Below are 115,343 nucleotides of genomic sequence, written 5' to 3' on the forward strand. Positions count from 1 at the left end.
ACGCCCCGCTCAGCGTGGCGACCACGCCCGTCGAGAGCGCGGAGATCTCCTCCACCGTCGCCGAGTCTCCGTACCTGAGTCTCAGCCTCGAGGGCCTCGCCGAGGTCCAGGCGCTCAACGCCATGCTGAACGTCGGGCTGGCGGTCTCCTCGATCGGTGACGGCAGCTACGTCGTCGGCCCGACCGACCGCGAGGCGGCCGCCGCCATCGCGTCCGAGTACGGCGTCGACCTCACGGTCGGCGACGGCCGCGTGCCCGAGTCCGCCACGGGTGTCTCGGCGCTCCGCGTCGGCTACACGGGCAGCAACGGCAGCGGCGACACGTTCCTGGCGCTGTCGCAGATGGGCTTCGTCGACCCGGTGTTCGTGAGCAACACGTTCGTGGACTACGACGGCATCGACGTCCTGTACCTCGGGTCGAACCTCGCGTTCAACGCCACCGAGCCCCAGGTCGCCGCGCGCGCCGCGCTGGAGGGCTACCTCGCCCGCGGCGGAGGCATCGTGGGCGCGTCCGGACCGGTCACCACGGTGGGTTCCACCTTCGGTGTCCTCAACGCCACGCGCGTCACCGGCCGCAGCGACGCCAACGGCATCGTCGAGGTCGACACCACGCCGGGCGGGCTGCTGTCCGGCACGTCCGAGCCCGCGGCGTTCTTCTCCGCGCCGAGCTACTTCACCGGTCTGGGCGAGAATGTCACGGTGGAGCAGACGTGGGGCACCTACCTCGCCGGCCACTGGCGCGCGGTCACGAACGCCGCCACCCCGGTGCCCGTGCCCGGACCCGTCGAGTTCGCAGGCCAGCCCTCGGTGATCTCCGCCGTCGGCCCCACCGGTTCCCGCGCCGTCGCGTTCGCGACCAGCCCGCTGTACCGGACTCACCCGACGGGCGCCTACCCGGACGTGGCCACGGCGCTGCTGTGGGCCGGACCGGCGAGCGACGGGGTCGCCCCGCCCGCGGCGGTGACGTTCGCGGACGTCACGCCGAGCACGCAGTTCTTCACGGAGATCTCGTGGCTGGCGCAGAACGGGATCTCCACGGGCTGGGTGCTGCCGGACGGTACGCGTGAGTTCCGCCCGGTGACCCCGGTCGCTCGCGATGCGATGGCGGCGTTCCTGTACCGCCTGGCGGGTTCGCCCGCGTTCGAAGAGCCCGAGACCTCGCCGTTCACCGACGTCTCCACGGACAACCAGTTCTTCAAGGAGATCGCGTGGCTGGCGCAGACCGAGATCTCCACGGGCTGGGTGCAGGCCGACGGCACGGCGCAGTTCCGCCCGTTGGAGCCGATCGCGCGTGATGCGATGGCGGCGTTCCTGTACCGGTTCGCCGACCGCGAGGGCAAGGTGGACGACACCCCGGCGCCGGCCACCTCACCGTTCGCCGACGTCGCGACCTCCAACCAGTTCTACGCGGAGATCGCGTGGCTGGCGGAGAACGGGATTGCGACCGGGTGGGAGGGTTCCGGCAACGACGGAAGCACGATCTTCCGACCGCTCTCGCCGGTCAACCGCGACGCCATGGCGGCCTTCATGTACCGCCTGCACCACCTGGACCAGAACGTCCGATAGGCACGTGATCGACGTCTGACCTCTCGACGACGGCGGTGGTCCCGGATGGGGCCACCGCCGTCGTCGTCGTCGGATGTGACTACATCTGGTGGACGCGGAACAGCACGCCGTTGTCCACCCCGAGCGGCTCGCCCTGCGCCGCCGTCATCTCCGTGACGAACGGCCGCGCCGCGGGGTGCTCGGGGAGCGCCTCGAGGTAGACGCGGTGGGCTGCGAGCGACGCGATGCCGCGCTCGAGCGGCTCACCCGTGACGTCGACCCCGTGCGTCGGCCGCGAGTGACCACCGACCAGGAGCGTGCGGGCGGCCCAGGCCTCCAGGCCCGCCTCGCGCAGCTCGGGGAACATCCAGGGGTTGTCGGCGTCGCGCACCGCGTCGACGACGGAGGTCCCGCACACGCGGTGGTCGGCGTGGTTGAGACCCCACGGCGCCTCCGTCTCCCACGAGCCCGTGACGACGACGTCGGGGCGCACGTCGCGAATGACGCGCGCAATCTCGCGGCGGACCTCCAGCGTGGGTTCGAGCGCGCCGTCGGGGAAGTCGAGGAAGCGCACGTCGGTGACCCCGACCGACGCCGACCCCTCGATCTGCTCGCGCTCGCGCAGCACGGCGGTCTCGGCCGGCTCCACGGTGCGGATGCCCGCCTCACCGCGCGTGAGCAGGAGGTAGACCACCTCGACCCCGGCCGCCGTCCACGCGGCGACGGCACACGACGTCCCGTACTCGGCGTCGTCGGGATGGGCGACGACCACCAGCACGCGGTGGTACTCGGAGGAGTCCAGCAGGGGCAGCGAGGGTGCGTCCATGGCGACAGGCTACCCAGCGGCGCCACCGTGCCGACGTCGTCGGGCGACGGCTCAGAGGAGCGCGAGCGCCTCGTCGCGCGGGCCACCGGGCGGGCCGACGACGAGCAGGACCACGTACAGCGCGACGACGGCGACCGCCAGCGTCCCGCCGAGCTGCACCGGGTGCCGCAGCGCCCAGCGCAGCGCCCGGTCGTGCCACTGCCTGTCGCGCGGGTGGTCGCTCTCCGTGAGTCGCCAGGCGCCGACCAGCTTCCCGCGCCGGTCGAGGAACCGTTCCGTGGGCAGCGTGGCGAACGGGATGACGGCGCTGCCGACCGCGAGCACGCTCGTGCCGAGGTTCCAGCGCTGGTTCAGCGCGACGACGAGCGCCGTCGTGGCGTAGCAGAGGAACACGAGGCCGTGGATCGCGCCGCCGATCGACACGGCGACGGCCAGATCGGCCGTGGCCCGGAGGACCATCCCACCGATCAGCAGGGCCCACGAGATCATCTCGGCGAGGGCGAACGTGCGGAACAGGCGACGGGGCGTGCGGAACACCGAGGTCCTCTCATGGGTGAGGTTCCACTGTACGTGGCGGTGTGATCGGTCCCGAGCGGCCCTCGGTCACCCGAGGTCGGGGCGTTCATCCCCATCCTGTCGTGACCCCACCTCGCGAAGGACGAGGCCGGCTCCGATCAGCCCGGCCGCGACCGGGACCGGGACGGCGGCGTACTGGAACAGGGTCGTGACGACGATGACGTGCACCACGGTCGACGGCCGAAGGACGATCTGGGACAGCAGCGCCAGCGCTGCCGAGGTCGCCACGAGGGCGAGACCGGCTCGGAGGTAGCGGCGCCCCCTGGCTGCTCGGTCGGGGTGATCGGGCGCGGTTCCGGCGGACGGCAGGTGGTCGTGGTTCGACATGGGTCTCTCTCGGTCGTCGATCGTGAGGCCCTCACCACACGATCACGGGGGTGGTCACACCGCAAGACGGATCGGATGGGAGGGGACGTCGGCGCGTCGCCGTCCGGCGTGTCCGCCGACGGGCCGCGGGAGGCCGCGGCTGTCGCCTCGGCGCAGTGATCCCGCACGTTGACATCCCGATGTCGTACCCCTGTACTAGACATCTTCTATCGAACACGTGTTCGTTTCGGGAGGTGAACGGGATGAGGTCGGCGGTGCTGGAGAACGATCGCGCACAGCGTCTGGAGCGGGTGCGCGCTGCCCTGGAGCGGGCGGAGACGGCTTCCGGGCTGCGCCCGGTCGAGTGGGATCGCCGTGGTGACGGCGAGGCTCGACGGTCGGGGCGCGCGTCGTCGGTGGCGGCGTCGTCCGTCGCGGTCCTGCCGGAGCAGGAGGACGCCCCGCAGGAGGTGGGGGAGCGGTCGCTGCGGCTGTCACCCGCCGACGCCAGCTGGCTGCCGGTCCCCGCGGGCCTCGCGGCGCTCCTCCCGCACGGTGCCGTCAGGCGCGGCACGTCGCTCGTGGTGGAGCGGTCGACCAGCCTCCTGCTGCACCTGACGGCCGCGCTGATGGCCGACGGCGCATGGTGCGCCCTCGTCTCCCACCCCGACCTCGGGCTGGCCGCGGCCCTGGACGCCGGGGTCGACCCGTCCCGCTGCGTCATGGTGCCCGACCCCGGACCGGACGCCGGTGCGGTGCTAGGGGCGGTCGCCGACGGTTTCGACGTGGTGGTCGTGGGGGCGTGCACGGCGCTCAGCGACCGCGACCGTCGGGCTCTGTCCCAGCGCGTCCGGCACCGCGGCGCCGTCCTGCTCAGCACCCTGCCCTGGTCGGGCAGCGAAGTCACTCTCACGGTCACCGGACGCACCGGTGAGGGTCTGGGCACCCACGGGCGGCTCGTGTCCGAGGACCTCACGGTCACCAGCAGCGGGCGCGGGCTGGGCGCAGGCCGGACCCGCCGGGTACGACTCGGGCGGGGCGACGGCGACGCGCGCCTCTCGCTGCTCCCGGCACCCGAGCTCACGCCTGCACGCGTCGTGTCCGCCATGACTGCCGTGACCGCCGTACCCACGCTGCTGCCCGCCCCGGTCGAGCGGAGGGCCGGCTGATGGCCTCCCTCCCGATCGCAGCCACGCCCCCGTCCCGCCCCGTGGAGCGGACCCCCCGCCTCGGGGTGCTCTGGGTGCCGGACTGGCCCGTGGTCGCCGCGGCGGCCGAGGAGCAGCTCCCCGCCGACCTCCCCGTGGCGGTGCACGACGCGCGCGGGGTGGTGGCGGCCTCCGCACCGGCTCGCGCGCTCGGGGTGCGGCGCGGGATGCGCCGTCGCTCCGCCCAGGAGGTCTGCCCCGAGCTCCTCCTGGTCCCGGCCGACACCGGTCGGGACGTGCGCGCCTTCGAACCGCTCGTCCAGGCGTGCGAGCACCTCGTCGCGGATCTGGAGGTGGTCCGCCCCGGGATGGTGCTGTTCGCGGCCGGGGGTCCCGCGCGCTACAGCGGGGGTGAGGAGGCGCTCGCCGAGGCGCTGGTCGGCGTGGTGGCCGACGAGACGGGGGCGGAGTGCCAGATCGGGGTTGCCGAGGGGTACCTGACCGCGGTCCTGGCCGCCCGCGAGGGTGTCGTGGTGGACAGGGGTGGTGCGCGGGAGTTCCTCGCGGGCCGTGACGTGCGCACGCTGCTCCACGCCGCCACCACCCGGGAGGCGAGCGCGGCGTGGACCGACCTGGTCGAGCTGCTGCGCCGGCTCGGGCTGCACACGCTCGGGGACGTGGCCGCGCTGCGCGCCAGCGACATGGCCGCACGGTTCGGTGAGCTGGGATCGCAGGCGCACCGGCTCGCCTCGGGGTTCGACGCCCGGCGTCCCGTCATCCACCGTCCCGACCCCGACATCACCACCAGCGCGACCCTCGACCCGCCGGCCGAGCGGATCGACACGGCGGCCTTCACCGCGCGTCGGCTCGCGGAGGAGATGCAGAACCGCCTCATGCGCCGAGGTGCGGTCTGCGCCAGGCTTCAGGTCTCGGCCAGGGCCACCACCGGCCGCGAGCTGGTCCGCACCTGGCGGATCGACGGCGCGCTGACGGCGAGCGAGCTCACCGACCGCGTGCGCTGGCAGCTCGAGGGCTGGCTCGGCGGTCGCAGCGGCCAGACCCCCAGCGCCCCGCTGGCCCGGATCGAGCTCGTGGCCAGGGAGGTCAGCCCGGCCGGCGCCGCGCAGGACGGGCTGTGGGGGCGGCGGGCGCGCGGCGAGGTGCAGGCCGGCCGCGCGGCGCTGCGCGTCCAGGGACTCATCGGGCCCGAGCGGGTGCTCGTCCCGGTGCCCGAGGGTGGCAGGTCGCCGCGGGACCGGGTCCGCACCGTCGTGTGGGGCGACGAGAGCACGGGGCTGCGCAGCACCGACGCACCGTGGCCGGGGCAGATCCCGCCGCCCTATCCGAGCCTCGTCCCGCTCGAGCCCCGTCCGGCCGCGGTGCTCGACCGCGCGGGGGAGCCGGTCGTCGTCGACGGTCGCGGACACCTGTCGGGCGAGCCCGCCGTGCTCCACGTTCCGTCGGGGCCGCCCTCCGGACCGTCCGGCACGGCCGCCTCGTCACCCGGGCGCTCCGGTGGCAGGAAACCGGCCACCCTCGGGTGGTTGCGCACCGGGGCCTACCCGATCACCGCGTTCGCCGGCCCCTGGCCCGTCACCGAACGCTGGTGGGGTCAGCGGCGCCGGGGTGCCTGGGCGCAGGTGGGGACGGACCCCGGGGGTGTGGTGCTGCTGTGCTTCCGCGAGGGGACGTGGTGGGTGGAGGGCGTGCATGACTAGCGCGACCGCGCCCCTGCGGACCACGACCACCGCGCGCCGGGGGCACGTGCCGTACGCCGAGCTCCACACCCACTCCGCGTTCAGCTTCCTCGACGGCGCCAACCAGCCGGAGGAGCTCGTCGCCGAGGCGGTCCGGCTCGGGCTCGAGGGCCTGGCGATCACGGACCACGACGGGCTGCACGGCGTCGTCCGGTTCTCCCAGGCCGCCCGCGCGGTCGGGCTGCCGACCGTCATCGGTGCGGAGCTCGGCCTGAACGCGACGACGGCGACCACCGGCGTCCCCGACCCGCAGTCCACCCACCTGCTCGTGCTCGCCCGCGATCCCGAGGGCTACGCCCGGCTCTCCCGCGCCATCGCCACCGCGCACCTCGTGACGGGCAGGAAGGGGCAGCGCGACTACGGCCGCGCCGTCGGACTCGACCCGCTGGAGGTTCTCGCCGAGCAGTCCGGCGGACCCGGTGCGAGCCACTGGCTCGTGCTGACCGGCTGCCGCAAGGGACCGCTGCGGCGCGTGCTGGATCCCGACGGATCCGGGCGGCGGTGGGACGTCCCCGCTGCCCGCCGCGAGCTCGACCGTCTCGTGGCGCTCTTCGGGCGGGACAACGTCGCCGTCGAGCTCACCGACCACGCCCGCCCGACCGACGGCGAGCGCAACGCCGTGCTCGTGGACCTCGCCCACGGCGCGGGCGTCACCGCCGTGGTGACGGGCGGCGTCCACGCCGCCCGTCCGCGGGACGCGCCGCTGGCCGACGTTCTCGCCGCCGTTCGCGCACGCTCCAGCCTGGAGGACATCGACGGCTGGCTCCCGCCCCACCCCGCCCATCTGCGCAGCGGGGCGGAGATGCTCGCGCGCCACGCCGCCCACCCGCAGGCCGTCGCCGCCGCGGCCCGGCTGTCGGCCGAGTGCGCGTTCGACCTCACGCTCGTCGCACCCAACCTCCCGCCGTACCCCGTCCCGGAGGGGCACACGGAGGCCACCTGGTTGCGCGAGCTGACCCTGCGCGGGGCCCGCGAGAAGTACGGCACGAGGGAGGCGCCGCGCCATCCGGACGCCTGGGCGACCATCGACAAGGAGCTCGACCTCATCACGCGGCTCGACTTCCCGGGCTACTTCCTCATCGTCGGGGAGATCGTCGACTTCTGCCGACGCGAGGGGATCCTGTGCCAGGGCCGGGGGAGCGCGGCCAACTCCGCGGTCTGCTACTCGCTCGGGATCACCGCCGTCGACGCCGTCCAGCACAAGCTGCTGTTCGAGCGGTTCCTCTCCGACGGTCGAACAGGGCCGCCGGACATCGATCTCGACATCGAGTCGGGCCGTCGGGAGGAGGCCATCCAGTTCGTCTACGACCGCTACGGCCGCGAGTTCGCGGCGCAGGTCGCCAACGTCATCTCCTACCGGGCGCGCTCGGCCGTGCGCGACTCCGCCCGCGCGTTCGGCTACGACGTCGGGCAGCAGGACGCCTGGTCCAAGGGGATCGAGCGCTGGGGGAACCTGCGCGGCCGGGGGCCCGCGCAGCCGTGGTGGCACGGTGACCCCGCGGTGACCGGGCGGCCGGTGCCCGAGGCGGCTGCCGTGCCTGCCCCGCGGGAGAAGGGCGTCGACTCCCACGACCCCCTGCCCCCGATCAACGGTCCCGCCACGGCGCAGGACCTCGCCGAGATCCCCGACCACGTCCTGGACATGGCCGATCAGATGCTGCGGCTGCCCCGTCACCTCGGGATCCACTCCGGAGGCATGGTGATGTGCGACCGTCCGGTGATCGAGGTCTGCCCGGTGGAGTGGGCCACGATGCCGGGGCGGACGGTGCTGCAGTGGGACAAGGACGACTGCGCCGACGCCGGCCTGGTGAAGTTCGACCTGCTCGGCCTCGGCATGCTCACCGCGCTGCGGCTCGCGTTCGAGCACGTCGCCGAGGTCGAGGGCACCCAGCTGGCGCTGCACTCGCTGCCGCAGGAGGACCCCGCCGTCTTCGAGCTGCTCCAGAAGGCCGACACCGTGGGGGTGTTCCAGGTCGAGTCCCGGGCACAGATCGCCACCCTGCCGCGGCTCAAACCCGTCACCTTCTACGACATCGTCATCGAGGTCGCACTCATCCGTCCCGGACCCATCCAGGGCAACTCGGTCCACCCGTTCATCCGGCGCAAGAACGGTCGCGAACCCGTCGTCTACCTGCACGAGAAGCTGCGTCCCGCGCTCGAGAAGACCCTCGGGGTGCCGCTGTTCCAGGAGCAGCTGATGCAGATCGCGATCGACGTCGCCGCCTTCACCGCGGCCGAGGCCGACCAGCTGCGTCGCGCGATGGGGTCCAAGCGGTCGCAGGCCAGGATGGAGGCGCTGCGGGGGCGGCTGCTCGAGGGGATGGAGAGGAACGGCATCGGCCCGGACGTGGCCCTGCAGATCTACGACAAGCTGCGCGCGTTCGCCGACTTCGGCTTCCCCGAGTCGCACGCGTTCTCCTTCGCCTACCTCGTCTACGCCTCCACCTGGCTCAAGGCCCACCACCCCGAGGCGTTCTACGCGGGCCTGCTCGGCGCCCAGCCGATGGGGTTCTACTCACCCAGCTCGCTCGTGGCGGACGCGCGTCGCCACGGGATGCTCGTGCGCCGCGCCTGCGTGGCCACCTCCCGCGTGCACGCCCACGTCGAGCGCACGGACGGCGTCGTCCCCACCACACCGTCCCCGGATTCGGAACCGGCCGACGGTTCGAGCCCCGTCGACGGCCCGCCGTCGGGCGTGCGCGGCCTGCGGCCCCGCCCGACCTTCGCCCGCGAGACCTGGCTGGAGGACCGCACCCGCCTGGAGGGCACCGATCCCGGCACGGCCACCTGGGACACGGAGGACGACGACGCCACCGCGTCCGCGGAGGCTCCGGCACGTCGCGCGTACGCGATGCGCCTCGGGCTCGCCCCCGTCCGCGGGATCGGGGAGCGCACGGCGGAGCGGATCGTCGCCGCCCGGACCGAGCGGGCCTTCACCGACGCCGCCGACCTCGCGCGCCGCGCGCGTCTGACACCGGCCCAGGTCGAGGCACTGGCCACGGCAGGCGCGCTGCAGGTCTTCGGCGGCAGCCGCCGCCAGGCGCTGTGGGCGGCCGGGGCGCTGGCGGGGGAGGCCGGCAAGGCCCACACCACGTCGGGCGGGACCTGGGTGCAGGAGGTGCTCGTCGGCACGACCGTCGGCACGCAGGCACCGGCCCTGCCGGAGATGGGCGCCGTCGAGATCGCGGTGGCCGACGTCTGGGCCAGCGGCGTCTCGCCCGAGCACCACCCCACCCACTTCGTCCGGCCCCGGCTGCGGTCGCAGGGGGTGCGCCCGGTGAGCTCGCTCGTGGCCGTCGAGGACGGCGTCCGGGTGGAGGTGGGCGGCGTCGTCACGCACCGGCAGCGCCCGGGCACCGCTCAGGGCGTGACGTTCCTGGCGCTCGAGGACGAGACGGGCATGCTCAACGTCGTCTGCTCGGCGGGGCTGTGGGCGCGACACCGACGCACCGCCGTCCGCAGCCGCGCCCTCGTGGTGCGCGGCACGGTCGAGCGGACCGACGGCGTCGTGAACCTGCTCGCGGACGGGATGCGACCGCTCAGCCTGGCCGTCGCTACGAGCTCGCGCGACTTCCAGTAGCCCGGCCCGCGGACGACGTGTCCGCGGCCCGCTCGTCGTCCGCGTGCTCGTCGTCGGAGGCCCCGTCCTCGTCCGACCGCTCCTTCAGCACCAGGTCCTTCGTCACGATCTCCTTGACCGAGGCGAGCTCGCCGGTCAGCGGATCGTCCTTGCGTCGCAGCCGGTTGTAGACCGTCCACGTCACGGCGATCAGCGGGATGGCGATGATCGCTCCGAGCAGGCCCCCGAGGAACGTGCCCGCCGTCACGCCGAGGGCCACGACCACCGGGTGGAGCGAGACCTGCCTGCCCATGATGAGCGGCTGCAACAGGTGCCCCTCGACCTGGCCGATGAGCGCGATGCCGAGGGTCACGATGATCGCCTGCACCGGCCCGTTGGCCGCCAGCGCCACCACGGCCGCCACGATCATCGCGGCCGGAGCACCGATGAGCGGGATGAACGCACCGATGAGCACGAGGACCGCGAGCGGCGCCGCGAGCGGCACCCCCACGATCGTCAGCAGCACGTAGGCCAGCACCCCGTCGATGACGGCGATGATGACCGTGCCGCGCGCGTAGCCGGCGAAGGTGTACCAGCCGGCCCCGGCGGCCTCGTGCATCTTCAGGCGCGAGCGAGCGGGCAGCTGGTTGAGGAACCAGACCCACATCGGCCGCCCGACGGCGAGGAAGAACACGGTCGTGAACACGCCGAGCGCGAGGATCGTGAAGACCTCGAACACGCTGCCCGCGTTGTCGAAGACCGTCCCGGCGATGTCGCCGCTGTGCTGCAGCAGCCACTGCTGACCGTCCGCGATCCAGCCGTTGATGTCGTCGTTCGTGATCGTGAACGGCAGCGGCCCGTTCTCGAGGAAGTCGAGGATCTGGCTGATGCCGCTGTTGAAGTCCCGCGCCAGGGTCGGCGCCTGGAGCGTCACCGAGTAGACGACGTAGGTGAGCATGCCGACGAAGGTGGCCGCGGACAGGAGCATCGCGACCGCCGTCGCCAGCCCCCGTGGCATGACCTTCGCCAGGACCGACACGAAGGGCTCGAGCACCGAGGTGACCACGAGCGCGAGGAAGACCGCGATGAAGACGACCTGGACCTGGAGCAGCGCGAACACGACGATCGCGATCGCCGCGACGATCACCAGCATCCGCCACGAGTAGCCGCCGGCGCGGCGCAGCCACGACGGCGTGCCGTCACCCGTGCTGCGCACGGTCGAGGAGGAGTCGAGCGTCAGCGATCCGGCCCCCGAGCTGCCGGTCGAGGCAGCGGAGCCGCGCGGCCCGGCGTCGCGGCCCCGCGGTGCGGTCGAGCGGTGGGGCACCCGTGTGGTGGGACGGTGCGGCTGCTTGCTCATGACGAGCGCCCTTTCCTTGCCGTGCTGCTGAAATTCGGACCTCGGCGATGCTTCGCGGTGATCACACGCCGCCGTCGTACCCCTGCTGCCGCCACAGGTCGTACAGCGCCACGGTCGCGGCGTTGGCGAGGTTGAGCGAGCGCAGCCCGGGGCGCATGGGGATCCGGACGCGCGAGGTGATGCGCGGATCCTCCAGCACGTGCGGCGGCAGCCCGGTCGGCTCCGGGCCGAAGAGCAGCACGTCGCCGACCTCGAAGGTGACCTCGGGGAGCGTGACGTCGGTCGCGGCGGTGAAGGCGAACACCCGCGTCGTCCCGGCGGCGGTCAGCGCGGCGTCGAGGTCGGGCTGCACGGTGACGTGGGCCAGGTCGTGGTAGTCCAGACCCGCACGCCGCAGCTTCGCCTCGGACATGTCGAACCCGAGCGGCTCGACCAGGTGCAGGTGCGCCCCCGTCAGCGCCGCCAGGCGGATCGCGGCCCCGGAGTTGCCGGGGATGCACGGCTCGAAGAACACCAGGTGGGCGAGCGGCGAGTCGCGCGGGGTCGGCGCGGCGTGGGGCGTGGACATCCTGGCGATCGTACGCGTCGGGCGGTCGGTGACCCAGGGTCGCAGCGCCGTGACCGCCGACCTAGCGCTGCGGCCACCGCCACGGGGGCCGCTCGAGCGTCCCGAGCCCGGCCACGACCGTCTCGCCGTCCTCCTTCTCCAGGTGCACGTGCTCCGCCCCCGCGTCGGTCAGCGCCGAGGCGAGCGCGTCGGAGTGCGTCACCAGCACGATCTGGCTGTCCCGGGAGGCGTCCACCACGAGTCGCGCGAGCGGCGGGAGGAGCCGCGGGTGCAGGCTCGTCTCCGGCTCGTTCAGGACGAGCAGCCCCGGCGGACGCGGCGAGAGCAGCGCCGCGGCCATCAGCAGGAACCGCAGCGTGCCGTCGGACATCTCGTTCGCGCGGACCGGCCGCAGCAGTCCGGGCTGGTGCAGCACCACCTCCAGGCCGTCGGTGCCCTGCGAACCCCCGGGTCCGCTCAGCTGCACGTCGTGCACGCCGAGGCGCGAGCCCTCGAGCGCGTCCTCGACGGCGTCGGCGAGCAGGGCGCGGTGACCGATCTCGTCGATCGTCGCGAGCGTGGCGGCGAGGCTCGCGCCGTCGGGGGACAGCACGGGGGAGCGCGTGGCCAGGTGCGTCGCGCGCGCCGGGGCCCCGGCGTCCGTGCGCAGCTGGTCGTAGAAGCGCCAACCGTCGAGCATGGCGCGCACCGCCATCACCTCGGGCGAGAGCCGAGGATCGGCAAGCTCGGTCAGGACGGAGCGCATCGGTCCGACCCCGCCGGGCAGCCGGTCCCAACCGGCGTCGGTGCGCTGCCGCACGAACGCGCCGGTGCGCTCCACGAGCACGCTGGCGGGCCGGGCGACCGGTCCGGCAAAGACGATCTCGGCCTTGATCGAGGGGTCGTGCGGGAACCGTCCCGCCTCGGACGGTGTCGGCAGCCCCAGGTCGACGGCGTACCCGAACTCCTCGGAGGCGACGCCGAGCAGGAGCCGCACCGGTCCGCGCCGCACCGTGCCCTGGACGCGCCCGGCACCGCGGCTCACCGCACCCCCGGGACTCTCCGGTCCCGCCCACCGCAGCGCGTCGATGCCGCCCGAGCGCGCGACGTCGGCGATCAGCTCACCCCGCGACGCCGACGCCAGGAGGCGCAGCGCGCGGTAGAGGCTCGACTTGCCGGCACCGTTCGGCCCGGTCACCACCGTCGTGCGCCCGAGCGGGACCGTGAGGTCGCGCAGCGACCGGTAGCCGCCGACGGCGAGGGTGGTGATCACGTCAGCGTCCTTCTGGCGGGTGGCGGGTGGCGGGCGTCGAGTGGTGGGCAGCGGGGTCAGGAGAAGAGATAGACGCCGTACTTCAGGATGATGCCCGCGACCATGGCCGCGAGGATCACGGCGGGGATGAAGAGATCGACGTCGAGGCGGATCAGCTTCAGCGCCACCGCCTGCGCGCGCTCGGGCAGGTAGAGGTTGTCCTCGATGACGTTGATGTGGAGCATCGTGAAGAACGTGACGGTCGTGAAGACCGTGATGGTCAGGCACCAGGGGCACAGCGCGCCGATCACGAACATCGACTGGAAGAACAGCCAGTAGGCGAAGACGAGGCCGAGCAGGTAGCCGACGTTGGCGGCGAACATGAACCAGCGCGGGAACCGCACACCGGCGAGTCCGGCCACTGCGATCGTCAGGACCACGGGTTCGGTCGCCAGACCGATGAAGGCGTTCGGGAACCCGAGGATGTTGGCCTGCGGCGAGATGCCGACGGCGCCGCACGAGATCGCGGCGTTGATGTCGCACCCGAGGTTCGCGTCGGCGTCGGCCGCGAGCAGGATCGCGTCGATCGAGAGCACGGCCGAGGCGATCAGGCAGATGATCGCCGAGATCCCCATGGTGGCGAACAGGAACCTGCGCGAGTGGCGTCGACCGGGCGGATGCGTGGTCGTGGCGGGCTCGGCGGTCGTGGTCACGCCCCAAGGATGCCGCATCCGGGCCGTCCGGGTACCGGAAACCGTGGCCCCGTCCCGCTCGAGGTTCGCGGGAGGTGGCGGCGGGTCAGACGGGACGGCGCGCGACGGACAGCACGTGCGTGTCGGGCCAGTCGACGGCGTCCCCCGAGACGGGGTCGCGCAGCGCCGCACCGGCGGCGAACCGGTGCTCCACAAGCCAGTCGTTGCGCCACGGTCCGCTCGCGGGGTCGAGCTCGAAGCCCGCACCGGTCAGCGTCGTCTCCCAGTCGCTCCACGCCATCGTGGTGAAGCGCTCGTGGCACTCCGAGAGCCAGTTGCGTCGGTAGTCGCGCGTGGTCAGGAACTCCATCGCGTCGCGCAGCGGCATCCGGGCGACGCCGGGCGCCACCCACGCCACCTGGCACCGCCCGCCGGACAGCGCCGGGAAGTCCTGTGCGAACTGCGTCAGCGTGCGGGCGGGGGTGAGCCCGGAGAGGTGGGCCTCGACCCGGTCAGAGCCCCACCCCGTCATGTCGACGGCCTCGCCCGGGTCGTCGCCGTCGAGCACCAGGTCGACCAGGCGCTCGCCGTCGGCCGGACCCAGCACGTCCGAGTTGATCCACACGCCGCCGGGCGCCGTCTGGCGGTAGATGCGCTCGGTGAGCAGCTCGAGATCGGCGCGGCCGTCGCCGTAGCTGGCGATCTCGTGGGTGAGCGCGATCGTGATCGTCGTGTGGACTGAGGAGTCCTCGAAGACGGGTGCGTGCAGGAGGTTGCGCTGCGCGAAGAAGACGTTCGGGTTGGCGAAGGCGCCCTGGTCCCGGCGGTGCTCGGCCTCGGCCACGAGCGCGCGGGAGACGTCCACGCCGAACAGGTCGGACTCGCCCAGCCGCGGATCGCGCGAGGCGCGCTCCAGCAGACCGCCGGCGGCGCAACCGAGGTCCACGACCCTGCCCGGCACGACGTGCCCGCGCACCTGCTCCCACTTGCGGTCGGACCCCTCGTCGAACGCCTTCGAGTACACGGCGTAGTCGCGCGTCTCGGTGAGGTCGCCGTCGGCCGAGACCGTCGGATCCTCGTGCGCGGTCCGGATCGTGGTGACGAGGTCGTAGCGGTCGAGGTAGCGCAGGGCGGCGGGATCGACGAGGTCGCGCCAGCCGGGCTCGTCGCGCACGGCCGCCTCGAGCACGTCCCAGGGCCGGACGGGCTGCGGGTCGCGCGCGTCCTCGACCGGGACGATCCGGTAACCCTGCGCGCGGTAGAGCTCGCTGACCTCGGGCGTCGAGCACGCGACGACGGTCGTGGCGGGGTCGAGCTCGAGACCCAGCGTCAGGGACGCGCTGCGCACGACCGTGGTGGCGAAGCGCGGACTGCGGGCGACGTCCGGCACCGGCGCCACCAGCGAGGACAGCCCGGCGTCGTCGGACACCGCCTCGATCATCGCCTCCCGGCGGTTCGCGGGCAGCGGGTTGCGGCGCGTGCCGTGGTGGGTGGCCGAGGTGAGAGCCCACACCACGCGGGCGTCGTCGGCGACCAGCACGGGCTCACCGGTCTCGTCCGCGGCCCCGCCGAACAGGATCTCGCGCAGCCGGCGGACCTGGTAGCGCGTCACGAGGTGGTGGCGGCCGGGGAGCAGGACGGTGTCGATCGTGGTCACCGCACAAGGATGGCGCACCCTCGTGACCGACGCGCTCGCGGCGTGCTCGTCGGCAGTCGTCATCTCGTCCCCACGGGGCGGTACCGGCACGTCTAGGGTGCTCGACGTGAGATCTCGGGGTGGGGAGCGGTGCCGGTGACGCCCGAGCAGGCGGCCGAGCACGCTCGGCAGTGGGAGGCGAGAGCCGCGACGGCGTGGGACGCGCACGATCGCGCCAGGGCTCAGGCGTACGCCCGTGGATGGTGGCAGGAGCACGCACGCCTGAGCGCGAGCGTCGACCGCCCCCCGCGAGTGGTGCAGCAGCGAACGGCTCCGCCCGCCGGCGGTTATGCCGGACGCCCTTTCCCAGATCCCCCTGGACCGGTGCGTCCGTTCGTTGCGCCGTCGGCCGGCCGGCCGGCCCCCGGGTACCCCGTCGGCCCCGGCCATGCGGTCGCGAGCCGGCGGAGGGGCTCGGGGTGCGCCGTGGCGGCGGCGATCGTGGCCGTCCTCGCCGTGGTGGCGATCCTGGTTGCAGGTCTTGCCGTCCGACTGGCCACCGACCCGCTGGCCGACCCGACCGCCGCCTCCGCGTCACCGACCGCGCCAGCCGTTCCGATGGCTCCGGCGCCGGCGCCGGAGCTGACGACGCCGACGCCGACCCCGACGCCCGACCCACCCACGCCGCAGGAGTCCTTCCACAACGGGGAGCGCGAACAACCGCTGCCCGACCCGGTGCCGCTCAGCACTGCGCTGCCCCCGTTCACCGACCAGTACCCGGATCCCACGGACTGGCTCGCCTCGACCGGGGTCACGGGCATCACCGTCATCCCGACCGACGACCCCACGCTCAACTGCGGCCTGACGGACGGGAACATCACCTACGCCGGTTGCTACCAGGACCAGCACCGGATGGTGGTCTTCGTGTGGTGGAACGCCGACAGCAGCGAGGCGGAGCGAACGTTCCTCGTCGCGCACGAGTTCAGCCACTGGGTGCAGTGGGACCGCTACTTCGACGTCATCTACGCCGCGGCCCAGCAGGGCTTCAACGGGACGCCGGACTGGCGCGGCCTGCTCGAGTCCGACGCGAGCTGTCGAGTTCTCAGCTGGGGCGGGTACGACGAGTCGGTGGTCGCGAGCTCCTCGACCCCGTGCACGACCGAGGGCTGGTACGAGGGCTGGTTCCTCGACCGGGCCAGGGCGATCGGGGTGCAGTTCTAGCGACCCCGCCCGTTGCGGGGACCCGCGCCGCCGGAGTAGCCCCGTCCGAGGCTGCCGTGTCCCGTTGGACGCGGCCGCCGCTCGTGAGAGCGATCCGTCCGTCGTGGGAGCGACGTGCGCGGGGTCGCTCCCACGGCGTATCGATCGCTCTCGCGGTGGGAATACCTCGGGGTCGGGGATGGCTTGTGGCGGAGAAGGGAACACAGAAAAGCCGGACCCACATCTGGGGTCCGGCCGTCTCCTGCGTCGTTCTGTGTCCAGAGGGGGACTTGAACCCCCACGCCCTTTCGGGCACTAGCACCTCAAGCTAGCGCGTCTGCCATTTCCGCCACCTGGACCGGTGGTCTGCTCCGACGTGACCGGTTGTTCTCCGACCGCGTCAGGCAGCGGAGAAGACACTACCATTCACTTTCCGTGGCGCACAATCGGCGTCCTGGTGCGGAAAGGTCCGCCTCGGCGCCGGTCCTCCGATCGCGTGTCGGCGCCCCGCACTACAGTGTCGACGACCCCCGCGACCAGCCTTCACACCCGTTCGAGAAGCCCCGAGGACACCGTGACACCGACCGATCCTGACGCCGTCGACCTGGTGGCCCTGGCCCGACGGCTGCGCGCTGCGGCGTCGGCCTACTACGACGGCACCGAGCAGACGATGACCGACGCCGAGTACGACGCCGCCGTCGACCTGCTGCGGGACGCGGCGGCCGGCGACCCGGTGCTCGAGGCCTCGGTGGCCGACCTGCTCACCGCGGTCGCCGCGGGGCAGTCCAAGGGCGGTGACGTCGTCCACCCGAGCCTCATGGGCTCGATGGAGAAGGCCAAGACGCTCGAGGAGGTCGCCGCGCTCGTGGCGGCCGTCGCCGGCCCGGTCCTGGTCGAGCCCAAGCTCGACGGTCTGGCGGTCCGCGCCGTCTACCTCGACGGCGCGCTGCGCCTGGTGGCCACGCGGGGCAACGGCACCACGGGCGAGAACATCACGGGCAAGGTGCGTTCGCTCGAGGTCGTCGGTCTCCCTCAGCGCCTGCGGGACGGTGCGACGTCGGTGGAGGTGCGCGGCGAGGTCTTCATGGCCGACGCCGACTTCCCGCGCGCGCAGGAGGTGCGCGCCGAGCTCGGCGGTACCCCGTTCATCAACCAGCGCAACGGCGCCGCCGGCATCCTGCGCAAGGGTGACACCGGGTACGCGGGGCTGCTGCGGTTCGCGGCCTACGACGTCGTCCCGCTGGAGGGTGAGGCGAGGACGATCGGTGCGCCGTCCTACGCGCAGCGCCTGATCGACGCCGGCGCGCTCGGCGTGACGACGGCCAACGGCCTCGTGGCCGACCTGGACGCGCTGCCCACGCAGGACGGCGACGACGTCGTCGCGCGCGTCGCGCTGCTGGACGCCGGGCGGGATCGGCTCGGGTTCCCGATCGACGGTGCCGTGGTCAAGGCCGACACCGACGACGACCGCCTCCGGCTGGGGATGGGGTCGCGCGCACCGAAGTGGGCCGTGGCCTACAAGTACGAGGCCCAGCAGGCCACCACGACCGTGCGGGCCATCACCACGACGGTCGGCCGGACCGGGCGGCTCTCGATCCGCGTCGAGGTCGAGCCGGTCTTCGTCGGCGGGACGACCATCACCTACGCCACGGGGCACAACGCGCCGTGGATGCTGGAGCGCGACGTCCGTGTCGGTGACACCGTGGTCATCAAGCGGGCGGGTGACGTCATCCCCTACATCGAGACGGTCGTCGTCGCCGCCCGGTCCGAGGGCTCCGAGCCGTGGGTGCCGCCGGAGACCGATCCGAACGGCAACCCGTGGGACAGGACCACCCTGCTGTGGCGCTCCACGGACCCGACGCTGTCGGTCGGTGGGCTCATCGAGTACGCGGTGGGGCGCGACGCGTTGGACATCGAGGGCATCGGCTCGGAGATCGTGGCCGCCCTGGTGGAGAACGGCCACGTCAGCACCGTGGCGGACGTCTTCGCGCTGGACCTGGAAACCCTGACCACCCTGCAGCTGTCCGAGGGCCGGACCCTGGGTGCGAAGAACGCCGCCAAGATCCACGCCGAGATCGAGCGGGCGCGCTCGGCCCCGTGGAACCGCGTGATCACGGCGCTGGGCATGCGGATGACCGGCCGCACGTCCTCGCGCAGGCTCGCCGCGGCGTTCCCGACCATGGCCCGGCTCCGCGCCGCCTCCGTGGAGGAGCTGGCCGACGTCGACGGCATCGGGCCGATCAAGGCGCAGGTGATCTTCGACGGCCTGCACGCGCTGGAGGAGGCGGGCGTGCTCGACGCGCTCGAGCGCCACGGGGTCCACCTGGGCAGCGACCGCGACGGTGACGAGACCGAGCTGCCGCTCACGGGCCTGACGATCGTGGTGTCCGGTTCGGTGCCGGGCTACACCCGCACCACGGTCGCCGAGATGATCGAGGCGAAGGGCGGCCGATCCTCCAGCTCGATCTCCGCGGCCACCAGCGTGCTGGTCTCGGAGCCCTCGACGTCGGCCAAGTACGTCAAGGCGGCCAAGCTCGGCGTCCGCATCCTCACGCCGCAGGAGTTCCTGGAGCTGGCCGGCGTCTGAGCCGCCGGCCGCGATCCGCACGGGCGTGCGGATCGCGGCCCGGTCATCCCTGCGCGGCCACCATCAACCCTGTGCAGCCACCATCAGCCACGCGAGCAGGTAGGACCGCGAGAACGCGCCGTCGATCGCGTCGTCCGGCAGCTCCCGCGCCTGCGCGAGCGCGGCCGTGGCCGCCTCCGGACCGGCCAGCGCGCGGTAGGCGAGCAGGTAGTCGGAGAACTGGGGAACGTCGCTCGGCACGGCGTCGGCACCGTCCCACGCCTCGCGCACCACGGCCTCGACGTGCTCGGGCGAGCTGTCGCCCAGGTACGCCTGCGACGGGGACATGGGCAGCAGCTGGATACCGGCCATCGCGGAGGCCTCCGGCGAGAACCAGGTCGCCCAGTCGCGCTTGCCGCCCCAGTTCATCGCCACGATCTCGTGCTCGAAGGAGCCCATCCCGACGCCGTCGAGGTTGGGGTCCATCCAGTAGTCGAGCGCGCTGGTGGCCTCGTTCGCGAGCAGCCACGCCCCGGTCGTCGCGAGGTCGGACCGCTCGCTGACCCGGCCCCACAGCTCCAGCCCCGCCCACGCGGTCACGGCCTCGGAGCTGGACTCCTGGTTGTTCCCGTCGGCGAACGGGGAGGGGCCGGACGCCCACGAGTGCCCGCGGTAGGGATCGAACACGCGGCGGACCGGCACCTGGTCGGTGGTCGCGGGGGAGGCGACGTCGGCCGCCAGGGCCTCCATCGTCGGCGCCATCTCCTCGACCCGGTCGGGGTCGAGGGTGCCGAGCACGGCCGCGGCGTAGAGCAGGTAGCCGTAGTGGAAGTGGTGGTCGTTGAACTCCTCGGAGCCGAACGACGGCGCCATCCCGACCACGCCGCGCCACTGCTCGTCGTAGACGAGGCAGCGCTCACCACCGGCGTCGCCACCGGGCTCGCCGCAGCCGGTCAGCCACGGCTCGATCCCCGCCGTCAGGCGAGCCACGGCGTCGGCCCGCAGGTCGGCGTCGCCCAGCCCGTCCGCGAGGGAGGCGAGCATCGCGAGCCGGTACAGGGCCTTGGTGCCGAAGTAGGAGTCACCCGGGAGCACCTCGGGGGTGGCGGCGAGGTCCTCGCGCAGCGCGGCGACGACCTCCTCGCGCTCGTCCTGCGGCAGGTCGGCCACGCCGTCGAGCGACGTGCGCGCCTCGCGCAGCGGCACCGTCCAGGTGGAGGTCGACCCCCCGCAGACCGTCAGCTCGCCGAGCACGCTGGCGTAGCTGCCGAGGTCGCAGACCTCGGCCGCGCCCTGGTGGGGCAGCCGCGCGACGGCGCTCGCCCCGCCGTCGACGGTGGCGTAGGTCAGCGTGGTGGTCGCGAGGCCCGCGGTCGGGTCCACGTCGCCCGCCACGCTCGTGGACTCCACGGGGTGGGAGGCGGCGGCCACGAGGCCCGAGGGCGACTGCCCGTCCGGTACGGCCCACAGCACGGCGACCTCGTCGGCGGCCAGTGCAAGCGTTCCGCCCGACAGCGCGTCGGTCGGCACCAGCGCGGCGTAGGTGTGGGTGGCGACGTCGGTCGTCGCCAGCACGAGGCCCGTCGGGACGTCGCCGGCCGCGGCGGCGTCCACGGGGGTGAGGTCCGGTCCGAGTCCGAGCTGGACGTCCTGCCGCGCGGTCACCGTCACGAACGGCGACCCCTCGGCCAGCAGCGTCGAGGTCAGCGGCTCGCCGCCCTCGTCCAGGTGGTCGACGCGCACGCTGAGCTCGTCCCACGCCGCCACCACGAACGAGGCCGCCGGCACGTCCAGGACGACGCGGTCGACGTGCGCACCGGTGATGACGGCGGCGGTCGAGGCGACGTCGGGCAGACCGATGGCCACCTGGGAGGAGGAGATCCGGGCGCTGAGGGGCAGCGGGAACACGGGGAGCGACTCCTCGGACAGCGCGAGCGAGGAGAACCACCGGTTGGTGGGCGGCAGCACGCCGTCGGCCAGCCGCAGCGTGGTCGGCGGGGTCAGGGTCTCTCTCGGCAGGGCGGCCAGCGCCTCGCCCTGCGACGCCGGAGCCTCGGTCGGGAGCGCGGCAGCCGTCGCCGAGGCGGGAGGCCCCGCGGACGACGAGGACGCGCCCGGCCCGCCGGCCGACCCGGCGGGGCCACCGGAACCGTCAGCACCGCCCGAGCCGGGGGTGCAGGCCGCCAGACCGACCGCGCCGGTCAGCACGACGGCGAGCAGAGCGACCGCCGGACGCGAGACGCCACCGATCACAGGCCGATCTTCCGGCCGAAGTCACCGAGGCTGCGGGAGACCTCGGCGAGCGGGCCCTCCTCGCGGAGCGACATGCTCGCCTCGACCGGGGTGCCCGGCTGGTAGAGGCCGTCGGGGTTGGACCCGGCCAGCGCGTCGCTGGCCACGACGACCACGGCGCGGGCACGGCCCTCGTCGGTGGTGACGGAGACGGACCGGACCGTGCCGTCCAGGTGGGCGGCGTTCGGCAGCGACAGCTGCACGGGCGCACCGATCTCCACGCGGGCGTACTCACGCGGCGTGAGGTCGAACTGCGCCTGGACGTAGAGCGTCTCGGGCTGCGCGATCGCCGTGAGGATCGAACCGGCGGGGACGAAGGACCCGGCGCGCGCACCGAGACCGGTGACGATGCCGTCGGCCGGGGCGAGGAACGTCATGGTGCCGGCGTCGTCCACGGTGTAGCCGCCGGAGTCGGTGGCCACGGTGCCCTCGCGCAGGTCGCGCTGGAGGGCGAGGGAGGCGACGGTGAAGAGCTCCTGTCCGGCGGTGACGGCGTCGCCGTCGGCCACGAAGGTCTCCTCCACGGTGCCGGGGTAGTCGGTGCCGATCTCGAGCGAGCCGATCTGGATGGAGGCCGTGTCGCTCGTGCTCTGCGACAGCCGGTTGCCGAGCAGCACGGTCGAGCCGGCCGTGACGACGAGGACGACGAGGACGCCGGTGAGGAGCTTGAGGACGGAACGCAGGGACATCAGCGGGCTCCAGAGGGAGAGGGGGCGGAGGCGGGGGAGGACGCGCGCCTGGCGGCGACGGCGACCTCACGCACCGCCCGGCGGTTCCGGCGCGACTCGGTGGAGGCGTCGTCGGAGGGGGTCGGGGTGCCGGGGCCCCGGGGGCCGGCCGGCGGCGGGGGGGACGGACGATCGGCGTCCGAGGCGGCGGCTCGGGCGGCGCGGGCCTCCCGCGCGAACCGACGGTCCTCGTGCGCACCCTGCAGCAGGAAGCTCCCGACGATCAGGGTGTTGGTGACGTTCCACGCCAGGGCGAGGGTGAACAGTCCGGTCGACTCCTGCTTCAGCACGCCCACCACGGAGGTGATGACGAGGAAGACGAACACGACGGCCTGCGGCACCATCCACACGAACGCGGACGAGCGTCGGCCCTTCGCACCGGTGGCGTGCCACGTGGTCTCGCGGCCGAGCAGTGCACCGACGAAGGCGCGGACGTAGATCGGGAACGACACCGCGGCGAGGAGCAGCACCTGCCAGCGGAAGGAGCCGAGCGTGAAGAACGCGATCGCGATCTGCATCCCGTAGAAGCCGACGTAGTACAGCACCCAGGTGCCGGGGGAGATCGTCAGGTTCATCGGAGCGAGGTCGAAGTAGATCTGCATCGGCGGGACCAGCAGCAGCAGGAGCGGCGCGATGCCGGTGAGGTAGTGGGTCGCGGTGACGAAGTACTGCACGCGCTGGTCGAACGTCAGGTTCCGCTTGCGCGAGAACGGGTTGTGGCGCAGCAGGATCTCGAACCCGCCCGTGGCCCAGCGCTGCTGCTGGCGCGTGTAGGCCTCGATCGTCTCGGGGGTGTCGCCGACGGCGAGGGCGAGCGGGATGTAGATGCTCGTCCAGCCGCGCTCGTGCAGGAGCAGCGACGTCCACACGTCCTCCGACTTGGAGTCGGTGTACATGCCACCGATGTCCTCGATCGCCGTGCGGCGGAAGATGACGTTGGTGCCGACGCAGAACGCGGCGTTGAACCGGTTCCGGCCCGGCTGGATGAAGCGGTAGAAGACCGCCTGCATGTACCCCGCGCCCCGCGAGACGATCGAGGAGAGGTTGCGGTAGGTCTGCGGCGTCTGCACGAACGCGACCCGCTCGTCGGTGAAGAACGGCACCGTCTCGAGGAGGAACTCCGGCTCGGGCACGAAGTCGGCGTCGAAGATCGCGAAGTACGGCGCTCGCGAGATGGTCAGGGCGTGGTTGACGTTGCCCGCCTTGGCGCCGTGGCTCGAGAGCCGGCGGACGTAGCGCGCACCGAGGTCGGCGCACAGGTCGCGCACCTCGTCGCTGCGACCGTCGTCCAGCACCCAGGTGGTGTGGCCGCCGTGCATCGCCAGCGCTGCGCGCACGGTGCGCTCGATCGTCGGCAGGCTCTCGCCGTACACCGTGATGAAGACGTCGACGTCGACGACGTCGCCCTCCATGGTCATCGGCCACCGGTGCGGGGAGTCCTGAAGTCCGGCGTCGGCCACCTGCGTCGGGTCCACCAGCTCGAGCTGCGCCCGGTAGAAGGCGAACGTCCGCGGGTTGTAGCCCGAGGAGAGGATGGTCCACATCGCCAGCAGCGCGTGCGCGACGATCAGGCACTCCGCGACGATCACCAGCACGTACGGCAGCAGGTCGCCGCGGTTGGCCGGGTTCAGCAGGAACACCGAGTAGGCGATCGTCCCCAGCGTGGCCAGGAGCACGAGCATCATCAGCGACGGCGACTCGACCGGCGAGGCCGATCGGCGTCGTGTGAGGCGCCTGTCGGCCTCCTGCGCGGCGTCGCGGTCGAGCTCACGCTCGAGGAGGCGGTCGAACGGGGTGCGGGTCGAAGGGTCGGTCGGAAGCGGCGTCGAGGTCATGACGATCCTGCCCGGGTCGGGTACGGGGGTGGGCGAGGGCGGATCACCGTCGACGAAGCCGCCGATGATGCGCGCTGGCGGCGGTGCCGAGGTGCGTCCCGGGGGGGACGCGTCACGTGGTGCGGTGACCACCGTGACAGGGCCACCGCAGCGTCACCCTTGGGTTGCACGTGTGCCGGACTGTGGCGACCTCAGGTCTTGCACAGGACTGTCAGGCACCGGCTCCGCGACCATCCCCGGACGGCAGGCAAGATGGAGTCATGGTTCCTCACGCACCCGCGCCCCTCGATCCGAGCAACCCGTTCGCCGCGCCCTCGACGCTCGACCACGGGCTGCCGCCGCTGACCGAGATCCGGCTGGAGCACTTCCGCCCGGCGATCGAGGCGGGCTTCGCGCAGCAGCGCGCCGAGTGGGAGACGATCGCCACCGATCCCGCGCCCGCGACCTTCGTCAACACGGTCGAGGCCCTCGAGCACTCCGGCGAGCTGCTGACCCGCGCGCTCCACGTCTTCTACGTCTACACCTCCTCGCTCGGCGGCGAGGAGCTCGACGCGATCGCGGCCGACGTCGCCCCGGCGCTCGCGGCCCACGGTGACGCGTTCCGGCTCGACCCTCGCCTGTTCGCCCGCTACCTCGCGGTCGAGGCCGCCGAGCCCGACCTCGAGGGCGAGTTCGCCTACCTCCTGCAGCAGCTGATCAAGGACGCCCGTCGCGCCGGCGTCGACCTGGGCGAGACCGAGCAGGACCGGCTCCGCGCCCTCAACGGTGAGCTCACGAGCCTGGAGACGCTGTTCGGCCAGCAGGTCGTGGCCGGGATGAAGCACGCGGCCGTGCCGGTCACCGACCCCGCGCTGCTCGCGGGGCTGTCCGACGGCGACCGCGCCGCCCTCGCGCAGACCGCGACCGACCGCGGCAGCGACGCCGACCACCTCGTCACCCTGATCCTGCCGACGTCGCAGCCGATCCTCGTGGACGCCACCAGCCGCGAGCTTCGCGCCCGGGTGCAGGAGTCCTCCACGAGCCGGGGCACCGGCGTCGACCCCGACTCCGACACCCGCCCCACGATCCTCGCGCTGGCCCGCAAGCGCGCCGAGCGCGCCCAGCTCCTGGGATTCCCGCACCACGCGGCCTACGTGGCGGCCGACGGCACCGCCGGGACGAGCGAGGCGGTGATGGGCATGCTGAACCAGCTCGCCCCCGCCGCCGCGCGCAACGCGCGCGCCGAGGCGGCCGAGCTCGACGCGGAGCTCGCCTCCGACGTCGGCGCGCAGGGTGGCGACGACGGCGACGTCACGCTCACGGCCGCCGACTGGCGCCACTACGCGGAGAAGGTCCGCCGCACGCGCTACGACGTCGACATGGCCGGTCTCCGGCCCTACTTCGAGCTCGAGCGGGTCCTGGTGGACGGCGTCTTCTGGACGGCCACGCAGCTGTACGGCATCACCTTCGTCGAGCGCCCCGACCTGCCGACCTACGCGGACGGCATGCGGGTGTGGGAGGTGCTCGACTCCGACGGGTCCTCGCGCGGCCTGTTCCTGGGCGACTACTGGGCCCGCGAGGGCAAGCGCGGCGGGGCGTGGATGACGAGCTTCGTCAACCAGTCCCGGCTCAAGGGGACGCACGCCGTCGTCACCAACACGCTCAACGTGCCGCGACCGCCCGCGGGGGAGCCGACGCTCCTGACGTGGGACGAGGTCATCACCACGTTCCACGAGTTCGGTCACGCGCTGCACGGCCTGCTCTCCGACGTCCACCTCCCCTCGCTCTCGGGCACGGCCGTGCCCCGCGACTTCGTCGAGTACCCCTCGCAGGTGAACGAGATGTGGGCCACCCACCCCGACGTCATGGCGCGGTACGCGCGCCACCACCTCACGGGTGAGCAGCTCGACGGTGACGTCATCGCCCGCCTGCGCGAGGCGGCGAGCTACGGCGAGGGCTTCGCGACCGCGGAGTACCTCGGCGCCGCGCTGCTGGACCAGGCGTGGCACCACCTGGCGCCCGACGACGTCCCGACCGACCCCGCCGACGTCGTCGCGTTCGAGGAGCGTGCGCTCGAGGCCGCGGGCCTCCGCCTCGACCTCGTCCCGCCGCGCTACCGCTCGACGTACTTCAACCACACCTTCGGTGGCGGCTACGACGCCGGCTACTACTCCTACATCTGGAGCGAGGTGCTCGACGCCGACACGCAGGCCTGGTTCGAGGAGGGCGAGAACGGTGGGCTCGAGGCCGCTCGCGGCCGCCGGTTCCGGGACGTCCTGCTCTCGCGGGGGCACAGCGCCGATCCGCTCTCGTTCTACCGCGAGCTGCGCGGTCGCGACGCCGACATCACGCCCCTGCTCGTCCGTCGGGGCCTCCAGTGAGCGCCGCGACCGGCGTCGGCACGGGATCCGGCGCGGACGAGCGCACGCCGTCGCTCATGGAGACCGAGGCCGTCCGCATCTGCCGCGAGCTGATCCGGATCGACTCCTCCAACTACGGCGACGGCAGCGGACCCGGCGAGCGGGCCGCGGCCGAGCACGTGATGACCGAGCTGACCGACGTCGGCTACGACCCCGTGCTGGTGGAGTCCGAGCCCGGCCGCGCCACGGTCCTGCTGCGCATCGACGGTGAGGACTCCTCGCGCCCCGCGCTGGTGCTGCACGGGCACACCGACGTCGTGCCCGCCGAGGCGAGCGACTGGAAGATGGACCCGTTCGGCGGCGAGGAGATGGACGGCCTCATCTGGGGTCGCGGCGCCGTCGACATGAAGGACATGGACGCGATGATGCTCGCCGTCCTGCGCGAGATGAAGCGCGCCGGCCGCAAGCCTCCCCGCGACCTCGCGGTGGCGTTCTTCGCGGACGAGGAGGCCGGCGGCCGGCTCGGGTCGCACTGGGCGGTCGACAACCACCCGGAGTTCTTCGCGGGCGCCTCGCAGGCGATCAGCGAGGTCGGCGGGTTCTCGGTCGAGATCGACGGTCGCCGCGCCTACCTGCTGCAGACCGCCGAGAAGGGGCTCGCCTGGCTGCGGCTCGTGGCCGACGGGACGGCGCAGCACGGCTCCCAGGTCAGCGTCGACAACGCCCTGGTCCGGCTCGCCGGCGCCGTCGCGCGCATCGGCGCCCACTCCTGGCCGCAGGACCTCACGCCGACGGTCCGCGAGCTGCTCGACGGCGTCGCCGACCTCTCGGGGACGACGTGGCACGAGGAGGACCCCGCGTCCATCCACGCGCTCGTGGCCTCGCTCGGTTCGGCGAGCAAGTTCGTCGGCGCCACGCTCGCGACGACGACCAACCCCACGCAGCTCGACGCCGGCTACAAGGCCAACGTCGTGCCGTCGCAGGCGAGCGCCGTGGTCGACCTGCGCTTCCTCCCCGGCCGCGAGGACGAGGCGATGGCCACGCTGCGCGAGCTGGCGGGCGAGGGCGTGCGCATCGAGCCGATCACGACCGACATCGGTCTCGAGGCGCCGTTCAGCGGCGACCTCGTGGACGCGATGGTCGCCTCGATCGACGCCGAGGACCCCGGTGCGCGGGTGCTGCCGTACATGCTGTCGGGCGGCACGGACAACAAGGCGCTGTCGCTGCTGGGCATCGAGGGCTACGGGTTCGCGCCCCTGCGGCTTCCCGCGGACCTCGACTTCGCCGGGATGTTCCACGGCGTGGACGAGCGGGTGCCGGTCGACGCCGTGCAGTTCGGCACGCGGGTCCTGGACCGGCTGCTGCGGGACTGCTGACGGACGGCCGGGGAGGGGGACGTCAGAGGGTGGAGGCGACGCGAAGGACCTTGCGTCGCAGCCACACCTTGCGGGTCCCGCCGATGTAGAGGCGGCTGCGGGCGAGCTCCCAGCGGCCGTACTCGGCCTCGTCGGTCAGGAGCTTGCGGACGTCACCGCCCGAGGTGGTGCGCGGCAGGGTGAGCACGCGGAACTCGTAGGTCGTGCGGCCGGCTGCTGGTGCTCTCACCTCGGTGCTCACGCTCCTTCGGGATCGATGGTCGTCCGTGCCATTGTGCCCCAGGCCGCGATACGGTTGCCGCATGTCAACCGATCCGCGCGCCGCGCTCGACCGCCTCGTCGCGGCCTTCGAATCCCACCTCGAGGCGGCTCGTTCCAGCCGTGACCCCGACGCCGCGACCGTGGTCGACTCGGCCGGAACCCTGGCCGACGCCTTCGACACCTACGACGACGCGCTCTTCACCGCCTACGGCGTCGACACGCCGTTCGACGTCTACGACGAGGACGACGACGACGACTTCGACGAGGACGACGACGAGGACGCGGACGACACCGACGACTGAGCGGTCCGACCGGCCGCGAGGCCGCACCCGATGCACGACCCCGGAGCGAACCGCTCCGGGGTCGTTCCTCGTCTCAGCGCCGCTCGGGGTAGCCGATCTCGGGCGCCGTGACCTCGTCCAGCACCGAGCGGATCTCCGGGGGCAGCGCGCCCTCCTCGCCCGAGACGAGCGAGACGACCGCCTCGAGCTGCGCGGCCGTCCGCGGTCCGACGACGGCGGAGGTCACGCCGGGCGCGTCCCTCGCCCACGCCAGGGCCACCTCGGCGGCGGTGCGGCCGAGCCCGTCGGCCGCCGTCGCCACGGCCTCGACGACGCGGGCGGCGCCGTCGGTCAGGTACGGCTCGACGAACCCGCGCAGGTGCGCGGACGCGGCGCGCGAGTCGGCGGGACGCGCGCGACGGTACTTCCCGGTCAGCACACCTCGACCGAGCGCCGACCAGCCGATGACGCCGAGGCCGAGCCCCGCGGAGGCGGGAAGCACCTCGCGCTCGGCGCCGCGCGCGAGCAGCGAGTACTCCACCTGCGTGGCGGCGAGCGGCAGCCCGGCGGCGGCGGCGAGGGTCGCGAGGTGCGCCGTCGACCAGCCGGGGTAGTTGGAGACGCCCACGTAGCGCGCGCGTCCGGACCGGACGGCGATCTCGAGGGCGGACAGCGTCTCGGCGGCGGGGGTGACGTCGTCGGGCACCTGCACCAGCCACAGGTCGAGGCGGTCGGTGCCCAGGCGTCGGAGGCTGGCGTCCAGGTCGTCCAGGAGCGCCCCGCGGCCGGCGCTGATCCGGACGCCGTGCTCGCCGCGTCGCACGCCGGACTTCCCGCACAGCACGATCTCGTCGCGCACCCCGAGGTCGGCGACCACGCTGCCGAGCGTCTCCTCGGCCACCCCGTCGCCGTAGGAGCCGGCCGTGTCCAGGAGCGTCCCCCCGGCGTCGAGGAACGTCTCGAGCAGGACGCGGGCCTCGTGCTCGTCGGTGTCGCGCCCCCACGTCATGGTGCCGAGGCCGACGGGGGAGGTGACGAGGCCGCTCGATCCGGCACGGCGAGGCTGCATCGCCTCAGGGTACGTGCCCGCTTACGCTGGGCCGGTGACGTGGTGGGAAGCAATCGTGCTCGGAATCGTTCAAGGCCTCACGGAGTTCCTGCCGGTCTCCTCGAGCGCGCACCTGCGCGTGGTGGGGGCGCTGATGCTCGACGGTCAGGACGTCGGGGCGACGTTCACGGCGATCACCCAGATCGGCACCGAGCTCGCCGTCCTCATCTACTTCCGCCACACGATCGTCCAGGTCGTGCGCCGGTGGTGGGCGACGCTGCCCGAGATCCGGGCGGGCGGGCGGTGGCGCAACCCGCTGCGCCTGGCCGATCCCGACGCCCGCATGGGCTGGCTGATCATCATCGGCTCGCTGCCGATCGTCGTGCTGGGCGTGCTGTTCCAGGACGCCATCGAGGGCGCGCTGCGCGATCTCCGCTTCACCGTCTTCACGCTCGCGTTCTTCGCCGTGCTGCTGTGGGCGGCGGATCGCTGGGGACGTCAGGTCAAGTCGCTGAAGGTGCTCGACGGCCGCGACGGCATCGCGTTCGGTCTCGCGCAGGCGATGGCGCTGATCCCCGGCGTGTCCCGCTCGGGCGGCACCATCACGGCGGGCCTCGCGATGGGGTACACCCGCGAGGCGGCGGCCCGCTACTCCTTCCTGCTCGCGGTCCCGGCCGTGCTCGGATCGGGCTTCTACCAGCTCGCCAAGGCGATCGGCGGGCACAGCGACGGCGGACTCGTGGTGAGCGGGGGAGCGACGCTCCTGGCGACGGCGGCAGCGTTCGTCGTCGGCTTCGTCGTCATCATCGGCTTCCTCAAGATCGTCTCGAGCCGCGGCTACCTGCCGTTCGTGATCTACCGCCTGGTGCTCGCCGGCGTGCTCGCGATCCTGCTGCTGACCGGGACGCTCAGCCCGACCGTCTGACCGCGGGATGGCTACAGCCAGCCCGACCGCTTGAACAGGCGCTGCAGACCGACCACGAGCACGAGGATCACGCCCAGCACCGTGGGGTAGCCCCAGTGCCACGTGAGCTCGGGCATCCAGTCGAAGTTCATGCCGTAGATCCCGGTGATCGACGTCGGCACGGCCGCCAGCGCCGCGTAGGCGGAGATCTTGCGCATGTCGGTGTTCTGGCGCACCTGGACCATGGTCAGCTGCGCCGTCAGCATGTCGCCGAGGAGCCGGTCGTCCGTCTCCAGCGCCTCGGCGACGCGGCGAAACCCCTGCTCCAGCCGCTCCAGGTGCGCCAGCGCGGCGGCGTCGAGACGGGACGAGCTCCCACCGTCGTCGCCGTCGGACCCGCCGTCGTCGTCCTCGTCACCCCGGTCGTCGGCGTCGGTGACCAGCGTCAGCCGGTTGATGACCGGCAGCACGTGTCGCCGGGCGTCGGCGATCGCGCGCTTGAGCCGGTAGATCCGGGTCACGTTGGTGTCGCTGGAGGAGTCGGAGAACACGTCCTCCTCGAGGGCCGCCGTCCGGGCGGTGACGGCGTCGCTCAGCGCCGTGACGTGCTCGAGCGCGAGCGTCAGCAGGGAGCGGGCGACCACGTAGGTGCCCCGGCGCTTCGCGGGCGGGAGTGCTCGGACCCGCGCGAGGAGCCGTTCGATCACCCGGGGGTCGCGCGCCGCCGTCAGCACGCGGTCGTGCCGTGCCACCAGGTGCACGATCTCGGACGTGACGGGGTCCTCGCCCTCGTCCAGGGAGAGCAGGGCCACCCGCAGCGCCACGGTGTCGTCGCTGAGCGAACCGTTCGGGTGCGCGGCGAGCACCGTGTCGGTCGCGCGACGCAGGGCGTCCTCGCCCTCCGACGCGAGTCCGGTCTCGGCGAGCGCCTCGATCATCGCGTCGTGCCACCGCTCGCGGTCGGGCGGCAGCACCTCGACCACCCAGCGTTCGCGCGCCCCCTCCCAGGCGGCGTCGGGGGCGGGGTGGTCCCCACCCCGCTCGAGCAGCTCGCCGTCGGCCGTCAGTCGGTACTCGGTGCGCACGCCCCCATCGTGCTCGGTAAACTCGACGCGTGCATGCCTGGCGATCACCCGCAGTCCCCGTCCTCCCCGCGGCCCCCGGTGCGGAGGCCGGCGCGAGGGCATCGGCCCGCCGCACCCTGGTCCACGACTCGGCCACCCGGGAGGTCCGCGCCGTCGGCGGTCCGCGTCGCGCGAGCCTGTACGTCTGCGGCATCACGCCGTACGACGCCACGCACCTGGGTCACGCCGCGACCTACCTGACGTTCGACCTGCTGGTGCGCAGCTGGCGCGACGCCGGCCTGGCGGTCACCTACGCGCAGAACGTGACCGACGTCGACGATCCGCTGCTGGAGCGCGCGCGGGAGACCGGCGTCGACTGGCGCGACCTCGCCGCGTCGCAGACGGACCTGTTCCGCGGCGACATGGAGGCGCTGCGGATCATCGCCCCCGACCACTACCTCGGCGCCGTCGAGACCGTGCCCGACGTGGTGCGCGCCGTCGAGCGCATGCTGGCCGACGGCGCCGCCTACCGGGTCGGTCCCGGCGCGGACGGGCACGGGGACGGCGACGTCTACGCCGACCTCGCGAAGGACGTCCGGTTCGGGCTCGAGCCCATGGGCGACGGCGTGGATGAGGTCTCCCGGCTGGCCGAGTTCTCCGCGATGGGCGGCGATCCCGACCGTCCCGGCAAGCGGTCGCCGCTGGACCCGCTGCTGTGGCGGACCGAGCGCCCGGACGACCCCTCGTGGGACGGGCGCGGTCTCGGGCGGGGCCGTCCCGGCTGGCACGTGGAGTGCGCGACGATCGCGGCCATGACGCTCGGCGCCCCCGTCGACGTCCAGGGCGGCGGGCGCGACCTGCGCTTCCCGCACCACGAGATGTCCACGAGCCACCTGCGGATGATCTCGGGTGACGCGAGGCCGGTCGGGGCCCAGGTGCACGCCGGTCTGCTCGCCTACGAGGGCGAGAAGATGAGCAAGTCGCGCGGCAACCTCGTCCTCGTGTCGCGGCTGCTCGCCGAGGGTGTCGAGGCGATGGCGATCCGCCTCGTGCTGCTCGCGCACCGCTACTCCACGTCGTGGGAGTTCCACCACGCCGAGCTGATCGACGCCGCTCGGCGGCTCGCGACCTGGCGCGACGCGGTCGCTCGCACGAGCGAGCTCGACGATCCGGCGTCGGCCGACGTGGTCGAGGAGGTCCGGGCGGCCCTGGCGGACGACCTCGACGCACCGCGCGCGCTTGCCGCGGTCGACGCGTGGGTGGGCCGTGTCCTGGCCTCCGACACCTCCGACAGCTCCGACGAGCGCGGGACCGCACCGGGCGGCGGGGCCGTCGTGCGCGACGCCGTCGACGCCCTGCTCGGCGTGGCCCTCTAGCGGTTCGGGCCGGGGCCGCCGTCGCGGCCCGTCCCGCCGTCGCGACCCGTGCCGGGGTCGCGCCGGCGCAGGTACTGCTCGAACTCGCGCGCGATCGCCTCGCCGCTCGCCTCGGGCAGCTCCGCGGTGTCCTTGACCTCCTCGAGCTGCTGCACGTACTCGGAGATCTCGGGGTCCTCCTCGGCGAGCTCGTCGACCCCGCGCTGCCACGCCCGGGCGTCCTCGAGCAGGTCGCCCATCGGCAGCGGTTCGCCCACGACCTCCTCGAGCGCGGCCAGCAGCGCCAGTGTCGCCTTGGGGGAGGGCGGCTGAGCGACGTAGTGCGGCACGGCGGCCCACACCGACAGCGTGCGCATGCCCTCCTCGCGCGCGGCGTGCCCGAGCACCGAGATGATGCCGGCGGGGCCGGTGTACTCGGAGGCGTCGAGGCCGAACTTGGCCTGCAGCGTCGGGTCGTCGCTCGTGCTCTGGACCGGGATGGGGCGGGTGTGCGGCACGTCGGCGAGCAGGGCGCCGACGCCGACGAAGGTGGCGGGCCCCCAGCTCTTCACGACGGCGATGATCTCGGCGCAGTACTGGCGCCACCGCATCGAGGGCTCGATGCCCTGCACCAGGAGCACGGTGCGACCGGTCACGGGAGAGCGTGTGAGCGACACGCGGGTCGCGGGCCAGGTCAGCTCGCGGCCACCGGCGGCGGCCCCCGGGGTGCCGGGCGCGCCGTCGAGGTCGACCGTGGTCGGCGGGCCGACGACGGGGCGGTTGACCTGGAAGTCGTAGAAGTCCTCGGGATCGAGCGCGGCGACGGGGCGGGCGCCCCACGCCGTCGCGATCTGGGAGAGGGCCTCGCTCGCGGCGCTGCCGGCGTCGTTCCACCCCTCGAAGGCGGCGAGCACGAGCGTGGGTTGCTGGTCGGTCACGATCCCAGCCTACGCAGCCGTGCCGCAGCAGCCGCGCGTCGGCCCCGCAGCCGCGCGCCGACTGCCGTGCCTGCGAGAATGGCGGGAGACCGCGCCGGAACCGGCCGGGGACGAGGAGAACCGTGACGCACGCGCTGCCCGAGGCCATCCTGTGGGACCTGGACGGGACCCTGGTGGACACCGAGCCGCTCTGGATCGAGGCCGAGCGGGAGCTGGTCACCTCCCACGGTGGGACGTGGACGCACGAGGACGCGCTCACGCTGGTGGGCAAGGCGCTCGAGGACAGCGCGAGCATCCTCATCGCCCGCGGTGTCGCCATGACGCCCGCCGGGGTCGTGGACCACCTGGTCGCGCGGGTCAACGACCGCGTCGCGAACGAGGGACCGGAGTGGCGTCCCGGGGCACGCGAGCTCGTCGCCGAGGCGGCGCGCGCGGGGGTGCCGCAGGCGATCGTGACCATGTCCTACCGCGTGCAGGCCGACCTCATCGCCTCCCTGCTGCCCGACGGCGCGATCGCGACCGTCGTCGCCGGGGACATGGTGACCCGGGGCAAGCCCGATCCCGAGGCGTACCTCACGGCCGCCGACGCGCTCGGCGTCGACATCACCCGCTGCATCGCGGTCGAGGACTCGGTCACGGGCTCGGCGGCCGCCGCGGCGTCCGGGGCGCGCGCCGTCGTCGTGCCGCACCTGGTGGACGTCCCGCCGCACCCCGCCCTCGCGCGCGCCGAGACGCTCGCGGGCCTGTCGCTCGCCGAGCTGGTCGAGCTCGCCTCCACCACGACGCCGGTGGACCGGGTCGGCGCGTGAAGCGACCCGGCTGGCGGATCGGCGTCGTCGGGGGCTCGCCCGTCTACCTGGCGCCGAGCTGGCTGCTCATCGCGGCGGTCCTGACGCTGCTGTTCCTGCCCACGGTCCAGCGCGCCGCGCCCCGGCTGGACACCCCGGCCGCCGTCGCCGCCGCTGCGACGTTCCCGATCCTGCTCTTCGCCTCCGTCCTCGCGCACGAGCTGGCCCACGGCGCCGCGGCCCGCGCCGTCGGGGCTCGGGTGCGCGAGTACGTCATCACCTTCTGGGGCGGCCACACGAGCTTCGGCGAGGAGCTGCGCACGCCGGGGGCGAGCGCGATCGTCTCGGCCGCCGGGCCGCTGGCGAACGTCGTGCTCGCCGTCGCCGGCTGGTTCGTGCTCGGTGCGATGCCGCCGGGGCTGCCCGCCGTCATCGTCGCCGCGCTGACCTACGCCAACGCCGTGGTCGCGGCGTTCAACCTGCTGCCGGGCAACCCGCTCGACGGTGGCCGCATCCTCGAGGCGCTGATCTGGAAGGTGACCGGCAACCGCGAGACCGGCACGATCGGTTCCGGCTGGGTGGGACGCGGCCTCGCCGTCGTGCTCGCCGCGGTGATCCTCGGCCTTCCGCTGCTGCGGGGCGAGCGCCCGACGCTGACCACCGGCATCTGGGGCCTGCTCGTGGCCGGCCTCGTCTGGACCGGCGCGAGCCAGTCGATCAAGATCGGCCGCGCCCGGCGCAGCGCGGCGGGCTTCGACCTGCGGGCGCTGCTGCGGCCCGCCGTCGTCGTGGACGCGAGGGCGAGCCTCGCGCAGGTGCCGCGGCCACCGTTCGGGATGGGCTCGAGCGACGTCGTCGCGATCGACGCCGCGGGCACGCCCGTCGCGGTGCTGGACGCCGCAGCCCTGGCCCAGGTGCCGCCGGACGCCTACGCCTCCACGCCGGTGACCGCCGTCGCCCGCTCCCTCCCGCCGTCGGCGGTGCTGACCGCCGTGACCGGCCCGGACGCCCTCGGCGCGCTGGCGCGAGGGATCAACGAGAGTCCGGTCGTCGTCGTCGTGGGACCGGGCGGGATCCTCGGGACCACCACGCGCGAGAGCGTGGTCGCCGCTCTCGCGTCGCCGGGTCGTTAGTCTGGTGAGAGTGACCTCAGAACTCTCCGGCGCCGAGCCCAGCCACGCCGAACCCACCGGTGCCGCGGCCCGTCGCGGCCCCTTCCGCGAGGGCGACCGCGTCCAGATCACCGACCCGCGCGGCAAGCCCTCGACGATCACGCTGAAGACCGACGGGTCCTTCCAGACGCACCGCGGCTACTTCCGCCACACCGAGCTCATCGGACGCAGCGAGGGCACCATCGTGGAGACGTCGGCGGGTGTGCCCTATCTTGCGCTGCGCCCGCTGCTGTCCGACCACGTGCTCTCGATGCCCCGCGGCGCCGCCGTCATCTACCCCAAGGACTCCGCGCAGATCGTCTCGATGGCGGACGTCTACCCCGGCGCCCGCGTGGTCGAGGCCGGGGTCGGCTCCGGAGCCCTGACGATGTCGCTGCTGCGAGCCGTGGGCGACGGCGGTTCGCTCCTGTCGATCGAGCGGCGCGAGGACTTCGCCGCCATCGCGACGGGCAACGTCGAGGCGTTCTTCGGGGCCAGCCACCCCGCGTGGGAGCTCGCCGTGGGCGACCTCGCCGACGTCCTCCCGACGGCGCGCGAGAACGGCACCGTCGACCGCATCGTGCTGGACATGCTCGCCCCGTGGGAGAACATCGAGGTCGCCGCCGACGCGCTCGTCCCCGGCGGCGTCCTGCTCGCCTACGTCGCGACCACCACGCAGCTCAGCCGGTTCGCCGAGGACCTCAAGGCCGACGGCCGGTTCACCGAACCGCTCGCCTCGGAGACCATGCTGCGCGAGTGGCACCTCGAGGGCCTCGCCGTCCGGCCCTCGCACCGCATGGTCGCGCACACCGGTTTCCTGGTGACCACGCGGCGGATGGCCGACGGCGTCGCGGCACCGCTGCGCCGTCGTCGCCCCGCCAGGTCCACGCAGAGCGAGGACGCCGAGGCCCAGGAGGCCCTGGCGCGCGACGCCGCCCGGGTCCAGATCGGCGAGGACTGGACGCCCGAGGACTTCGGCGAGCGCGGTGTGACGGCCAAGAAGGCCCGGCGCGCCGGCCGGCACGCCGAGGCGATCCGGGACGGGGCCGTGGCCAGGGTGGACGACGTCGCCGACACCGGCGACGCCTCGAGCACCGACGAGTCCAGCACCGACGTGACCGAGGAGCAGCCGTGACCCAGGACGACGCGCGCCGCGAGGCGGCCTCGCTCGCGCAGAAGAACGAGCGGCTCACCGCCGTGCTGATCAAGGCGCGCCAGGAGCTGGCGGAGCTGCGCGAGCAGGTCGAGCAGCTGACCCGGCCGCCGGCGACGTACGCGACGTTCCTGGCGGCGCACGAGGACAACACCGCCGACGTCGTGGCGGCCGGTCGCAAGATGCGCGTCACGGTCTCGCCGTCGGTGGACCTCGCCGCGGTCGTCGCCGGCCAGGAGGTCCAGCTCAACGAGACCATGGCGCTCGTGCTCGCCGGCGGGTTCGAGCGCGTGGGTGAGGTCGTGACGGTCAAGGAGCTGATCGGCGACGACCGCGTCCTCGTGGTGGGGCGCGGTGACGAGGAGCGCGTCGTGCGCCTGTCCGGCCAGCTGCGCACCGACGGCGTGCGCGTCGGCGACGCCCTCACGATCGATGCGCGCAGCGGCTTCGTGAACGAGCAGGTGCCGCGATCGGAGGTCGAGGAGCTCGTGCTGGAGGAGCTGCCCGACGTCGCGTTCGAGGACATCGGCGGTCTCGCCGACCAGATCGAGGCGATCCGGGACGCCGTCGAGCTGCCCTTCGGCCACCCCGAGCTGTTCCGCGAGCACGGGCTCACACCGCCCAAGGGTCTGCTGCTCTACGGTCCGCCCGGATGCGGCAAGACGCTCATCGCCAAGGCCGTCGCGGCCTCGCTCGCCCGCACGGTGGGTGCCGCCGCCGGTCAGGAGGCGGTGCGCTCGTCGTTCCTCAACGTCAAGGGCCCTGAGCTGCTCAACAAGTACGTGGGCGAGACCGAGCGTCACATCAGGCTGATCTTCGCCAGGGCGCGCGAGCGTGCCGAGCAGGGCGTGCCGGTCGTGGTGTTCTTCGACGAGATGGAGTCGCTCTTCCGCACGCGCGGCACCGGCATCTCCTCCGACACCGAGACCACCGTGGTGCCGCAGCTGCTGGCGGAGATCGACGGCGTCGAGCGGCTCGACAACGTCATCGTCATCGGCGCGTCCAACCGCGAGGACATGATCGACCCCGCGATCCTGCGGCCGGGCCGGCTCGACGTGAAGATCAAGGTCGAGCGTCCCGACGCCGAGGCCGCGCGCGACATCTTCCCCAAGTACCTGCGGAGCGACCTCCCGCTCCACCCCGACGACGTCGCCGAGCACGGCGGCGACCGCGAGCGCACCGTGGCGGCGATGATCGACGCGACGGTCGAGCGGATGTACTCGCTCGGCAAGGAGAACGAGTTCCTCGAGGTCACCTACGCCAGCGGCGACCGCGAGGTCCTGTACTTCAAGGACTTCGCGTCCGGCGCGATGATCCGCAACATCGTGGACCGCGCCAAGAAGGCGGCGATCAAGTCGCTGCTGGCCGGTCAGCCGCGGGGGATCGGGATGTCGCACCTGCTCGAGGCGGTGGCGGCGGAGTTCCACGAGAACGAGGACCTGCCCAACACCTCCAACCCCGACGACTGGGCCCGTGTGTCCGGCCGCAAGGGTGAGCGCATCGTCTTCATCCGCACGATCGTGGCGCCGAAGGGCGCGGGCGCGGCGCCCGGTCCGGTGCCGCGGGCGATCGAGACGGTCTCCGACCCGGGGCAGTACCTGTAACTCCCGACGCCGGGTCGGCCCCACCGTCGGCTCGTCCCCGCCGGCCGGCCCCGCAGGCCGGCGCGGCGTCGGGTTCCCCCGGTTGCCCGGTGCGGTCCGGTTCCGCCTGCACCGTCCTTCGCTGTGCGCCGGTGGTCGCTCAACCATCGGCGTGGCGGCCAGGGGTGCACAGCGAGCGGGGCGTGGCGGCCAGGGGTGCACAGGGAGCGGGGTGTGACGGCCAGGGGTGCACAGCGATCGGTGCGGCTGGTCTGCGGCAGGTCCGCGGCCGGTCCGTGGGCGAGCCCGGTGCAGGGCGTCGGTCCGACCGTAGGGTGGTCGGGTGCGCGTGATGGGAATCGAGACGGAGTACGGCATCCTCGGCGGCGAGGGTGCGAGGCAGAACCCGATGGCCCTCTCGGCGCTCGTGGTGGCGGCGTACGCGCAGGCGGTGCCCCGCCCCGGCCGGACGCGCTGGAGCTACGAGAGCGAGGACCCGCTGTCCGACGCCCGCGGCTGGCGCATCGACCGCGCCGTCGCCGATCCGAGCCAGCTCACCGACGCCGGCCACGAGGACGAGGGTCGTGCGGCGCGGGGAGCCACCCCGGGCGCGCCGGAAACCTCAGGCCCCGGCGAGCCCCCCGTCGCGGTCGCGCTGACGCGCCGTCGTCGGCCCGTCCACCCCGAGCGGGACGACCCCGCCGCGACCAACGTCCTGCTGACCAACGGCGCCCGGCTCTACGTCGACCACGCCCACCCCGAGTACTCCAGCCCCGAGGTCGCCTCGGCGCGGGACGCGGTGCTGTGGGACCGCGCCGGCGAGCGCGTCATGCTCACCGCCGTCCGCACCCTGGCCGCCTCGCCCCACACGCCGGACGTGCAGCTGTACAAGAACAACGTGGACGGCAAGGGCGCGAGCTACGGCACCCACGAGAACTACCTGGTGGACCGGGCCGTGCCGTTCGGCGAGATCGTCGACTACCTCACGGCGTTCCTCGTCACCCGCACGGTCATGATCGGCTCCGGTCGCGTCGGGCTCGGCGTGCGCGGCGAGACGCCCGGGTACCAGCTCTCCCAGCGCGCCGACTACATGGAGGCCGAGGTCGGGCTCGAGACGACCCTGCGCCGCCCGATCATCAACACGCGCGACGAGCCGCACGCCGACGCGGGCCGCTTCCGCCGCCTGCACGTGATCATCGGCGACGCGAACTGCTTCGAGACCGCCACCTACCTCAAGCTCGGCACCACGTCGCTCGTGCTCGCCGTCCTCGAGGCCGCGCAGCGCGGCGCGACGATCCCGTTCGCGTGGGAGGCGCTGCACCTGGCCGACCCCGTCGCCTCCGTCCAGGCCGTGAGCCGCGACCTCACGCTCGAGCAGACGCTCGACATGGCGGGCGACGGCACGCCGCTGACCGCCCTGCAGATCCAGCGGCACTACGCGGCGGGCGTGCGCGAGGTCCTGGGCGAGACCCTGTCCGACGACGACGCCGCCGTCCTCGCGGCGTGGGAGCGCACGCTCGACCTGCTCGAGAACGACCGCGAGGCCGCGGCGCGCGAGGTGGAGTGGCTCGCCAAGCTGCGCGTGCTGGAGGGTCTGCGGACCCGTCACCAGCTCTCGTGGGACCACGCCAAGCTCGCCGCGATCGACCTGCAGTGGTCCGACGTGCGCCCCGAGCGCGGGATCTGCGCGCGGCTGCGCACCGCGGGCGGGGTCGCCGCCGTCGTGACGGAGGACGAGATCGAGCGCGCCGTGAGCGCGCCGCCCACCGACACCCGGGCCTGGTTCCGCGGGGAGGCGCTGCGGCGCTACCCCGAGGCGGTCGTGGCGGCGGGCTGGGACGGCGTCGTGCTCGACGTGCCGGGGGAGCCGACCCTCGTGCGCATCCCGATGCCGGACCCGCGGCGCGGCACGGCCGCCCTCATGGGCGCGCTGCTCGACCGGCACCCCACGGCGGCCACGCTCGTGGCAGAGCTCGGTGGCAACGCCCCGCGGACCTGAGGCGGCATAGGATCGAACCGAAGAATCGAGGAGGAGCACCGTGACGACCCAGCACTTCAGCCCGCGCGGCGGCGAGGGCGACGACGAGGGCGCGGCCCCCGTTCCCACGACCCCCGCAGCCTCGACCCAGGCGGTCGACGACCTGCTCGACGAGATCGACGACGTCCTGGAGACCAACGCCGAGTCCTTCGTGCGCGGGTTCGTCCAGAAGGGCGGCCAGTGAGCCCCGAGTCGCGAGGGCGTGGACCGCGGCTCCCCGACGCCTACCTGAGCGCGGGTCGGTCCTCGTTCGTGGACTTCCTGGACGAGGTGGCCCCCGAGCTGCTGGCCGTGCGGCAGGACCGCGGTGCCGACGGCGAGCTCGAGCAGGCGCACGCCACCACGATCGTCGCGCTGACCTACCCCGGCGGGGTCGTGATGGCCGGTGACCGGCGCGCGACGTCCGGGACGTACATCGCCCACCGCGAGATCGAGAAGGTCTTCCCGGCCGACGGCGCCTCGGCCATCGGCATCGCCGGAGCCGCGGGCATCGGCCTCGACCTGGTGCGCCTCTTCCAGCTCGAGCTCGAGCACTACGAGAAGCTCGAGGGCACGCCGCTCTCCCTCGAGGGCAAGGCCAACCGGCTCGCCCGCCTCGTGCGCGCCAACCTCCCGCTCGCGAGCCAGGGGCTCGTGGCCATCCCGCTGTTCTGCGGTTTCGAGGCCGCCCCGCGCGCGATCGTGGGGGAGCCGACCGCGACGGCGCCCGACGGACGTCCCGACGACGTTCCTGCTGCCGTCGCCGCGATCACGGCCGTCACCGGCCAGGCGCGCCTGTACTCCTACGACGTGGTCGGCGGCCGCTACGAGGAGCGTCACTACCACTCGATCGGCTCCGGCTCCGTCTTCGCGCGCGGCAGCCTGAAGAACCTCTGGCACTCGGCGCTGAGCGAGTCCGAGGCGGTCGAGGTCGCCGTCGCGGCCCTGCTGGACGCCGCCGACGACGACTCGGCCACCGGCGGGGTCGACGTCGTGCGCGGCATCTTCCCCGTGGTCGCGCGGGTCGACGCCGCCGGCTACCGACGGGTCTCCGAGACCGAGCTCGCCGGGCACGTCGAGCGGATCCTGGCGCTGCGCGCCCGGGCGAGGAGGTGACCGCATGAGCATGCCGTTCTACGTCTCGCCCGAGCAGGTCATGAAGGATCGCGCCGACTACGCGCGCAAGGGCGTCGCCCGCGGCCGCGCCGTCGTCGCGATGACGTGCGCCGACGGCATCGTGTTCGCGACCCACAACCCCTCCCGCGCGCTGCACAAGATCAGCGAGATCTACGACCGGATCGCGTTCGCCGCCGTGGGGAAGTACCACGAGTTCGAGTCCCTGCGCGTGGCCGGCATCCGCTACGCCGATCTTCGCGGGTACGCCTACGACCGCGCCGACGTCAGCGTGCGCGGTCTGGCGAACTCCTACGCCCAGACCCTCGGTTCGATCTTCACCGCGGAGGCCAAGCCCTACGAGGTGGAGCTCGTGGTGGCCGAGGTCGCCCCGCGCCCCGAGGGCGACCAGCTGTACCGGCTCTCCTTCGACGGCACGCTCGTGGAGGAGACCCACCACGTGGTGATCGGCGGCCAGGCCGAGAGCCGGCAGCAGATCGTCACCGACGGCTGGCGCCCCGGGATGAGCCTGGCCGGCGCGCTCCGGCTCGCGCTCACGGCGCTGGAGCACCGCGAGGACTCCGCGACGGCGAGCATCGACCCCGGTCAGCTCGAGGCCGCGGTGCTTGATCGCGGGCGGACCCGCCGCGCGTTCCGTCGCCTCGCCGCGGCGCACGAGCTCGGTGGCGGACATGTCTGAGCCGTCCCGTCCCGGCGACACCGCGAGCACCGTCGAGACCCGGCGGATCTTCGGCCTCGAGACCGAGTACGGGATCACCTGTGCCGCGCCGGACGGCCGCGCGATGAGCGCCGACGAGGCGGCCCGCTACCTGTTCCGCACCGTGGTCGCGTGGGGTCGCTCGAGCAACGTGTTCCTGCGCAACGGCGCCCGGCTCTACCTCGACGTCGGCAGCCACCCCGAGTACGCCACCGCCGAGGCCGACGACATCCGGCAGGCCGTGGTGCAGGACGCCGCGGGCGTGCGCATCCTCGCGGACCTCCTGGACGACGCGCACCAGCGCATGCAGGCGGAGGGTCTGCCCGGCCGCCTCCACCTGCTGCGCAACAACGTCGACTCGCACGGCAACTCCTTCGGCTGCCACGAGAACTACCTCATCCGTCGACGCTCCGACTTCGCCCGCACGGCCGAGGTGCTCATCCCGTTCTTCGTCACGCGGCAGATCCTCACGGGCGCCGGTCACGTGCTCGACGGTCCCCGGGGCGCCCGCTACTGCTTCTCGCAGCGCGCCGACCACATCTGGGAGACGGTGTCCTCAGCCACCACCCGGTCGCGCCCGATCATCAACACGCGCGACGAGCCGCACGCCGACGCCGAGGCCTACCGCCGCCTGCACGTCATCGTGGGCGACTCGACCATGGCCGAGCCGACCACCATGCTCAAGCTCGGCACCACCGACCTCGTGCTGCGGATGCTCGAGAACGGTGTCCACCTGCGGGACGTGGCCCTGGAGAACCCCGTGCGTGCGATCCGCGACATCAGCCACGACATGACCGGCCGCGCACCCGTGGCGCGCAGCTCGGGTGCCGCCACGACCGCGATCGACGTGCAGGCCGAGCTGCTCTCGCGCGCCCAGGACTTCGTCGCCTCGACGGGCGACACCTCCGCCACGACCGCGTGGGTGCTCGACCTGTGGGAGCGCGGGCTGCGGGCCGTGGCCGACGACGACCACGCGCTCGTGGACACCGAGCTGGACTGGGCCATCAAGGAGCGCCTGATCGGTCGCTACCGCGAGCGGCAGGGCGTCGGCCTCGGCGATTCCCGCATCGCCCGCCTCCTGCTCGCCTACCACGACATCTCGCGCACCGACGGTCTGCTGGCCTCCATGGAGGCGAAGGGTCTGGTGCAGCGCGTCACGACCGACTCGGAGGTCGCCGTGGCCACCGAGACGCCGCCGGCCACCACGCGAGCCAAGCTGCGGGGGGACTTCGTCCGCGCGGCGCAGGAGGCCCGCCGCGACCACACCGTGGACTGGGTCCACCTGAAGATCAACGACGTGGCGCAGCGCACCGTGCTGTGCTCCGACCCGTTCAAGTCCCAGGACGAGCGGGTGGACCGGCTGATCGCGAGCATGCGATGACGGCCCGCCGCCTGGTCGCCGCCGTCGCGGTGGGACTGCTCGCCGTCGGCGGTCTGGCGTCCTGCCGCAGCGAGCCCGAGCCCACGCCGACCGCGACGGCCGAGATCGAGGTCGCCGGGCAGTTCGGCGTCCGGCCCACCATCACCGTCCCGCCGGGCACCGAGGTCGAGGCGACGAGCTCGGGCGTCCTCATCACGGGTGACGGGCCGGTCCTCGCCGACGGCGACAGCGTGCTCCTGGACTACGTCGCGATCGACATCGCCACGGGCGAGACCGTGGCGGACACCTACCCCGAGCTCCCCGAGATCCGGACGCTGTCCGCCGAGTCGCTCGGCCAGCCGCTGCACGCGCTGCTCCAGGGCGTGACGGTCGGCAGCCGCGTCGAGCGGATCGAGCTCGGCACGGCCGCCCGTCCCAGCCCGCACGTCCTCGTGGTCGACGTGCTCCCGGTCAGGGCCACCGGTCAGACGCGCGAGCCCGAGCCCGGCCTCCCCACCGTCACCCTGGACGAGACGGGTGCCCCCGCGGTCACCGTGCCCGCCGAGGATCCGCCGACCGGCTCGCGGTTCGCCGTCACGGTCAAGGGCGCCGGACCGCAGGTCGGGTCGGAGCAGTCCGTCGTGCTGCAGGTCATGGCGGTGCGCTGGTCCGACGGCGCGGTCGTCGACTCGACGTGGGGGAGCGGACCCCGGGCGGTCCCGCTCGCCGACCTGGGCGTGGCGCTGCGCGGCGCGCTGGTCGAGCAGACGGTCGGCTCGCAGGTCCTGGTCGTGGCCCCGCCCACCGACGCCTCGAGCCCGGACACGCTCGTGTACGTCGTGGACGTCCTGGCGACGGCGGACGTGGCCCTCGACCCGGCAGGGACCGAGGGGCAGACGCCCGCCACCTCGCCCGGCGTCGAGCGCCCGACGGACACGCCGACCACGCAGTAGGGCCGTCCGCACTGGAACCGCTTGCAGGATCGTCCGGTCCGCGTGCTCGGACGGCGGAACCGGTCCCGCCGGGGCGTAAACTCGAGACATGCCCGTTGCTCTCCGCGTCGTCCCCTGCCTGGATGTCGACGCCGGTCGGGTGGTGAAGGGCGTCCGGTTCGAGGGTCTGCGCGACGCCGGCGACCCGGTCGAGCTCGCCCGGCGCTACGACGCCGAGGGTGCGGACGAGATCACGTTCCTCGACGTCAGCGCCTCCACGTCCGGCCGCGCCACGACGCTCGAGACCGTGACCGCCGCCGCCGAGCAGATCTTCGTCCCGCTCACCGTCGGCGGCGGTGTGCGCAGCGTCAGCGACGTCGAGGCGCTGCTCCGCGCCGGCGCCGACAAGGTCGGCGTGAACACCGCCGCCATCGCTCGCCCCGAGCTCATCGGGGACATCACGCGCCGGTTCGGCAACCAGGTCCTCGTGGTCTCCGTCGACGCGCGCCGCTGCCCGCCCGGTGTCGAGACCCCCTCCGGTTTCGAGGTCACCACCCACGGCGGTCGTCGCGGCACGGGGATCGACGCCGTCACCTGGGCCAGCGAGGCGGCCGACCGCGGCGCCGGCGAGGTCCTGCTCAACTCCATCGACGCCGACGGCACCAAGGACGGGTTCGACATCGAGATGCTCACGGCCGTGCGGGCCGCCGTCGACGTGCCGCTGGTCGCCAGCGGCGGCGCCGGCACGACGCAGGACTTCGTCGCGGCCGCGGCCACCGGCGCCGACGCCGTGCTCGCGGCCAGCGTCTTCCACTTCGGCACGCTGACGATCGCCGGCGTCAAGGACGCGCTGCGTGGTGCGGGCCACGTGGTGAGGTGACCGGCTCACGACTGCGCGGGGGTGAGCTGCGGCGGTCCTTCGCCCTGATCGGGCGGGGGCTGCGCGAGCAGCGCCGCGCCGCCACGATCGCGATCGTCTTCTCCACCCTCTACGGCCTCGGGACCGTGGCCTCCGGCTGGCTGCTCGGGCGCGCGACCGACGAGGTCATCGTCCCGGCGGTCGCGGGCGACGGCGTGACCTCGCGGGACGTCTGGCTCATGGGCGGTGCGCTGCTGCTCGTCTCGCTCGTCACGAGCGTGTCCGTCGCGATCCGCCGCATCTACGCCGGGATGGTCGCCTTCGACGTCCAGGCCTCGCACCGCCGCAAGGTCACGCGCCAGTACCTCCGGCTCCCCATGTCCTGGCACCGCAAGCACCCCACGGGCCAGCTGCTGGCCCACGCCAGCTCCGACGTCGAGGCGGCCGCGGGCGTGTTCGTGCCGCTGCCGTTCGCGATCGGCGTCATGGCGATGCTCCTCGCCGCGAGCGGCGCGATGTTCGCCGCGAACTGGGCGCTCGGGCTGATCGGCCTCGCGGTGCTCCCCGTCGTCGTGGCCGCGAACGCCGTCTACCGCCGCGCGGTCTCCCCGGTGGTCTCGCACGCCCAGGAGCAGCGGGCGCGGGTCGCCGACGCCGCGCACGCCAGCTTCGAGGCCGCGCTCGTCGTGAAGTCGCTCGGCACCGCCGACCGCGAGGAGGCCACGTTCGCGGCGGCCACCGACCGGCTGCGCGAGGCGAACACCCGCGCGGGCAGGATCCGTGCCGTGTTCGACCCCGTCATCGACCTCATCCCGGCCGCCGCGACGCTGCTGGTGCTCGTCGTCGGTGCGCAGCAGGTCCGCGACGGCGGCGCGGCCCCCGGCGACGTGGTCACGGCCGCCTACCTCCTGACCGTCATGACGTTCCCGGTCAGGGCCATCGGCTTCGTGCTCGGCGAGCTTCCGCGCTCGCTGGTCGGCCACGACCGCATCTCCTCGGTGCTGGACTCGCCGGTCGACCGCGACCGTCTCGGCAGCGTCGGTGCCCCCGGCCAGGCCGGGGGAGCGAGCCTCGAGCTCGCCGACGTCGGGCTGACCGTGTCCGGGCCGGACGGCCCCGTCGAGCTGCTGCGCGACGTCACCCTCAGCGTCGCCCCGGGCACGCGCGTCGCCGTCGTCGGGACCACCGGAGCGGGCAAGTCCACGCTGCTCGACGTCGTCAGCCAGCTCACCCGGCCCACGGCCGGCAGCGTGCTGATCGACGGCGTCGACGCCTCGGCTCTCGCCTACGCCGAGCTCTCCCGCACGGTGGCCTACGCCGCGCAGGACGCGTTCATCTTCGACGACTCGGTCCGCGGCAACATCGCGCTGGACGCTCCCGGCGACGAGGAGACCTCCGACGACGTGGTCTGGGAGGCCCTGCGCCGGGCGCGGGTGGACGACGTCGTCGCGGCCCTGCCCGACGGCCTGGACACCATGCTCGGCGAGCGTGGCACGAGCCTGTCGGGCGGCCAGCGGCAGCGCGTCGCGATCGCGCGCGCCCTCGTGCGCCGGCCGCGCCTGCTCCTGCTGGACGACGCCACCTCCGCGCTCGACCCCGTCGTCGAGCGCGAGATCCTCACGAGCCTCGGCGAGGCAGGCGTCGGCACGGGGGCGCCCACCGTCGTCATGGCGGCCTACCGTCCGGCGACCATCGCGCTGGCCGACGTCGTCGTCCACCTCGAGCGCGGCCGCGTGCTCGCCGTCGGGACGGTCGCCGATCTCGTCTCCCGTTCCCCGGGCTTCGCCGACCTCCTCTCGGCCTACGAGCGCGACCGCACCACGGAGGTGGAGAAGTGAGCAGCGGCATCACCCCGGCCTCCGAGCTCGGCGTCATCGCGACCGTGCGTCGCGGCGTCCACGAGTCCCCGCTCATGCTGCGCGGCATCTGGCTCACGCTCGGGCTCGCGGCGCTGGCCACCGCCGGCCGCATCGTCGTGCCGTTCGCGGTGCAGCGCGCGACCGACCTGGGCGTGCTCGCCCCCGGTGGTCCCGACGTCGGCGTCGTCATCACGACGGCGCTGCTCGCCGCGTGCGTGCTGCTGGTCGCCTCCGTCTGCGCCGCGCTCTCGAACGCCCGGCTGTTCGCCTCGACCGAGGCGGGCCTCGCGCAGCTGCGCACGACCGCGTTCCGTCACGTGCACGACATGTCCGTCCTCACGCAGAACACCGAGCGCCGCGGTGCGCTCGTCTCGCGCGTGACCAGCGACGTCGACACCATCAGCCAGTTCGTCCAGTGGGGCGGCATCATGCTGGTGCTCTCCTCGCTGCAGATCCTCGCCGCGACCGTGGCGATGGCGATCTACTCCTGGCAGCTGGCGGTCCTCGTCTGGCTGTGCCTCGTGCCGATGGCGCTGCTGGCGCCGCGCGCCCAGAAGTCGCTCAACGTCGCCTACCTCCTGGTCCGCGTGAAGGTCGGCTCGATGCTCGCCGCCGTGTCGGAGTCCGTCGTCGGCGCGCACACCATCCGCGCCTACGGCATCGGCATCCGCACGCAGTCCCGCCTCGACACCGCCGTGCGGGAGCACCGCAACTCCGCCGTGCGCGCCCAGACCCTGGCCGCAGCCGCGTTCTCCACCGGGGTGCTGCTGTCGGGCGTCGCGCTGTCGGCCGTCGTGGTCGCCGGGTCGTTCCTCGGGGTGGCGGGGGAGATCAGCGTCGGTCACCTGCTGGCCGTGCTGTTCCTCGTGCAGCTCTTCGTCGGGCCGGTGCAGAACGCGACCGAGGTCCTCAACGAGCTGCAGAACGCCGTCGCCGGGTGGCGCCGCGTGCTGTCGCTCTTGGAGACGCCGATCGACGTCGTCGAGCCCGCCCGCCCGGCGACCCTGCCCTCCGGACCGCTCGGCGTCCGTCTCGAGGACGTCACGTTCGCCTACCCCGGCGGCCCGCCGGTGCTGCGGGGGATCACGCTCGACATCCCGGCCACCACGCGCGTCGCCGTCGTAGGGCGCACGGGGTCGGGCAAGACCACGATCGCCCGGCTGGTCACGCGCTTCACCGATCCGGCCGCCGGCCGTGTGCTGATCGGGGGCGTGGACGTGCGCGACGTCGCCGACGTCGATCTGCGCCGACGCGTCGTGACCCTCACGCAGGAGGGCTTCCTGTTCGACACGACCGTGGCCGGGAACGTCGCCTACGGCCTGCCGGACCCCGAGGCGCCGGGGGCCAGGGCCAGGGTCGAGGCCGCCGTCGCCGAGCTCGAGCTCGAGGACTGGGTCGCGTCGCTGCCGCAGGGGCTCGACACGCCCGTCGGCCAGCGCGGGGAGTCGCTCTCGGCCGGTGAGCGGCAGCTCGTCGCGCTGCTGCGGACCCAGGTGGTCGGTGCCGACCTGCTCGTGCTGGACGAGGCGACCTCCGCCGTCGACCCCGCCACCGAGCTGCGCACGGCGCGCGCGCTGACGCGGGCGATGGCGGGTCGCACCTCCATCACGATCGCGCACCGGCTCTCGACGGCGGCGCAGTCCGACCTGGTGGTGGTGGTCACCGACGGCGAGATCGCCGAGGTCGGGACGCACGAGGAGCTCCTGGCCAGGGGCGAGGGCTACTCCGCGATGTTCGCGTCCTGGCTGTCCGCGACGCGCTGACCGGCGACCGGCCCGGCGTCAGCGCAGGTGCGGGGGCAGGTCGGTGTGCGCGGCGAGGAACGCGGCGACGGCGTCGTCCGGCCCCTCGACCGTGGCAAGCGACGCCCGCTCGCGGCCCGAGACCCACAGCGCGAGCTCGAGCGGCGTGCCCGACAGCACGGCCGAGCGCTCGCCGCGGGCCAGCACGGCCCGCGCCAGCGGCGAGACGAGCACCAGCCCGACGCCGCCGCGTGCCGCGGAGCGGCGGTAGCGCAGCGTGGCCATCGGCCGGACCGAGCGCCAGACGGCGGTGGTCAGGTGCTCGGGAAGCTCGGCCTGCGTCTCCGGGAGACCGTTGCCGCGACGCACGTCCGCGGCGTGCACGAGGAACTCCACGACGTTGGCGACGGGGGCCCACTCGAGCGGGCTGAGCCGCGAGGGCCCCTCCTCGACCTGGTCCACGAGACGCGCGTAGCCCTCGGCGTCGCGCGCCCCGTCGGCGAGACCGGCCGTCGGATCGACCGAGCGGGCCATGCTGAGGGCCACCTGCACCGGCCTGCGCTCGCGCAGCACCACGTGCGCGGCCAGGTGCCGCGCCTCCCAGCCCTCGCACAGCGTCGGGTCGGTCGGTCGGGCGGCACGAAGCGCCGCCACGAGGTCGGCCCGAGGGCCCGTACGGAGATCGTCGTCGGCGCTCATCCCACGATCCTTCCACGCCGACCGGCGAACCTCCCGGCGTGAAAAGATGACGACCGTGACCTCCCTCGATCCCGCCATCGCCGCACGCCTGTCCAGGGACGAGGCAGGGCTCGTCGCCGCCGTCGTCCAGGACGACGTCTCGGGCGACGTGCTCATGCTCGGCTGGATGGACGACGAGGCCGTGCACCGCACCCTGACGACCGGCCGCGTCACGTTCTGGAGCCGCTCGCGCCGCGAGTACTGGCGCAAGGGGGACTCCTCCGGCCACACGCAGCACGTGCGCTCTGTCGCGATCGACTGCGACGGCGACGCGCTGCTCGTCCGCGTGCAGCAGGTCGGCGCGGCGTGCCACACGGGGGAGCGGACGTGCTTCCTCGCGGGCGGTCGGCTGCCGGTCGTCGTCGGCGAGGCACCGGTCGACGGCGAGGGTGCCGCGTGAGCGGCGTCGCCCTGCCCGCCACGCTGAGCTGGGGCGAGACCTGGCCGTCGGCGTCGGAGTTCCGCCACCTCGCGGCCACCCACCGCGTCGTGCCCGTGGTGCGACAGCTGCTCGCCGACGGACTCACCCCGGTGGGCGTGTACCGCTCGCTGGCACAGGCGCGGCCCGGGACGTTCATCCTCGAGTCCGCGGCCGCCGACGGCACGTGGGACCGCTACTCCTTCATCGGTGTCAGCTCGCGCGCCACGCTCACCTCGCGCGACGGCCGCGCCGTCTGGACGGGGGACGTCCCGGCCGGGCTGCGGACCGACGGTGACCCGCTGGAGGTCCTCGCCGACGCGCTCGACCAGCTCGCCACCGACCCGGTCGCGGGACTGCCCCCGCTGACCAGCGGGTTCGTCGGCGCGATCGGCTGGGACGCGATCCGGTACTGGGAGCCGACGCTCGTGGCCCACGCCGCCGTCGAGGTCGACGTGCCGGACGTCGCGCTGTGCCTGGTGGAGGACCTCGTGGTGGTCGACCACCACGGCGGCGTCGTCTGGCTCATCGCCAACGCCATCAACGGGGACGGCTCCGACGAGCGCGTGGACGAGGCGCACGCCGCCGCCGTCGCGCGCCTGGACGCGATGGAGCGCGGGCTCGCGACGCCCGCCGCGACCGGTGCGGCGGGTCTGGCGCGCGACGCCGTCGTTCCGCAGGTCCGTCCGCGCACGACGCAGGAGGAGTACGAGCGCGTCGTCGACGTCGCCAAGGAGCGCATCCGGGACGGCGAGGCCTTCCAGATCGTGCTCTCGCAGCGGTTCGACGTCGACTGCCCGGCACCGGCGATCGACGTCTACCGCGCGCTGCGCTCGCTCAACCCCAGCCCGTACATGTACTGCGTGCACCTGAGCGACGCCGACGGCGGCGAGTTCGCGGTGGTCGGCTCCAGCCCGGAGACGCTCGCCCAGGTCCACGGCGACACCGTGATGACCTACCCGATCGCGGGCTCGCGCCCCCGGGGCAAGGACGCCGAGCAGGACGCCGAGCTGCAGGCCGAGCTCCTGGCGGACCCGAAGGAGCGGGCCGAGCACCTCATGCTCGTCGACCTCGGCCGCAACGACCTGTCCAAGATCTCCGACCCCGCCACCGTGCGCGTGAGCGAGTTCATGGACGTCCGGCGGTTCAGCCACATCATGCACATCTGCTCGACCGTGACGGCGACCCTCGCGCCGGGATCGACGGCGCTGGACGCCCTCACCGCCACGTTCCCCGCCGGCACCCTCAGCGGTGCGCCCAAGCCGCGCGCCGTGGCGATCATCGACGAGCTCGAACCCGCCAGGCGCGGCGTCTACGGCGGGACGGTGGGCTACCTCGACCTCGCGGGCAACCTCGACATGGCGATCGCTATCCGCACGGCGGTGATCAAGAACGGCACCGCCCACGTGCAGGCCGGCGCCGGGATCGTCGCCGACTCCCGCCCGAGCGCCGAGCACGCCGAGTGCGTGAACAAGGCCGCCGCCGTCGTCCGCGCGGTGCAGCTCGCCGCGCGGCTCACCCCGGGGGGTGCCCGATGAGGCCGACCCGCGGCCGGTCGATGGGTGCCGTCACGCTGACGGCCGTCGCGACCTTCGCGCTCGCCGCGCTGCCGTGGTTCAGCGCCCCGGTCGACTCGGTGCAGGGACGCGTGGAGGTAGTCGTCGCGGGCACCGGTGCCTCGCCGATCCTCGGGGCCCTGATCCTCGTCGTGGCCGCCGGGCTCGTCGCCTACCTGCTCGCGCGCGGCGTGCTGGCCAGGGTCGTCGCGGGCGTGCTCGCGCTCGCCGGGGTCGGCGTCGTCGCCGCGTGCGTGTCCGCCCTGCTCGACCCCGTCACCCCACTGGCACGGCTCGCCGCCGAGACCAGCGGCGTGCCGGAGCTCGCGGGCGAGGTCTCGCGGACGCCGTGGGGCGTCGTGGCCGCGGGCGCTGCCGTGCTGCTCGCGCTGTCCGGGGTGGCCCTCGCCCTCGCGCCGCCGGCCGTGGCCGGGCGCAGCCGGTACGAGCGACCCGCCTCGAGCGGCACCTCGTCCGGCACCGCACCCGGCGCGACGGCGGAGGGCGCGGTCCCGCCGTCCGCCCCGGTCGAGCGCTCCTCCGGTGCCACCGACACGCCCGCGGCACGCGCCGCGCAGGTCGACGACTGGGACGCCCTGACGCGCGGGGAGGACCCGACGCGCTGATCGCGTCCCCGGGCGGGGGCTCCCACTACGATGGAGGCGGACCTTTCCTGCGGACGACGTTCCGCCAGACACCTGGAGCACCCGTGGCCCACCGCGACCTGGTTCTCATCCACCCCGAGGGTGACAAGCTGCCCCCCGCCTCGCCGTTCCACAACGAGGGGCGCACGCCCGCGGGCTGGCTCGTCTGCTACGGCCTGATGATCGGCTCCGCCATCCTCGGCGCCGGGATGATCGCCGCGATCATGCCGCTCGTCTGGGCCGGTGGGATCGTCATCGCCCTCGTGCTCGTCGCCGGGGTCGCGCTCCGCGCGGCCGGTCTCGGCCAGCCCGCGCCGGAGCCCGCCGACCACGCGAAGGCGGGGGAGGCGAAGGCCGAGCACGCCGAGGCCGAGCACTCCTCGACGTCCCCCAGGAGCAAGGGCCGCAACGGCGGCGCCGACCTCACGAACGCCTCGCGTTGAGCTACCCGCCGCGGCAGGGCGACGAGCCCGACGACGTCCCCCCGCGGTACGGCACGCCCGACCCGTACGCGATTCCCGACCCCTCCGCCCACGACGCCGGGACGGGCGGCTACGGCGTCCCCGAGGTTCCCGGTCCTCCCGGGTCCTACGGCTCGCCGCCCCCGCTGCCGCCGACGACGCCGTCTGGCTACGGACCGTACGGCGGCCAGCCTCCGTACGGCGGCCAGCCCCCGTACGGCGTGCAGGGTCCGTACGCGCGCGGACCGGTCGGCTTCCCGCCGCCCAACCACCTCGTGTGGGCGATCCTGACCACGTTCCTGTGCTGCATCCCGATCGGCGTCGTCTCGATCGTCTTCGGGTCGCAGGTCTCCTCGAAGTGGGCGGCGGGGGACCTGGAGGGTGCGCGCCGGGCGTCGGCGAACGCTCGGACGTGGGCGATCGTCTCCGCCGTCTGCGGCGCCGTCTTCTGGGTGTTCGCGATCGCGTCGGGAGTCACCGGCTCCTGAGAGCCGCTGACGGGCCCGCGAGCCCGGCCCCCGCCCGCCAGGTCCGCGACAGTAGGCTCGACCGCGAACCGGTCCCTCCGGTCTCGACGTCCGCCACCTCGACGTCCGCGAACCGACGCCAAGGAGAACCTGTGTCCTACCCCCCGCCCCCCTCGAACGGCTCTGACGACCAGCCCGACGGCGAGCCCCGCTACGGCGCACGTCTCCCCGAGGGCCAGCAGCCCTCGTCGCAGCAGCCGCCGCAGTACGGCGCACCGTCCGAGGGCTTCGGCTCCCCGGTGCCCCCGCCCGCGAACCCCTACGGCGGCGCGCAGCCCGGCTCCGAGCAGCAGCTCGGTGGCCCGCCCCCGTTCCAGCAGCAGCCCTACGGCGGCCAGCCCGGTTTCGGCGGCCCCTCGCCCTACGCGGGTGGTTCCGGCACCAACCCGACGCAGCGCAACGCGCTCGGCATCACCGCCCTGGTGCTGGGCATCCTCTCGGTCGTGCTGTTCTGCACCACCTGGGTCGCGACCCTGATCGGCATCGGCGCGGTCGTCGTCGGCTTCTTCGGGCTCAGCGCCGCGAAGAAGGGGATCGCCTCGAACCGGGGTCTCAGCCTGACGGGCGTCATCCTGGGCTTCGTGGGCATCGTGGCCAGCATCATCACCCTCGTCGTGGTGCTGCAGAGCCCCGAGTTCGCCGAGATGATGCGCGACTTCAGCTGATCGACCTCACGTCGAGGACCCCGTGACCGCGCCCCGCCCCACCGCCACCCCCGCCGACGCCCAGCGTCGCGGGGGTGGTTCGTGGTGGCTGCCGCTCGGTCTCGGCGGGGTCGCGCTCGGCGGGGCGGTGCTGCTCGCGCTGCGCTCCCCGCACGTGGCGGGCAGCTACGGCTTCTGCCCCAGTGCGCTGCTCGGTCTGGCGTGCCCGGGGTGCGGCGGTCTGCGCGGCACGTACGAGCTGGTGCACGGCGACGTCGCTGCCGCCTGGTCGTACAACCCCCTGGTCGTGCTGGGCGCGCCCGTGCTGCTGGCGCTGCTCGCACGGTGGTTCAGGGACGCCGCGCGGGGTGAGGCGCCGTGGAGCCCGCCGACGTGGGCAGCGGTGACCCTCGCCGTCGGGCTCGGTGCGTTCTGGGCGCTGCGCAACGTCCCCCTGCTCAGCCCCTACCTCGGGCCGCTCGCGATCCCGTGACCGCACCGGGCGCCGCCGCGCCGGTGCGGCGCGGCGGACCGTGGCGTCGGAGCCCCCGCGCTGGGCCTACCCTGGTGCACAGCAAACGGAGGGAACCGTCGTGACCGTGCTCGAGGAGATCGTCGCCGGCGTCCAGGAGGACGTGGCAGCCAGGAAGGCCGTCACGAGCCTCGACGCCCTGAAGGAACGTGCCGCGTCGCTGCCGCACGCCAAGAGCTGCTACGACCGGCTGAAGGTCGCCGAGGCCGTGCAGGTCATCGCGGAGATCAAGCGCGCGAGCCCCAGCAAGGGCGACCTGTCGCCGATCCCGGACCCGGGTGCGCTCGCCGCGTCCTACGAGTCCGGCGGCGCCGCCGTCATCTCCGTGCTGACCGAGGAGCGTCGCTTCAAGGGGAGCCTGGCGGATCTCGACGCCGTGCGCGCCGCCGTCGACGTCCCCGTCCTGCGCAAGGACTTCGTCGTCACGCCGTACCAGATCTGGGAGGCGCGCGCCCACGGCGCCGATCTCGTGCTGCTGATCGTCGCCGCGCTCGAGCAGACCGTGCTGACCTCGTTCGTCGAGCGCATCCACTCCCTCGGGATGTCGGCCCTCGTCGAGGCGCACAACGCCGAGGAGGCCCGGCGGGCGGTCGACGCCGGCGCCCGGATCGTCGGCATCAACGCGCGCGACCTCCGCACGCTCGAGGTCGACCGCGCGACGTTCGCGGCCGTCGTCGACGTCCTCCCCGACCACGTGGCCAAGATCGCCGAGTCCGCCGTGCGCGGACCGCACGACGTCATGGAGCACGCGAGGGCCGGCGCTGATGCGGTGCTCGTCGGCGAGACGCTGGTGCGCTCGGGCGACCCGCGCGCCGCCGTCGCCGACCTCGTCGCCGCCGGGGCCCACCCGGCACTGCGCGCGCTGCGCCACTAGCCGGCAGCCACACCGACCTCGTCCGGGCCACCAGCCGTCCGGCGACACCGTCCGGCCACGCAGGTGACCGGCCGACCCCGACCCGGTCCACCGGGCGATCCACCACGCAGGAAGGTTCCACGAGCTCTCGTGTCCACCAGCTCCAGCACGCCGCCCGCCACACCCGCCCCGCCGACCACGCCCCTGGCCGACGTCGCCGGTCCCTACTTCGGTGTCTTCGGTGGCCGATGGGTGCCCGAGGCACTCATCGCCGCGCTGGACGAGCTGACCGAGGTCTGGCAGAAGGCGCAGCTCGACCCGGAGTTCGTGACCGAGCTGCAGCGGCTGCAGCGCGAGTACGTGGGGCGCCCCTCCCCGCTGTCGGAGGCGCCGCGGTTCGCCGAGCGGATCGGTGGCGTCAGGGTCTTCCTCAAGCGCGAGGACCTCAACCACACCGGGTCGCACAAGATCAACAACGCGCTCGGGCAGGCGCTGCTCGTCAAGCGGATGGGCAAGACGCGAGTCATCGCCGAGACCGGAGCGGGCCAGCACGGTGTCGCCACCGCGACGGCGTGCGCCATGCTCGGCCTCGAGTGCATCGTCTACATGGGCGAGAAGGACACCGAGCGGCAGGCGCTGAACGTCGCCCGGATGCGCCTGCTCGGCGCGACCGTCGTCCCCGTGACGATCGGGTCGCGCACGCTCAAGGACGCCGTCAACGAGGCGCTGCGCGACTGGGTCGCGAACGTCGAGACGACCCACTACCTCCTGGGCACCGCCGCCGGACCGCACCCGTTCCCGCAGATGGTCCGGGACTTCCAGCGCGTCATCGGCGAGGAGGCGCGCGAGCAGCTGCTCGAGCGCACGGGCCGGCTGCCGTCGGCGATCGCCGCGTGCGTCGGGGGTGGCTCCAACGCCATCGGCATCTTCAACGCCTTCCTCGACGAGGAGTCCGTCGCGCTCTACGGCTTCGAGGCCGGCGGCCACGGCAGCGCCGAGGGTGAGCACGCCGCGCGGTTCGCCGGCGGTTCGATCGGTGTCCTCCAGGGCGCCAAGAGCTACGTGCTGCACGACGAGGACGGTCAGATCCTCCCGACCGACTCGATCTCGGCCGGGCTGGACTACGCCAGCGTCGGGCCGGAGCACGCCTGGTTGTACGACATCAAGCGGGTCACCTACCAGCCCGTCACGGACGCGCAGGCGATGGACGCGTTCCGGCTCCTCTGCCTGACCGAGGGCATCATCCCGGCCATCGAGAGCGCGCACGCCCTGGCCGGGGCCATCCGCGTCGCCGATCGGGTGAAGGAGTCCTACGCCGCCGGCGGTGGGGATCCCGACGAGCTGCCGATCATCCTGATCAACCTGTCCGGTCGCGGCGACAAGGACGTCGCGACGGCCGGGCGCTGGTTCGAGGTCCTCGACGTCGACGACGCCGAGGCCAAGGAGGGACGCGCGTGACCACCGTGACCAATCTGACGACGGGTGCGCGCATCGACGCCACCCGCGCCGAGAACCGTGCAGCGCTGGTCGGCTACCTGCCGCTCGGCTTCCCCGACCTGGACACGTCCGTCGCCGCGGCGCGGGCCATGGTGGAGGCGGGGGTCGACGTCGTCGAGCTCGGCCTGCCCTACACCGACCCGGTGCTCGACGGCCCCGTGATCCAGCACGCGGCCGAGCACGCGCTCGCCGGCGGGGTCCGCACGCGTGACGTGTTCGGCGCCGTCGAGCGGATCGCGCAGACCGGCGCCGCCGTCGCGGTCATGAGCTACTACAACCCGATCCTGCGCTACGGCGTCGAGAGGTTCGCGCGCGACCTGGCCGCCGCCGGGGGAGCGGGCCTGATCACGCCGGACCTCGTCCCCGACGAGGGCTCCGAGTGGATGACGGCCGCCGACGTCCACGGACTCGACCGGATCTTCCTCGTCGCGCCGAGCTCGACTCCGGAGCGGCTGGAGATGACCGCGGCAGCCAGTCGGGGCTTCGTCTACGCGGCGTCGGTGATGGGGGTGACGGGCACGCGCACGAGCGTGGGCGACGCCGCCGAGCGGCTCGTGGCCGACACCCGCGCCGCGGGCGCCGAGCGGGTCTGCGTCGGTCTCGGCGTCTCGACGCCGGAGCAGGCCGCCGAGATCGCCACGTACGCCGACGGCGTCATCGTCGGGTCGGCCCTCGTGCGCGCCCTCGGCACGCAGGGTGATCTCGACGCGCTGCGGCGGACCGCCGCGGCCCTGGCGCAGGGTGTCCGGGGAGGACGGCGATGAGCGCGATGGACAGGGTCACGACGCTGGCGGCCGGGATCCCCAGCCCGCCCGAGCACACCTGGCACCTCGGTCCGCTGCCCCTGCGCGCCTACGCGATCGCCATCCTGCTGGGCGGCGTGCTGGCGTACGTGATCCTCGTGCGGCGCTACCGGGAACGCGGCGGGCCGGAGGAGCAGATCGGCTCGGTCGTCGTGTGGGCCGTGGTGATGGGCATCATCGGCGCCCGGATCTACCACGTCATCACCTCGCCAGACGCGTACTTCGGTCCCGACGGCAACCTGGCCCGCATCCCCCTGATCTGGGAGGGCGGCCTCGGGATCTGGGGTGCGATCGCGCTCGGCGCCGTGGGCGCCTGGATCGGGCTCCGTCGCGCCGGACTGCGGTTCGCGCCGTTCGCCGACTCGCTCGCGCCCGGGCTCCTGGTCGCGCAGGCCGTCGGCCGCATCGGCAACTACTTCAACCAGGAGCTGTACGGCAGCGAGACCACGCTGCCGTGGGGTCTGCAGATCGACGCGTTCCCCGGGGTCCTGTTCCACCCGACCTTCCTGTACGAGCTGATCTGGAACCTGCTGGCCGCCGCCGTCCTGGTGTGGGTCGACCGCCGCTTCCGCCTCGGTCACGGCCGCGTGTTCCTGCTCTACGTCGTCCTGTACACGGCGGGCCGCGGCTTCATCGAGTCGCTCCGCATCGACGAGGCGCAGCTCATCGCCGGGCTCCGGCTGAACGTATGGACCTCGATCGTCGTCGGCGTCCTCGCGCTGGTCGCGTTCGTCGTCGTCGGACGGCGGCACCCGGGTCGCGACACGACCGTGTGGCTGCCGGGCCGTGCCCCGGAGGAGGTCGAGGCGGCGTCGCCCGGATCGAGCGCCACGGCGGCCTCCACCCTGGAGGAGGAGGACGTCGAGCCCGACGAGCTGGACCGCGTCAGGGACTCGGTCAGGGGCGACTCAGGGCCGCGTCCAGCACCTGGGCGCAGCACGACGGAAGAGTAAAAGGCAGGTATATTCTTGGACTTGTGGGCCGACGACGTCCCGTACTTTTCAGGCGTTGAGCTCCTGCCGAGGTGGCAGGAAGTAAGGACGGTCGCCGCATGGTGAGAACGCAGTGGGCGCACGAGTCCGGCCAGGCCCTCACGGCCCCCGGCGAGACTGGGCTGTACCACCCCGCAGACGAGCACGACGCCTGCGGCGTGGCCTTCGTCGCCACCATGCGTGGCACGCCGGGACGCGACATCGTCGACGCCGGTCTGACGGCCCTGCTCAACCTTGACCACCGCGGCGCGGTCGGCGCCGAGGTGAACACCGGCGACGGCGCCGGCATCCTCACGCAGGTGCCCGACGCGTTCCTGCGCGACGTCATCGACGCCGAGCTCCCGCCCGTGGGCAGCTACGCCATCGGCATGGCGTTCCTCCCGCAGGACGCCGACGAGGCGACCGCGGCCCAGCAGGCGATCGCCGCCGTCGTGGCCGACGAGGGTCTCGACCTCCTCGCGTGGCGCGACGTCCCCGTCGTCGTCGACCTCGTGGGCCCGTCGGCGCGCGCCAGCATGCCCACGTTCCGCCAGCTGGTCGTGGCGGGTCGGGACGACGACGGCGCGCCGCTGGCCGGCATCGACCTCGAGCGCCGCGCCTACCGCGTCCGCAAGCGCATCGAGCGCCAGCTCGAGATCTACCTCGCCTCGCTCTCCACGCGCACGGTGGTCTACAAGGGCATGCTGACGACGGCGCAGCTCGAGCCGTTCTTCCCCGACCTGTCCGACCCGCGCTACGCGAGCGAGCTCGCGCTCGTGCACTCGCGGTTCTCCACCAACACGTTCCCGTCCTGGCCGCTGGCGCAGCCGTTCCGCTCCATCGCGCACAACGGCGAGATCAACACGGTCAAGGGCAACCGCAACTGGATGGCGGCCCGCGAGGGCATGCTGCGCAGCGACGTGCTCGGCGACCTCGCCCCGCTCCTGCCGGTGGTCACCCCGGGCGCGAGCGACAGCCAGACGTTCGACGAGGTCGTGGAGCTCCTCCACCTCGGCGGCCGGTCGCTGCCGCACGCCGTCCTGATGATGATCCCGGAGGCGTGGGAGAACCACGCGACCATGGATCCCGCCCTCAAGGCGTTCTACGAGTACCACTCCACGCTCATGGAGCCGTGGGACGGGCCGGCCTGCCTGACGTTCACGGACGGCACCCTCATCGGCGCCGTCCTGGACCGCAACGGCCTGCGCCCCGGGCGCTACTGGGTCACGCAGGACGGTCTGGTCGTGCTCGCGTCCGAGGCCGGCGTGCTCGACATCGACCCCGCCACCGTCGTGAGCAAGGGCCGGCTCGAGCCCGGCAAGATGTTCCTGGTCGACACGGGTGCCGGCCGCATCGTGGCCAACCACGAGGTCAAGGCCGCGCTGTCGGCCGAGCGTCCGTACGCGCAGTGGCTCGAGGAGCACGCCGTCTCGCTGGACCAGCTGCCCGACCGCGAGCACGTGCGCCACACCGCCGCCTCGGTGCTGCGCCGTCAGCGCACGTTCGGCTACACCGAGGAGGAGCTGCGCATCCTCCTGACCCCGATGGCGACCAACGCGGCCGAGCCGCTGGGCGCGATGGGGACGGACACGCCGATCGCCGTCCTGTCCGGGCGTCCGCGGATGCTGTTCGACTACTTCACGCAGATGTTCGCGCAGGTGACCAACCCGCCGCTGGACGCCATCCGCGAGGAGCTCGTCACGTCGCTCGGCGGCGCGATCGGTCCCGAGCCGAACCTGCTGCAGGACACGCCGCTGCACGCGCGCAAGCTCGTGCTGCCGTTCCCGGTGCTCGACAACGACCAGCTCGCCAAGATCGTCAAGGTCGACCGCGACCCCGACATGATCGGCAAGTTCCGCTCCGTCGTCGTGCGCGGCACCTACCGCGTCGCGGGCGGCGAGGACGCGCTGCGTGAGCGGCTGACCGAGATCTGCGCCCAGGTCGACCGCGCCGTCGCGAACGGTGCGAGCTTCCTGGTGCTGTCCGACCGCAACTCCGACCAGGAGCACGCACCGATCCCGTCGCTGCTCCTGCTCTCGGCCGTCCACCACCACACGCTGCGCAAGCACACCCGCACGCAGATCTCGCTCGTGGTCGAGGCGGGTGACGTGCGCGAGGTGCACCACGTCGCGCTCCTGATCGGCTACGGCGCGGCCGCGGTCAACCCCTACCTCGCGATGGAGTCGGTCGAGGAGCTCGCGCGCTCCGGCTACGTCTCGGTCTCGCCCGAGAAGGCTGTCGCCAACCTCATCAAGGGCCTCGGCAAGGGCGTCCTGAAGGTCATGAGCAAGATGGGGATCTCCACGATCTCCTCCTACCGCGGTGCCCAGGTGTTCGAGGCCGTCGGCCTGAGCCACGAGCTCGTCGACGCCTACTTCACGGGCACCACGTCGCGCCTCAGCGGCATCGGGCTCGACGTGGTCGCCGCCGAGGTCGCCGCGCGGCACGCCGTCGCCTACCCGCCGTCGGGCAACCAGGTGGCCCACCAGCACCTCGACGTCGGCGGCGAGTACCAGTGGCGCCGCGGCGGTGAGGAGCACCTGTTCGACCCCGAGACGGTCTTCCGGCTCCAGCACGCCACGCGCGAGCGTCGCTACGACATCTTCCGCAAGTACACCGACCGGGTGAACGACGCCTCCACGCGGCTGATGACGCTGCGCGGTCTCCTGCGCCTGTCCTCCGACCGCCCGAGCATCCCGATCGACGAGGTCGAGCCGATCGAGTCGATCGTCACGCGCTTCAACACGGGCGCGATGTCCTACGGGTCCATCTCGCAGGAGACGCACGAGACGCTCGCGATCGCGATGAACCGCCTCGGCGGGCGCTCCAACACGGGAGAGGGCGGCGAGCAGACCGACCGCCTGCACGACCCCGAGCGCCGCAGCAAGGTCAAGCAGATCGCGTCCGGCCGCTTCGGCGTGACGGCGGAGTACCTGACCAACGCGGACGACCTGCAGATCAAGCTCGCGCAGGGCGCCAAGCCCGGCGAGGGCGGCCAGCTGCCCGGCAACAAGGTCTACCCGTGGGTCGCCAGCACGCGGCACTCCACGCCCGGCGTCGGGCTGATCTCGCCGCCGCCGCACCACGACATCTACTCGATCGAGGATCTCGCGCAGCTGATCCACGACCTGAAGAACGCCAACCCGGCGGCCCGCGTGCACGTCAAGCTCGTCAGCGAGTTCGGCGTGGGCACGGTCGCGGCCGGCGTCTCCAAGGCGCACGCCGACGTCGTGCTCATCTCGGGGCACGACGGCGGGACGGGCGCCAGCCCGCTCACCTCCCTCAAGCACGCCGGCACCCCCTGGGAGATCGGCCTCGCCGAGACCCAGCAGACGCTCGTGCTGAACAACCTGCGCGACCGGATCACGGTGCAGGTCGACGGTCAGCTCAAGACCGGTCGCGACGTCGTCATCGCCGCCCTCATGGGCGCCGAGGAGTACGGCTTCGCCACGGCGCCGATGGTCGTCTCCGGCTGCATCATGATGCGCGTGTGCCACCTGGACACGTGCCCGGTCGGCGTCGCCACGCAGAACCCCGAGCTGCGCGCCCGGTTCACCGGCAAGCCGGAGTTCGTCGTGACGTTCTTCGAGTACATCGCGCAGGAGGTCCGCGAGCTGCTCGCCGAGCTCGGCTTCCGCACGCTGGACGAGGCCGTCGGCCAGGTCCAGGTGCTCGACGCGCGTGACGCCGTCGACCACTGGAAGGCGCGCGGCCTCGACCTCGGGCCCGTCCTGGCGCGGCCGGAGCCGGTCCCCGGCTCGTCGCTCGTGCGCACGCAGGCCCAGGACCACGGGCTCGACCGCGCGCTGGACAACCAGCTCGTGGCGCTGAGCGCCGACGCGCTGGAGAACGGCGAGCCCGTGCGGATCTCGCTGCCCGTCCGGAACGTCAACCGCACCGTGGGCACGATGCTCGGGCACGAGGTCGCCAAGCGGTACGGCGACGGCGGCCTGGCCACCGACACGATCGACGTCACCCTGACCGGGTCGGCCGGGCAGTCGCTCGGCGCGTTCCTTCCCGGCGGCATCACGCTGCGCCTGCTGGGCGACGCCAACGACTACGTCGGCAAGGGCCTGTCGGGCGGACGGATCATCGTGCGCCCCGACCGCGCCGCGAGCTTCGACCCCGCCTCGCACGTCATCGCCGGCAACGTCGTGGGCTACGGCGCCACGTCGGGCGAGGTGTTCCTGTGCGGACTCGCGGGCGAGCGCTTCGGCGTCCGCAACTCCGGCGCCACGCTGGTGGTGGAGGGCACGGGTGACCACGCCCTGGAGTACATGACCGGGGGAGTGGTCGTGGTCCTCGGCCGCATGGGCCGCAACGTCGGTGCCGGCATGTCCGGCGGCACCGCGTACGTGCTGGACCTCGACGAGCGACAGGTGAACGCCGCCGCCGTCGAGGCCGGCGACCTGCTGCTGTCCCCCCTGTCCGACACCGACCGTGACCGCGTGGCGTCGCTCCTGCGCCGCCACCAGGAGGAGACGGACTCGCCGCTCGCGACGAACCTGCTCACCGACCTGAACGGCACGCTCGACCGCTTCACCAGGATCCTGCCCGCCCACTACGCCCGGATGACCCAGGTCCTGGCGGACGCGGCGGAGCGTGGCCTGGACCCGGCCGCCCCCGGCGCCTGGGACGAGATCTTGGAGGCAGCTCATGGCTGACCCGCGCGGATTCCTGTCCACCAGGGAGCGCGAGCTCCCCACGTCGCGCCCCGTGCCGCTGCGCCTGTCGGACTGGAAGGAGGTGCACGAGCACCGCGTCGGCGACAGCCCGTACCTCAAGCGCCAGGCCGGACGCTGCATGGACTGCGGTGTGCCGTTCTGCCACCAGGGCTGCCCGCTGGGCAACCTCATCCCGGAGTGGAACGACCTGGTCTGGCGCGAGCAGTGGGACGACGCGATCGACCGGCTGCACGCGACCAACAACTTCCCGGAGTTCACCGGTCGGATCTGCCCTGCGCCCTGCGAGAGCAGCTGCGTGCTCGGCATCAACCAGCCGCCCGTGACGATCAAGAACGTCGAGGTCTCCATCATCGACGAGGCGTGGGAGCGCGGCTACGTCGTCCCCGCCGTGCCCGAGCGCCTCACGGACTCGACCGTCGCCGTCGTCGGCTCCGGCCCCGCCGGTCTCGCCGCGGCCCAGCAGCTCACCCGGGCCGGCCACACCGTGGTCGTGTTCGAGAAGGACGACGCCATCGGCGGTCTCCTGCGCTACGGCGTGCCCGACTTCAAGCTCGAGAAGTTCCACATCGACCGCAGGGTCGCGCAGATGGAGGCCGAGGGGACGCGGTTCCGCACCGGCGTCAGCATCGGCGAGGACATGACGTGGGACGACCTGCGGGCGCGGTTCGACGCCGTCGTCGTCGCGGTCGGCGCGACCGAGCCCCGCGGGCTCCGCGTGCAGGGTGAGGACCTCGACGGCGTCGAGTGGGCCATGACCTACCTCGCCCAGGCGAACGCGGTCGTGGGGGGCGCCGAGGTGCCCGACCAGATCACGGCCGAGGGCAAGCACGTCATCATCATCGGCGGTGGCGACACCGGCTCCGACTGCCTCGGCACCGCGCTGCGCCAGGGTGCGGCCTCGGTCACGACCCTGGCGATCGGCTACCAGCCCCCGGTCGAGCGGCCCACCGACCAGCCGTGGCCGACCACGCCCCGGGTCATGGAGATCTCGACGTCGCACGAGGAGGGCGGCGAGCGCGCGTTCCTCGCCTCGACCGTGCAGCTCCTCGGTGAGGGTCACGTCCAGGCGCTGCGCGTCGCGGAGACCGAGTACCTCCCCGACGGGCGTCGCGCCCCGAAGGCCGGCACCGAGCGCGAGGTACCGGCCGACCTGGTCCTCATCGCCATGGGCTTCACCGGCCCCGACGCCGCCAGCGCCGCCGCCCAGATCGGCGTCGCGGTCTCGCCGCGCGGTCCGTTCGAGCGCGGCGAGGACTACGCCACGGCCGTCCCCGGCGTGTACGTCGCCGGCGACGCCGGTCGCGGCCAGTCCCTCATCGTCTGGGCGATCGCCGAGGGGCGCGCGTGCGCCGCCGCCGTCGACGCCTACCTCACGGGGTCGACCGAGCTGCCGTCGCCGGTGCGCCCGTCCGACCAGGGCTTCGCGGCCTGAACGCCGCCGCCCACCACCAGATCGTCCACCCCGCCGACCTGTCCGGGACCTCCGGCTGTCGGCTCGCCCCTCGACCGAACTAGGCTGACCACATGCGTAGAGCAAAGATCGTCTGCACCATGGGCCCCGCGACGGCCTCCCCCGAGAAGATCCAGGAGCTGGTCGACGCCGGCATGGATGTCGCCCGTATCAACCGCAGCCACGGCGATGCCTCCGAGCACGAGGAGATCATCGCGAGCGTGCGCGCCGCCGCCGAGAAGGCCGGCCGCGCCGTCGCGATCCTGGTGGACCTCCAGGGCCCGAAGATCCGCCTGGAGCGCTTCGTCGACGGCAAGCACGACCTCGCCGTCGGTGACGTCTTCACCATCACCACGCGCGACGTGCCCGGCACCAAGGAGCTCGTGGGCACGACCTACAAGGGTCTGCCCGGCGACTGCACCGTCGGCGACCGCCTGCTGATCGACGACGGCAAGGTGACCGTCCGCGTCACCGAGGTCACCGACACCGACGTCGTCACCGTCGTCGAGGTCCCCGGCCCCGTCTCCAACAACAAGGGCATCAACCTGCCCGGCGTCGCCGTCTCCGTCCCCGCCATGAGCGACAAGGACGAGGAGGACCTGCGCTGGGCGCTGCGCCTCAAGGCCGACTTCATCGCGCTGTCCTTCGTGCGCAGCGCCAAGGACTACGACGACGTCGCCGTCATCATGGCGGAGGAGGGCATCAAGGTCCCGGTCATCGCGAAGATCGAGAAGCCGCAGGCGGTCGACAACCTCGCCGAGATCATCGACGCGTTCGACGGCATCATGGTCGCCCGCGGCGACCTCGGCGTCGAGCTCCCCCTCGAGCGGGTCCCGCTCGTGCAGAAGGAGGCCGTCGCCCTCGCGCGTCGCAACGCGAAGCCGGTCATCGTGGCCACCCAGGTGCTCGAGTCCATGATCAGCTCGCCGCGTCCGACGCGCGCCGAGACCTCCGACTGCGCCAACGCGGTGCTCGACGGCGCCGACGCGGTCATGCTGTCCGGCGAGACCTCCGTGGGCCAGTTCCCGATCGACTGCGTGCGCACGATGGCTCGCATCATCGAGGCGACCGAGGAGCACGGCCTCGAGCGCATCGCGGCCTTCACCTCCACGCCGCACACGCGCGGCGGTGTCATCACGGCGGCCGCCAACCAGATCGGCAAGACGCTCGACGCCAAGTACCTGGTGACGTTCACGCAGTCGGGCGACTCGGCCCGCCGCATGTCGCGCCTGCGCTCCGAGCTCCCGCTGATCGCGTTCACGCCCGACGAGCGCACGCGCCGTCAGCTGGCGCTGAGCTGGGGCGTGACGACCATCGTGACGCCGACCGTCCCGCACACGGACGCCATGGTCGCCGCCGTCGACGCCTCGCTCCAGGAGCGCGGCTACGTCGCCCCCGGCGACCGCGTCGTCGTCGTCTCGGGTGCGCCCGTCGGCCGCGCCGGCACCACCAACCTGGTGCAGGTCCACACGATCGGTGACGACTCCGACCGTCACGCGCCGACGGCCTGACGCCTCGGACGCATCGCCGGCACGACCGGCACGACGCACGGCCGGCTCCCTCCGGGGAGCCGGCCGTGCGTCGTTCTCAGGCGGGGGTGCGTGCGCTCCGGTCGGCGGCGGCGGCGGCGGCGTCGTCGGGCCCGGGGAGACGGTGACCGGGGAGTCCCGCGAGGTCGCCGGGGGCGGCGGCACGCGAGGCCGTCAGGAACGAGCGCATCGCGCCGAGCCACGTCCCGGCGGGCGTCAGGCCCACGGCACGCAACGACGCGGCGTGGTCCAGCACGAGCACCGTCGCGGCCCCCGCGGCGGCGAGCGTCCACACGCCGCGCAGGAGGGAGCGCACGGGCGCAGGGACCGGGGCGAGCGCGAGGTGCATCCGGTCGATCTGGCGCTGGACGTGGTTGACCTCGTCCAGCGCCACCCGTCGACCGATGCCGCGGACGACGGCGTCCGGGGCGTACCGCGCGAGCGTCTCGACGTACCCCGTGGCGACGGTCTCGGCCACGAGGAACAGGGCGGCGGGCCGCTGCTCCTCATGCACCAGGAGCTCGAGCGCACGGACGTGGCTCGCATCGCCGGCCGCGCGCGCCTCGGCCGGGAGGTGGGCGCCGTCGGTCGAGGTGACTGCTCGGCAGTTGTCGTGGGCACGATGCGAGGAGCGCCGTGCGGGGGTTCCTGGTGGCCGCGTGGCGCGACCCGTGACGGTCCTCGCCGGGGTGTGGAGGTGTCGTGCCGGAGCGGGTGGACTAGGTTCGAGCGATGCCCCTCCTCGACGCCCGCGTCGCTCCGTGACGACGGCGAGCGTCGTCGGGGGCGGACCCGCCGGGCTCACGGCGGCCGAGGTGCTGGCGGCCGCCGGCGTCGACGTGACGGTCCACGAGCGCAAGCCCTCCACGCTGCGCAAGCTCCTCATCGCCGGCCACGGCGGGCTCAACATCACGCACAGCGAGGACCGCGCGCCCTTCATCGAGCGGTACGGCTCGTCCGCGGCGCGTCTCTCGCCCGCGCTGGACGCGTTCTCGCCCGACGATCTGCGCGACTGGTGCGAGGCCCTGGGGGAGCCGACCTTCGTCGGGTCCAGCAGGCGGGTCTTTCCCGAGACGTTCCGCGCGAACTCGCTCGTGCGGGCGTGGCGGTCGCGGTTGGCCGAGCAGGGTGTCGTGGTCGCGTCGCGGGAGCGCTGGGTCGCGTGGGGCGAGAGCGAACCGGATGCCGCGCGGTCGGGCGGGGTGACGCCGTCGATCCTGATCGAGGAGTCGGACGGGGCGGTGCGGCGGGTGGCGCCCGACGTCGTCGTGCTGGCGCTCGGGGGAGGCTCCTGGCCGCGGCTCGGTTCCGACGGCTCCTGGACGCCGCTGCTCGCCGAGCGCGGAGTCGTCGTGTCACCGCTCCGGGCCGCGAACGTGGGTCTGCGCGCGTCGTGGTCGACGACGTTCGCGGAGCGCTTCGCCGGCGTCCCGCTCAAGCACGTCGCGCTGCGCGTGCGCACGGGGGACCGGTCGGGCGTCGACGCCGTCGGCACCGTCTCGCGGGGCGACGCCATGCTCACGACCTCCGGGATCGAGGGCGGGCCGGTCTACGCCGTCGGTGCCGCCGTCCGCGACGTGCTGGACGCCGACGGGACCTGCGTGCTCGAGGTCGACCTGCGCCCGGACCTGACGCGGGCCGACCTCGCGGACCGGTTGCGCCGTCGTCGTCCCAAGGACTCCGCATCCTCCTGGCTGCGCCGCTCCCTCGGGCTCGACCCCGTCTCGATCGGTCTGCTGCGCGAGGCGGGCGGCGGCGCGCTGCCGCCGGACGCTGACGGGGTCGCGGCCCTGGTCAAGGGCGTTCCGGTCACGGTGACGGGCACGATGCCGCTCGAGCGTGCCATCTCGACCGCCGGGGGCATCGCGTGGTCCGAGGTCGACGACGGCCTCATGCTCCGGAGGCTGCCCGGCGTCTTCGCGGCGGGGGAGATGCTCGACTGGGAGGCGCCGACGGGTGGGTACCTGCTGCAGGCGTCCTTCAGCACGGGGGTGCTGGCGGCGCGGGGAGCACTCGCGTGGCTGGCTTCCGGGTGAGGTTTCTCACGGAGCGCTCGGTCGCGGGCGACGGCGACGTCGCCGCAGGTCAGCCAGGGTGCGGGGTGCCCCGGGAGGGATTCGAACCCTCACTGTGCCGGGTTTGAGCCGACTGCCTCTGCCAGTTGGGCTACCGGGGCGTGCGGGGGACTAGGCTACCCGGGTGAGCACCGAGAACGAGAATTCGCCCGTGGACGAGACCGCCGGCACCGACGAGGCCGTCGGGTCCGCCTCCGGCAACGGCATCGGCAAGGGGCGCCGCGTCGTCGTCGCCGAGGACGAGGCCCTGATCCGCATGGACGTGGTGGAGACGCTCGTCGAGGCCGGCTTCGACGTCGTCGGTGAGGCGGGCGACGGTGAGACCGCCGTCCAGCTCGCGACCGAGCTCAAGCCCGACCTGGTGGTCATGGACGTGAAGATGCCCGTGCTCGACGGGATCTCGGCCGCCGAGCGCATCGGCCGCGACCGCATCGCGCCGGTCGTGCTGCTCACCGCCTTCTCGCAGACCGAGCTCGTGGAGCGGGCGCGCGACGCCGGCGCCATGGCCTACGTCGTCAAGCCGTTCACGCAGGCGGACCTGCTCCCCGCGATCGAGATCGCGCTGCACCGCCACGCCGAGATCGTCGCCCTCGAGAGCGAGGTCGCCGACCTGGCCGACCGCTTCGAGACGCGCAAGCGCGTCGACCGCGCCAAGGGTCTGCTGATGACGCGCATGGGGCTGACCGAGCCCGAGGCCTTCCGCTGGATCCAGAAGACCTCGATGGACCGTCGCCTCACGATGCGCGAGGTCGCCGACGCCGTCATCGACCAGGTCGGGGACGACGAGTAGCGTTCCGGCGCATCCGCGACGGAGCTTCCACAAGGGTGTGGAAGCGTTACCGCATCGTTGTCAACCGTGATGGCAGCGTGACTGCTACGTCACACGCCGGACACACAACTGCGGTGTGCTTCCCCTACGACCGTGCCGCCACCGGGCGGCTGGCCATGACAAGGAGAACCACATGAACCGATCCATCGCGCGCGTCGCGGCGGTCGCGGGCGCGGTCGCGCTCGTACTGGCTGCGTGCAGCAGCGGCGAGTCCGGCGAGGGCTCGTCCGAGTCCACCTCCGGCGGCGAGACCGGCTCCAGCGAGGCCAGCGGGGACCCGCTGAAGATCGGGACGCTGCTTCCGGTGACCGGTTCGCTCGCCCAGCTCGGCCCGCCCGAGATCGCCGGCGTCGACCTCGCGGTCCAGGAGATCAACGAGGCGGGCGGCGTGTTCGGCGCCGACGTCGAGGTCTCCCACACCGACTCCTCCGACACCGAGAACGCGGCCGTGGCGACGGAGTCCTCCCAGGGCCTCATCTCCGAGGGCGTGCACGCCATCATCGGTGCGGCCTCCTCGGGCGTGACGTTCAACGTCGTCGACGACATCACGGGTGCGAACATCGTTCAGATCTCGCCGGCCAACACGGCCACCGACCTGTCGGGCTACAGCGACTTCTACTTCCGCACCGCGCCGCCGGACACCGTCCAGGGTGACGCGCTCGCGAACCTCATGATCGCCGACGGCGCCGCCAACGTCGCCACCGTCGTGTTCAACGACCCCTACGGCACGTCGCTGCGCGACGTCGTCGAGGGTGTCGTGACCGACGCCGGCGGCACGCTCGTCTACGGTGCCGAGGGCCAGGAGTTCGACCCGAACGAGACGAACTTCTCCTCGATCGTGTCCGACACCATCGCCTCCGGTCCTGACGCGATCGCCATCATCGCGTTCACGACCCAGACGCCGCTGATCGTGCGTGAGCTCGCCGCCCAGGGGTGGGACATGAGCCGCGTGTACTTCGTGGACGGCAACCTGCAGAACTTCGGCACCGAGGGCGACGTCGGCTTCCCCGAGGGCACGCTCGAGGGCGCCAAGGGCACCCTCCCGGGCGCGTTCCCGTCCGACGAGTTCCAGGGCCGCATGCTCGAGGTCAACCCCGACCTCAAGGACTTCTCCTACGGCGCCGAGTCCTACGACGCCACGATGCTCGCGGCCCTCGCCGCGCTCAAGGGTGGCGAGGCCTCCGGCCAGGCCATCCAGGAGAACATGGCGGCCGTCTCGGGCGCCGACGGCGGCACCGAGTGCACCGGCTGGGAGGAGTGCTCCACGCTCGTCGCTGACGGCGAGGACATCATCTACCAGGCCGTCTCCGGCGTCGGTCCGTTCAACGACGCCAACGACCCGTCCTCCGCGTTCATCGGCATCTACGAGTTCGGTGCGAACAACGAGTACGCGTTCGTCGAGTCGGTCCAGGGCGAGGTTCCCACGTCCTGATCGTGCACGACCTCCGCTGAGCGCTGCTCGGCGACGCGACGGGCCCCGGTGCACTGCACCGGGGCCCGTCGTCGTGCTGCCCGGGTGGCGCCCCGCGGGCGCCCGAGGGGCGCCCGCGGGGCGCCCCTCGGGCGGCTGCGGGGCCGAGAACGGTGGGTGCGGCTCGAGGGGCGCCCACGGGCCGCACCGGCCGTTCTCACCGAGGGTGCCCCTGGCCGAGAACGGTGGGTGCGGCTCGGGGGGCGCCCACGGGCCGCACCGGGCGTTCTCACCAGGGAGACGGGGTGCCCGGGGGCCGACCGAGAAAACGGTGTGTGCGGCTCGGGACAGGCGCTCCGAGGCGCACAGGCCGCTTCCAGGGGGACGACGACGGCGCCCGCCACCTCGAGGAGGTGGCGGGCGCCGTCGTCGTGCGGGCCGGGCGGGTGGTGCCCCGCTCAGCCCTCGTTCTCGGTCGCGCGAGCGGCGTCGACGTCCGTGGCCAGCGTGCCGAGGTACAGCTCGATGACCTTGGGGTCGTTCATCAGCTCGCGGCCGGGGCCCGAGTAGGCGTTGCGGCCCTGGTCGAGCACATAGGCGCGGTCGCAGATCTGGAGCGCACGACGAGCGTTCTGCTCGACGATGATGACCGAGACACCGGTCTTGTTGATGCGTCGGGTGCGCAGGAACGCCTCGTCCTGGCGCACGGGGGACAGGCCGGCCGACGGCTCGTCCAGCAGCAGCACCGACGGTTCGGGCATGAGCGCCCTGGCCATCGCGACCATCTGCCGCTCACCGCCCGACAGGGCGCCCGCACGCTGCCGGCGGCGCTTGCCCAGCTCCGGGAACAGGTCCATGACGACCCCGACGCGCTCGGCGAACTTGGCGGGCGTCTGGTAGACGCCCATCTGCAGGTTCTCCTCGATCGTCAGGCTCGGGAAGACGTTGTTCGTCTGCGGGACGAAGCCCACACCGCGCTTCACGAGCGTGTCGGCGCGCAGGTTGGTGATCGACTGCCCCTCGAGGGTGAGCGTGCCCGAGCGGATGTTCACCAGCCCGAACAGCGCCTTGAGCAGAGTCGACTTCCCGGCACCGTTCGGGCCGATGATGCCGACCAGCTCACCCGGGTGCAGCACGAGCGAGCAGCCCTGCAGGATGTTGACGCCGGGCAGGTAGCCGGCCTCGAGGTTGTCCGCGTGCAGCAGCGGCTCGCCCGTGGGCGCGCCACGGTGCACCTGGGCGTCGTCGATCGTCTGGCTCACTTGGCCTCCTCCTCAGCCTCGAGCTCGGCCATCGCCTCGGCGGAGATGACGCTCTCCTCCTCCAGCAGCGAGTCGTCGCCCAGGTCGGTGTCGTGGTGCGAGCCCAGGTAGGCGTCGATCACGGCCTGGTCGTCCATGACCTCCTTGGGCGGTCCCTCGGCGACGACCTTGCCCTCCGCCATCACGACGACCCAGTCCGAGATGTGCCGGACCATGTGCATGTCGTGCTCGACGAACAGCACGCTCGTGCCGCTGTCGCGCAGGGCGGTGATGTGGCCCAGCAGGGACTGGGTCAGCGCCGGGTTCACGCCGGCCATCGGCTCGTCGAGCATGACGAGCGTCGGGTCGGACATCAGGGCGCGGGCCATCTCGAGCAGCTTGCGCTGACCGCCCGAGAGCGAACCGGCGAAGTCGCTCTCCTTGGTGTCGAGCTTGAAGCGGGCCAGGAGGTCGCGGGCCTTCTCCGTGACCTCCTTCTCCTGCTTGCGCCACAGCGGGCGCAGCAGCGCGGCACCCATGCCCTCGCCGACCTGGTCGCGCGCCCCGAGACGCATGTTCTCCAGCACCGTCATGCGCGAGAGCGCCTTGGTGAGCTGGAACGTGCGGACCATGCCGGACTTGGACACGCGGGAGGCGGGGACGCCCGCGAGCGACTTTCCATCGAACGTCCAGGAGCCGGCGTCGGGCCGGTCGAAACCGGTCATGAGGTTGAAGAACGTCGTCTTGCCGGCACCGTTCGGGCCGATCAGGGCGGTGATGACGTTGCTCTGGACCTCGAGGTGCTCGACGTCGACGGCGTTGACGCCGCCGAACGTGCGGCGCACGCCGTCGGCCACCAGGAGGGGGGTCGGCTTCGCGACCCCGGGGGTGTGGGCGACACCGCGCAGCGCATCGCGCGCGGCGACGACGTCGGGGTTCACCGCGTCCGTCACGATCGGCTCAGCCATTGATCGCCAGCTCCTTCTTGTCTCCGAGTATCCCCTGTGGTCGGAACACGATCAGCAGGACCAGCGTGATGCCGACGAGCACGAAGCCGAGCGGCTCGATCTCCGTGGAGGACAGGACGTCCGGCGGGATCAGGCCGCGCATCAGGCCGCGGACCAGGACGAGCGCCGCCCAGAACAGGATCGACCCGAGCACCGGGCCGAAGACCGTGGCGGCCCCGCCGAGCAGCAGGATCGTCCAGGTGTTGAACGTGACCGGGCGTCCGAGCGAGTCCGGCTGCACCGAGCTCGCCAAGGAGATCACGATGCCTCCGACGGCACCGAACACACCGCCCAGCACCAGTGACTGCAGCTTGAACGTGTAGACGTTCTTGCCGAGCGCGCGCACGGCGTCCTCGTCCTCGCGGATGCCCTTGAGCACGCGGCCCCAGGGGCTGCGCAGGAGGAGGAACACGATGAGGCAGGCGAGGGCCACCAGGCCCCAGCCGACGATGCGCAGCCACCACGAGTTGGAGGCGTTCATCTGGAGCGAGATCGGGCCGATGGCGACCAGGCCGTCCGCGAACGGCGACGCGCCCTCGAAGGAGTACTTGAACTGGTTGCCGAGCAGACCCTGCGAGCCACCCGTGAGGTCGTTCAGACCCACGGACCGGCCGATGAATCGGATGATCTCGGCGGCCGCGATCGTCACGATCGCCAGGTAGTCGCCGCGGAGCTTCAGCGTCGGCAGACCGAGGATGAGGGCGAACACGACGGCGCACCCGATGGCTATCAGGAACGCGACCACCAGGGGCAGGCCGGCGATCGTCGAGATCGCGAACCCGTAGGCCCCGAGCAGCATGAATCCCGCCTGGCCCATGTTGATGAGGCCCGTCAGACCGAAGTGGATGTTGAGGCCGATGGCCGCGAGGGCGTAGGCGATGGCGGTGGGGCCGGTGGCCTCACGCAGGACGTCAGTGAGCAGAGATGCGAAGTCCATGGGGATGCACCTATCCGATCCGCTGGGCTCGGCCGAGGATGCCCTGCGGTCTCACGAGCAGGACGACGATGAGAATGACCAGCGCGCTCGCGTAGCGCAGGTCGTTGGGGAGCACGAGGGTCGAGAGCTCGACGACGAGGCCGATCACCAGGGCCCCGAGCAGGCCGCCGAGAGGGGAGCCGAGACCGCCGAGCGTGATCGCGGCGAACATCAGCAGGAGCAGCACCGATCCGAAGTTGAACCGGGTCGAGCCGAGGTACAGGCCCATCAGCACGCCACCGAGCGAGGCGAGCCCCGCGGAGGAGACCCACACGCCCCGGATGATCGAGGCGACCTTGATGCCCGACGCCGCCGCCAGGGGCGGGTTGTCCGACACCGCGCGGGTCGCGCGCCCGATCCGGGTGCGCTGCAGGACGAGGGCGACGGCGGCCAGCACGACGCCGGCGATCACCACCGAGAGGATCGTCTGCTGCGAGAGCGACACGGGTCCGAGATCGATGCGCTCCGAGATGCTGGAGACGATCGGCAGCGGGCTCGCGCCGTAGAGCACGAGGTAGAGGTTGATCATCGACAGGGCGAGACCGATGGTCACGATGAGCTGTTGCGTGACGCCCACGCCGCGGCGCCGCAGCGGCGCGAAGATCCCGGCGTCGAGCAGCCAACCCGCGACCATGCCGCCCGCGGTGGCGATGATGATCGCCGACCACAGCGGCAGTCCCCACGTGCGCACGGCGGTGAACGCGATCAGGCCGCCGAGGGTGACGAGGTCACCGTGGGCGAAGTTGCTCAGGCCCGTCGTGCCGTAGATGAGGTTCGCGCCGACCGAGGCGAGAGCGAGCAGGAGGCCGAACACGAGGCCCGAGACGACGAGCTGCAGGATCCGGTTGTTGCCGGAGCCCTCTGCCGCGGCGCTCTCACCGGAGGCCCCGCCCTCGGAGGCCGCCCCGGCCTCGGGCGCGGCGGGCGACTCCGGGGAGTCCCCGGAACCGGCGCCGTCCGACGAGCTCGCCGACGCGCTGGGGGCGGGGGCCGCCGCGGGGTCGCCGAGAGCGAACAGCGCACCGGGGCGTCGCCCGAGGTCCGCCTGGACGGTCTTGGGGTTGGCGGCAGGGTCCCGCAGGGACTCACCGGCCGGGAGGGTCGTCTCGTCGAGCGTGACCGTGTACTCACCGGCCTCGGTGACGGCGACGCTCCACTGTCCGGCGTCGTTCGTCACCCCCTGGAAGGTGCCGGCGGGTCCCTCGACGTCGAAGGTCACGCCGACGGCGGGCTCCCCGGCCGAGGTGCGCAGCGTCCCCTGGATGCAGGCCGTGGCCGCATCGGGAGAGCAGGCGGCCGGGGCCGCCCCCGCGGGGACGGCCACCAGGCCGACCACGGCGGTGAGCAGCAGGCCCAGCAGCAGGCCGGGGAGGAGTCCGAGGCCGCGTCGCCGGTGACGGCGGGACGCGGCTCGGTGGGCTGTTTCGAGCACGAGCAGCTCCAAGTCGTGGGGCAGATGATCGAGTGCCGGTCGTTCGACTGGTGAACGTTCGGCTTCCAGAACCTAGGACGGCTGTGTGTCCACGGGGTTCTCGAATGTGTCGGTCGTGTAAACGGAGAGGTGGCGACAGGTTGCCACACTCGGCGTAATGTTCCACCCCGGAGCTCGAGCAGCAAGGGAGTGGATCGGTGGGTCGTGAAATCGTCTCGGTGACCCCGGCGCGTCCGGAGGATCTGCCGATGCTGGCCGTCGTCCTCGAGGAGGCCGGTTCGGAGCACCCCATGGGTGCACCGCTCGGCGTTCCGGCGCCCGGTGTTCTTCTCGAGCGGTTGCGCGCGTTCATGGACAACCACCCCGGCCGTGTCGCCGTCGCGGAGGTCTCGGGGGCCCAGGTCGGCGCCGCCATCTCGCTCGTCCAGCGGCCCGGGCTGTTCTCCGAGACGCCGTGGCTCCAGATCGAGATCCTCTACGTCCGCCCCGAGTGGCGCCGTCGCGGCGTCGGCCGGGCCCTGCTGGCCGACCAGGCCGTGTTCGCCGCCGCCTCGGGCACCGACACCATCGTGACGCTCCCGGTCTCCGGCTCTCGCAGCGAGCAGCGCTTCCTCTCGCGCCTGGGGTTCTCGGCCGTCGGGTCGCGCCGCGCGTGCGAGACCGCGACCCTGCAGCGCCGTCTCGGTCAGGACTCGCCCCGCACGGGGCTGGAGTCGCTGATCGCGCGCCGTCGCGCCATGAACGCCGTCGCGACCCCGCCCCGCGGCCTGGACCTGGCGGGCGCCAGCGCCCAGCACGTGCCTCAGGAGGGCGAGACCGAGCTCTTCCCGGTCGCCCCCGCGGTGGTCGAACCGCTCGCGCCGTCGAGCAGGAGGCAGGTCAGGCGGGCCGAGCTGATGCGCCGGTCGGCCTCGTCCGTCACCTCCACGAGGTAGGTCGCGCTCGAGCGACCCAGGTGGACGGCGGTCGCCGTCGCGCGCACCGTGCCGGCCCGCGCCGAGCGGTGGTGCGTGATCGACAGCTCCAGCCCGACGGCGGCCCTGCCCGGTCCGGCGTGCGCCTGTGCGGCGATGGACCCCACGGTCTCGGCGAGCGCCGCCGTCGCCCCGCCGTGCAGCAGGCCGTACGGCTGGGTGTTGCCCTCGACCGGCATGGTCGCCGAGCAGGTGCGGGCGCCGACGCCGTCGCCGTCGATCACGATGCCGAGCCGCTCGATGAGCGTGCCGGCGGTCTCGGGCAGCGGGAACGGGGCGGGACGGGGGGAGACGCCGTCGGATCCTTGGATGTCGGACATGCCACCTAGGCTGGCACCGTGAGCGACCACGACGACCTCGACGCACCGGCCACCACCTCGATCGACCTGATCGACGAGGCGAAGCTGCTCCTGATCGACGGGCACTCGATGGCCTACCGGGCGTTCTTCGCCCTGCCGGTCGAGAACTTCGCGACCACCGACGGCCAGCCCACGAACGCGGTGTACGGCTTCACCTCGATGCTGATCAACCTGATCCGCGACGAGAAGCCGACGCACGTCTTCGTCGCCTGGGACCGCTCGGGCCCCACGTTCCGCACCGAGCAGTACGCCGCGTACAAGGGCACGCGCTCCGCCTCGCCCGAGGAGTTCCGCGGCCAGGTGCCGCTCATCCACGAGGTGCTCGGTGCGTTGAACATCCCGCACCTGGGGATCGACGGCATCGAGGCCGACGACATCCTTGCGACGATCACCGACCACGCCGAGCGGCGCGGCGCCGAGGTGCTCGTCTGCTCGGGCGACCGCGACACGTTCCAGCTCGTCTCCGACCAGGTCACGGTCCTCTACCCGCGCAAGGGCGTCTCCGACCTCGCTCGGATGACGCCGGCCGCCGTCTCGGAGAAGTACGGCGTCCCGCCGCAGCGCTACCCCGATCTCGCCGCACTCGTGGGGGAGACGAGCGACAACCTGCCCGGTGTGCCCGGGGTGGGGCCGAAGACGGCCGCGAAGTGGATCACCACCTACGACGGGCTCGACAACGTCGTGGCGTCGGCCGACGCGATCACGGGCAAGGCGGGCGAGAGCCTGCGCACCCACCTCGCCCAGGTGATCATGAACCGCCAGATCAACGGCCTGCTCCGCGACGTCGAGACGGCGCTCACGCTCGACGACCTGGCCCGCGTGCCGATCGACCGCGAGGCAGTGCACCAGGTGTTCGACGCGCTGCAGTTCCGCGTCCTGCGCGACCGCCTGCTCCAGATGCTCCCCGAGGACGAGGCGGCCGCCGAGGACGTCGAGGACCTCGCCCTCACGGTGACCGACCTCGCGCCCGGTGCCCTGGGCGGCTGGCTCGCCGAGCGCGCCGGTCAGGAGCTGGGTCTCGACGTCGCGGGCAAGGCCGTGCAGGGCGGCGGTGACGCGTGGGCCGTCGCCATCGCGGACGACGGCGGCACCTCGGTCGCGATCGACCTCGCCACCGTGGAGAACGCCGACCTCGACGCCCTGGGCGCCTGGTTGGCGGACCCGGCCGCGGCGATCGCGGTGCACGACGCGAAGGCGACGTCGCACGCGCTCTCGGGCCGCGGGCTCACGCTGGCGGGCGTCACGCTCGACACGCTGCTCGCGGCCTACCTGTGCCATCCCGATCAGCGCACGTACGACCTCGGCGACCTCGCCGTGCGCTACCTGCAGCGCGAGCTGCCCAGCGGCGTGGACGCCGCGGCCGACGGCATGCTCGACATCGGGCTCGACGGCGATCCCTTCGGCGGCCGCGCCGCCGCGGCTCGCGCCGTGGCGGTGCACGAGCTGGCCGAACCGCTCCGCACCGACCTCGCCTCGCGCGGGGCGACCGCCCTCATGGGTCAGGTCGAGCTGCCCGTCCTGGCGACCCTGGTCGGCATGGAGCGCGCCGGCATCGCGGCCGACGTGCCGTACTTCTCCGGTCTCGAGAGCGAGTTCGACGCCGCTGTCGAGCGCGCCGCGCTCGGCGCGTACGAGGCGATCGGGCACGAGGTGAACCTCGGGTCTCCCAAGCAGCTCCAGGAGGTCCTGTTCGTCGAGCTCGACATGCCGAAGACGCGCAAGACGAAGACCGGCTGGACCACCGACGCCGATGCGCTGGCCGACCTGTTCGCCCGCACGGAGCACCCGTTCCTGGGCAACCTCCTCGCGCACCGCGAGGCGATCCGACTGCGCCAGACGGTCGAGGGTCTGCTGAAGTCGGTCGCGCCCGACGGCCGGATCCACACGACGTTCCAGCAGACCGTCGCCGCGACCGGCCGGCTGTCCTCCACGGATCCGAACCTCCAGAACATCCCGATCCGCACCGCCGAGGGCTACCGCATCCGCGAGGGGTTCGTCGTCGGCGAGGGCTACGAGGGTCTGCTGACCGCCGACTACTCGCAGATCGAGATGCGCATCATGGCGCACCTGTCCTCGGACGAGGGCCTCATCGACGCGTTCCAGTCCGGCGAGGACCTGCACCGCTACGTCGGGTCGCGCGTCTTCCGCGTCGAGCCGGCCGAGGTCACGTCGGCCATGCGCGCCAAGATCAAGGCGATGTCCTACGGCCTCGCGTACGGGCTGTCGGCGTTCGGGCTGTCCAAGCAGCTCAGCATCAGCGCGGGTGAGGCCAAAGGCCTCATGGACGACTACTTCGAGCGGTTCGGCGGTGTGCGCGACTACCTCACCGGCGTCGTGGACGAGGCGCGGGGCGAGGGCTGGACCTCGACCATCCTCGGCCGCCGTCGCTATCTGCCCGACCTCACGAGCGACAACCGGCAGCGGCGCGAGATGGCCGAGCGCATGGCGCTGAACGCCCCCATCCAGGGTTCGGCCGCCGACATCGTCAAGGTCGCCATGATCGGCGTCACGAGCGAGCTCGAGCGCCGCGACCTCGGATCGAGGCTGCTGCTGCAGGTGCACGACGAGCTCGTGCTCGAGGTCGCCCCGGGGGAGCGCGAGGAGGTCACCGAGCTCGTGCGCGAGCAGATGGCCGCCGCCGCGGACCTCGAGGTGCCGCTCGACGTCAGCGTCGGCTTCGGCCGCTCCTGGCGCGACGCCGGGCACTGACCGGCCGCCCCCGCTCGCCCGCGCTTGCGCTCAACCCTCGCGCTCGGTCACGAGCAGCAGGGTGCCCGGCAGGTGCCGGGCGCGCAGCTCGCTCCACCCGCCCCAGGTCTCCCGGCCCGGCTGCCACGTCGGCTCGACGAGGCGCGTGATCCGCAGCCCCGCCGCCGTCACGTCCGCGACGTGCTGGGCGAGCGTCCGGTGGTACTCGGCGTAGACGACGCCGCCGTCGGCGTCGAGCTCGCGGTAGGGGTCGGCGTCGAAGTAGGACCGGGTCGCGGTCAGCCCACCGGGTCCGGGGTCGTCGGGGAAGGCCCACCGCACCGGGTGCGTGGTGGAGAACGCCCACCGCCCGCCCGGACGCAGCACCCTGGCGATCTCGCGGTGCAGCGCCGCGGCGTCGGCCACGAACGGGACGACGCCGTAGGAGGTGAACACGACGTCGAACGACCCCGCCGCGAACGGCAGCGCGAGCGCGTCCGCCTGCACGAGCGGCACGGCGACGCCGGTGCGTCGGTTCGCCTCGAGACCCGCCCGAAGCATGGCGTGCGACAGGTCCGTCGCGACCACGTCGACACCCTCGCGGTGCAGCCAGCGCGCACACGGCGCGCTGCCGGCGCCCACCTCCAGCACCCGCGCGCCGGTGAGATCGCCGAGCGCGCCGGCGTCGGCCTCGGTCAGGCCCTCCGGACCCCACGTGAAGGACACGTCGCCGAGGGCTCCGGCGTGCTCGGCGAGGTAGTCGGCGGCCTCGGCGTCCCACCAGCGTCGCGCCGTCGCGCTGCCGTCGTGGTGCGCGGGCCCGTAGCCCGCCTCCGCGAGCGAGGGCAGGGGCGGCTCGCCGGTCGGCCACCTGTCGTTCGTCATCCGGTCACGCTCCGTCCAGGACGTTTGGCGGGAGGGGCCGTCCGGCCCGGAGATAGTCTGACGTGGGCGAGCCGCTGGAGCTCGCCGAATCGCCACGCCCCGGCCCCGAGGAGATCACCCCGCATGCGAGTAGGACTGCTCACCGGAGGCGGCGACGTCCCCGGCCTGAACGCCGCGATCCGCGCCGTCGTCAAGCGTGGGGTGGGGGAGCACGGCCACCACATCGTGGGGTTCCGCAACGGTTGGAAGGGCGTCGCCGAGGGCGACGTCCAGCCCCTGACGCGGCAGGACATCCGCAACGTGCTGCCGATCGGCGGCACGCTGCTGGGCACGGCGCGGTTCCACCCGCATGCGACCGAGGGCGGTCTCGAGAGCGTCCTGGCGACCATCGAGAACGAGCACATCGACGCGCTCATCTGCATCGGTGGCGACGGGACGCTGCACGCTGCGAGCAAGATCGCCGAGGCCGGGGTCAAGATCGTGGCGATCCCCAAGACCATCGACAACGACGTGTGGGGGACCGAGTCCTCGATCGGCTTCGACACGGCCGTGACCATCGCGACCGAGGCGATCGACCGGATCCACACGACGGCGGAGTCCCACAACCGCGTCATGATCGTCGAGGTCATGGGGCGCTCGGCCGGCTGGATCGCCGCGACGTCCGGCATCGCCGGCGGAGCCGAGATCGTGCTGGCGCCCGAGCAGCCGTTCGACATCGAGCGCGTGGTGCGCTTCCTCAAGCACCGCCACCGCGCGCACGCCTCGTTCTCGATCATCGTGGTCGCCGAGGGCGCGACACCGGCCGAGGGCACCTCGATGGACTACGAGATGCAGGTCGGTCGGTTCGGGCAGATCGTCGCCGGCGGCATCAGCGATCGGCTCAAGCACGAGATCGAGCAGCGCACGGGCTTCGACACCCGGGTCACGGTCCTGGGCCACATCCAGCGGGGTGGCACGCCCACGCCGGCCGACCGCATCCTCGGCTCGCGCTTCGGTGTCGCGGCGATCGACGCCGTCACGCGCGGCGAGACCGGCGTGATGACGGCGATCCGCGACGGCGAGGTGGTGCTCGTTCCGCTCGAGGAGGTCGCGGGCAAGGTCAAGCACGTGCCGCACGACCTGCTGGACGTGGCGCGCGCGCTGGCGTGACGACGTCGGGAATCAGCCGAACACCGACGTTCTGACCCGGTTCAACGTCGCTTCGTCATCGTTTCGCAACGTCCGCAACCTTGACCTTTACATGATGTTCATGGTGACCTCCTAGGGTTCACGTGGGCGTGACACCCGTCACCCACAGCACTGGAGGAACGCATGAGAAAACTGCACATGGCCGTCGTGGGGCTGGCGGCGTCGTCGCTCGTCCTGGCGGGTTGCTCCTCGGAGCGGGGCGAGGGCGGATCCGACGGCTCCAGCAGCGAGGGCGGCTCCGGCACGTCCAGCGAGACCGGTGAGGCCGCCGGCCCCACCACCTTCACGTTCGCCTCGTCCTCGGACCCGGCCTCGCTCGACCCCGCGTTCGCCAGCGACGGCGAGTCATTCAGGGTCGCGCGCCAGATGTTCGAGGGCCTCGTGGGCGTCGAGCCCGGCACGGCCGACCCCGCCCCCCTGCTGGCCGAGAGCTGGGACGTCAGCGACGACGGTCTCGAGTACACCTTCCAGCTCAAGGAGGGCGTGAGCTTCCACGACGGCACGCCGTTCAACGGCGACGCGGTCTGCTTCAACTTCGACCGGTGGGACGGGTTCACCGGCATCGCGGCGTCGGAGTCCATGTCCTACTACTGGGGCAAGGTCAACGGCGGCTACGAGGGTGCGGGCAAGTACGCGTCCTGCGAGGCGCCCGACGACGCCACGGCCGTCATCACCCTGAGCTCGCCGCTCCCCGAACTGGTCGCCGCCCTCAGCCTCCCCGCCTTCTCGATGCAGTCGCCGACGGCGCTGGCCGAGTACGGCGCCGACGAGGTCGGTGGCTCCGAGGACGCTCCCACTCTTCCCGAGTACGCCACGGATCACCCGACCGGCACCGGGCCGTTCACGTTCGAGTCGTGGAGCCCCGGCGAGAACGTCACGCTGGCGGCCAACACCGAGTACTGGGGCGAGCAGGGTCAGATCACGACCGTCATCTTCCCGGTCATCTCCGACGCCACCGCGCGACGCCAGGCCCTCGAGGCCGGTGACATCGACGGCTACGACCTGGTCGGCCCCGCCGACGTCGTCGCGCTGGAGGACGCCGGCTACACGATCGAGAACCGCGACCCGTTCAACGTCCTGTACCTCGGCATGAACCAGGCCGTCCCGGAGCTCGCGGACATCCGCGTGCGCCAGGCCATCGCGCACGCGATCGACAAGGACGCCCTGGTCGCGGCCACCCTCCCCGAGGGCACGCTCGTCGCGACGAACTTCGTGCCGCCGTCGGTCCGCGGTCACAGCGACGACGTCCCCACGTACGACTTCGACCAGGACGAGGCCCGCTCGCTGCTGGCCGAGGCGGGCGTGAGCGACCTGACGCTCAACTTCACCTACCCGACGAACGTCTCGCGTCCGTACATGCCGACGCCCGAGCAGGTCTTCGAGCGCATCGCCGCCGACCTCGAGGAGGTCGGCATCACGGTCGAGGCGACGCCGCTGCCGTGGAGCCCCGACTATCTCGACCGCATCCAGGGCGGCGCCGACCACGGGCTGCACCTCCTGGGCTGGACGGGTGACTACAACGACACCTACAACTTCATCGGCGTCTTCTTCGGGGCGCAGTCGAACGAGTGGGGCTTCGACGACCCGGCGCTCTTCGAGTCGCTGTCGACGGCCCGCGTGGCCACCGACGAGGCCGAGCAGACGTCGCTGTACGAGGAGGCCAACGTCCAGATCATGGAGAACCTCCCCGGTATCCCGATCGCGCACCCGGTGCCGTCGCTCGCGTTCCGCCCCGGCGTCGAGAACTACCCGGCATCGCCGGTCCAGGACGAGGTCTACAACGTCATCACGCTGACGGACTGATCCGCCCGAGAACCGGAGGACCCGGTGCCCGCGCCGCACGGCGCGGGCACCGGGTCCACCCACGACCTGCGAGAGATCCCTTGTGCTGATGCTCATCGTGCGCCGCCTGGCGCAGCTGGTGCCCACCCTGATCGGTCTGACGATCCTGCTGTTCTTCTGGGTGCGCGCCCTCCCCGGCGGCCCCGCCGTCGCCCTCCTGGGTGAGCGTGCCACCCCCGAGGCCGTCGCGGACATCAACCGCCTGTACGGCTTCGACCGCCCCCTGCTCGAGCAGTACTTCACCTACGTCGGTCGCCTGCTCCAGGGCGACTTCGGCACCTCCATCCGCACGCGCCGGCCCGTGCTGGAGGAGTTCATCGACCGGTTCCCCGCGACGCTCGAGCTCAGCCTCGCGGCGCTGCTGTTCGCCGTCGTCGTCGCCATCCCGCTCGGCTACGTCGCCGCGCGGCGTCGCGGCACGATCGTGGACCACACCTCCGTGGTGGTCTCGCTGATCGGCGTGACGGTCCCCGTCTTCTTCCTCGCGTTCATCCTCAAGTACGTGTTCGCGGTCAAGCTGGGCTGGTTCGCCACGACGGGGCGCGCCTCCGTCGACATCAACGCGACCAACCCCACCAACCTCTACGTGCTGGACGGGCTGCTCACCGGTGAGCTCGACGCCAGCTGGGACGCGATCCTCCACCTCGTGCTGCCGGCGATCGCGCTGGGCTCGATCCCGCTCGCGATCATCGCGCGCATGACCCGCGCGTCCGTGATGGAGGTGCAGGGCGCCGACTACGTGCGTACGGCCCGCGCCAAGGGCCTGCGCCCCGGCCGCCTGCGCAACCGCGTCATCCTGCGCAACGCCATGCTGCCCGTCGCGACCACGATCGGCCTCCAGGTCGGACTGCTGCTGTCCGGCGCGGTGCTGACCGAGACGGTGTTCTCCTTCCCCGGCATCGGCAGCTTCCTCTACCAGGCGATCTCCTCCAGCGACTACCCGGTCCTGCAGGGGTTCATCCTCGCGATCGCGATCGTCTACGCCCTGGTCAACCTCCTGGTCGACATCTCCTACGGCCTCATCGACCCCCGGATGCGAGCTCGCTCATGACCGCCGTCCTTCCCCCCAGCCCCGAGCCCGACGAGGCTTCCGGCTCCGGGCTGGCGCAGCCGCCCGTCCTGGCCGAGCGAGGCTCCGACGGCGACCGGTCCCGGACTGGCGGCCTGTTCCGTCGCGGCGGTCGCGGCGGTCGCGGCGATCGTGCCAAGGACGACGCCGGGGCGAGCGTCTGGCGCCTGGCCTTCCGCCGGCTGCGACGCAACCCCGTCGCGATCATCGGTGCCGTCATCGTCGCGATCTTCCTCGTCGTCGCGATCGCCGCACCGTGGCTCGCGCCGTACGCCGGCGACGCCACCCCGGGCCGCGACCTGATCCGTCCGACGGCGATCCCCGGACCGTCGGCCGAGTTCCCGCTCGGGCTCGACCGCTTCGGCGGCGACGTGCTGAGCAAGCTCATCTGGGGCGCGCGCGCCTCGCTGATCATCGGCGTCGCCTCGACGCTCATCGGCCTGGTGGGCGGTCTGCTGCTCGGGCTGCTCGCCGGCTCGTTCGGCGGCTGGGTCGACTCCGGCGTGATGCGCCTGGTCGACCTCATGCTCGCCGTGCCGTCGCTGCTGCTGGCGGTGTCGATCGCGGCCGTGGCCGGTCAGCGACCGTTCGCGGTGATCCTCGCGATCGGGGTGGTCCAGATCCCCATCTTCGCCAGACTCCTGCGCGGCTCGATGCTGGCGCAGAAGGGTCAGGACTACGTTCTGGCGGCCCGCTCGCTCGGGCTCAGCCGCGGCACGGTGACGATGTCGCACGTGCTGCCCAACAGCCTCGGTCCGGTGATCGTGCAGGCGACGCTCGTGCTGGCCACGGCGGTCATCGAGGCGGCGGCGCTGTCGTTCCTCGGCCTCGGCGGCGGTCGTCCGACCACCGCGGAGTGGGGACGCATGCTCACCCAGGCGCAGAACGAGCTGGCGATCGCACCGCAGCTCGCGATCTACCCGGGCCTGTGCATCTCCATCACGGCGCTCGGCTTCACGCTGCTGGGCGAGTCGATGCGCGAGGCGCTCGACCCGCGCTCGAGGAAGGGCTGACATGGCCGGCACGACAGACACCACAGAGACTCCGAGCACCACCGCGGGCGTCACAGGCACCGCGTCGGGCGAGGTCCTGCTGCGCGTGCGTGACCTCGAGGTCACGTTCACGACCGAGCAGGGTCCCGTCGTCGCCGCCCGGAACGTCTCCTTCGACGTGCTGGCGGGCCAGACGGTCGCCATCGTGGGGGAGTCCGGCTCGGGCAAGACGACGGTGGCGACGGCGGTGCTCGGGCTCCTGCCGGGCAACGGTCGAGTCACCGCGGGCTCCGTCGAGATCTCCGGCCGCGACGTCGTCGGACTCTCGCGCGCCGAGCTCCAGCGCATGCGGGGTCGGGTGCTCGGCCTCGTGCCGCAGGACCCCATGACCAACCTGAACCCGGTCGCCACGGTCGGCAGCCAGGTCGTGGAGACGCTCGAGGGGACGGGCGTCGCCCGCGGCCGCGGCGCGAAGGAGCGGGCGCGCGACCTGCTGGTCGAGGTCGGCCTGAGCGACGCCGAGAGCCGCATGGGCTCCTACCCGCACGAGTTCTCGGGCGGCATGCGTCAGCGCGCGCTCATCGCGATGGGGCTCGCCGGTTCGCCCGCGCTCCTGGTGGCGGACGAGCCGACGTCGGCCCTGGACGTCACGGTCCAGCGCGTCATCCTCGACAAGCTCGCCGACCTGACGACCTCGCGCGGCACCTCGGTCCTGCTCATCACGCACGACCTCGGTCTCGCGGCGGAGCGTGCGTCGCACCTGCTCGTCATGTACCGCGGCGAGCTCGTGGAGCACGGGTCGGCGCGCGAGATCCTGCGGGACCCGCAGCACGAGTACACGAAGCGGCTGCTGGCCGCCGCGCCGTCGCTCGCCTCTCGCCGCATCCAGATCGCCCGCAGCACCGGACAGCTCGACGCCGTGGCGGACGACCTGCTCGCGCCGACCGAGGTGACCGAGGTCGGCGAGGTGGGGGAGGCCGTGGGCACCGAGGCTGCGCCCGTCATCCGCGCCTCCCACCTGCGCAAGGTGTTCCCCGGCGCGCGGCGCGGGCTGCGTCGTCGGCCCGACGTGGTCGCCGTCGACGACGTGTCCTTCGACCTGCCGCGCGGTCAGACGCTCGGCATCGTGGGGGAGTCGGGGTCGGGGAAGTCGACCGTGGCGCGCATGGTGCTGGACCTCCTGCCGCCCACGTCGGGCTCGGTCGAGCTCGACGGGCTGACCGTCGGGGCGAGGTCGCAGGCCGAGGAGGTCGCGTTCCGCCGTCGGGTGCAGCCGATCTTCCAGGACCCGTACTCCTCGCTGGACCCGCTGTTCACGATCGCTCGGACGATCGAGGAGCCGCTGCGCGCGCACGGCGTCGGGTCGGTCACGCAGCGGCGGGCGCGCGTGCGCGAGCTGCTCGAGCAGGTGGCGCTGCCGGAGGACGTGCTGCGGCGCTACCCCTCGGAGCTGTCCGGCGGTCAGCGCCAGCGCGTCGCGATCGCGCGGGCCCTCGCGCTCAACCCCGACGTGGTGGTCTGCGACGAGGCGGTCTCGGCGCTCGACGTCGTGGTGCAGGCGCAGATCCTGCACCTGCTCGCCGAGCTGCAGTCGCAGCTCGACCTCAGCTACCTGTTCATCTCCCACGACCTCGCGGTCGTGCGCCAGATCGCCGACCAGGTCGTGGTGATGGAGAAGGGCGCCGTCGTGGAGCAGGGGCGGACCGACGACGTGTTCGACGCACCGCAGCAGCCCTACACGCAGGCGCTGCTCGCGGCGATCCCCGGGGCGAACCTGGACCTGGCGATCAGCTGAGCGACGGGCGCCGACACCGGGCGGCACGTGTCGGCGCTCCTCCGTCCGCTCCCCGGCCCGCGGTGGTGGCACACGCGCGGCTACCCGGCTAGGATGGACGTCGGCGCCTGCTGCTCGCGCGCCCTCCCGTGCCCTCGTGTCCGCTCCCGTGCCGACACGTGCTCGGTCAGGACCGTCGAGCGTGCCGGTGTCCGTTCCCCACCACCGGGTGGGTGACGCACCTGTCCATTCGATCCTTGTCCGCAACGGAGTCTCTCCTACATGACCATCTCCACCCCCGCCCCGGCTGTCCCGCAGGTCGCGATCAACGACATCGGTTCCGCCGAGGACTTCCTCGCCGCAGTCGACGCCACGATCAAGTACTTCAACGACGGCGACATCGTCGAGGGCACCATCGTCAAGGTCGACCGCGACGAGGTCCTCCTTGACATCGGTTACAAGACGGAGGGGGTCATCCTCTCCCGCGAGCTCTCGATCAAGCACGACGTCGACCCCGAAGAGGTTGTGTCCGTCGGCGAGATCGTCGAGGCTCTGGTCCTCCAGAAGGAGGACAAGGAGGGACGTCTTCTCCTGTCCAAGAAGCGCGCGCAGTACGAGCGCGCCTGGGGCACGATCGAGAAGATCAAGGAGGAGGACGGCGTCGTCACCGGCACCGTCATCGAGGTCGTCAAGGGCGGCCTCATCCTCGACATCGGCCTGCGCGGCTTCCTGCCCGCGTCGCTGGTCGAGATGCGTCGCGTCCGCGACCTCCAGCCGTACGTCGGCAAGGAGATCGAGGCCAAGATCATCGAGCTCGACAAGAACCGCAACAACGTCGTCCTGTCGCGTCGGGCCTGGCTCGAGCAGACCCAGTCCGAGGTCCGCTCGACCTTCCTGTCGACGCTCGCCAAGGGCCAGGTTCGCCCGGGTGTCGTGTCGTCGATCGTGAACTTCGGTGCGTTCGTGGACCTCGGCGGCGTCGATGGTCTCGTCCACGTCTCGGAGCTGTCCTGGAAGCACATCGACCACCCCTCCGAGGTCGTCGAGGTCGGCCAGGAGGTCACGGTCGAGGTTCTCGACGTCGAGCTCGACCGCGAGCGCGTCTCGCTGTCGCTCAAGGCGACGCAGGAGGACCCGTGGCAGCAGTTCGCTCGGACCCACGCCATCGGCCAGGTCGTGCCCGGCAAGGTCACCAAGCTCGTTCCGTTCGGTGCGTTCGTGCGCGTCGAGGACGGCATCGAGGGCCTCGTCCACATCTCCGAGCTGGCCGTGCGCCACGTGGAGCTTCCCGAGCAGGTCGCGAAGGTCGGCGAGGAGGTCTTCGTCAAGGTCATCGACATCGACCTCGAGCGTCGCCGCATCTCGCTGTCGCTGAAGCAGGCCAACGAGGGCGTCGACCCCGCGTCGGACGACTTCGACCCCAGCCTCTACGGGATGGCGGCCGAGTACGACGAGGCCGGGAACTACAAGTACCCGGAGGGCTTCGACTCCGAGACCAACGAGTGGCTCGAGGGCTTCGACACGCAGCGTGAGGAGTGGGAGCGGCAGTACGCCGAGGCCCAGTCGCGCTGGGAGGCCCACAAGAAGCAGGTCGCCAGCGCGATCGAGGCCGACGCCGAGGCTCCGGCCGAGGCGACGAGCAGCAGCAGCAGCTCGTCCTCCTCGTCGTCCTCGTCCAGCGAGTCCTCCGCGTCGTCGAGCTACTCCTCGACGCCGTCCGGCCCGAGCGGCACGCTCGCGTCCGACGAGGCCCTCGCCGCTCTGCGCGAGAAGCTGACCGGCGCCTGATCCTCAGGCCCCACCCGTAGCACCGACGGCGCCCCCCACCTCCTCGGAGGTGGGGGGCGCCGTCGTCGTCCGTCAGGGATGTCGCGTCGGGGTCGTGGAGCTACCCGCTCCCGGTCGCGTCCCGGGTCGCGTCAGCGACCGTGACCCGAGCCGTCCGGGTGGGCGAGGCTCCGGGTCCGGCGACGCCACAGCACGGTGGCCGTCCCCGCGAGGACGAGCGCGACGCTGCCGGCCCCCAGGGCGAGGAGGCCGTCGTCGGCACCCGTCTCCGCGAGGTCGCCGCCGCGGCTGCCCCGGGGCGTGCGGGAGTCCGCCGGTGGGCTGGCGGGAGGTCGCGTGCCGGAGCTCGACGGGGGCGAGGTCGCGTCGGACGGCGGACCGGACGGCGGCGGCGTGATACCGCCCGAGGGCGGCGGGGTCGGCCCGTCCGACGGCGGCGGCCCCTCTGACGGAGGAGGTGTCGGTCCGTCGCTCGGGGGCGGGCTCGGCTCGACGGGAGGGCTGGGATCGACGGGAGGGCTGGGATCGACGGGAGGGCTGGGGTCGACCGGCGGGCTGGGGTCGACCGGAGGCTCGGTCGGTTCCTCGTCGGCGCACGACGCGTCCGTGAACACCGTCGAGTCGAGCGTGACGGCTCCGTTCCGCGCGAGGGCGCGGCCCTGGACCGTCGTGCCCGAGGTCGTGCTGATCGAGGTCAGCGCCATGATGGTGCCGACGAACGTCGTGGACGACCCGAGCGTCGCCGAGCTGCCGATCTGCCAGAACACGTGGCACGCCTGGGCTCCGTCGACCAGAGACACCGTGCTGCCGGACGCGGTCGTCAGTCCCGAGCCGATCTGGAAGATGAAGACCGCGTCGGGGTCGCCGCCCGCGTCCAGGGTGAGGGTGCCGGTGATCACCGTCGAGCTCGCGGCCGTGTAGACGCCCGGGGCCAGGGTCTGGCCACCGATGTCGGCCGAGATGGCGGCGTCCGACGCCTGACCCGCGGCGTCGTCGTAGGCGAGGACGAGATCGGCCTGGGCCTGCAGCGCAGCAGCGTCGGCCACGTGGACGGCTCCCAGCACGATCCCCGGCGGAAATCCGGTGAGGCTGCTCTGGGGGCTGACTCCGACGCCACCGGCGAGCACGCTGGGACCGGTGTTGGTCACCGCCGAGCCGGCCAGGACGGAGTAGGGGTCGGCGGTTCCGAGCCCCACGGTCGTGCCGATGGCCACGGCTGGGGACGTCCCCAGGGTGATGCCGATCGATGCGATGAGGAGCGCGGAAGCGGCGCCCGTCGCTCGGAGGAGGAGGGACCGCTTGGGCGGTCGGGTGATGCGGACAGGCGTGCTTCGCATGGAAGCTCCTTAGATCCCCGTATCGCGGGGTCAATCACAGGTTGTGATAACTGGATACTAGGAAGCATCAAAACAAAAAGAAAGGACGAACCTAGGGTTCTTCTGCGCCGAATGAGCCGGTTCTAAAAGAAGAAGAACTGCTTGATGATGTTGAGCAAGGAAGTCTGCGTGAGGTCCGCGTCACATCGTCAGCCCCAGCGTCCCAGCGCCATCGCGGCGAGCGTGAGCGCGGCGAGGCTCTCGCCGTCGCGCATCGTGCCCGAGGCGACCAGGTCGCCGATGTCCGACCACTCCACCGCGCGCACCTCGGTGATGCCCTCGGCGCGCGCGTCGTGACCGAGGCTGCCGTCGTGCCGCACCCCCTCGGCGACCACGACGGTGCCGGGCGCCCGACAGACCCCGTTGAGGGAGTCCACCTCGCCGGCGACGCGCCAGCGGCCGCCCGTCGCCCCGGCCTCCTCGAGCAGCTCGCGCCGACCGGCCGTGATCGGGTCGTCGCCGTCGGTGCCCCCCGCCGGCACCTCCCAGCCCGCACCCGTGGTGTAGCGGTGCGCGCGGACCAGGAGCACGCGGTCGCCGTCGTCGAGCGCCACGACGAACACGGCGGGGGACCGGACCTCGACCACGCCGTAGATCCCGGGTCTGCCGTCCGGTGCGACGACGTCGTCCTCGATGACGCGGATCCAGCGGTTGGCGTAGACCTCGCGCGTCGCTGTGCGCTGCCAGGGCGTGGGGAGGGGAGTCGTCACGGGGTGAGTCTGGCAGGCCGTGGCCCCGCGGTTCAGGCGAAGAGCGTCTCGCCGACGAAGCCGCCGACCCTCGCCCCCGGAGGGATCGCGAACGTGGCGGAGCCGATGTGCCGCACGTACTCGTTCAGCAGGTCGGTCGAGAGCGTGCGCTGCACCGTGACGAACTGCTCCAGGTCGCGCACGTAGGCCAGGAAGAACAGGCCGGCGTCGAGCCGACCGAGCGCGTTCGACCCGTCGACGTAGTTGTAGCCGCGCCGGAGCAGCCGGGCGCCGCCGTTGTTGTCGGGATGGGCGAGCCGGACGTGCGAGGCGACGTCGATCGCCGGGGCGCCGTCGACCTCGACGTCGAAGTCCGGGGCCGTCATCTCCGTCCCGCCCGAGAGGGGGGCGCCGATCGTCTTGTCGCGTCCGACGATCGTCTGCTGCTCGCCGAGCTGCACCCTGTCCCAGGTCTCCATCAGCATCTCGATCTTGCGGGCGACGAGGTAGGAGCCGCCTGTCAGCCACGCCGGCTCGTCCCCGGACGCGACCCAGACGGACTCCGCGAGCGCGGCGTCGTCGTCGGCGAGCACGTTCGCGGTGCCGTCCTTGAAGCCGAACAGGTTGCGCGGCGTCGCCTGGTCCGCCGTCGTGCGGGACGTGCGACCGAAGCCCATCTGCGACCACCGCACGTGCGCGCGGCCGAACGCGATGCGGCTGAGGTTGCGCACGGCGTGCACGGCCACCTGGGGGTCGTCGGCGCACGCCTGCACGCACAGGTCGCCGTGCGAGGCCTCGGCCTTGAGCACGTCACCGAGGAACGGCGGCAGCGGGGCGAGCCCCGGCGGGCGGCGGTCGGCGATGCCGAACCGGTCGACACCGTCGAGCTCGAACAGCGTCGGACCGAGGCCGATCGTGATGGTCAGCGAGGAGGCGGGCAGCCCGAGCGCCTCACCCGTGTCGTCCGGCGGCGCGGTGAGCGGTCCCGCCACGGCGCCCGACGCCGAGACGTCCAGCCCCTGCGTCAGGCGCGAGGCCGCGTAGCTCCACTCCTGGAGCAGCGCGACCAGATCCTCGCGCGTGGCCCGCGAGGACATGTCGAAGGCCGCGAGGTGGAGGTGGTCCTGCACCGGCGTCGTGATGCCCGACTGGTGCTCACCGACGAACGGGTGGACCCCCGCGGTCGAACCACCGGTCGGCGAGCCGCCTCCCACGGGCAGGGGGCCGGGCGCCGGGGCGGTCAGGCGTCCGAGGGTCGCGCCGATCGCCCCGGCCGCGACGCCGGCCGCACCGAGCCCGAGGGCGGTGCGGCGCGACGGCGCCGGGCGGTCGGCGCCGTCGGGAGTCACCGGGGTCACGCCGCGCCGCTCAGGCCAGGACCGTGGTCGTGAGCTGCGACAGCGGCTCGGCCAGGGCGTTGATGAGGTCGGAGAGCTCCTTCTTGTCCGCGTCGGTCAGCTCCGGGTAGGTGACGAACCCGTCGGTCAGCGACCCGTGCTGCGCCAGCGCGGTCTCGAGCGCGGTGTAGCCGTCCTCGATCTGCGCCGCGAGCTCCTCTCCGTCGGTGCCCTGCGCGATCGCGAGGTCCTCGACCAGCGAGAACGCCATCTTGGAGCCCTCGACGTTGGCGGCGAAGTCCCACAGGTCGGTACCCGACCACCAGTCCTCCTCGCCCGTGATCTTGCCCGTGGCGACCTCGTCGAGCAGGCCGATCGCGCCGTTGGAGATCCAGTCGACGCCCTGGTCCTCGAGGAAGGCCGTGAAGTCGTCGGAGTGCACGTAGTCGTACAGCTCGGTCACGTCCGCCACCAGCAGGCGGCCGAGCTCGGCTCGCTGCTCGGGGGTCGAGGGCGCCCAGTCCTGGAACGCGTCGGTCTCGCCGTCGGAGTTGAGGGCGCCCGGCGCGGGCTCCCACAGATCCTTCTCGATGCGGTGGAAGCCGGTCCAGTCCAGTCCCTCGGCGACCGCGTCGACCTCGCGGTAGTCGATCCGCGGGTCGAGGTCGCCGAGCGCCTCGGCGACGGGCTCGATCCGCTCGTAGTACGCGCGCACCTGCGGGAACGCGGTGCGCGCGGTCTCGTCGTCGCCGTCGGTGTACGCGGTCACGAAGGCCTCGGTCTCCGGCAGCAGCTGCGCGACCTGGTCCTTGACGAAGGCCGCGTAGAGGTCGACGGCGTCCTGCTTCAGCTCGGCGTCGGGACCGGTGAGCTCGACGCGGTCGCCGCTCACGGTGAACGCGGTCGAACCGACGCCGGCGCCCACCATGCCCGGCTTGCACATGGTGAGGTAGTCGCCCGGCTGGGCGGTCACGGTCAGCGTGCGGGACTCCGACGGTGCGATGTTCTCCACCTCGCCCACGATGCGCAGGCCGTCCGAGGCCATCAGGTAGAACTCCGTCACCTGCGCGCCGTCGTTGGTGACCTCGAACTGCAGCGTTCCGCTGCTCGCCTGCGCGGCGCTGACGTCGCACCCGGCGTCGGTCGAGCTGACGGTGAGGGCACCGTCGCCGGACGTGGGGGTGTTCGGCACGCAGGCGCTGGTCACGAGCACGAGGAGCGCTGCGCCGACGAGGGGTGTGGTGCGGGAGGTCATGCTGCTCCTTGGTGTGCTGATCCGTGGTGCTCCGAGGCGGCGGAGGCCGGGGCGGTGGTGGGACGGGAGGTGCCGTGGCCGAGGAACGCGCGGCGCACGAACGCCGTGCCGACGACGGCCAGGTAGGCGGCCCAGGCGAGGATCTCGAGCCAGGTCATCTCGGGGGTGAAGCCGATCGTGCCCTTCAGGAGGGCGGCCACGGCGCCGTCGGGGGCGACGAGGTGCGGGATCTGGAAGGCCCAGCCGAAGGGGAGGCCCGGCAGGCCGACGGCGACCGCGCCGGTGGTCGGGTCGATCGGCGCGGCGGACGTGAACGGTCCCGGCAGGATCGCGGCCTCCTGCAGGTCGTGCACGCCGTAGGCGAGGACACCCGCGGCGACGACGACCAGCGCGGCGCCCGTCCAGCGGAAGAAGATCCCGAGGTCGATGCGAACCATGCCGCGGTAGATCAGCCAGCCGAGCGCGACGGCGGTGAGCAGTCCGGCGACGGCGCCGAGCACCGCACCCGGCCCGTTGCCGAACGAGCGCACGGTCGACCACAGGAAGAGGGTCGTCTCGATGCCCTCGCGCGCCACCGAGATGAACCCGATCGTCACCAGGCCCCAGGCGGAGCGCGCGACCGCGGCGTCGACGTCGGCCCGGAGATCGGCCGCGAGACCGCGCGCCGCCCCCACCATCCAGAAGACCATCCAGGTCACGAGGGCGACGGTGACGATCGAGAGGATCCCGCCGATCGCCTCCTGGGCGCGGAAGCTGAGGCCGTAGGCGCCGAAGGTGAGGATCGCGCCGAGACCGAGGGATCCGACCACGGCGAGGGCCACGCCGGCCCAGAGTCGGGGGAGGATCGCCGCCCGCCCGCTCCGGTGCAGGTACGCCACGAGGATGCCGACGACCAGCGCGGCCTCGAGCCCTTCGCGCAGACCGATGAGGAAGGTGGCGAGCACGGGTGGATCCTTCCGGCGGCTGTGGCGGCCGGACGAGTCACGGTCGTAAGGGTTTGCTTACCTACGTTGAGGAAGGTACTCCTGGCTCCGGGCGCCCGGCAACGGACGCCCGTGTGACGAGCGTCACCGGTCGTCGCGCCACCTCACGTCACGACGTCCGGGCGCGATCGACGGCGCGCAGCGCCCACCAGACCTCGGCTCTGGCGTCCATCGTCGCCAGGTCGCGACCCAGCAGCCGGCCGCTGCGCTCGACGAGGCGGCGCAGGGTGTGGCGGTGGACGCCGAGCTCGCGGGCGGCCGGATCCCACTGGCAGCCGGCCGCGAGCCAGGCGCGCAGGGCGGGCTCCAGGTCGGCCGGGCCGTCGGGGGCGGCGCGCAGCGGGGAGAGCAGGGAGCGGGCGACGTCGCGCGAGCCCTCGCTCATCGCCACCCAGTCCAGCGGGCGTCCCGCGAGGTCGGAGAACATGCGGAGCTCGCCGGGGGCTGCGTCGGCGGCCGCGATGCCCGCCTCGCGGTGGGCGCGCGGGAGGTCCGCCCAGGCGGCGGGGTCGGAGGCGCCGGCCGAGACCGCTGCGGCGTCCACGACGCCCACGACGTCCGCGACGGCGGCGACGCCACCGGCGGGGACGAGCACGACGACCTCGCCCCCGTGCGCGGCGTGGAAGCACGGCACGGGGCGCAGCGCCGACCGGATCTCGGCCGTCCTGTCGGCCGGTCCGACGATGCGGACGACGACGGCCGGTGCCGTCGGCAGCGGCGTCCCGAGCCGGCGGGCCGCCGCGCGGACGGCGTCGGCGTGGCCGCCGATCGCGAGGGCGAGGACCGCGGAGGCCACCTCGTCACGGGCGAGGGCCGCCCGGTGGTCCTGCTCGAGCGCGAGTCCCGCCAGGGCGGACGCGGCGCCCAGGACGCCCGCCTCGACGCCGTCGGGCCCGTCGGTCCCGACCCTGACCAGGACGCCCCGCAGGTCGCCCGCGCGGCCGAGCGTCTGGAACGTGACGTGCGCGTCCGGCCGGCTCTGGCTGGTGGCCGCACGTCGACCGTCGCGCAGCAGGCGGTCGGCCTCCCGCCGCACCAGCGCCCAGCCCGGCGTCGCGAGCGCCGCGGGCGAGAGCGCCCGTCCCGCCGCGTCCCAGCCTCGCACCCGGTGCTCCTGCACCACCGCGACCTCGGTGACGGTCCGCTCGGCGTAGGTGGCCAGGGCCGCGGCGAGGCCGTCGAGCCGGTGGGCCGCTGACGTGACGGCGCGCATCGTCCGGACGCCCCAGTCCGCCCGTGCGCGTCCCGCCTGCGCGCGCTCCTGCGCGACCCACGCCGCGACGGCGACGAACGGTGTCGCGTACGGAACCTCGAAGAGCGGGAGGCCGATCCGGTCGCACGCGGTCACCAGGGCCGGGGGCGGGCAGCCGCGGACGACGTCGGAGCCGTACCCGAGGGCGAGGACGCCGGCGTCGCGCAGGCGTTCGACGTAGGCGTCGACCGTGTCCCCCGGGGCGGTCGCACCGCCGTCGACAGCGTCCACGGGCAGCTGGGCCCCGGTGGTGAGCACGATCGATCCCGGTTCGAGGAACGGGGTGGGGTCGGCGAGATCGGTGCTGTGCGCCCACGTCACGGGCGTGGCGTCCGCCCCGTCCTGCGCCTGCCCGGCGAGCGGTCGGAGGGCCAGCGGACGGTGCGCGAGGAGCGCGTTCAGCGTGGGGAACACGCGCTCATGGTGCCAGAGTGGCACGCTTGCTGCCGCAGCGCTGCGGATCGGCAGTATCCGCGTGAGGTGGCGCACTCCTACCCTGGGCGGACATCGCCACGAAGGAGAGCGCCGTGACCACCGCACCGACCGCCGCCGAGAGCAGCACCGCGACCGCCGCCACCCCCGGCGACCGACCGCACAGCCTCCCGCAGGTCCGCCGGCTCCGCACCACCGTCCCGGGTCCGATCTCCCTCGAGCTGATGGAGCGCAAGCGGTCGGCGGTGCCGACCGCCGTCGGCACCACGATGCCGGTGTTCGCCGCGCGGGCCGGGGGCGGCGTCGTCGTGGACGTGGACGGCAACTCGCTCATCGACCTCGGGTCGGGCATCGCCGTCACCGGCGTCGGGAACAGCGCCCCGCGCGTCGTCGCGGCCGTCACCGCCCAGGTCGCCGACTTCACCCACACCTGCTTCATGATCACGCCGTACGAGGAGTACGTCGCCGTCGCCGAACGGCTGAACGCCCTCACCCCGGGCGACCACGACAAGCGCACCGCGCTGTTCAACTCCGGGGCCGAGGCCGTGGAGAACGCGATCAAGGTGGCACGCGTCGCGACCGGTCGCACCGCCGTCGTCGCGTTCGACCACGCCTACCACGGCCGCACGAGCCTGACGATGGCGCTGACCGCCAAGGTCAAGCCGTACAAGCACGGGTTCGGCCCGTTCTCGCCCGAGGTCTACCGCGCCCCCACGTCCTACCCCTACCGCGACGGGCTGACCGGTCGGCAGGCGCTGGACCGCGCGATCGCGCAGATCACGACGCAGGTCGGGGTCGAGAACCTCGCCGCCGTGATCATCGAACCCGTCCAGGGCGAGGGCGGTTTCATCGTGCCGGCCGACGGGTTCCTCGAGGGCCTCGTGGCGTGGTGCCGCGAGAACGGCGTCGTCTTCATCGCCGACGAGGTCCAGACCGGGTTCGCCCGCACCGGTGCGATGTTCGCGAGCGAGCACAGCGGGATCGTCCCCGACCTCGTGGTGATGGCCAAGGGCATCGCCGGCGGACTTCCGCTGTCGGCCGTGACCGGGCGGACCGAGCTGATGGAGGCCCCGGGTGCCGGCGGTCTCGGCGGGACTTACGGCGGCAACCCGCTCGCCTGCGCGGCCGCGCTCGCCACCATCGAGACGTACGAGGCCGACGACCTGATCGGTGCCGCGCGCGCGATCGAGGAGGTCGCGCTCACGCGGCTGCGCGCGGCGCAGGCGCAGGACCCGCGCATCGGTGACGTCCGTGGACGAGGCGCGATGATCGCCGTGGAGCTGGTCGACGCGGAGGGGGCGCCGGACGCCGCGCTGACGCAGCGTGTCGTCAAGGCCGCGCACGCGCAGGGCGTCATCGTGCTGACGTGCGGGACCTACGGCAACGTCGTCCGGCTGCTGCCGCCGCTGACCATCCCGCTGGACCTGCTCGAGGAGGGCCTCGACGTCCTGCTCGACGCCCTCGCCGCCGCCTGACCGCCCTGCTGCCCGACCGCCTCACCCCCACCGCCTCACCCCCCACCGCCCGACCCGAGACCGAGGGACGACCGTCGTGACGATCAGCTCCACCACCCCGCACCAGCTGTTCATCGGCGGCGCCTGGCGCGACGCCGAGCACGGCGCGACCTTCGACGTCGCCGACCCCGCCACGGGCGAGGTGATCGCCGCCGTCGCGGACGCGTCGGTGGCCGACGGCGCGGCCGCGCTGGACGCGGCCGTCGCGGCGCAGGCGGGATGGGCGGCGACGGCGCCCCGCGCGCGGTCCGTGGTGCTGCGCGACGCGTTCGACCTGCTCATGGAGCGCCGCGAGGACTTCGCCGCGCTCATGACGGCAGAGATGGGCAAACCGGTCGCGGAGTCGCGCGGCGAGGTCACCTACGGCGGCGAGTTCCTGCGCTGGTTCAGCGAGGAGGCGGCGCGCATCGGCGGGCACTACGGGCGCAACCCCGAGGGCACGGGCCGCGTGATCGTCACGCGCGTGCCCGTCGGGCCCTGCCTCCTCATCACACCGTGGAACTTCCCGCTGGCGATGGCCACGCGCAAGCTCGCCCCCGCGATCGCGGCCGGGTGCACGAGCGTGATCAAACCCGCCGAGCTGACGCCGTTGACCACGCTCGCGTTCGTCGACCTGCTGCGCGAGGTCGGGCTGCCTGACGGCGTCGTGAACGCGATCCCGACGAGCGACTCGCGCGGCGTGTGCGAGCCGGTCATCGCCGATCCCCGGTTGCGCAAGCTCTCCTTCACCGGCTCCACGCCGGTCGGTCGGACCCTGCTGGCCCAGGCGGCGCAGGGCGTGCTGCGCACGTCGATGGAGCTCGGCGGCAACGCGCCGTTCCTCGTGTTCGAGGACGCTGACGTCGAGGCGGCGGTCGAGGGGGCGATGCTCGCCAAGTTCCGCAACGTCGGCCAGGCGTGCACGGCAGCCAACCGGTTCCTCGTGCACGAGGACGTCGCCGAGGACTTCACGGCGCGCATCGTGGCGAAGGTCGAGGCGCTGCACGTGGGACCCGGCGACCGCGAGGGCACGACGATCGGCCCGCTCGTGGACACGGGCGCCGTCGAGCGCATCTCCGCCCTGCTGGACGACGCCGTCGCGGCGGGTGCGCGTGTCCTCACCGCCTCCGAGCTGCCGCAGGGGCTGCCCGAGGGCGGCAGCTACCTCGCGCCCGCCGTCGTCGTGGACGTTCCGGCCGAGGCCGCGATCCTGCGCGAGGAGATCTTCGGACCGGTCGTGACGATCACGACGTTCGCGGACGAGGACGAGGCGCTGGCCCTGGCCAACGGGACCGAGTACGGCCTCGTGTCCTACGCCTACACGCGCGACCTCGCCCGCGCACAGCGCCTGGTCGAGCGGCTCGAGACCGGGATGACCGGGATCAACCTCGGCGTCGTCTCCAACGCGGCCGCGCCGTTCGGCGGCGTCAAGGCCTCCGGACTGGGCCGCGAGGGCGGCTCCGAGGGCCTCGAGGAGTACCAGTCCGTGAAGTACGCGCTCACCCCCGCCTGACACCCACCCCGACCACACCCGCACGAAAGCCCCGAGGAGAACCACCGATGGTGCTGCAGAACTGGATCGACGGTCGCTTCGTCGACGCGCACGGCACGGGGCGGCTCGACGTCGTCAGCCCCGTCACGGAGGAGGTCGTCGCGGTCTCGCCGATCAGCGACGCCGACGACGTGGACGCGGCCTACGCCGCGGCCTCGGCCGCCCGCCTCGCCTGGCGCCGCACGACACCCGGTCAGCGCCAGCGGATGCTGCTGGCGTGGGCCGACGCGATCGAGGAGGCCGCCGACGAGCTGGTCGAGTCCCAGCACCGCAACACGGGCCAGCCGAAGGAGGCCATCCGGGCGGAGGAGGTGCTGACCGGCGCCGACCACGTGCGGTTCTTCGCCGGCGCCGCCCGGACCCTGCAGGGTGCGGCGTCGGCCGAGTACATGGAGGGCCACACGTCGCAGGTGCGGCGCGAGCCGATCGGCGTGGTCGGTCAGGTCACGCCGTGGAACTACCCGATCATGATGGCGATCTGGAAGCTCGCCCCGGCGCTGGCGGCGGGGAACACGGTCGTCATCAAGCCGAGCGACACGACGCCGGAGTCCACCCTCGTCCTCGTGCGACTGACGCGGGGGATCCTGCCCGACGGCGTGCTCAACCTCGTGCTGGGCGACGCCTCGACGGGCGAGCTGCTCACCACGCACCGCACGCCCGGTCTCGTCGCGATCACCGGCTCGGTGCGTGCGGGGCTCGCCGTCGCGAACGCCGCCGCCGGCAACCTCACCCGCGCGCACCTCGAGCTGGGCGGCAAGGCGCCTGCCGTCGTGTTCGCGGGGGTCGACGTCGCCGCCACGGCCGAGGGCATCGTCGGTGCCGCGTTCTTCAACGCCGGTCAGGACTGCACCGCCGTGACGCGCGTGATCGTGGCCCGCGAGATCCACGACGAGCTGGTCGCCGCCCTCGTCGCCGCGGCGCGGGCGCTGACCGTCGGCGACGTCGAGGACGCCTACTACGGACCGCTGAACAACGCGACGCACTTCGCCAGGGTGACCGGTGTGCTGGCCGAGCTGCCTGCCCACGCGAGCATCGCGACCGGGGGCGGCCGCATCGGCGAGAAGGGCTTCTTCCTCGAGCCGACCGTGGTGACCGGCGTCCGCCAGGACGACGCGATCGTGCAGCAGGAGACCTTCGGACCGGTGCTGACGGTGCAGCCCTTCGACGGCGAGGCCCAGGCCGTCGAGCTCGCCAACGGCGTGGACTACGGGCTCGCGGCGAGCGTCTGGACCCGCGACGTCGCGCAGGCCGCACGGCTGGCGGGCGACGTCGACGCCGGCTGCGTCTGGATCAACACCCACATCCCGCTCGTGGCGGAGATGCCGCACGGCGGGTTCAAGCACTCGGGCTACGGCAAGGACCTGTCGGTCTACGGGCTCGAGGACTACACCCGGATCAAGCACGTGATGACGGCGACGGAGGCGTGATGAGCACCGTGGTGAGCACGGGTACGGGTACGGGGACGACGGGGGCCTCGGACGCGACGGATCGGGTCGTCGAGCGCGACGTCGTCGTCATCGGCGCGGGTGCGGCGGGCCTCACGGCCGCGACCGACCTCGTCGCCGCCGGCCTCACGGTCGCCGTGCTCGAGGCGCGGGACCGCATCGGCGGTCGGCTCTGGACCGAGGACGTCGACGGCGCCACGCTCGAGGTCGGCGGCCAGTGGGTCTCGCCCGATCAGGAGGCGCTGCTCAAGACGCTCGCCGACCTCGGGCTCGAGACCTATCCGCGCTACCGCGAGGGGGACAGCGTCTACGTGCCGCGCGACGGCGAGCCCACGCGGTTCACCGGCGAGATCTTCCCGGTGGCGCCGGAGACGGCGGCCGAGATCGAGCGCATCATCGAGGTCCTGGACGAGCTGGTCGCCGAGGTCGGCGCCGAGGAGCCCTGGGCCCACCCCCGCGCCGCCGAGCTCGACCAGATCTCGTGGTCGGCCTGGCTCGCGGATCAGACCGACGACGTCGAGGCGCGCGACAACCTCGCGCTGTTCGCGGCGCAGGCCATGCTGACGAAGCCGGCGCACGCCGTCTCGGCACTGCAGGCCATCCTCATGGCGGCCTCGCAGGGCAGCTTCTCGCACCTGGTCGACGCCGACTTCATCCTCGACCGGCGCGTGGTCGGCGGGCTGCAGCAGGTGCCGCTGCTCCTGGCGGAGCGGCTGGGCGGTGACGTCCACCTCGGTGCGCCGGTGCGGACGCTGGAGTGGTCGGAGACCGGTGTCGTCGCGCACGCCGACGGCGGCAGCGCCGGACCGATCACGGTCAGGGCACGCCGCGCCGTCGTCGCCGTCCCCCCGAACCTCTACAGCCGGATCGCGTTCGAGCCGCCGCTGCCGCGACGCCAGCAGGTGCTGCACCAGCAGCTCTCGCTCGGGCTCGTGATCAAGGTGCACGCGGTCTACGACACGCCGTTCTGGCGCGACAAGGGCCTGTCGGGGACGGCGTTCAGCCCCTACCAGATCGTGCACGAGGCCTACGACAACACGAGCGACGTCGACGAGCGCGACGGCCGCGGCACGCTGGTCGGCTTCGTCGCCGACGCCACGGCCGACGCGATGTTCGCGCTGCCGGCCGCGGAGCGGCGGGAGCGCATCCTGGACTCGCTCGCCGCCTACCTCGGTGACGAGGCGCGCCACCCCGTCGTCTACTACGAGAGCGACTGGGGGAGCGAGGAGTGGACGCGCGGCGCCTACGCCGCCAGCTTCGGGATCGGCGGGCTCAGCCGGTTCGGGGCCGACGCCGGCACCCCGGTCGGACCGATCCGGTGGGCCTGCTCCGACCTCGCGGCGCTCGGCTTCCAGCACGTCGACGGCGCGATCCGCGTCGGGCACGCGCAGGCCGCGGCGATCGTGACAGAGCTGACCGACGGCGGGCCGGCCGACGGCGCGACGGCCGACTGATGCGCGTCGTCGTCGGCTTCCAGGACACCGGGGCGGGCCGCGACGCGCTCGCGCTCGGGGCGCGCCTCGCCGCCTCCTCCGGCGGCGAGCTGCACGTGGTGCTGGTGCTCGCGAGCACCGAGCGCGCGACGCTCGCCCCGCCCGAGGCCGGGTTCACGCGCTACCTCGAGCAGGCCGCGCTGGAGTGGCTCGCGGGCGCGCAGGAGTGGCTCGCGCGCCACGACCGAGGTGTTCCGGGCGGCGCGACGACGCACCTGCGGTGGGCGGAGTCCGGCGCCGAGGGGCTGCTCGAGGCGGCCCGCGAGCTCGACGCCGCCCTCGTCGTCGTGGGCGCGGCCCGCGGCGGCATCGCGGGACGGTTCCGGGTCTCGGGCGTCGCGAACGCGCTGCTGCACGCCGCCGAGGTGCCCGTCGCGCTCGCCCCCAAGAAGCTGCGCAGCAGCCCTGCCGCGGGCGTGTCGCGGGTCACGGCGGCGATCGGACTGCGTCCGGGCGCGAGCGACGTGATGTCCGCCTCGATCCGCCTGGCGGACGCCCTCGGCGCCCGGCTGCGGCTGCTGTCCCTCGTCGCGATCGACGAGGAGGGACTCGGTACGAGCGACGCCGCGGCGGCGGCCGCCCACGCCCACGTCTCGACGGTGCTGGAGGGCGTCCACGAGACGCTCCCGGACGGCGTCGCCGCCGACACGCTCGTGGCCAGGGGAGCGACGTTCTCCCAGGCCGTGGTCGCCGTCGACTTCGCCGGGGACGAGCTCGTCGTCGTCGGCTCCTCCCGCCTGGCGAGCGCCGGGCGGCTGTTCCTGGGGGCGACGGCCTCGCGCATGCTGCGCGAGCTGCCGGTCCCGATGGTCGTGGTACCGCGCGACGCGGTGATGGGGGAGCAGTCGTGACCGATCTGGAGCGAGCGACGTCGGGGTCGGGGCAGGACGCCGGTGGGGTGGCGGAGCGGGACGTGCCGGGGGACGGCTCCGGCCTGTCGAGGAAGGGGCTCGGCGCGGGCACGGTCGGCCTGGTCGGCGCCGTCGTCATCGGGATCTCGTGCGTCGCTCCCGCCTACACCTTCACCGCGGCGATCGGGCCGACGGCGTCGGCGGTCGGCACGCAGGTGCCCGCCATCATCCTGGTCGGGTTCATCCCGATGCTGCTGGTGGCGTTCGGCTACCGCGAGCTCAACTCGGCGATGCCGGACTCCGGCACGTCCTTCACCTGGGCGACGCGCGCGTTCGGGCCGTACGTCGGCTGGATGGCGGGCTGGGGCCTGGTGGCCGCCACGATCCTGGTCCTGTCGAACCTCGCGGGCATCGCCGTCGACTTCCTCTACCTCCTGATCGCGCAGATCACGCGCAACGACGGCATCGCCGACCTCGCCGCCAACCCGGTGATCAACGTCGTGACGTGCCTGACCTTCATGGCCGGCGCGACCTGGATCTCCTACCGGGACATGCAGACGACGCAGAAGCTGCAGTACGTGCTGGTCGGCTTCCAGCTCCTGGTGCTGGCCGTGTTCACGGTCGCCGCGTTCGTCGGCGTGGCGAACGGGACCGCCTACGACCCGACGCCGATCTCGGCGTCGTGGTTCAACCCGCTGGAGATCCCCGAGTTCGGCATGGTCGCCGCCGGGCTGTCGCTGTCGATCTTCATCTTCTGGGGCTGGGACGTCACCCTGACGATGAACGAGGAGACCAAGGGGTCGGCCTCGACGCCGGGGCGCGCGGCGACGCTGACCGTGCTGATCATCGTGGTCGTGTACGTGATGCTCGCCGTCGCGCTGATCTCGTTCGCCGGGGTCGGGACGGGGGAGTACGGCCTGGGCAACGCCGGCATCCAGGACAACGTGTTCTTCCACCTCTCGGCCCTCGTGATGGGTCCGCTCGCGTGGCTGGTCTCGCTCGCCGTGCTGTCGAGCTCGGCGGCCTCGCTCCAGTCGACGTTCGTCTCCCCGGCGCGCACGCTGCTGGCGATGGGGCACTACGGGGCGCTGCAGCCCCGGTTCGCGACCGTCCACCCGCGGTTCTTCACGCCCGGCTACGCGACGATCGTCTCCGCCGTCGTCGCCTCCGCCTTCTACGCCGTGATGCGGTTCGTGAGCGAGAACGTGCTGTGGGACACGATCACCGCGCTGGGCATGATGATCTGCTTCTACTACGGACTCACCGCGTTCGCGACGGTCTGGTACTTCCGGACGCAGTGGTTCGCCTCGGGGCGCAACACCTTCTTCCAGCTCGTCTTCCCGCTCGTCGGCGGCGTCGTCCTGACGATCCTGTTCGTCACGACGCTGCGCGACTCGATCGATCCAGACTTCGGCTCGGGGTCGCAGATCGGGGGCGTCGGCCTGGTGTTCGTGCTGGGTGTCACGGTGCTGCTGCTCGGGGTCGTGGTGATGGTCGTGCAGCGCGTGCGTCGGCCGGGGTTCTTCCTCGGCGAGACGCTGCGCCGCGGCGTCTCCGACGGCGCGGTCGACGAGGCGGCGAACCTGCCCGACTAGGCTCGGAGGATGCCTGGGAAGACTCCGCTCGTGCTGGTCACGGGCTTCGAACCCTTCGCCGACGCCGCGACGAACCCCTCGTGGGACGCGGCCGTCCTGCTCGCCCGGGACTGGGACGAGGAGGTCGAGGGGGCGAGGCTCGTGGTCGCCCGGCTGCCGGTCGTGTTCGCGGCCGTGCGCGAGCGGCTGGCGGCGCTGGTCGCCGAGCACGCCCCCGACGTCGTGGTCGCGACCGGGTTGGCCGGGGGTTCCTCGGCCGTGCGGATCGAGCGCGTCGCGCTGAACCTGGCCGACGCCCGCATCCCCGACAACGACGGCGGCCAGCCCGTGGACGAGGAGGTCTCGCCGGGGGCGCCGCTCGCACGGCAGGCGACGCTGCCCGTCAAGGCGGCGCTGTCCGCGTGCCGCGCCGCGGGCCTGGCGGTCGAGGTGTCGCTGTCCGCGGGCACCTACGTCTGCAACGCGACGTTCGTGCACGCGCTCGAGGTCGCGCCCGACGCACGCGTGGGGTTCGTGCACGTGCCCGCCGCGACCGACATGGCGCTGGAGGAGACGGTGCGGGCGGTGCGGGAGATCGTCCGCGCGACGCTCGGGCACGCCGGTCCCGACCTGCACGTGGTGGGCGGGACGCTCTCGTGACCGGTCGTGGGACGGGTGCGGGGCCGGTGCTCGTCGGGCTCACCGGGGGCATCGCGTCCGGCAAGTCGACGCTCGCGCGGATGCTCGCCGAGCTCGGGGCGCAGGTCGTCGACGCCGACGCGCTCGCCCGCGAGGTGCTGGAGCCGGGGACGCCGGGGCTGGCCGCCGTCGTCGACCGCTTCGGTACGGGGGTGCTCGACGCCGCCGGCTCGCTCGACCGCGCGGCGCTGGCGGGGGTCGTGTTCTCCGACGAGGCCGCGCGGCGCGATCTCGAGGGGATCGTGCACCCGGCGGTCGGGGCGAGGTTCGCGGCGGTGGTCGCTGCGGCGGCGACGGGGACGGTGCTCGTGCACGACGTCCCGCTGCTCGTGGAGAACGGGCTCGCGCCGCGCTACGACCTCGTCGTCGTCGCCGACGCGCCCGCGGACGTCCGGCTGGAGCGCGCCGTCGCGCGGGGTCTGAGCCGGGAGCAGGCAGCGGCCCGGATCGCGGCGCAGGCGAGCGACGCCGACCGCCGCGCCGTCGCGGACGTGCTGGTGGACACGGACGTCGACGTCGTCACGACGCGCGACGCCGTCGCCGAGCTCTGGCGCACGCACGTGCTGCCGCTGGTGGCCGACCGCGGCCGCTGACGCCGATCGGGACCGGCCGGAGGCGTGGAAGCCTCCGACCGGTCCCGATCCGTGCGACGTTGCAGCGTGCGGACCCGAGGGTCAGGCCTTGAGCGTCGCCTCGAGCGTGATCGGCACGGACGCGAGCGCGGCGCTCACGGGGCACCCGGTCTTGGCGGCCTCGGCGACGGCGAGGAAGTCGTCCTCCGAGATGCCCGGCACGGTCGCCTCGACCGTGAGGGTGATGCCGGTGATGCCCTCGCCCGCGACGAACGCGACGCTGGCGGAGGTCTCGACGCGCGTGGGCGGCGTGCCCTTGCCGGCGAGCTCGTGCGAGAGGGCCATGGAGTAGCACGACGCGTGCGCGGCCGCGATGAGCTCCTCGGGCGTGGTCTGACCACCCTCGCCCTCGGCGCGGGAGCGCCAGCTGATGTCGACGGCGGGGAACGCGCCGCTGGCGACCGTGGTGCGGCCCGATCCGGAGGCGAGGTCGCCCTCCCAGACGGTGCTGGCGGCGCTGTTGACGGTCCTGGGCATGATGTCTCCTTGCGTCAGACCGGGGCGGACCCCCGGACTCGTGATCCATCCTGCCCCCGCCAGCCGTCGATGTCAGTGGTCCGACGTACCGTTGAGCCATGCGTCCCGTCACCGATCTGCAGCGCACCGTCGCCCCGTTCGAGGTGGTCTCCGAGTTCAGTCCCTCGGGCGACCAGCCGCAGGCGATCAGCGAGCTGACCTCGCGCCTCCAGGGCGGCGAGAAGGACATCGTGCTGCTCGGTGCCACGGGTACGGGCAAGTCGGCGACGACGGCGTGGCTCATCGAGCAGGTGCAGCGGCCGACGCTCGTGATGGCACCGAACAAGACGCTCGCGGCGCAGCTCGCGACCGAGTTCCGGGAGCTGCTCCCCAACAACGCGGTGGAGTACTTCGTCTCCTACTACGACTACTACCAGCCCGAGGCCTACGTGCCGTCCTCGGACACCTACATCGAGAAGGACTCGTCGATCAACGACGAGGTGGAGCGGCTGCGCCACTCGGCGACCAACTCGCTGCTGACGCGGCGCGACGTCGTGGTCGTCGCGTCCGTCTCCTGCATCTACGGTCTCGGCACCCCGCAGGAGTACGTCGAGCGGATGGTCCAGCTCCGCGTGGGCGACGTCGTTGAGCGCGACGCCCTGCTGCGCCAGTTCGTGGTCATGCAGTACACGCGCAACGACATGGCGTTCAACCGGGGCACGTTCCGCGTCCGCGGCGACACGGTCGAGATCATCCCGGTCTACGAGGAGCTCGCGATCCGCATCGAGTTCTTCGGCGACGAGATCGAGTCGATCGCGACGCTGCACCCCCTGACCGGGGACGTGGTGCGGCAGGAGACCGAGACGCACATCTTCCCGGCGACGCACTACGTGGCGGGCCCGGAGCGGATGTCGCGCGCCGTCGTGACGATCGAGTCCGAGCTCGAGCAGCGGCTCGCGGAGCTCGAGCAGTCCGGCCGGCTGCTGGAGGCGCAGCGGCTGCGCATGCGCACCACCTACGACCTCGAGATGATGCGCCAGATCGGCACGTGCTCGGGCATCGAGAACTACTCCCGACACATCGACGGTCGCGAGAGCGGCACGCCGCCGCACACGCTGCTGGACTACTTCCCCGAGGACTTCCTGCTGGTCATCGACGAGTCGCACCAGACGGTTCCGCAGATCGGTGCGATGTTCGAGGGCGACGCGTCGCGCAAGCGCACGCTCGTCGAGCACGGGTTCCGGCTGCCGAGCGCGATGGACAACCGTCCGCTGCGGTGGGAGGAGTTCCTCGAGCGCACCGGTCAGACGGTGTTCCTGTCGGCGACGCCGGGAGCCTACGAGCTCGGGCAGTCCGACGGGTTCGTGGAGCAGGTCATCCGCCCCACGGGTCTCGTGGACCCGCAGGTCGTGATCAAGCCCACCAAGGGGCAGATCGACGACCTGCTGGGCGAGATCCGCGAGCGGGCCGAGCGCGACGAGCGCGTCCTGGTGACCACGCTGACCAAGAAGATGTCCGAGGACCTCACCGACTACCTCCTCGAGCGCGGCATCAAGGTCGCCTACCTGCACTCCGAGGTGGACACGCTGCGCCGGATCGAGCTGCTGCGCGAGCTGCGCATGGGCGTCTACGACGTCCTGGTCGGCATCAACCTGCTGCGCGAGGGTCTCGACCTGCCGGAGGTGTCCCTGGTCGCCATCCTCGACGCCGACAAGGAGGGCTTCCTGCGCTCGGGGACGTCGCTGATCCAGACCATCGGCCGCGCGGCGCGCAACGTCTCGGGTCAGGTCCACATGTACGCCGACAAGATCACGCCGTCGATGGCGCTGGCGATCGACGAGACCACGCGCCGGCGGGAGAAGCAGGTCGCCTACAACCTCGCCAACGGCATCGACCCGACGCCGCTGCGCAAGAAGATCGTCGACATCACCGACCAGCTCGCACGCGAGGACGTCGACACGAAGGAGCTGCTCGCCGGCGGCTACCGCCAGACGGGCAAGGGCAGGTCCGGGGGCCAGGCCGCCAAGGGTGGTTCGTCGGCGCGCGAACGGCTCGCCGGTGCTGCGGCGTCCGACCTCGCCCAGCTCATCCAGGAGCTGTCCGACCAGATGCACGCCGCGGCGGCCGAGCTGCAGTTCGAGGTCGCCGCGCGGCTGCGCGACGAGATCTCCGACCTCAAGAAGGAGCTGCGCCAGATGATGGCGGCCTCGGCCTGAGGACGGGGCTTTCGGGCGGTCGGACGCGGTCGGGGGCGGTCGAGCGTCGCGGTGACGTGACGTTCGTCAACTGATTGCCTCGTCAACGAACGGGTCCGGCTCTGATAATCTCGCTCCAACGAAGGGGAGTACTCCTCACGACAGCTGGATCGTCATCACGGCACCCAACGGCGGGTTCCCGGTCCAGCTGGGCGCGGCACGTCGTCGCGCCGGAGAAGACCTTCGGTTCCCCTGTCGACGAACCGAAAGGTTACTCATGGATGTCTCACCCCTGATCTGGGCCGTCACGGTCGCGGGGATCGTCGCGATGCTCGCGGTCGATCTCTTCGGCCACGTGCGTAAGCCGCACGCCCCCACGCTGCGCGAGGCGGCGCTGTGGTCGGCGGCCTACGTCGCAATCGCCCTGCTGTTCGGCCTCTTCGTCCTGTGGATGTGGGGCGGGGGCTTCGCGGCCGAGTACTACGCCGGCTACATCACCGAGAAGAGCCTCTCGGTCGACAACCTGTTCGTGTTCGTGCTGATCATGGGCGCGTTCGCCGTGCCCCGGGAGTACCAGCAGAAGGTGCTGTTCGTCGGCATCATCCTGGCGCTCGTCCTGCGGACGCTGTTCATCTTCATCGGCGCCGAGATCGTCAACAACTTCGCCTGGGTGTTCTACATCTTCGGCGCGTTCCTCATCTACACGGCGATCCTCCAGCTGCGTCACAAGGAGGCCGACGAGCAGCAGAAGGAGACCGGTCTCGTCCGCCTCGTGCGCCGGTTCTTCCCCGTCACCGACGGCTTCAAGGGCGACAAGGTCTTCCACCGTGACAACGGCAAGCTCTTCATCACGCCGATGCTGCTGGTCATGGTCGCGATCGGGAGCGCGGACATCCTCTTCGCCGTCGACTCGATCCCCGCGATCTTCGGTCTCACGCAGGAGGTCTTCCTGATCTTCGCCGCGAACGCGTTCTCCCTCCTCGGCCTGCGTCAGCTGTTCTTCCTCATCGACGGTCTGCTCGACAAGCTGGTCTACCTCAACTACGGCCTGGCCGCGATCCTCGCCTTCATCGGCGTCAAGCTCGTCATCCACGCCATGCACACCAACGAGGTGCCGTTCATCAACGGCGGCGAGGAGATCCACCTGATCCCCGAGGTCTCGATCGCGGTCTCGCTGTCGTTCATCGTCGGCGTGCTGATCATCACGACCGTCGCCAGTCTCGCGAAGACCAGGAGCGACGAGCGCAAGGCCGCCCTGGTGGCTGGGACGAACGTGCCGCGAGTCGGCACAATCGGCGACATCGCCGACGTGCCCGAGTCCCACACCTCCACCCAGGACCGTCCCATCGACCCGGCGTTCAGCACGTCGGAGACCGATCGTGACGCCTCGTCGGAGGACCGCCGCCAGTGATCCCGGGGTGGTTCGAGGTCGCGGCCCTCGTCGTCATGACGGGGATCCTCCTCGCCGACCTCGTCATCATCGGGCGCCGCCCGCACGTGCCCTCGGTCGCCGAGAGCGCGCGCTGGGTGCTCGCCTACATCGGTCTGGCGCTGGTCTTCGCCGTCGTGCTGCTCGTGGTGGGCGGTTCGGACCCCGCGCTGAAGTTCACGACCGGTTGGCTGCTGGAGTACTCGCTCTCGCTCGACAACCTCTTCGTGTTCATGCTGATCATGAGCGCGTTCGCGGTGCCCCGGCACCTGCAGCAGCGGACGCTGATGATCGGCATCCTCATCGCCCTCGTCCTGCGGGGAGGGCTGATCCTCGCCGGGTCCGCGGTCATCGAGCGCTTCACCGCGGTGTTCTACCTGTTCGGCGCGATCCTCCTGGTGACCGCCGTCAGCATGGTGCGGGGTGGCGACGAGGACGAGTACGAGGAGAACCGCGTCATCCGGCTGATACGGCGCATCCTCCCGGTCTCCGACGGGTACGACGGCTCACGCCTGACGACCCGCTCCTCGACGGGGTCGCGCATGGTGACGCCGATGATGCTGGTGATCCTGTCGCTCGGCACCACCGACCTGCTGTTCGCGTTCGACTCGATCCCCGCGATCTTCTCGGTGACGACCGACTCGTTCCTCGTGTTCGCGACGAACGTCTTCGCGCTCATGGGGCTGCGGCAGCTGTACTTCCTGCTCGGTGGCCTCGTCGAGCGGCTGGCCTACCTCAAGTACGGGCTCGCGGTCGTGCTCGCCTTCATCGGCGTGAAGCTGATCCTCGAGGCGTTGCACCTCAACACGCTGCCGTTCGTCAACGGTGGCGAGAGCGTGGAGTGGGCGCCCGAGCTGCCGACGTGGATCTCGCTGGTCGTGATCGTCGTGGCCCTCGGGGGCGCGGCGCTGGTCTCTCACCTGTGGCCGCCGCGCGGCAGCCGCGAGGCGGGCGCCGGCGGCGCGGGTGACGACGTCGATGCCACCGACGGCGACCCGCACGCCGGTGGTTCGGTGCGCTGACCCCCGGTGCCGACGTGACGAACGCCCCGCTCGACCTCAGGTCGGGCGGGGCGTTCTCGCGTCCGGCTCGCGCGCCGGGCGTCGGGTCAGGCGTGCGAGGACCATGGGCCGATGACCGGGGACCAGCCGCGCGCCGTCGTCGTGAGGATCAGGCCGGCGGCGCGGAACGGGTCCGCCGCCAGAAGATCGGCGGCGGCGTCGTCGTCGTCCGCGACGACCACCAGCAGCGCTCCGGACCCGTCGGCCAGCGGTCCGGAGGCGAGGAGGTCGCCCGCCTCCAGCAGCCCCCGCAGGAACTCGCGGTGGGCGGGACGGACGGCGTCGCGCTCCTGCGCGCGGTCGTCGTAGGTGTACTCGACGGCGAACACGGACACGGTGCATCTCCTGACGTGGGTGGAGCCTCAGCCTAGGGCGGCGGACGCGCACCACCCTGCTCCACGCGGCCAGCGGCGTTACGCCGAGGTCGAACAGGTGTGCTACCTGTCGGTGGGGGCGAGTACGCTCGCTGGGTGAGTCTCATCATCTCGGGTGCCCGGGAGCACAACCTCCGCGACGTCTCTCTGGAGCTGCCCCGCGACCGCCTCATCGTCTTCACGGGGCTGTCCGGATCGGGCAAGTCCTCCCTCGCGTTCGACACGATCTTCGCCGAGGGCCAGCGCCGCTACGTGGAGTCGTTGTCCTCGTACGCGCGCCAGTTCCTCGGCCAGATGGACAAGCCGGACGTCGACCTCATCGAGGGTCTGTCGCCGGCCGTGTCGATCGACCAGAAGTCGACCAACCGCAACCCGCGCTCGACCGTCGGCACGATCACCGAGGTCTACGACTACCTGCGGCTGCTGTTCGCGCGCGCCGGGACGCAGTTCTGCCCGGTCTGCGGGGAGAAGGTCACCTCGCAGTCGCCGCAGCAGATCGTCGACCAGCTGCTCGAGCTCCCGGAGGGCACGCGCTTCCAGGTGCTCGCCCCCGTGGTCCGCGGCCGCAAGGGCGAGTACGCCGACCTGTTCCGCGACCTCCAGGCGCAGGGCTTCGCGCGCGCCAGGGTCGACGGCACGGTCGCCGCCCTGAGCGAGCCCCCGGTGCTCGAGAAGAAGCTCAAGCACGACATCGAGGTCGTCGTCGACCGCCTCGTGGTGCGCCCGACCGCCAAGCAGCGCATCACCGACTCCGTCGAGACCGCGCTGCGCCTCGCCGAGGGCGTCCTGCTCGTGGAGCTGGTGGACGCCGACGCCGACGATCCGGCCCGCGAGCGTCGCTACTCGGAGACGCGGGCGTGCCCCAACGAGCACACGCTCTCGCTCGAGGAGATCGAGCCCCGCACGTTCTCCTTCAACGCCCCCTACGGCGCGTGCCCCGAGTGCAGCGGGCTCGGCACCCGGCTCGAGGTCGACCCCGACCTCGTCGTGCCCGACGACGAGCGCACGCTCGCCGAGGGCGCCGTCGCACCGTGGGGCCAGGGTCAGCAGGCGGACTACTACAAGCGTCAGCTCGAGGCGCTGGGCGCCCAGCTCGGCTTCTCGGTCGACGTGCCGTGGCGCGCGCTGCCCGAGCGCGCGCGCAAGGCGGTGCTCCACGGCCAGGACCACGAGGTGAAGGTCAAGTACAAGAACCGGTGGGGCCGCGAGCGGCAGTACTCCAGCGGCTTCGAGGGCGTCATCTCCTTCATCCAGCGCCGGCACGCCGAGACGGAGTCGGACTGGTCGAAGGACCGCTACGAGGGCTACATGCGCGAGATCGCCTGCCCCGTCTGCGACGGCGCGCGGCTCAAGCCGGAGGTCCTCGCGGTCCGCGTCTCCGGCCACTCGATCGCCGACGTCTGCGGGCTGTCGATCGGTGACGCGCGCGCGTTCCTGGAGACCCTCGAGCTGGGCGTGCGCGAGCAGGCCATCGCCGGGGCCGTCCTCAAGGAGATCGACGCGCGGCTGGGCTTCCTGCTCGACGTCGGCCTCGACTACCTCACGCTCGCGCGCCCGTCGGCGACCCTCTCGGGCGGCGAGGCGCAGCGGATCCGGCTCGCCACGCAGATCGGCTCCGGTCTGGTGGGCGTGCTGTACGTGCTGGACGAGCCGAGCATCGGCCTGCACCAGCGCGACAACCGCCGCCTCATCGACACGCTGACGCGTCTGCGCGACCTGGGCAACACCCTCATCGTCGTCGAGCACGACGAGGACACCATCCGGATGGCCGACTGGATCGTCGACATCGGCCCCGGCGCGGGGGAGCACGGCGGCAACGTCGTGCACTCGGGGGACTATGCCGGTCTGCTCGCCTCGAAGGAGTCGCTCACGGGGGCCTACCTCTCTGGCCGCCGCAGCATCCCCGTCCCGACCAAGCGCCGTCCGCGCACCAAGGGCCGCGAGGTCACGGTCATTGGCGCGCACGAGAACAACCTCCAGAACGTCACGGTCACGTTCCCGCTCGGCCAGCTCGTCGCCGTCACCGGTGTCTCGGGCTCGGGCAAGTCCACGCTGGTGAACTCGATCCTGCACACCGTGATGGCCAACGAGCTCAACGGTGCCCGCCGCGTCGCCGGCCGGCACAAGCGCGTCACGGGGCTCGACAACCTCGACAAGGTCGTGCACGTCGACCAGGGCCCGATCGGTCGCACGCCGCGCTCCAACCCCGCCACCTACACGGGGGTGTGGGACCACGTCCGCAAGCTGTTCGCCGAGACGACCGAGGCGAAGGTGCGCGGGTACATGCCCGGCCGGTTCTCGTTCAACGTCAAGGGCGGGCGCTGCGAGGCGTGCTCGGGTGACGGCACGCTGAAGATCGAGATGAACTTCCTGCCCGACGTCTACGTCCAGTGCGAGGTGTGCCACGGTGCGCGGTACAACCGCGAGACGCTCGAGGTGCACTTCAAGGGCAAGACCGTCGCCGACGTGCTGAACATGCCGATCGCCGAGGCCGCCGAGTTCTTCGCCGCCTCGCCCGCGATCGCCCGCCACCTGACGACGCTCGTCGACGTCGGCCTCGGCTACGTCCGCCTCGGCCAGAGCGCCACCACGCTGTCGGGCGGCGAGGCGCAGCGCGTCAAGCTCGCCAGCGAGCTCCAGAAGCGCTCCAACGGCCGCACGTTCTACGTGCTCGACGAGCCGACCACGGGTCTGCACTTCGAGGACATCCGCAAGCTGCTCGAGGTGCTCCAGGGCCTGGTCGACAAGGGCAACTCGGTGCTGGTCATCGAGCACAACCTCGACGTCGTGCGCAGCGCCGACTGGGTCATCGACATGGGGCCGGAGGGCGGGTCGGGCGGCGGCACGCTCGTGGCCGAGGGCACCCCCGAGCACATCGCGCGCGTCCCGGAGAGCCACACCGGGAGCTTCCTGCAGGACCTGCTGCCGGCTGCGGAGCGTGAGGGCGCGAGTGCCTGACCGGGCCGCGCCGTGACCAACCCCAGCGACTACCGGCCGGCAGCGGGGGAGATCCCGACCAAGCCGGGGGTCTACCGCTTCAGCGACCCCTCCGGCCGTGTCATCTACGTGGGCAAGGCCAGGAACCTGCGGCAGCGTCTGGCCAACTACTTCGCTCCGCTGCCCACCCTGCACCCGCGCACCGCCCGCATGGTCACCACGGCCAGCAGGGTGGTCTGGACGGTGGTGGGCACCGAGGTCGAGGCGCTGTCGCTGGAGTACTCCTGGATCAAGGAGTTCGACCCGCGGTTCAACGTCAAGTACCGCGACGACAAGTCCTACCCCTACCTCGCCGTGACGATGGGGGAGAAGATCCCGCGCGTGTCGGTCATGCGCGGTTCCAAGCGGACCGGCACCCGCTACTTCGGCCCGTACTCCCACGCGTGGGCGATCCGGGAGACGGTCGACCTGCTGCTGCGGGTGTTCCCCATCCGCAGCTGCACGTCCGGCGTGTTCCGGGCGGCGGCCGCCAGCGGCCGACCGTGCCTGCTCGGCTACATCGAGAAGTGCACGGCCCCGTGCGTCGGTCGAATCTCGCCCGAGGACCACCGCGACCTCGCCGAGGACTTCTGCCGCTTCATGGCGGGGGACACCGGCACGTTCGTGCGGCGCCTCGAGGCCGAGATGGCCAGGGCCGCCGGCGAGATGGACTACGAGCGCGCCGCCCGGCTCCGCGACGACCTCGGGGCGCTGCGCCGCGTCGTGGAGAAGAACGCCGTCGTCCTGGACGACGGCACGGACGCCGACATCTTCGCGCTGGCGCAGGACGACCTCGAGGTCTCCGTCCAGGTGTTCCACGTGCGCGGCGGTCGCGTGCGCGGCCAGCGCGGCTGGGTCTCCGAGCGCGTGGAGGACCTGGACGACGGCGCCCTCGTCGAGCGTCTGCTGCAGCAGGTCTACGCCGAGAAGGGCGCTGACGTGCCTCGCGAGGTCCTCGTCCCGGCCCTCCCGGAGGACGCCGAGCAGCTGCAGACGTGGCTCGGGGAGATCCGCGGGTCGAAGGTCAGCCTGCGCGTCCCGCAGCGCGGCGACAAGCGTGCCCTGGCGGCCACGGTGCTGACCAACGCCGAGGGTGCGCTCGCGCTGCACAAGACTCGCCGCGCCGGCGACCTCACGGCGCGCTCGAAGGCGCTCCAGGACCTCGAGACCGAGCTCGAGCTCGGCTCGTCCCCGCTGCGCATCGAGTGCTTCGACATCTCCACCCTCCAGGGCACGCACCAGGTCGGTTCCATGGTCGTGTTCGAGGACGGGCTGCCGCGCAAGAG

Annotated in this window: 92 protein-coding genes, 2 tRNA genes and 1 pseudogene (2 of these 95 only partly in view); 62 read left to right on the plus strand and 33 right to left on the minus strand. The window is 72.7% G+C overall.

Annotated elements, in window-relative coordinates; genetic code table 11:
• Positions 1–1,565: the final stretch of a M14 family zinc carboxypeptidase gene (locus SERN_RS10415; protein WP_135850067.1), read on the plus strand. 1,651 nt of this gene lie to the left of the window's left edge; only the last 1,565 of its 3,216 coding nucleotides appear in the window; its start codon lies off the left edge, out of view; its stop codon occupies positions 1,563–1,565.
• A 79-nt stretch (positions 1,566–1,644) separates the two neighbouring features.
• On the opposite strand, the gene SERN_RS10420 is transcribed toward SERN_RS10415, so the two are convergent.
• The 3 genes from SERN_RS10420 to SERN_RS10430 all read right to left on the minus strand — a co-directional run bounded on the left by SERN_RS10420 (position 1,645) and on the right by SERN_RS10430 (position 3,273).
• Entirely contained in the window at positions 1,645–2,370 is a 726-nt protein-coding gene (locus SERN_RS10420; RefSeq protein WP_135850068.1) for a PIG-L deacetylase family protein, read from the minus strand.
• 51 nt (positions 2,371–2,421) lie between these two features.
• A complete protein-coding gene (locus SERN_RS10425; RefSeq protein ID WP_135850069.1) occupies positions 2,422–2,907 on the minus strand; it encodes a DUF3817 domain-containing protein in 486 nt (161 codons plus the stop codon).
• Between the two features lie 66 nt (positions 2,908–2,973).
• A complete protein-coding gene (locus SERN_RS10430; protein ID WP_135850070.1) occupies positions 2,974–3,273 on the minus strand; it encodes a hypothetical protein in 300 nt (99 codons plus the stop codon).
• A gap of 242 nt (positions 3,274–3,515) precedes the next feature.
• Between SERN_RS10430 and SERN_RS10435 the strand changes: the two genes are divergently transcribed.
• From SERN_RS10435 to dnaE, 3 genes are read left to right on the plus strand one after another with little or no spacing between them, the layout of a single operon-like run.
• Positions 3,516–4,421, plus strand: a complete 906-nt coding sequence (locus SERN_RS10435; protein WP_135850071.1) for a hypothetical protein — start codon at positions 3,516–3,518, stop codon at positions 4,419–4,421.
• Positions 4,421–6,118: a DNA polymerase Y family protein gene (locus tag SERN_RS15985; RefSeq protein ID WP_135850072.1), complete on the plus strand. Its 1,698-nt coding sequence runs from the start codon at positions 4,421–4,423 to the stop codon at positions 6,116–6,118. The genes SERN_RS10435 and SERN_RS15985 overlap by 1 nt, the downstream gene beginning before the upstream one ends.
• The gene (gene dnaE, locus SERN_RS10445) at positions 6,111–9,737 is read left to right on the plus strand and encodes a DNA polymerase III subunit alpha (RefSeq protein WP_135850073.1); all 3,627 of its coding nucleotides are present in this window, start codon (positions 6,111–6,113) and stop codon (positions 9,735–9,737) included. Before SERN_RS15985 ends, dnaE begins: the two co-directional genes overlap by 8 nt.
• Here the strand turns inward: dnaE and SERN_RS10450 are convergent.
• The 5 genes from SERN_RS10450 to SERN_RS10470 form a co-directional block, all read right to left on the minus strand.
• Positions 9,712–11,076 (minus strand): AI-2E family transporter, encoded by a 1,365-nt coding sequence (locus SERN_RS10450; protein WP_135850074.1) that lies wholly within the window; start codon positions 11,074–11,076, stop codon positions 9,712–9,714. The genes dnaE and SERN_RS10450 overlap by 26 nt on opposite strands.
• 61 nt (positions 11,077–11,137) lie before the next feature.
• On the minus strand, positions 11,138–11,644 hold the full coding sequence (locus SERN_RS10455) for a tRNA (cytidine(34)-2'-O)-methyltransferase (protein WP_135850075.1): 507 nt from the start codon (positions 11,642–11,644) through the stop codon (positions 11,138–11,140).
• A gap of 61 nt (positions 11,645–11,705) precedes the next feature.
• Entirely contained in the window at positions 11,706–12,896 is a 1,191-nt protein-coding gene (locus tag SERN_RS10460; protein ID WP_135850076.1) for an AAA family ATPase, read from the minus strand.
• A gap of 56 nt (positions 12,897–12,952) precedes the next feature.
• Positions 12,953–13,588 carry a vitamin K epoxide reductase family protein gene (locus SERN_RS10465; RefSeq protein ID WP_233251614.1) on the minus strand — a complete coding sequence of 212 codons (636 nt, stop codon included), beginning with the start codon at positions 13,586–13,588 and terminating at the stop codon, positions 12,953–12,955.
• Between the two features lie 85 nt (positions 13,589–13,673).
• Positions 13,674–15,224: a class I SAM-dependent methyltransferase gene (locus SERN_RS10470; protein WP_135850078.1), complete on the minus strand. Its 1,551-nt coding sequence runs from the start codon at positions 15,222–15,224 to the stop codon at positions 13,674–13,676.
• Between the two features lie 465 nt (positions 15,225–15,689).
• Here SERN_RS10470 and SERN_RS10475 point away from each other — a divergent pair, with 465 nt between their 5' ends.
• Positions 15,690–16,424, plus strand: coding sequence for a M78 family metallopeptidase domain-containing protein (locus SERN_RS10475; RefSeq protein ID WP_135850079.1), 735 nt, complete (start codon positions 15,690–15,692; stop codon positions 16,422–16,424).
• Positions 16,425–16,678: 254 nt separating this feature from the next.
• On the opposite strand, the gene SERN_RS10480 is transcribed toward SERN_RS10475, so the two are convergent.
• A tRNA-Leu gene (locus tag SERN_RS10480) sits at positions 16,679–16,762 on the minus strand.
• 215 nt (positions 16,763–16,977) lie between these two features.
• On the opposite strand from SERN_RS10480, the gene ligA reads away from it, so the two are divergent.
• Positions 16,978–18,990, plus strand: a complete 2,013-nt coding sequence (ligA, locus tag SERN_RS10485) for an NAD-dependent DNA ligase LigA (RefSeq protein ID WP_158292634.1) — start codon at positions 16,978–16,980, stop codon at positions 18,988–18,990.
• A gap of 63 nt (positions 18,991–19,053) precedes the next feature.
• Here the strand turns inward: ligA and SERN_RS15990 are convergent, their stop codons facing one another.
• From SERN_RS15990 to SERN_RS10500, 3 genes are read right to left on the minus strand one after another with little or no spacing between them, the layout of a single operon-like run.
• Positions 19,054–21,222: a glycosyl hydrolase gene (locus SERN_RS15990; protein ID WP_135850081.1), complete on the minus strand. Its 2,169-nt coding sequence runs from the start codon at positions 21,220–21,222 to the stop codon at positions 19,054–19,056.
• Positions 21,219–21,950, minus strand: a complete 732-nt coding sequence (locus SERN_RS10495; RefSeq protein WP_135850082.1) for an HlyD family efflux transporter periplasmic adaptor subunit — start codon at positions 21,948–21,950, stop codon at positions 21,219–21,221. Before SERN_RS10495 ends, SERN_RS15990 begins: the two co-directional genes overlap by 4 nt.
• The gene (locus tag SERN_RS10500) at positions 21,950–23,824 is read right to left on the minus strand and encodes a glycosyltransferase family 2 protein (protein ID WP_135850083.1); all 1,875 of its coding nucleotides are present in this window, start codon (positions 23,822–23,824) and stop codon (positions 21,950–21,952) included. Before SERN_RS10500 ends, SERN_RS10495 begins: the two co-directional genes overlap by 1 nt.
• Positions 23,825–24,084: 260 nt before the next feature.
• Between SERN_RS10500 and SERN_RS10505 the strand changes: the two genes are divergently transcribed.
• Positions 24,085–26,184 carry a M3 family metallopeptidase gene (locus SERN_RS10505; protein WP_135850084.1) on the plus strand — a complete coding sequence of 700 codons (2,100 nt, stop codon included), beginning with the start codon at positions 24,085–24,087 and terminating at the stop codon, positions 26,182–26,184.
• Between the two features lie 56 nt (positions 26,185–26,240).
• A complete protein-coding gene (locus SERN_RS10510; RefSeq protein ID WP_135850510.1) occupies positions 26,241–27,539 on the plus strand; it encodes a M20/M25/M40 family metallo-hydrolase in 1,299 nt (432 codons plus the stop codon).
• A 22-nt stretch (positions 27,540–27,561) separates the two neighbouring features.
• Here the strand turns inward: SERN_RS10510 and SERN_RS10515 are convergent, their stop codons facing one another.
• Positions 27,562–27,780 (minus strand): DUF5703 family protein, encoded by a 219-nt coding sequence (locus SERN_RS10515; RefSeq protein WP_233251615.1) that lies wholly within the window; start codon positions 27,778–27,780, stop codon positions 27,562–27,564.
• 61 nt (positions 27,781–27,841) lie between these two features.
• Between SERN_RS10515 and SERN_RS10520 the strand changes: the two genes are divergently transcribed.
• Positions 27,842–28,102, plus strand: a complete 261-nt coding sequence (locus SERN_RS10520) for a DNA primase (RefSeq protein ID WP_135850085.1) — start codon at positions 27,842–27,844, stop codon at positions 28,100–28,102.
• Positions 28,103–28,175: 73 nt separating this feature from the next.
• Here SERN_RS10520 and SERN_RS10525 read toward each other — a convergent pair whose 3' ends face one another.
• A complete protein-coding gene (locus SERN_RS10525) occupies positions 28,176–29,150 on the minus strand; it encodes an aldo/keto reductase (RefSeq protein WP_135850086.1) in 975 nt (324 codons plus the stop codon).
• A gap of 55 nt (positions 29,151–29,205) precedes the next feature.
• Here SERN_RS10525 and SERN_RS10530 point away from each other — a divergent pair, with 55 nt between their 5' ends.
• Positions 29,206–30,054, plus strand: coding sequence for an undecaprenyl-diphosphate phosphatase (locus SERN_RS10530; RefSeq protein WP_408640865.1), 849 nt, complete (start codon positions 29,206–29,208; stop codon positions 30,052–30,054).
• 11 nt (positions 30,055–30,065) lie between these two features.
• Here SERN_RS10530 and SERN_RS10535 read toward each other — a convergent pair whose 3' ends face one another.
• Positions 30,066–31,118: a CorA family divalent cation transporter gene (locus SERN_RS10535; protein WP_158292635.1), complete on the minus strand. Its 1,053-nt coding sequence runs from the start codon at positions 31,116–31,118 to the stop codon at positions 30,066–30,068.
• A 29-nt stretch (positions 31,119–31,147) separates the two neighbouring features.
• On the opposite strand from SERN_RS10535, the gene mshC reads away from it, so the two are divergent.
• On the plus strand, positions 31,148–32,473 hold the full coding sequence (gene mshC / locus SERN_RS10540) for a cysteine--1-D-myo-inosityl 2-amino-2-deoxy-alpha-D-glucopyranoside ligase (protein ID WP_135850089.1): 1,326 nt from the start codon (positions 31,148–31,150) through the stop codon (positions 32,471–32,473).
• Here mshC and SERN_RS10545 read toward each other — a convergent pair.
• Positions 32,470–33,390: a PAC2 family protein gene (locus tag SERN_RS10545; protein ID WP_233251616.1), complete on the minus strand. Its 921-nt coding sequence runs from the start codon at positions 33,388–33,390 to the stop codon at positions 32,470–32,472. The two genes, mshC and SERN_RS10545, sit on opposite strands and share 4 nt — an antisense overlap.
• A gap of 122 nt (positions 33,391–33,512) precedes the next feature.
• Here SERN_RS10545 and SERN_RS10550 point away from each other — a divergent pair, with 122 nt between their 5' ends.
• From SERN_RS10550 to SERN_RS10610, 13 genes are all read left to right on the plus strand, one after another.
• On the plus strand, positions 33,513–34,199 hold the full coding sequence (locus SERN_RS10550) for an HAD family hydrolase (RefSeq protein WP_135850091.1): 687 nt from the start codon (positions 33,513–33,515) through the stop codon (positions 34,197–34,199).
• Complete coding sequence (locus SERN_RS10555) at positions 34,196–35,311, plus strand: site-2 protease family protein (protein ID WP_135850092.1); 1,116 nt, start codon at positions 34,196–34,198, stop codon at positions 35,309–35,311. Before SERN_RS10550 ends, SERN_RS10555 begins: the two co-directional genes overlap by 4 nt.
• A 10-nt stretch (positions 35,312–35,321) precedes the next feature.
• On the plus strand, positions 35,322–36,464 hold the full coding sequence (locus SERN_RS10560) for a tRNA (adenine-N1)-methyltransferase (RefSeq protein WP_135850093.1): 1,143 nt from the start codon (positions 35,322–35,324) through the stop codon (positions 36,462–36,464).
• On the plus strand, positions 36,461–38,086 hold the full coding sequence (arc, locus tag SERN_RS10565) for a proteasome ATPase (protein ID WP_135850094.1): 1,626 nt from the start codon (positions 36,461–36,463) through the stop codon (positions 38,084–38,086). Before SERN_RS10560 ends, arc begins: the two co-directional genes overlap by 4 nt.
• Positions 38,087–38,417: 331 nt before the next feature.
• Positions 38,418–40,064, plus strand: a complete 1,647-nt coding sequence (gene dop, locus SERN_RS10570) for a depupylase/deamidase Dop (protein ID WP_135850095.1) — start codon at positions 38,418–38,420, stop codon at positions 40,062–40,064.
• 40 nt (positions 40,065–40,104) lie between these two features.
• The gene (locus SERN_RS10575) at positions 40,105–40,287 is read left to right on the plus strand and encodes a ubiquitin-like protein Pup (protein ID WP_135850096.1); all 183 of its coding nucleotides are present in this window, start codon (positions 40,105–40,107) and stop codon (positions 40,285–40,287) included.
• On the plus strand, positions 40,284–41,198 hold the full coding sequence (locus SERN_RS10580) for a proteasome subunit beta (protein WP_135850097.1): 915 nt from the start codon (positions 40,284–40,286) through the stop codon (positions 41,196–41,198). Before SERN_RS10575 ends, SERN_RS10580 begins: the two co-directional genes overlap by 4 nt.
• A 4-nt stretch (positions 41,199–41,202) precedes the next feature.
• The gene (gene prcA, locus SERN_RS10585; RefSeq protein WP_135850098.1) at positions 41,203–41,895 is read left to right on the plus strand and encodes a proteasome subunit alpha; all 693 of its coding nucleotides are present in this window, start codon (positions 41,203–41,205) and stop codon (positions 41,893–41,895) included.
• Positions 41,888–43,294, plus strand: coding sequence for a Pup--protein ligase (pafA, locus tag SERN_RS10590; RefSeq protein ID WP_135850099.1), 1,407 nt, complete (start codon positions 41,888–41,890; stop codon positions 43,292–43,294). Before prcA ends, pafA begins: the two co-directional genes overlap by 8 nt.
• Positions 43,291–44,226, plus strand: a complete 936-nt coding sequence (locus tag SERN_RS10595) for an FKBP-type peptidyl-prolyl cis-trans isomerase (protein WP_135850100.1) — start codon at positions 43,291–43,293, stop codon at positions 44,224–44,226. The genes pafA and SERN_RS10595 overlap by 4 nt, the downstream gene beginning before the upstream one ends.
• Before the next feature lie 88 nt (positions 44,227–44,314).
• A complete protein-coding gene (hisF, locus tag SERN_RS10600) occupies positions 44,315–45,085 on the plus strand; it encodes an imidazole glycerol phosphate synthase subunit HisF (RefSeq protein ID WP_135850101.1) in 771 nt (256 codons plus the stop codon).
• Complete coding sequence (locus tag SERN_RS10605; protein ID WP_135850102.1) at positions 45,082–46,902, plus strand: ABC transporter ATP-binding protein; 1,821 nt, start codon at positions 45,082–45,084, stop codon at positions 46,900–46,902. The genes hisF and SERN_RS10605 overlap by 4 nt, the downstream gene beginning before the upstream one ends.
• Positions 46,899–48,686 (plus strand): ABC transporter ATP-binding protein, encoded by a 1,788-nt coding sequence (locus SERN_RS10610; RefSeq protein WP_233251617.1) that lies wholly within the window; start codon positions 46,899–46,901, stop codon positions 48,684–48,686. The genes SERN_RS10605 and SERN_RS10610 overlap by 4 nt, the downstream gene beginning before the upstream one ends.
• A gap of 18 nt (positions 48,687–48,704) precedes the next feature.
• Here SERN_RS10610 and SERN_RS10615 read toward each other — a convergent pair whose 3' ends face one another.
• A complete protein-coding gene (locus SERN_RS10615; RefSeq protein ID WP_135850103.1) occupies positions 48,705–49,364 on the minus strand; it encodes a TIGR03085 family metal-binding protein in 660 nt (219 codons plus the stop codon).
• A 46-nt stretch (positions 49,365–49,410) separates the two neighbouring features.
• Between SERN_RS10615 and hisI the strand changes: the two genes are divergently transcribed.
• From hisI to pyk, 14 genes are all read left to right on the plus strand, one after another.
• Entirely contained in the window at positions 49,411–49,803 is a 393-nt protein-coding gene (gene hisI / locus SERN_RS10620; RefSeq protein ID WP_135850104.1) for a phosphoribosyl-AMP cyclohydrolase, read from the plus strand.
• Positions 49,800–51,359 (plus strand): anthranilate synthase component I, encoded by a 1,560-nt coding sequence (locus SERN_RS10625; RefSeq protein ID WP_199241592.1) that lies wholly within the window; start codon positions 49,800–49,802, stop codon positions 51,357–51,359. Before hisI ends, SERN_RS10625 begins: the two co-directional genes overlap by 4 nt.
• Entirely contained in the window at positions 51,356–52,003 is a 648-nt protein-coding gene (locus tag SERN_RS10630) for a Trp biosynthesis-associated membrane protein (protein ID WP_135850106.1), read from the plus strand. Before SERN_RS10625 ends, SERN_RS10630 begins: the two co-directional genes overlap by 4 nt.
• Before the next feature lie 83 nt (positions 52,004–52,086).
• The gene (locus SERN_RS10635) at positions 52,087–52,464 is read left to right on the plus strand and encodes an HGxxPAAW family protein (RefSeq protein WP_135850107.1); all 378 of its coding nucleotides are present in this window, start codon (positions 52,087–52,089) and stop codon (positions 52,462–52,464) included.
• Complete coding sequence (locus tag SERN_RS15590) at positions 52,461–52,970, plus strand: CD225/dispanin family protein (protein WP_199241593.1); 510 nt, start codon at positions 52,461–52,463, stop codon at positions 52,968–52,970. The genes SERN_RS10635 and SERN_RS15590 overlap by 4 nt, the downstream gene beginning before the upstream one ends.
• A gap of 131 nt (positions 52,971–53,101) precedes the next feature.
• Positions 53,102–53,674 carry a DUF4190 domain-containing protein gene (locus SERN_RS10645; protein WP_135850108.1) on the plus strand — a complete coding sequence of 191 codons (573 nt, stop codon included), beginning with the start codon at positions 53,102–53,104 and terminating at the stop codon, positions 53,672–53,674.
• Positions 53,675–53,696: 22 nt separating this feature from the next.
• Entirely contained in the window at positions 53,697–54,146 is a 450-nt protein-coding gene (locus SERN_RS10650) for a DUF2752 domain-containing protein (RefSeq protein WP_233251618.1), read from the plus strand.
• 100 nt (positions 54,147–54,246) lie between these two features.
• Entirely contained in the window at positions 54,247–55,059 is an 813-nt protein-coding gene (trpC, locus tag SERN_RS10655) for an indole-3-glycerol phosphate synthase TrpC (protein ID WP_135850109.1), read from the plus strand.
• A 129-nt stretch (positions 55,060–55,188) separates the two neighbouring features.
• The gene (gene trpB / locus SERN_RS10660) at positions 55,189–56,496 is read left to right on the plus strand and encodes a tryptophan synthase subunit beta (RefSeq protein WP_199241594.1); all 1,308 of its coding nucleotides are present in this window, start codon (positions 55,189–55,191) and stop codon (positions 56,494–56,496) included.
• Entirely contained in the window at positions 56,493–57,299 is an 807-nt protein-coding gene (trpA, locus tag SERN_RS10665; protein ID WP_408640866.1) for a tryptophan synthase subunit alpha, read from the plus strand. The genes trpB and trpA overlap by 4 nt, the downstream gene beginning before the upstream one ends.
• Positions 57,296–58,291: a prolipoprotein diacylglyceryl transferase gene (gene lgt / locus SERN_RS10670; protein ID WP_135850111.1), complete on the plus strand. Its 996-nt coding sequence runs from the start codon at positions 57,296–57,298 to the stop codon at positions 58,289–58,291. The genes trpA and lgt overlap by 4 nt, the downstream gene beginning before the upstream one ends.
• A gap of 98 nt (positions 58,292–58,389) precedes the next feature.
• Positions 58,390–62,973 (plus strand): glutamate synthase large subunit, encoded by a 4,584-nt coding sequence (gltB, locus tag SERN_RS10675; RefSeq protein ID WP_135850112.1) that lies wholly within the window; start codon positions 58,390–58,392, stop codon positions 62,971–62,973.
• The gene (locus tag SERN_RS10680) at positions 62,966–64,426 is read left to right on the plus strand and encodes a glutamate synthase subunit beta (RefSeq protein WP_135850113.1); all 1,461 of its coding nucleotides are present in this window, start codon (positions 62,966–62,968) and stop codon (positions 64,424–64,426) included. Before gltB ends, SERN_RS10680 begins: the two co-directional genes overlap by 8 nt.
• A gap of 92 nt (positions 64,427–64,518) precedes the next feature.
• Positions 64,519–65,955: a pyruvate kinase gene (gene pyk / locus SERN_RS10685; protein WP_135850114.1), complete on the plus strand. Its 1,437-nt coding sequence runs from the start codon at positions 64,519–64,521 to the stop codon at positions 65,953–65,955.
• 76 nt (positions 65,956–66,031) lie between these two features.
• Here the strand turns inward: pyk and SERN_RS10690 are convergent, their stop codons facing one another.
• Positions 66,032–66,487, minus strand: coding sequence for a hypothetical protein (locus SERN_RS10690; protein WP_199241617.1), 456 nt, complete (start codon positions 66,485–66,487; stop codon positions 66,032–66,034).
• 247 nt (positions 66,488–66,734) lie between these two features.
• On the opposite strand from SERN_RS10690, the gene SERN_RS10695 reads away from it, so the two are divergent.
• Entirely contained in the window at positions 66,735–68,009 is a 1,275-nt protein-coding gene (locus SERN_RS10695; RefSeq protein WP_233251619.1) for a BaiN/RdsA family NAD(P)/FAD-dependent oxidoreductase, read from the plus strand.
• A gap of 66 nt (positions 68,010–68,075) precedes the next feature.
• Here SERN_RS10695 and SERN_RS10700 read toward each other — a convergent pair.
• A tRNA-Leu gene (locus SERN_RS10700) sits at positions 68,076–68,149 on the minus strand.
• Between the two features lie 104 nt (positions 68,150–68,253).
• Between SERN_RS10700 and SERN_RS10705 the strand changes: the two genes are divergently transcribed.
• Complete coding sequence (locus SERN_RS10705; RefSeq protein WP_233251677.1) at positions 68,254–68,838, plus strand: ANTAR domain-containing response regulator; 585 nt, start codon at positions 68,254–68,256, stop codon at positions 68,836–68,838.
• A 172-nt stretch (positions 68,839–69,010) separates the two neighbouring features.
• Positions 69,011–70,309 carry an ABC transporter substrate-binding protein gene (locus SERN_RS10710; protein ID WP_135850117.1) on the plus strand — a complete coding sequence of 433 codons (1,299 nt, stop codon included), beginning with the start codon at positions 69,011–69,013 and terminating at the stop codon, positions 70,307–70,309.
• 437 nt (positions 70,310–70,746) lie between these two features.
• Here the strand turns inward: SERN_RS10710 and SERN_RS10715 are convergent, their stop codons facing one another.
• Genes SERN_RS10715 through SERN_RS10730 form a run of 4 tightly spaced genes read right to left on the minus strand, consistent with a single transcriptional unit; the run spans position 70,747 to position 74,944 of the window.
• Positions 70,747–71,550 carry an ABC transporter ATP-binding protein gene (locus SERN_RS10715; protein WP_135850118.1) on the minus strand — a complete coding sequence of 268 codons (804 nt, stop codon included), beginning with the start codon at positions 71,548–71,550 and terminating at the stop codon, positions 70,747–70,749.
• Positions 71,547–72,497 (minus strand): ABC transporter ATP-binding protein, encoded by a 951-nt coding sequence (locus tag SERN_RS10720; protein ID WP_135850119.1) that lies wholly within the window; start codon positions 72,495–72,497, stop codon positions 71,547–71,549. Before SERN_RS10720 ends, SERN_RS10715 begins: the two co-directional genes overlap by 4 nt.
• A complete protein-coding gene (locus tag SERN_RS10725; RefSeq protein WP_135850120.1) occupies positions 72,490–73,473 on the minus strand; it encodes a branched-chain amino acid ABC transporter permease in 984 nt (327 codons plus the stop codon). The genes SERN_RS10720 and SERN_RS10725 overlap by 8 nt, the downstream gene beginning before the upstream one ends.
• Positions 73,474–73,483: 10 nt before the next feature.
• The gene (locus SERN_RS10730) at positions 73,484–74,944 is read right to left on the minus strand and encodes a branched-chain amino acid ABC transporter permease (protein WP_233251620.1); all 1,461 of its coding nucleotides are present in this window, start codon (positions 74,942–74,944) and stop codon (positions 73,484–73,486) included.
• Between the two features lie 290 nt (positions 74,945–75,234).
• Here SERN_RS10730 and SERN_RS15830 point away from each other — a divergent pair.
• Positions 75,235–75,582, plus strand: a pseudogene (locus tag SERN_RS15830) (GNAT family N-acetyltransferase); the annotation flags it as partial.
• Positions 75,583–75,746: 164 nt separating this feature from the next.
• Here the strand turns inward: SERN_RS15830 and SERN_RS10740 are convergent.
• Positions 75,747–76,238, minus strand: a complete 492-nt coding sequence (locus SERN_RS10740) for a PaaI family thioesterase (RefSeq protein ID WP_135850122.1) — start codon at positions 76,236–76,238, stop codon at positions 75,747–75,749.
• Positions 76,239–76,256: 18 nt separating this feature from the next.
• Here SERN_RS10740 and polA point away from each other — a divergent pair, with 18 nt between their 5' ends.
• Positions 76,257–78,986, plus strand: a complete 2,730-nt coding sequence (gene polA, locus SERN_RS10745; RefSeq protein WP_408640867.1) for a DNA polymerase I — start codon at positions 76,257–76,259, stop codon at positions 78,984–78,986.
• A 30-nt stretch (positions 78,987–79,016) separates the two neighbouring features.
• Here polA and SERN_RS10750 read toward each other — a convergent pair whose 3' ends face one another.
• The gene (locus SERN_RS10750) at positions 79,017–79,850 is read right to left on the minus strand and encodes a class I SAM-dependent methyltransferase (RefSeq protein WP_135850123.1); all 834 of its coding nucleotides are present in this window, start codon (positions 79,848–79,850) and stop codon (positions 79,017–79,019) included.
• Positions 79,851–79,973: 123 nt separating this feature from the next.
• Between SERN_RS10750 and SERN_RS10755 the strand changes: the two genes are divergently transcribed.
• From SERN_RS10755 to rpsA, 6 genes are all read left to right on the plus strand, one after another.
• The gene (locus tag SERN_RS10755; RefSeq protein ID WP_135850124.1) at positions 79,974–80,999 is read left to right on the plus strand and encodes a 6-phosphofructokinase; all 1,026 of its coding nucleotides are present in this window, start codon (positions 79,974–79,976) and stop codon (positions 80,997–80,999) included.
• A 162-nt stretch (positions 81,000–81,161) separates the two neighbouring features.
• Positions 81,162–82,841, plus strand: a complete 1,680-nt coding sequence (locus SERN_RS10760; protein ID WP_135850125.1) for an ABC transporter substrate-binding protein — start codon at positions 81,162–81,164, stop codon at positions 82,839–82,841.
• 82 nt (positions 82,842–82,923) lie between these two features.
• Positions 82,924–83,931, plus strand: coding sequence for an ABC transporter permease (locus SERN_RS10765; RefSeq protein ID WP_135850126.1), 1,008 nt, complete (start codon positions 82,924–82,926; stop codon positions 83,929–83,931).
• Positions 83,928–84,962, plus strand: a complete 1,035-nt coding sequence (locus SERN_RS10770; RefSeq protein WP_199241595.1) for an ABC transporter permease — start codon at positions 83,928–83,930, stop codon at positions 84,960–84,962. Before SERN_RS10765 ends, SERN_RS10770 begins: the two co-directional genes overlap by 4 nt.
• A gap of 1 nt (position 84,963) precedes the next feature.
• Positions 84,964–86,736, plus strand: a complete 1,773-nt coding sequence (locus SERN_RS10775; protein WP_135850127.1) for a dipeptide ABC transporter ATP-binding protein — start codon at positions 84,964–84,966, stop codon at positions 86,734–86,736.
• A gap of 261 nt (positions 86,737–86,997) precedes the next feature.
• Positions 86,998–88,503, plus strand: a complete 1,506-nt coding sequence (gene rpsA, locus SERN_RS10780; RefSeq protein ID WP_135850128.1) for a 30S ribosomal protein S1 — start codon at positions 86,998–87,000, stop codon at positions 88,501–88,503.
• Between the two features lie 131 nt (positions 88,504–88,634).
• Here the strand turns inward: rpsA and SERN_RS10785 are convergent, their stop codons facing one another.
• The 6 genes from SERN_RS10785 to SERN_RS10810 form a co-directional block, all read right to left on the minus strand.
• Positions 88,635–89,840 (minus strand): ice-binding family protein, encoded by a 1,206-nt coding sequence (locus SERN_RS10785; RefSeq protein ID WP_135850129.1) that lies wholly within the window; start codon positions 89,838–89,840, stop codon positions 88,635–88,637.
• A 188-nt stretch (positions 89,841–90,028) separates the two neighbouring features.
• Positions 90,029–90,589, minus strand: coding sequence for an NUDIX domain-containing protein (locus SERN_RS10790; RefSeq protein ID WP_135850130.1), 561 nt, complete (start codon positions 90,587–90,589; stop codon positions 90,029–90,031).
• A gap of 32 nt (positions 90,590–90,621) precedes the next feature.
• Positions 90,622–91,926, minus strand: a complete 1,305-nt coding sequence (efeB, locus tag SERN_RS10795; protein ID WP_135850131.1) for an iron uptake transporter deferrochelatase/peroxidase subunit — start codon at positions 91,924–91,926, stop codon at positions 90,622–90,624.
• Between the two features lie 10 nt (positions 91,927–91,936).
• Positions 91,937–93,160, minus strand: a complete 1,224-nt coding sequence (gene efeO, locus SERN_RS10800) for an iron uptake system protein EfeO (RefSeq protein ID WP_135850132.1) — start codon at positions 93,158–93,160, stop codon at positions 91,937–91,939.
• Entirely contained in the window at positions 93,157–94,104 is a 948-nt protein-coding gene (gene efeU, locus SERN_RS10805; protein ID WP_135850133.1) for an iron uptake transporter permease EfeU, read from the minus strand. The genes efeO and efeU overlap by 4 nt, the downstream gene beginning before the upstream one ends.
• A 148-nt stretch (positions 94,105–94,252) precedes the next feature.
• Positions 94,253–95,809 (minus strand): PucR family transcriptional regulator, encoded by a 1,557-nt coding sequence (locus SERN_RS10810; RefSeq protein WP_158292637.1) that lies wholly within the window; start codon positions 95,807–95,809, stop codon positions 94,253–94,255.
• Between the two features lie 113 nt (positions 95,810–95,922).
• On the opposite strand from SERN_RS10810, the gene gabT reads away from it, so the two are divergent.
• From gabT to coaE, 8 genes are all read left to right on the plus strand, one after another.
• Positions 95,923–97,302, plus strand: coding sequence for a 4-aminobutyrate--2-oxoglutarate transaminase (gabT, locus tag SERN_RS10815; RefSeq protein ID WP_135850135.1), 1,380 nt, complete (start codon positions 95,923–95,925; stop codon positions 97,300–97,302).
• Positions 97,303–97,378: 76 nt separating this feature from the next.
• The gene (locus SERN_RS10820; RefSeq protein ID WP_135850136.1) at positions 97,379–98,833 is read left to right on the plus strand and encodes an NAD-dependent succinate-semialdehyde dehydrogenase; all 1,455 of its coding nucleotides are present in this window, start codon (positions 97,379–97,381) and stop codon (positions 98,831–98,833) included.
• A 47-nt stretch (positions 98,834–98,880) separates the two neighbouring features.
• Entirely contained in the window at positions 98,881–100,299 is a 1,419-nt protein-coding gene (locus SERN_RS10825) for an aminobutyraldehyde dehydrogenase (RefSeq protein WP_135850137.1), read from the plus strand.
• Complete coding sequence (locus tag SERN_RS10830) at positions 100,299–101,771, plus strand: flavin monoamine oxidase family protein (RefSeq protein WP_135850138.1); 1,473 nt, start codon at positions 100,299–100,301, stop codon at positions 101,769–101,771. The genes SERN_RS10825 and SERN_RS10830 overlap by 1 nt, the downstream gene beginning before the upstream one ends.
• On the plus strand, positions 101,771–102,661 hold the full coding sequence (locus SERN_RS10835; RefSeq protein WP_135850139.1) for a universal stress protein: 891 nt from the start codon (positions 101,771–101,773) through the stop codon (positions 102,659–102,661). Before SERN_RS10830 ends, SERN_RS10835 begins: the two co-directional genes overlap by 1 nt.
• Before the next feature lie 47 nt (positions 102,662–102,708).
• On the plus strand, positions 102,709–104,256 hold the full coding sequence (locus SERN_RS10840) for an APC family permease (protein WP_135850519.1): 1,548 nt from the start codon (positions 102,709–102,711) through the stop codon (positions 104,254–104,256).
• Positions 104,257–104,265: 9 nt separating this feature from the next.
• A complete protein-coding gene (locus SERN_RS10845; protein ID WP_135850140.1) occupies positions 104,266–104,895 on the plus strand; it encodes a pyroglutamyl-peptidase I family protein in 630 nt (209 codons plus the stop codon).
• On the plus strand, positions 104,892–105,527 hold the full coding sequence (gene coaE / locus SERN_RS10850) for a dephospho-CoA kinase (protein ID WP_233251621.1): 636 nt from the start codon (positions 104,892–104,894) through the stop codon (positions 105,525–105,527). The genes SERN_RS10845 and coaE overlap by 4 nt, the downstream gene beginning before the upstream one ends.
• Positions 105,528–105,608: 81 nt before the next feature.
• On the opposite strand, the gene SERN_RS10855 is transcribed toward coaE, so the two are convergent.
• The gene (locus SERN_RS10855; protein WP_135850141.1) at positions 105,609–106,043 is read right to left on the minus strand and encodes an OsmC family peroxiredoxin; all 435 of its coding nucleotides are present in this window, start codon (positions 106,041–106,043) and stop codon (positions 105,609–105,611) included.
• Between the two features lie 98 nt (positions 106,044–106,141).
• Between SERN_RS10855 and uvrB the strand changes: the two genes are divergently transcribed.
• The 3 genes from uvrB (at position 106,142) to SERN_RS10870 (ending at position 110,668) form a co-directional block, all read left to right on the plus strand.
• Positions 106,142–108,238, plus strand: coding sequence for an excinuclease ABC subunit UvrB (gene uvrB / locus SERN_RS10860; protein WP_135850142.1), 2,097 nt, complete (start codon positions 106,142–106,144; stop codon positions 108,236–108,238).
• Between the two features lie 256 nt (positions 108,239–108,494).
• Positions 108,495–109,628 (plus strand): TerC family protein, encoded by a 1,134-nt coding sequence (locus SERN_RS10865; protein ID WP_135850143.1) that lies wholly within the window; start codon positions 108,495–108,497, stop codon positions 109,626–109,628.
• Positions 109,625–110,668, plus strand: coding sequence for a TerC family protein (locus SERN_RS10870; protein ID WP_233251622.1), 1,044 nt, complete (start codon positions 109,625–109,627; stop codon positions 110,666–110,668). The genes SERN_RS10865 and SERN_RS10870 overlap by 4 nt, the downstream gene beginning before the upstream one ends.
• Before the next feature lie 86 nt (positions 110,669–110,754).
• Here SERN_RS10870 and SERN_RS10875 read toward each other — a convergent pair whose 3' ends face one another.
• Positions 110,755–111,042 (minus strand): YciI family protein, encoded by a 288-nt coding sequence (locus SERN_RS10875; RefSeq protein WP_135850144.1) that lies wholly within the window; start codon positions 111,040–111,042, stop codon positions 110,755–110,757.
• Positions 111,043–111,186: 144 nt separating this feature from the next.
• On the opposite strand from SERN_RS10875, the gene uvrA reads away from it, so the two are divergent.
• Positions 111,187–114,039 carry an excinuclease ABC subunit UvrA gene (gene uvrA / locus SERN_RS10880; protein WP_408640873.1) on the plus strand — a complete coding sequence of 951 codons (2,853 nt, stop codon included), beginning with the start codon at positions 111,187–111,189 and terminating at the stop codon, positions 114,037–114,039.
• A 12-nt stretch (positions 114,040–114,051) separates the two neighbouring features.
• On the plus strand, positions 114,052–115,343 hold the 5' portion of the coding sequence (uvrC, locus tag SERN_RS10885) for an excinuclease ABC subunit UvrC (RefSeq protein ID WP_135850146.1). The gene runs 646 nt beyond the window's last position; only the first 1,292 of its 1,938 coding nucleotides appear in the window; its start codon is at positions 114,052–114,054; the stop codon falls past the right edge of the window.

The organism is Serinibacter arcticus, from assembly GCF_004786095.1.
GTDB lineage: Bacteria > Actinomycetota > Actinomycetes > Actinomycetales > Beutenbergiaceae > Litorihabitans > Litorihabitans arcticus.

Coding starts and splice junctions, on each gene's coding strand:
- SERN_RS10420 (WP_135850068.1), bottom strand. CDS start 2,370: ATGGACGCACCCTCGCTGCCCCTGCTGGACTCCTCCGAGTACCACCGC.
- SERN_RS10430 (WP_135850070.1), bottom strand. CDS start 3,273: ATGTCGAACCACGACCACCTGCCGTCCGCCGGAACCGCGCCCGATCAC.
- SERN_RS10435 (WP_135850071.1), top strand. CDS start 3,516: ATGAGGTCGGCGGTGCTGGAGAACGATCGCGCACAGCGTCTGGAGCGG.
- SERN_RS15985 (WP_135850072.1), top strand. CDS start 4,421: ATGGCCTCCCTCCCGATCGCAGCCACGCCCCCGTCCCGCCCCGTGGAG.
- dnaE (WP_135850073.1), top strand. CDS start 6,111: ATGACTAGCGCGACCGCGCCCCTGCGGACCACGACCACCGCGCGCCGG.
- SERN_RS10450 (WP_135850074.1), bottom strand. CDS start 11,076: ATGAGCAAGCAGCCGCACCGTCCCACCACACGGGTGCCCCACCGCTCG.
- SERN_RS10455 (WP_135850075.1), bottom strand. CDS start 11,644: ATGTCCACGCCCCACGCCGCGCCGACCCCGCGCGACTCGCCGCTCGCC.
- SERN_RS10495 (WP_135850082.1), bottom strand. CDS start 21,950: ATGTCCCTGCGTTCCGTCCTCAAGCTCCTCACCGGCGTCCTCGTCGTC.
- SERN_RS10500 (WP_135850083.1), bottom strand. CDS start 23,824: ATGACCTCGACGCCGCTTCCGACCGACCCTTCGACCCGCACCCCGTTC.
- SERN_RS10505 (WP_135850084.1), top strand. CDS start 24,085: ATGGTTCCTCACGCACCCGCGCCCCTCGATCCGAGCAACCCGTTCGCC.
- SERN_RS10510 (WP_135850510.1), top strand. CDS start 26,241: ATGGAGACCGAGGCCGTCCGCATCTGCCGCGAGCTGATCCGGATCGAC.
- SERN_RS10520 (WP_135850085.1), top strand. CDS start 27,842: ATGTCAACCGATCCGCGCGCCGCGCTCGACCGCCTCGTCGCGGCCTTC.
- SERN_RS10525 (WP_135850086.1), bottom strand. CDS start 29,150: ATGCAGCCTCGCCGTGCCGGATCGAGCGGCCTCGTCACCTCCCCCGTC.
- dop (WP_135850095.1), top strand. CDS start 38,418: ATGGGAATCGAGACGGAGTACGGCATCCTCGGCGGCGAGGGTGCGAGG.
- prcA (WP_135850098.1), top strand. CDS start 41,203: ATGAGCATGCCGTTCTACGTCTCGCCCGAGCAGGTCATGAAGGATCGC.
- pafA (WP_135850099.1), top strand. CDS start 41,888: ATGTCTGAGCCGTCCCGTCCCGGCGACACCGCGAGCACCGTCGAGACC.
- SERN_RS10595 (WP_135850100.1), top strand. CDS start 43,291: ATGACGGCCCGCCGCCTGGTCGCCGCCGTCGCGGTGGGACTGCTCGCC.
- hisF (WP_135850101.1), top strand. CDS start 44,315: ATGCCCGTTGCTCTCCGCGTCGTCCCCTGCCTGGATGTCGACGCCGGT.
- SERN_RS10615 (WP_135850103.1), bottom strand. CDS start 49,364: ATGAGCGCCGACGACGATCTCCGTACGGGCCCTCGGGCCGACCTCGTG.
- hisI (WP_135850104.1), top strand. CDS start 49,411: ATGACGACCGTGACCTCCCTCGATCCCGCCATCGCCGCACGCCTGTCC.
- SERN_RS10630 (WP_135850106.1), top strand. CDS start 51,356: ATGAGGCCGACCCGCGGCCGGTCGATGGGTGCCGTCACGCTGACGGCC.
- lgt (WP_135850111.1), top strand. CDS start 57,296: ATGAGCGCGATGGACAGGGTCACGACGCTGGCGGCCGGGATCCCCAGC.
- gltB (WP_135850112.1), top strand. CDS start 58,390: ATGGTGAGAACGCAGTGGGCGCACGAGTCCGGCCAGGCCCTCACGGCC.
- SERN_RS10680 (WP_135850113.1), top strand. CDS start 62,966: ATGGCTGACCCGCGCGGATTCCTGTCCACCAGGGAGCGCGAGCTCCCC.
- pyk (WP_135850114.1), top strand. CDS start 64,519: ATGCGTAGAGCAAAGATCGTCTGCACCATGGGCCCCGCGACGGCCTCC.
- SERN_RS10710 (WP_135850117.1), top strand. CDS start 69,011: ATGAACCGATCCATCGCGCGCGTCGCGGCGGTCGCGGGCGCGGTCGCG.
- SERN_RS10720 (WP_135850119.1), bottom strand. CDS start 72,497: ATGGCTGAGCCGATCGTGACGGACGCGGTGAACCCCGACGTCGTCGCC.
- SERN_RS10725 (WP_135850120.1), bottom strand. CDS start 73,473: ATGGACTTCGCATCTCTGCTCACTGACGTCCTGCGTGAGGCCACCGGC.
- SERN_RS10740 (WP_135850122.1), bottom strand. CDS start 76,238: ATGTCCGACATCCAAGGATCCGACGGCGTCTCCCCCCGTCCCGCCCCG.
- SERN_RS10750 (WP_135850123.1), bottom strand. CDS start 79,850: ATGACGAACGACAGGTGGCCGACCGGCGAGCCGCCCCTGCCCTCGCTC.
- SERN_RS10755 (WP_135850124.1), top strand. CDS start 79,974: ATGCGAGTAGGACTGCTCACCGGAGGCGGCGACGTCCCCGGCCTGAAC.
- SERN_RS10760 (WP_135850125.1), top strand. CDS start 81,162: ATGAGAAAACTGCACATGGCCGTCGTGGGGCTGGCGGCGTCGTCGCTC.
- SERN_RS10770 (WP_199241595.1), top strand. CDS start 83,928: ATGACCGCCGTCCTTCCCCCCAGCCCCGAGCCCGACGAGGCTTCCGGC.
- SERN_RS10775 (WP_135850127.1), top strand. CDS start 84,964: ATGGCCGGCACGACAGACACCACAGAGACTCCGAGCACCACCGCGGGC.
- rpsA (WP_135850128.1), top strand. CDS start 86,998: ATGACCATCTCCACCCCCGCCCCGGCTGTCCCGCAGGTCGCGATCAAC.
- SERN_RS10785 (WP_135850129.1), bottom strand. CDS start 89,840: ATGCGAAGCACGCCTGTCCGCATCACCCGACCGCCCAAGCGGTCCCTC.
- efeO (WP_135850132.1), bottom strand. CDS start 93,160: ATGACCTCCCGCACCACACCCCTCGTCGGCGCAGCGCTCCTCGTGCTC.
- SERN_RS10825 (WP_135850137.1), top strand. CDS start 98,881: ATGGTGCTGCAGAACTGGATCGACGGTCGCTTCGTCGACGCGCACGGC.
- SERN_RS10830 (WP_135850138.1), top strand. CDS start 100,299: ATGAGCACCGTGGTGAGCACGGGTACGGGTACGGGGACGACGGGGGCC.
- SERN_RS10835 (WP_135850139.1), top strand. CDS start 101,771: ATGCGCGTCGTCGTCGGCTTCCAGGACACCGGGGCGGGCCGCGACGCG.
- SERN_RS10845 (WP_135850140.1), top strand. CDS start 104,266: ATGCCTGGGAAGACTCCGCTCGTGCTGGTCACGGGCTTCGAACCCTTC.
- SERN_RS10855 (WP_135850141.1), bottom strand. CDS start 106,043: ATGCCCAGGACCGTCAACAGCGCCGCCAGCACCGTCTGGGAGGGCGAC.
- uvrB (WP_135850142.1), top strand. CDS start 106,142: ATGCGTCCCGTCACCGATCTGCAGCGCACCGTCGCCCCGTTCGAGGTG.
- SERN_RS10865 (WP_135850143.1), top strand. CDS start 108,495: ATGGATGTCTCACCCCTGATCTGGGCCGTCACGGTCGCGGGGATCGTC.